Below are 92,052 nucleotides of genomic sequence, written 5' to 3'. Positions count from 1 at the left end.
GCACCCCGCATTACTGCGACGCACCGGGACTGGCTACATGGCTCCTTGGCGATTACCATGGCTGGACTTTCACCAGCAAGCAACGTCCAGCTTTGCTGGACGCACGCACACCATAAAAAATGACGTGAAGTCTATCACACTTCGCGTCATTTTATCATTCGTTTCTTTTATATCATTGTCTAAATGCATCACTATTTAATTTCATGTCATTGCTTATGTTCTTGACATTGCCAAGTATTAATCAATACTAATTTGGGTCAATGAACTTCACGTTCAAAATACAAATGTTCCACTTGTCGCCCACAGTGTATAAATCTTTCAATAGAACAGGCTAATTCGACACTGCTTCTCGCTATTCGCCACGCTGACGAACATTAAAGACAATTGGTGTTCCTTCAAAATTGAAGTTCTTACGCAGTTGATTTTCCAAATAGCGAATATAAGAAAAATGTGCTAGTTCTTTATCATTGACAAAGAGTACAAAAGTTGGCGGTTTAACAGAAGCTTGCGTCGCATAGTAAATCTTAAGCCGTTTGCCTTTATCTGATGGTGTTTGATTAAGTGCAATTGCCTCATTTAATATATCGTTAAGAACACCTGTAGAAATACGCAACGCATGGTTATTAGAGACATAAACCGCCTGATCCAGCAACTGCTCCACACGCTGTCCTGTCTCAGCAGAAACAAACAGAATAGGCGCATAAGACATATAAGCGAGTTCATCTCTTACCGTTCGCGTATACTCATTAAAGGTGCGGTTATCTTTCTCAATCAAGTCCCATTTATTCACGACGATTACAGCCGCTTTTCCCGCTTCGTGGGCTAACCCGGCGACCTTTTTGTCCTGATCGGTAACGCCCTCTTGCGCATCAATCATTATAAAGCAGACATCGGCACGTTCAACGGCAGTCATGGCACGTAAAACACTGTATTTTTCAATTGATTCATTTACCTTTGACTTTCTTCGGATACCAGCTGTATCAATCAGTGTAAACGACTGCCCCTTATATTCAAAAGGGGTATCAATGGCATCGCGCGTCGTTCCGGCAATATCCGAGACAATAACGCGCTTTTCTCCAATGATTTTATTAACCATAGAGGATTTCCCCACATTGGGCTTGCCAATAAAACAAATTTTTATGGTATCTTCCTCTTCAGTATCACGAATCGCATCATCGAAGCATTTAACCACTTCATCCAATAGATCGCCAAGCCCCAGTGCATTTGCCGAAGAAATAAGCAGTGGATCGCCAAGCCCCAATGTATAATAATCATAAAAATGATCTGGTTTATGGTAGACATCAATTTTATTTAGAACCAACAGTACTGGTTTTTTGGATATTCTAAGCATTTGAGCAATTTCTTCATCAGCCGCTGTATATGAATATTTTCCATCACAAAGAAAAATAATGACATCAGCAGTATCAATGGCAATTTGTGCCTGATCTCTCATTTGCGCTAAAATAACATCAGATGAATTGGGTTCAATGCCGCCTGTATCGATCATTGTAAATTTGTAATTCAGCCATTCACAATCCGCGTAAACACGATCACGGGTAACTCCCGGTGTATCCTCGACGATTGAAATTCGCTTTCCTGCTATTCTGTTAAAAAATGTTGACTTGCCCACATTCGGCCTTCCAACAACAGCGACAATGGGTTTTCTACTCATGATTTCCTCCATTTATAATTGCGTCGACAAAATCACGCCCGCTGATGTCGACAATCTGAACAGGCTTTTTAAAATGTGTTTCAAGCATTTCAACAGTAATATCGTCTAAAAGCACCGTTTCACCAGACCTCAGCATATTGATCGGCAGTAAAACAGCATCTGCTTCTTGATGAACATCCACTTGTGTCATAATATCTTTTCCAGTGATGAGACCGGATACTGTAATGCGCTCGCCAAAAAATTCGTTTACAACCGGTACAACACGAACCTGTATCCCTTTAAAAACAGCCATGATCTCACTGGCTAACTGTTCAATAAAAGGCCACGCAGCCGTTCCCGTTACAATCACCACATTACGCGAACTGCCCAATGGCGATTTATCCACGCGTAAATCAATGTCATCACGTACCTCATCTATTAATTTTCGAAGCATACCGACGCCGTCTTCATATTGCAAAAATCCTTCGTATGCTTCATATGGCGGCAACGGATATTCTGAAAGAATATAAAATTCATCTGCCAGAAAAACGAATTGTGAGCCACGTGATGCTAACATTTCTGTTTGTATGGCGGCAACCGTTTTGACAACGTTTATCGCTTCCTCACTCGTAAAGCCGCGCATCGGTGTCAATCCCTGTCGATGGTTGGATAGACCGATGGGAACGACCGCGACACTGTTTAAATTTTCACCGAGTCCATCGAGATCTCGAATAGTTTGAACCAGTTTCTCACCATCATTATAATCAGGGCACAATACGACTTGCGCATTAACGACAATGCCGTTCTCCGTCAGATATTGAAGCTGCTGCATAATTTTGCCCGCAAAACGATTGCCCAGCATTCTAATTCTTAAATCAGGGTCTGTCGTATGAACCGATACATTGATCGGACTAATGCGATATCGTACAATCCGCTCAAGCTTCTCTTCAGACATATTGGTAAGCGTGACAAAATTGCCCTGCAAAAAAGAAAGCCTTGAATCATCGTCTTTGAAGTAAAGGGTTTCACGCATCCCCTTTGGCAATTGGTCGACAAAACAAAAAACACAATTATTCTGACAGCGTTTTGCTTCATCTATAATTGGATTTTCAAAGACGATCCCAAGTTCTTCTTCGGGTTCTTTATCAATTTCAACTACCCAGATCTCACCGGATTTCTTTTGAATCTCCAGTTCAACATAGCTTTCTTCAAGTAAAAATATATAATCAATAATATCTTCTATTTTTTGACCATTTACAGACAGCAAAGTATCCCCAGCTTCAATTTCAACTTCTTCAGCAATAGAATCCTTTAACACTTCCTTAATGATATGCATAATGCCTTCACTTTCCTCGTATACAGTACCCGATTGATGAGCGCATTTCGATGAAAAACTTTATTCTTGACGCACTCATCTTTGCTTTTGACACACTCATACAGTATGATATTTTATTATACTTTCGTCAAGATTACAACAAAATTCTTTTGGTCAACATCCGATTCAGTAACGCCGACATTTTACAGGCCGCATTGAATGAAAGCACTCATCGTACCGCGGGCACCGCCGTTGGCACGCCGATGAGAATGGTACCGTTCAGTGCCGCAGATTGTACAATCCTGATTTACCTCAATGTGTTGTGGCAAAACACCGTTCATTTGCAGCAGTTGACTGTTCAGCCACTTCAAGTCCAAGTGATACTTGCCATAGTCTTTTGGAAACACGGCCCCAGACAGCAATGTTTTAGTATAATTCTTTTCAAATGCCGCAATAACCGGAAAATCCACTTCGTAGCAGCACTTGCCAGCACTTTGGCCAATGCCGGCCCGAATATCTTCAGCACGTACACCAAATTGACTGCACATGGTTTCAATGCCAATTTGACCAAATCTGTCCTTTGTTCCCCGCCATCCACTATGCAGTGTCGCTGCTGTTCGCGTAACAGGATCATACAAAACAATCGGAACACAATCGGCATAGAATGTCATAAGCACAACATCTTCTCGATTGGTAATCAAGCCATCGGTTTTATCTGCAATATAGAGCTTATACCCTTCAAGTGCTGTATCATTAGTATCAAAGGGCCTAAGCACTTGAAAATCAAAATCATCTTTTATTGAAAGAATGTTCGTACTGTGAACCTGTGCAGTTGCTACAATCGTTTTAGCCGTCATTTTCAATGCATCCATCGAAAGCTTAATATTTTTCATAACATGCACTTTATCATCTTGACCATAAAAACTCGTGTTCATCGTATCATAAGGAGGGTTGCTGACACCACCATGCCTCGTTGTTATACCATGCCGCAACAATGCCGATTCGAAAATTTTAAATTGATTCATAGGACCTCCCTTTCATAGATTTCGCATAGCGCCATTACTTACAACCTATAAATAACCGCAAAACATTCTCATTTACCCTATAAAAAGGGTTAAAAAAAAGCAGTATTCACTGCTTTTTAACATATTTCAACCGTTCGTTTTCTCATTAAGAAGTTTCGTAAGTTCGTTGATAAAGGTATTGATGTCTTTGAATTGTCGATAAACGGATGCAAATCGAACATAGGCAACTTCATCCAGATCCTTAAGGCCAGCCATAACCAAACTGCCAATAAATTCTGAAGAAATCTCCTTTTCCATTGAGCTATGCAACTTTGATTCAATATGATCAATTAATCGTTCCATTTGTTCCATTGAAACAGGGCGTTTTTCGCATGCACGAATTATACCATTTAAGACTTTCATGCGATTGTATGATTCGCGATTGCCATCTTTTTTGACGATAATAATCGGAATTTCCTCAACCTTTTCATATGTCGTAAAACGTTGTTTGCAACTAATGCACTCCCGTCTTCTTCTAATGACATGGCCGTCTTCTGTCGGTCTTGAATCAATGACTTTTGATTCAAGGCTACTGCAATAAGGACACTTCATAGTTTCACCCACCTTTAATCATTAGCAAAAAACCTTGCAGTTGCAAGGTCTAGCGTTTCTTTCTTAAAAATGTAGGGATTTCAAAACCAGCATCTTCGTCTGGCTCCGGTTCAACCGGTCCTGGTACCTTGCCTGATTTCGTTTCTTGTTTTGGTTCAGGTTTTGGTTCAGGTTTTACAGAATCAAATCCCGTTGCAATGACAGTTACTGTAATTTCATCTTTTAACGATTCGTCAATGACTGCACCCATAATAATATTGGCTTCTGGATCGGCTTCCTGATAAACGAGATCAGCAGCCTGTTGAATTTCCATCATTCCCAGTGATTTACCACCGCGAATATTTAAAAGAATTCCCTTCGAACCCCGGATAGACGTTTCAAGTAGCGGGCTGTGGATCGCCTGATTCGTCGCTTCAATAGCACGATCATCACCACTGGATGCACCAATGCCCATATGTGCTAAACCCTGCTCGAACATAATCGTCTTAACGTCAGCGAAGTCAACATTAATAAGACCCGTTTCCGTAATCGTATTGGAGATCCCTTGGACACCTTGACGCAAAACGTCATCTGCAATGGTAAACGCATCGAGAATAGACGTACGTTTTTCGACGATTTCAAGTAAACGATCATTCGGAATCGTAATCAGCGTATCCACACGTCGTTTAAGCTCTTCTATGCCTTCTTCCGCATGCTTCATACGGCGTTTACCTTCAAATGAAAACGGTTTCGTTACAACGCCCACCGTCAAAATGCCCATTTCTTTGGCAATTTCAGCGACAATTGGCGCTGCACCTGTACCGGTTCCGCCTCCCATGCCCGCTGTAATAAAAACCATATCTGCTCCTTGAAGTGCCTGATAAACATCATCACGACTCTCTTCAGCAGCTTTTTTCCCAACTTCAGGGTTCGCACCGGCGCCTAGACCGCGTGTCAATTTCTCCCCTATTTGCAATTTGTATTCTGCAGCCGAGCTGTAAAGTGCTTGCTTATCAGTGTTAATTGCAATAAATTGAACGCCTTTAAGATTACCTTTAATCATCCTATTCACAGCGTTGTTTCCACCGCCACCAACACCAATTACTTTAAGCTGGGCAAATTCTTCAACAGCAACATCAAACTCTAACATTAAAAATTCCTCCTTATCCCGCAAAGTAATATCTCAATGGTGCTAAAAATGCTTCATCTATACAAATTTTTCTCATTTTCAACGTTAAATATAACCCTTTTCATTCTCTCTGTATCCAAAACGATTCATTCAATTCGCAATATCTATTGATAAATAGTTCATTGGCTATACTACATATAGTATAACTTCTTTTGCAACTTTTTGGAATAATTTTTTCACAAAATGGTGTTTTTTTTTGAAATTCTAGCCTTTACAGAGACTTAAAGCCATATTCTCTAGGACTTATGGCGCAGCTTTATCTACGACTCAATCAATCCCTATTGCGGCTTTGACTTATTCTTATTTTTTTCACGGATCTTATCAATGGATTCATTTCGAATAATGCCGATATTATTAAACATCCTCGTGCCAAATACAAAAATGGCAGCATAGTAAATCGGTACCCCCAGCTTATCGCCAATATAGGAAAGTGCAATGGCGACAAGGGCGTTGATAAAGAATCCCGTCAAAAAGACAATCCCGTCAAAACGATTTTCAAAACTTGCTCGCAACGCGCCGAGAATAGAATCAATTGCCGCGAGAATGCCTACCGAAACATAAAGCGACGATATCGTTGTAAATTCAAATGGGAGATACAGTCCTATAATGATGCCCAGAATAATGCCGATGATTGCGATAATCATTGTCTACCTCCAAAATCTGTTTACCGAAATTTGCCGATGCCCATTGCATCAACATCATGAAGCTCAGGCGATAACGGCCCCACAACCGACTTACAATTAGCCAGTAGATGACCATTAATAAAGATATCTATAATTTACCTCACCACTAAATGCTGGAATTGTAATGCTTATAGATGTATTCACTTCAACATATACCCCCCAGTTTCGAAGGTTTTCACTATAACTGCCCGGTGCATTTATGGCTGATTCTAAAAATCGCCTGTCACCAATTGCGGTAATAATATACGGCGGCGCATAAATCTGATCGTTAATTTTAATCGTCGGACCCGTACATTGGATATTTGATTTATTAAAAATAACGCGCTGACCATTAATTGAAATCGCTTCAGCCCCTGCATTTCTTAGGTCATCTACCATGGCGCGGATATCTAAATCGTGTACCATGATATTGTCAGGACTTTCATTAAAATTGAGTTCACGTGTCCCATCGTCAACGATGATAACGACACCGGGCCCTTCAACATCTGTAAGACCTGAGATAAGCTGTGCATTTTCAAGCTCATCTGATAAGACCTTTTCAAAGTTGATGCGCTCACTGTCATTTGCCGTCTGATATGTTTGAATCTGCGTCTCAAGGGCTTCAATTTTGCTGTGAAGCTGTTCTACTTCAGCGCGCTGCACCTCTAGTTCAATAGAATTGGCATACATTTCTTTGATTGACATATATTTAAAACCGGCATTGGTAATGCGATATTGTATAGCAATCAGTATGCCCAGCAGCACCGTTAAAAAAAGAATGAGCTTTTGAAAAGACGATAATCGCATGACATCACCTCTACTTAACCGGTGTCGCGTAGTAGAATTTAATACTGCCGTTAAATGCCGGCAACTCTAAATTGTCAACTTCCTTTACCTCGATATAATAACCCATCGCACGGATAGTTGAAACAATACCAAAGCGCTGATTAAGCGCTCCTTGAAGCGTTCTGGAGTTTCCGATCGCCTTAATCGTAAAAGGTGCTGTCAATGGAACTGTGTTGACGTTAATCTGCGAACTCGCAAATCTGACTTCTGTATTGTTAACCATACGCTGGTCATTTATGCTGATTGCTTCTGCACCGGCAGAGTTCAGTTCATTAATGAGCTCAAGAATCAGCTTGTAGTCATAATTGATGTTGAGGTCCACACCGTAACTGGAATCCTGCGGCGGGTTATCGATTGTGACGAGAATGCCCTGTCCTTGTACTTTTGTCATCCCGGCAAAGTTTTTGAAACGATTGAGTTCTTCAGTCAAGCCTTTAATGACGGCATTTTCATTGGCCGCTGACCCCTGAATATCGCCCAATTGCGATTCGAGTGTTTCAATTTGAGATAGCAATTCTTCCTTTTCACTCTTAACGGCACTGAGTTCATTCAGTATTTCAGTTGTCTTCTGCGTTGGTGTCGTCCCATTTAAATAGGTACCCTGTACAAATTTCATTTGAAATGAAATAAAGACACCTAAAATCACACAGCCAATGCCAATCCATATATAATCTTTTTTCACACGTTCACCTACTCTCCAAAAGGCCTGTAGACAGGCAGCCCATCACTGCTTACATCAATGATTCCAGTGCGGATATCTTCTGTTGTCAGCGATTGATAGATATTGATAAATTTATTAAAACGACTTTCTATATGTTCTCCATCGCCAAAGTTGACTTTAAGCGATTGAATATTAATATAGATGTTGTTATCTTCGTATGTGATGATATTATCGACGTCCAAGTCAGTCTGTTTGAGCAAGTCAACCAGCGAAACAATATTTTCCAAGACATAAAAGGCATCCACTTCAATCACTTTTCCCGTTGAAAAAGCATTAAACGGCATACCGACAACGGTATACCCCTCTTCTACTTCATCCATCACTTTCAAAACTTGTAAAGTGTTATCTAGCGACAAGATGATATCCGAATACTGAATACTTAAAAAGTGTTCTCGATACACGATCTCGACGTCAATCTCAGCGGGAAAAGTTCTGGTAATTTTCGCAGTGCGAATATACGGATGTGTCATCAGTGTTGCTTCTGAATGCGCCAAATCCAGTGTAAACATACTATCACCATAGTGAATACCAGAATATCTTTGAAGCTCATAAATGTCAAGCGCATCATTGGGATTATAATTAATTGTACGAACTTTTAGCCAGTCGGTTTCAAATACAATATAATAGGCACCGCCCAATAGACATGCCAAAATTAAAAACAGCAAAAGCCTTTTTAATACTTTCATAAATCATTAATCCTTGTGTTTGAATGACAACGCGTTAATCGCGTCGACAATTCGATTAAGTGCTTCACGTATATCCATACGCTCACAGTTTAAACGCATCTTATTTAACTTCTCGGGATTCGCAATAAAATCTTTAATGGTCTCAGCCATGAGCGACACTGTCAAATCACGTTCTCTGACAATGAGTCCCATGCCATTTTTATCAAGGACTTTGGCATTGTGAAATTGATGATCGTTTGCCACATTAGGTGATGGAATAATAATAGAGGGCGTGCGCGTTGCGATAATTTCTGTAATGGTCGAAGCACCAGCCCTTGAAATGACAATGTCTGCTGCCGCTAAATACGTTGGCATATCTTCTAAAAAGTTCATTAGTTCAAAATGTTCACAAACATCATAGGTGCCATCTTCAAGCCCAGTCTTTAGTCTTTCGAAATACCGATTGCCGGATACGTGAAAACACTTGAGCTGATGATATGGCTTTAGCACCGCATAAACGCCCATCATCATTTCATTGAGCTTTTGAGCACCATTGCTGCCGCCTACGGTGAGTATCATGATTTCATCTGTCTCTATACCGAGTTTTTTCCGTGCTTCATAACGATCTGTGTTAAAAAAAGCTTCTCTTATCGGTAGTCCTGTATAGACCAACTTATCTTTAACCGGGAATTGCGTCCGCGCCTCCTCAAATGTCAGCATCACAACATCGACAACTCTGCTGAGCAGCTTGTTTGCCATGCCCGGAAAAGCATTTTGTTCATGGATTGCACTGGGAATACCCATCATCGCACCCGCTAGAACAACCGGTCCCGTCACATAACCGCCAGTGCCGATAATGACATCCGGCTTAAATGTTTTTATCAGTTGTCTAGACTGAAAGATCCCCTTTATCGTCTGCCCCAGTGCACCGAGCGTTTTAACAGATAGTTTCCTATTTAACGGTGCCACATCAACGGTTTTAAACGCAATGCCCTTTGCCGGTACAATTTCTTTTTCAAGACCATGTTTTGCACCGACATATAATAGCTCAATTCCAGGATCATCTTGCTTTAATCTTTCAGCAATCGCAACAGCAGGGTATATATGACCGCCCGTACCGCCACCAGTTATGATGACTCTCATACTAATCTCCTTTTGATGTGCGTTCCCCGCAGTATTTCGAAATATTCAGCATAATGCCAATGCATCCCATCAGTGTCATAATACTCGTACCGCCATAGCTGATAAACGGCAGCGAAACACCGGTAACAGGCATTGACGAGGTTGCCACTGCGTAATTCATAACGATTTGCAGCGACAGCATGCCAGTAATCCCCGATGCAACAAACATCGAAAAAGGATCTGGTGCATTTATAGCTATTTTAATACATCGATAGATTAAAATCAAAAAAAGCGCTAATAGAATAACGGTTCCAACGAAGCCGAACTCTTCCCCAACCGTTGCAAGAATAAAATCATTTTGAGGCTGTGGGATATAGAGTTTATTCTGTGTGCTCATGCCGAGACCAACGCCAAAGAGTCCGCCAGTCCCAAGGGCGTACAGCGATTGGATAATCTGCCATGCCGTATCGCCTTTTGCTTCAAAGGGATGCAGAAAGGCAACCCAGCGCTCATATCTGTAATCAGCCGATTTGACAAAGAAGAAAGCCAAAGCGCTTCCCAGTGTGCCGACACTAAAGACATACAGCCATCTAAGTCCCGCGACAAAGAGCATGATCGCAACAATGCCGACGATAATCATAGCAGAACTCATATTGGGCTGCTTCATGATAAAATAAGCATTGCTGCCGGCGATGGCCAGATAAATTCCAAGAATTTTGGGTTGATTAATTTTTTGATAATTTTTTTCCAGTAAAAAGGCAACCAACAAAATGACTGCTATTTTTGTGAATTCCACCGGTTGAAATGATTGTGTACCAATTGCAATCCATCGTTGTGCGTGGTTCCGGGTAACACCTTTTAAAAGTACCCATACGAGCAGAGCGATATTCACTGCAAACATTGGAATAGCCAGCGGCTTATAGTTCTTATAATTAAAAACGGAGGCGATAAACATGGCAACTAACCCTACGATACTCCATTTGAGTTCCGAATTGAAAAAAAACATTTTGTCTTCGCCCATTTCAATGGCGTAATAATAGCTTGAATTAAAAACCATGAGAAGACCGAATGCTACTAGGATCATCGTCACGATAAACAAAGTATAATCCATCTTTTTTGACGTCATGTTAACCACCTGATTTCAATTGATTTCACACAGGCTTTAAAGTGAAGACCGCGCGCCTCGAAATTCGGATACATATCCCAACTTGCACAAGCAGGTGAAAGCAGTATTGCATCACCGGGGGCTGATAGCTCATAGGCCTTCTCAACGGCTGCTTCCATATTCTCAACCAGATAACAGTTATCAAAACCAGCGCGCTCAGCCGCAGCCGTTATCTTTTCTCGCGTTTCGCCAAGCAAAACGAGTGCTTTGATACGTTCCGGCAAGGCCTCAGCCAGCAGTTCAAAAGAACTGCCTTTATCCATACCGCCCGCGATCATTACGGTAGGCCGCGTCATCGCCGCAATGGCACAGAGTGTCGAATCAGGGTTTGTCCCTTTTGAATCATTGTAAAAAACACGGTCATTTACTGTTGAAACATACGCGATACGATGTTCAACACCCTTAAATGTTTTTAATGTTTCACGCATCGCCTCGGGCGCAATGCCTGATAAAAAGGCAATTGCCATCGCGACTAAAGCATTTTGCCGATTATGTCGTCCCGGAATCATGAGATCAGAAACATCTGCAATCTTAGTTCTAATACCGTCAATCGAGATGATAAAGGCATCATCTTCAATAAAAACGCCCTCCTCCAGTACGCGATCAAGGCTGAAATAGACAACTTTAGCTTTTATTTGCTGTGCCAGTGCTGAAACCAATGGATCATCAGCATTGAGCACTGCAAAATCTTCACTGGACTGATTCTCAAAAATACGTGCCTTTGCTGCAATGTAGTTTGCCATTGTCTTATGTCGATTGAGATGGTCCGGCGTAATATTAATAACCGCTGCAATATGTGGTTTAAATGTATGAATGGATTCGAGCTGGAAGCTGCTGAGTTCAGTAACCATCAGCGTATCGGCTGTTGCCGCAAGCGCCTTTGATACTGCGGGCAACCCAATGTTCCCAACGACAAAATGATCCCGATGTGCCGCCTCAAAAATCTCACCGGTAAGTGCAGTCGTCGTCGTCTTCCCATTGGTGCCGGTAATACCGATAAAAGAACCTTTACACAAGCGATACGCCAATTCTATTTCACCGATAACTTCAACGTGATTTTCCTTCGCCTTCTGTACCAATGCAATAGCCATCGGTACACCCGGGCTCATGACAATAAGATCATAAGCATCAATATCTTCCGGCATACTGCCCAATATAAAGTCATCAGCAAACGGTGCCGCTTCATCGACGAGCGCCCCTAGTTTTTCACTCGTTTTTAAATCTGTAATGGTCACACGTGCTTGAAGTTTTTTTAAAACGCTTGCTGCGGCAATCCCTGACTTCGCCATCCCAACAATTAAAATATGCTTTTGTTCAAATTGTTTCATATTTGCATTCATGATTGCCTCCAAAACTACAGTACAAGCAGTGAAACAACACCTGCTACAGCCGTAACCGCTGCAAAAGTCAACACAATTTTCACTTCTCGCCACCCAGATAATTCGAAGTGATGGTGAATCGGCGCCATTTTGAAAAAGCGTTTCTTTGTTTTTTTATAATACAGTACTTGAATAATCACCGATAAATTTTCAATAACGTATATAAGCCCGACAATCGGTATGAAAAAAGGAATTTTCAGTGCAATCGCATAGGCTGCTACAACGCCGCCAAGTGCCAACGATCCCGTGTCTCCCATAAAAACTTTGGCCGGATGCCAGTTAAATTTAAGATAACCAATCAAGGCACCTGCAAATGCAAATGCACTCCACATCAGCGCCGTTTCGCCCTTAACTGCTGCAACAACGGCATAGAAGAAAATAACGACAACTGTAACACTTGTCGCCAAGCCATCAAGACCATCTGTGAGGTTAACCGCATTGTCAACCGCTAAGAAAATAAAGACGACCAGCGGGAAAAACCATATGCCCAGATCATAGTTCCCTAAATGAAACGGCAAATGTGTGTCAGTGCCAAACTGTGAGGCAAAAATTGTTAAAATAATAGATGCCAAAAGCTGCAAGCCAAGTTTCTGCTTTGATTTCAAGCCTAAATTGTGTTTTCGAATAACCTTAATATAATCGTCTAAAAAGCCAATGCCGCCAAAGAGCACTAACGACAGCATGACAAAAACGACTTCGAGCTGATTCATAAAAAAGACGGCCATAACAAAGAGAAAGGCAGTTAAAAAGATGAACCCTCCCATGGTAGGTGTTCCCTGTTTACTCATATGTGATTGAGGCCCTTCTTCACGAATAGCCTGTCCAAATTTCAGTTTTCTAAGCTGCGGAATGACAACCGGTCCTAAGAATATGCTCGCGCCAAGCGCCAAAGCAAAGTAAACCGCTGCCATAATCCAAGTAATAGACATATCATCGACTCCCTATATCATTAGTAATTCTTACTGCATACCGCAACTTCATTTTATTTTTTCGATGCTTTTAACACGCAGCTCTATGCGTCATAGTATTTGCGGACTTCTTCTGCATCGTCAAAGTGATGGCGAACACGGCCAATAATCTGGTAGGTTTCATGACCTTTACCCGCAATGACAACTGTATCACCGGGACATGCAATGGCAAGTGCCTTTGCAATGGCCTTTCTGCGATCAACAATACGGTGCATTATTTTGCCTTCAGCTAATGTTCCGGGAATGCCTGCCATAATATCATTAATAATGGCCTCCGGCACTTCTGTTCGCGGATTATCGCTGGTAACGACGATGGTGTCAGAAAGTCTATAAGCAATCTCACCCATGATAGGCCGCTTCTTGCGGTCTCTGTCACCACCGCATCCAAAGACCGTGATCATTTTGCCATCGGTGAATTTTCGCACAACATTGAGTACATTTTCAAGCGCATCCGGCGTATGTGCAAAATCGACAATAACCGTATGTTCTTTTGGCACCTCAATTGTCTCGAGACGTCCGCGCACGGGCTTAATCGCCGTGATTGCCAGCTCGATTGCATCAAGCTCGCAGCCCATGGCATAGAGCGTCGAAACACAAGCCAGTGTGTTGAGCACGTAAATATCGCCTGGAATGGCGATAAAGCTGTCGATCACGCCTTTTGGCGTGACGATGCGGCACGACGTGCCGCGTGCGCTGTATACCACATCTTCAGCATAAATATCCGCGTCATCATGTAAACCGTATGTCAATAGCGGCACCGAAAAACGACCTTCGTCGACAAGCCGTCTGCCGTAAGAATCTTCAAGATTTATCATAACACCTTTTTGCGCTCGCTGAAAGAGTAATGATTTCGTGTTAAAATAATCTTCAAAATCCGGATGAAAATCCAGATGATCTTCTGTTAAATTTGTGAAGATTGCATAGTCATATTGCACATGTCTCACACGATCTAGTTTTAATGCATGTGAACTAACTTCCATCAGGCATTGCGAGACTTCCGCATCTGCCGCCTTTGCCAAAAAAGCATTCAGCGTTAATGCATCCGGCGTTGTATTCTGTGTGGGATAAACTGCATCGAGTATATGATTTTCTATGGTACCGATCACCGCAGTTCGTTCTTTTAACGCTTTGAGCATCGATTCCAACATCAGCGCAATCGATGTTTTACCATTTGTCCCCGTTACACCTATCATCGTCATACGTTCTGAAGGATTTTGATAAAATTTACTCGCGATGTCCGGCAGTTGCTGTTCGGTATTTTCAAGTGCCACATAAGTAACACCGCTAGTCAATGGCACCTCAATTGCCGCATTATAAAAAACAACACCTGCGCCACCTTCAATTGCCTGTTCAATATAATCGTGACCATCCACTGTATAGCCTTTTATAGCAATAAAGGCGCCCCCCTTCTCCACTTTTCTCGAATCATGGGTCATGGCGTTAATAATGCAATCCCCGTCGCCATCAATGTGATGATAGGAAATATTGGACATCAAATCGTTCAGCTTCATCTGTTTGTTCCTCCCTGTGCCTTATTGAGCACTTTCAAAACACCATTACTCACCAACGGATAGGATAATGACAGCATTCTTGCTGACAACGGTATCTGCCGCCGGAAATTGTCCTGTAACGGTGAGTGATGTATCCTCTACAACCAGCGGATCACTCGCATGATTAACTTTCATCTTATCCAGTTTTGCAACAGCATCCTCATAGGTCATACCGTAAAAATCTGGAACTGTGATTTTTTCATCACTGGTAGCTTCTGGCAAAATGTTTTTATATCTTAAAATATCTTCGAAAATACTTTTCACAATCGGCGCTGCGACGCTGCCGCCGCCGAACTGATCTTTTGGTTCATCTACGACGACGAGCACAATGAACTGCGGATCGTTAATTGGCGCCACACCCATAAATGAAGCGAACACCTTGTTTTCTTGGTAGGAACCGTCTTCAAACTTTCTGCTGGATCCGGTTTTGCCGCCAATTCGAATACCTTCAATATAGGCATTGCTTCCCGTTCCGTTGGCAACAACACTTTCTAGCATCATGCGCATAGTCGCCGATGTTTCCTCAGAAATAACGCGGTTGACCGCAACCGGTTCTATCGCTTCAACAACATTGCCATCATCGTCCAAAACAGCTTTGACAATATGTGGTTCCATGAGATTACCGCCGTTGACAACAGCTGAAAGCGCTCTGATAACCTGCATCATTGTATAAGCATTCCCGTGACCATAGGCCATTGTCGCCAATTCTACGGGATGCACATCTTCTTCTTTATAAGTAATCGAATTCACTTCTGATGGCAGTGCGACACCAGTCTTTGCGAGCAAACCAAATTTATCAAGGTATTGATAATAAAGTGACGCGCCAATACGATCAATAATCGTCATAAACACAGGGTTACAAGAGTTTTCAAGCGCTTCGAGAAACGTTTCTTCACCATGCTGATAAGGATATACCCAGCATTTCAATGTCACGCCTGCAACATCTTTGGACCCGGAACAGTAAAATTTTTCATTTAGACTTACAAGGTTCTCTTCAAGTGCAATGGATGCCGTAATCGCTTTAAAAACAGATCCCGGTTCATAAACATTGCTAATGGTGATGTTTTTCCAGATACCGCTGTAATACGCGGCTTTTGCTTCGTTATCCATTGTCGCCCATACCTCAGGTGCCATATCACTCCCTACTGCTCTGGGATCGTTTAAATTGAAATCCGGCTTTGAAGCCATCGCCAGAATCTCACCTGTCTTAGGGTCCATGACAATTGCCGAGGCAGAATCTGCTTGATGTACCGCCATCGCTTCGTCCAAACGCGATTCAACAAAATATTGAATAGTATCGTCAATGGTCAGTTCAATTGTTTTACCGTCTTCCGGCTGCGTCACCTGATCCTCACCATAGGCGAGCTGTCTGCCATGCACATCCGTTGTAACAAAATAGGCACCCGCCTTACCTTTCAACGTGTCGTTAAACACATATTCAAGTCCGGTAAATCCATCTAAATTGGTATTGACATTGCCAATAATATGAGAGGCAAGATTATCATAAGGATAAACGCGCTTGGTATCTTCCGTGATTGATATCCCCCTAATCCCCTTTTGCTTAATCATATCGCCTTCGCTCTTTGATAAATCGGATGCAACTTTTACAAAGTCCGTCGTTGCACTGGTCATCTTCGTATTGATAGCATTGACATCCAAAGATAGTGCCTCGCCGATGAGTCTCGCCGTCTCATAAGTTTCCGTTATTTCCGAGGTTCTTGCCCAAACCGTATAAGTCTTAACACTAAAAGCAATTTTGTCCCCGTTGCGATCCAAGATATTGCCGCGTTTTGCCGGGATGGGAATATTTTTATCCTGCTGTTCTTTTGCCATTGCCGCTAATTCCTCATGGCTGTAGATCTGTATATAGTAGAGTCTTCCCACCAATGCCGCCATCATAACGGCAATGATAATGAAAAAGGTCATGATGCGAATTCGTATCTGATGCATAGCAGCCTCCATAAAAAATGCTCTATCTCATTATAGCGGATATTTTCAAAAAGCGTTATCTTTTTCCACCAATCGCAAAATGCCTGGCAATCGCATCAAATAGATGCCTTTGCAATCGCTGTTTTTTGCTTATGTTCTTTGCTTAAAAAATTGGCTTCATCACGCAAAAACGCCTGCAATGCAGACGTTTAATAGTGTCGTTAATTTGTTCTGAACAGTGCCGCGATCATATCGTTCATTTTACTTTCCTTTTGAATCAATTCAACAGCTTTGGGATTATCTCGTTCCGCCAATGCTACCAGCGTCGTTTCCGATACTGCAAACATCGCTGTCGCATCAATGTAGACATACTGATTGCTCGTTGGATATTGCATATTTAGCTGTTCTTTTGCCATTTTTTCAACCGTTTTGATATCCGTGGAATTTTCAACAGCGGTTTGTAGTTCCTCTATTTGTGTATTGAGTGATTTGATCTCAGTCTTCATCGTAAAAATTTCATATTTTTTTTCATTCACCAGTGAGTTTTTATAGATGAGCACCGCGAACATACTTGAAAACACCGCAAGCAATACAACTGTTATCAAGGTCGTTTTCAGTCTTTCACGCATTATGTGCTTGGCATTTTCACGCTCCAAGCGCTTTTTTCGAATGGCGACAATCTTTGCAGATTGATCTTTATTAAACGCCATAATCTCTTCCTCATGTAAAACTTCACGACTCGCCAGCATGTACTGCCCCTCCCTGGTTTATTTCTTTTCACAAATCCTCAGTTTTGCACTCCTTGCACGAGGATTCTTTTCAGTTTCTTCTTCAGATGGTGCGATGGGTTTGCGCGTAATAAGCTTAACCTTTGGTTCACCGCCGCATACGCAAACCGGCAGTTCCGGTGGACAAGTGCATCCTTGCGCCAATTGTCTATAAGCGTTCTTTACGATTCGGTCCTCTAATGAATGAAAAGTGATCATACACAATCGCCCACCGGGATTTAACGCTTCAACAGCATCGTTAACCGTATTTTCAATAATTTTGAGTTCATCATTGACCTCAATGCGAATTGCCTGAAACGTGCGCTTAGCCGGATGTGGCCCTTCCGCCCTCGCCTTTGCCGGAATAGCTGCTTTGATAATATCAACGAGTTCAAAAGTGGTTTCAATGGGGTTCGATGACCGTGCTTCTACAATAAACTTCGCAATTCTGCTCGCCCATTTCTCTTCGCCATACTCTTTGATAATGCGAAACAACTCACGTTCTTCATAATCATTGACGACATCGTGTGCAGATAGCGTGTCGTTTCGATTCATACGCATATCCAGTTTGCCGTCATTCATATACGAAAAACCGCGTTCTGCCTCGTCGAGCTGGTAAGATGAAACGCCAAGATCCATCATCATGCCGTCTATTTTCTCAATACCAAGTGTTTTTAACACACTTGTAATTTCTGAAAAATTGGCATGCACTGGTTTAAACCTATTTTCAAAGATGCCGAGCCGTTTGCCCGCTGCATTTAATGCATCCTGATCCTGATCAATACCAATGAGCAAACCATCATCCGTTAGCCGCTGAAGCACTTGAAATGAATGACCGCCACCGCCAAGCGTCCCGTCTACATAGATGCCGTTTGGTTTAATATTTAATCCTTCGATTGTCTCTTTGAGCAGCACCGTCACATGATGAAACGCCATCTCGCCTCCTGTTCTCATAGGCTTTATACTGTAAAGCCGTTAACTTTCATGCTTTATCTATTCACGCATATGCCATTAAAAGCTTATGCCCAGTTTTTCCATTTCTTCTGCGAGGTCATCCATATCTGACGTCATATCGTCTGTATAGACAGCCCATGCCTCAGCATCCCAAATTTCGATGCGGGCACCTGCACCGTTGATGTAAACGTCTCTATCTAAATTTGCATGTTCTTTAAGGTTTTGAGGGATCAAAACACGGCCTTGCTTATCCAGTGTACTCTCAGATGCACCGGCAAAAAAAGCTCTTGTCATTGCACGCGCCTTTTTATTGGAAAGCGGCAAAGCAGATAATTCTGCTACAAAGGCTTCCCAACCCTCTTTCGTAAAAACAAAAAGGCACTGGTCAAATCCTTTCGTCACATAAAAGACATCCCCTAATTTTTCACGGAATTTTGCCGGGATACTCACTCTGTTTTTAACATCAATTGCATGTTTGTATTCACCGAAAAAATCCATTAGGTTCCCTCAAATATATGTCCTTTTATCCCACTTCACTACACTTTATACCACTAACTACTAATATTTTAATATTTTTTTAATCTAAATGCAATAAAAAAAGCGACTCAAAATCGCTTGAATCGCTTAAAAATACTGTTTTTAATTTAATTTAATGCCAAGGCACTATATCGTCTGTTTTTGTTTGGTGTTACCCCAAGATATAGCCTTTATTTTTCTGGGTCTTTTTGACTATTTTTCGAATGCTCTTTTCGATTTAAATAAAAGAGCAGCCCGGCACCGAGTAGAATGCCAACGAGGCTGATGACTTGTGCCGTTCGAAACGGACCGATCATCAAGCTATCCGTCCGCAACCCCTCGATAAAAAATCTGCCAATGGAATAGAGTATCACGTATTTTACAAAATGCGTTCCCTTCACCTTTCGGTTCTTAAACGTCAGCATCAGGAAAATAAAAATACCAAAATCCCATAGCGATTCATAAAGAAAAGTCGGGTGCACTTTAACACCGTCAACCATAATACCCCATGGCAAATTCGTCGGACCGCCATGCGCCTCTTGATTGATAAAATTGCCCCATCGGCCTATCGCTTGTCCCAAAATCAGCGGCATTGAAAAGAAATCAGCGATTTCACCAAAATCGAAGCGCTTGATCTTGCACATGATATAGCCTGCAATCAACCCGCCGATCACACCGCCGTGAATCGCCAGCCCACCGCTTCGCGTCGCCAAAATTTGGCTTGGATGCTGACTGTAATACGACCATTCAAAGATAACGTAATACGCTCTTGCGCCAATAATCGCGCTGGGGAGTATCACCAGTACAAGATCTATGAGATCATTTTCATCATAACCATACCGCTTGCCGACTTTTGTGAGTATAAAAGTGCCAAGCAGCATGGCACTGGCAATAATAATGCCGTACCAAGCGACACCAAAGCCAAAAATTTCAAATGCATACCGATTCATGATAGACTCCTTACATCAATTTCCTTAATTGTCTTCGTGTTGCTTTCGAATAATAGACATTGCAGAGTGCTCAGACTGATAAAACACACGAACTGTCGTCATCATCTCATCATAGGTCATTTCCTGGAGCCAGTTGACATATCTGAAAAGATCTGTTCCCTTCATTATATGATAGGTATAATTACTTGCCAGTGACTGCAACGCATTAAATGATATCAGCAGTCGCCCAACCAACTTACGCTTCATACGATTAAATGCCTCTTGGTCAATGCCGTTTTTTACAGCATCCTCAATGGTTTCCAGAATGAGTGCACTTAGCGCATCAATATCTTTTGACTCCGCACCAATTGCCGCATAGGCATAACCAAAGCCAAACTGACTCTCGACGTCAAATCCATCGGTAATGAGGCCTTTTTGCATGGCGCGCTCATAGAGTTTTGAACTTCTGCCAAACATAATATCATTTGCCGTTCTGATTGCTGCCGAATGGCGCTCCAACTCGCCCTCAAACTTTGTTGGATCTGCCTTGAAGCCAATTTGAAAACGATCTTTTGGTACATCACCTGAAATTTCAATTCGGCGTTCGTTAATGTGCTTTGGTTCATTGGGAATCATCAGCTGAGGCGCTTCACGTTTTGCTTTAAAAGATTCGGTCTGCAACGAATCGACCAGCGTAAACATCGCTTCCGGATTCACATCGCCATAGATAAAGACCGACATGTTATTCGGCGTATAAAAGTACTCATAACATTTCAGGATCTGCTCTGCTGTAATGCTGCTGACAGATTCTTCTGTTCCTGCAATATCATAAATAATTGGATGTTCATTGTAGAGCGAACGGTAGAGATTCATCGCGAGCGCCCAATCCAGTTCATCCTTGTACATATTGATTTCTTGTATAATGATGCCCTTTTCCTTCTCAACGGTCTTTTCATTGATACTGGTATTTTGAACCAGTGACATTAAATAGCCCAAACCCTTTTCAAATTCGTGTACTGTATCAAAATAGTAAACGGTTGAAGCATTGGAAGTGTAGGCGTTGACATTAGCGCCGATTTTCTCGAATTTGACAAAAGTACTTTCCTCCTGATCTTCAAAGATCTGGTGTTCGAGAAAATGGGCAATCCCCAGCGGCATATCAACGTGCTCACCATTTGATAATTCAAAGTGGTTGGACATGCCGCCGTATCGCGTTGCAAAAAAGGCGTATTTTTTCGTAAAACCACGTTTCGGAATGACATAGACCGTCAATCCCGAATCAAGTGTCTGTCGATGTACCGTCTCACCTAAAAAGCGATTGTAATGGTTATTGGTTTTTGTCATTCAGTTGCTCCTTACTTAAAAAGACAATGGTATCAAGTTCAAAGCGATTAAGCGCTTCGACAATTTCCATTTTTGTCACTGCATTAATTTTATCAATATAGGCTTCTACTTCCAATTCACCGCCGGACAGATACTGATTAAAGTAATAATTAATGTAAGAATTCGGAAAATCTGAAACGGATTCAAGTGATGAGACAAAAGCCTTTGTCGCGATTTCGATATCTTCCGTCTCAATTTGACCTTCTTTTAACTTCTTTACTTCTTCTAGAATCAGTGCCAATGCCTGATCGTAATTTTTAGCATCGATGCCCGCATAAACGAACATGATGGCTTTATAGCGTTCAGCCCTCGCAAAGGTACTGTAGCAGAGACTTGCTTTCTCTCTTACTTCCTTAAAGAGCCGCGAACTCCCGCCGTATCCTAAAATCAATGTGCCAATAAAACCCGCCAAATACGCCGGATCATCATAGGGAATATTCATGCGGTAGCCAAGCATTAATCTGGCTTGTTTTACATCCAAAGTCCCCTTCAATGTTTTAACCGCTTCAACGGGCACAATTATTTTTTCTTTTGATATCTTTTCAAGAACGCCGCGCTCAAAATGAAGCTTATCCTGAATCAATGTCACAATATCATCAGCCTCAACATCACCGAGTACGACGATATCCATTTCCGATGATTTTAAAACATTTTGGTAATGCTCAAAAAGCTGTTTGGGTGTAATGGCATCAAGTCCTGCCAGTGTACCGTACTCATGAAGCGCATACGGTTCATCTGCACACATGGTTTCCAGACACTTGCTCAACGTCCACATGGTTTTGTCCTCTTTGCGTGCTTCAATTTCAGACGCGAGTCCCGCTTTTGCCGTTTCAAAGATCTCCGGATCAAAGCCCCCGTCAACGCATTTGGGCGCATTCAATATCTCATTGAGCAATTCAAATGCTTGCGGCAAAACCGTTTCATCATCAATTCGCCGCCCGTCAGCAACTGTCATTTTTATTTGTATCATCTGCTTTTCGCCGTACTTGTGCACATCGGTTACCAGTACGCCGCCATAGAGCATTTCAAGTGCTTGATTAATATCGGTAAGACCGGGATACTTCGTTGTCGCCCTGTCGATAACGCGGCTGAGTAATGCGTTTAGTGAAACTTCAGAAGCCCTGAGCGGACGTCTGATATAAATGCCGACCAGTACGGACTTAAACTTGGTTGCATTCAAGACGTGGAGTTTAATCCCCGGCTGAATGTCCAATACGGTTAAATTCTGCATATTTGACCTCTTCCTATTGCCTCCTTTTAAATAGGGGCGCCCTATTATTATATATTATTTACATTCGCTTGTTAATGGTTTATAATTTAATGATGTGAAGAAATGCGCCATACAGCGCTTCAAATAAACTTCAGGAAGGAAAATAAATATGAAATTAGGTATCGTCGGCTTGCCGAACGTCGGTAAGAGCACGCTTTTTAATGCCATTACCAAAGCGGGCGCCGAAAGCGCAAATTATCCGTTCTGTACCATCGAACCCAACGTCGGTGTCGTCGCCGTTCCGGATGAACGCCTTACGATCCTCAGAGATATGTACGATTCAAAGAAACTCGTACCAACTTCTATTGAATTCTATGATATCGCAGGACTCGTGAGAGGCGCTTCCAAAGGCGAAGGCCTCGGCAATCAATTTTTAAGCCATATTCGTGAAGTCGCGTCGATCATCCATGTCGTACGCTGCTTTGAAGATGAAAATGTCGTCCACGTCGACGGCAAAATCGGACCGAGCAGCGATATTGAAACCATTAACTACGAACTAATCCTCTCCGATGCTGAAATGATTGACAGACGTATTCAAAAAACACAAAAGCAGTTGAAAGGCGATAAAACCGTTGCCGGTGAATTAGCACTTTTAGAACGCGTCAAAAAAGTTCTGGACGAAGGCCTTTCAGCACGTACCATGACTCTTACGGAAGATGAAGAAACATTTGTCAAATCGCTAAATTTATTGTCCTATAAACCAATTATCTACTGTGCCAACGTCTCCGAAGAAGATATCATTTCCGGTGAAGACAATGCGTATGTCAAAGAAGTTCGTGCTTTTGCAGAAACTGAAAATGCAGAAGTTGTGGTCATCTGCGGTAAAATTGAACAGGAAATCGCTGAGCTAGACGATGAAGACCGTACGGCTTTCCTCGAAGAGCTTGGCTTAAATGAGTCTGGCCTCGATAAACTCGTGCGTTCTTGTTATCACCTGCTCGACCTCATTAGTTTCCTTACAGCAGGCCCACAGGAAGTCAGGGCATGGACCATTCGCAAGGGAACAAAAGCACCTCAGGCCGCAGGTAAAATTCACTCTGACATCGAACGCGGCTTTATTCGCGCAGAAGTCATCGCCTTTGACGATCTCAACACGCTGAAAAATATGACCGCTGCTAAAGAAGCCGGAAAACTCCGTCTTGAGGGCAAAGAATACATCGTTCAGGATGGCGATGTGGTGCATTTTAGATTTAACGTGTAAACAGAACCACCCATATTTAAGACATAACCAAACCCACTATTCTGTGTTTTTAACAGTTTAGTGGGTTCTTTAATTCGTATTATTCTGTTTCGGATGTCGTGATTGTCCTTTTTTTCTAATCTTATGATTGTCACCATTTTGAACAATCAAGTAGCATGCATAACGCGACAGCATAAAGTCATCAATTTCTCGCAAAACACCGCCCCAAGTTGGACCATTTTGCCGACGTCAGCAAAAGGGTCCAACGACTTAACATAAGTCAATCCGGAAGCCTATCAAATTTTGAATCATTGACGCATTACACCCATTCGACAAATCACTCTAGGGTGTAATGCAGAAAAAATGTATAGTATAATAGAAGCGGGTTATAAAAGGTTAATCCGATTATTTTGAATTGGCTTTGCCAGAACTGCAGTGGGAGGTTCTTATGGATATGCAGCAGATCGAGTGTGCTTTATCGGTTGCAAAACATCTCAATTTTTCTGAAGCATCATACGAATTAATGATGAATCAGTCTACGGTTTCAAAGAAAATTGCAAACTTGGAAAAAGAAATTGGTTTTTCACTCTTTGACCGATCGACACATCCAATTAGCTTGACGGCCATGGGGCAAATTTTCATAGAAGGAGCCGAAACACTCTTTGAAGATTATTTGCAATTGCTCTCTAATTTATCAGCGTCTTCTTCAGAATTAGATAAAAAGCTTACTATTGGCTCCATTGGTTTCAGCAAAAGCGAAAGTATTGTCAATAAAATCGCTGAGTTTAAAATGATATATCCTGATGTCAATATCGAGCTCATTGACGGCACAACGACACCTCTCGTGGAAGGGCTTCTTAGCAAGCACCTTGACATCGCCATTGTCTCAAGCATGTATTCATGTGAATGCACAGACGATTTGCACTGCTTTAAGAGTGACAGCCGCTTTCTCTCTGCCTCTATTTCAAAAGATCCTTACTACCTGATTGTACACCCCGACCATCCTTTGGCATCCCAAAAATTAGTCACTTATGATGATATTGCACATGTCAAGCTCATCATGTTGGACAAGCGTATGGATGTCTATCATAACGCACTCAACAATCTTTTTGCAGCAGAAAACATTACACCTAAAATTGCAATGACCAGCAGCTCTGCCAGAGACGCGCTCACATTGGTTGCACGAAATGTCGGCGTTGCCATCCTCTCAAAAAAAGTAGCGGCAGATGCTTCCGGCGTCATACTCGTGCCTTTTGAAAGACCATTGATTCGCGACACGCAGGTGTTGATTCGCAACGAAAGGCGAAAGCCGGAGTACGCCACGCAGCTTTATCAATTTTTACAAAGCAGTACCGGCGACCATTGACATCATTTAGTGTAAAAGGTTCATAAATAATTGCCAAAAAATACAAAAGACTGAACCCGCAATCGGTTCAGTCTTTCATTTTTTTAACTTAATCGTGTATTCTTCCTATTTAACTCAATCGTGCTTTCTTTTTATACTACGCAGTCAATAACATCAGATATACCATCTCTATCATCGAATGCGCAGTCCATGCTCGACGAGTTTCTGTTGTAGCTGCTTCACTGAAAGCGTCAACGCATCTGTATGACTCACAGCAGCCATCGCAGCAGCGGTTCCCGCAGCTTGACCAATGGCCATGGACGTCCCGACAATCCTCAGTGATGCAAACGCCGCCCTCTGTGAGGCAATACAGCGCCCTGCCGCAATGACCCGCGGTGCAGCCTCTGTGACCATACTGCGATAAGGTATTGTATAATAGCCATCGCCACCGATGTTCTTTAAAATCGAACCACCATTTTCGGCGATATGGATATCCACCGGATAGCAGCAGGTACATACCGCATCCTCGAACTTCACACCCTTCATCAGATCCTCATCTTTAATCTCATACTGTCCTATCAAACGATCTGCGTCTCTAACGCCAACAACCGCAGCAACACCGGATAATGACGCATCAGAAAAGCCTTTGAGATTTGCTTTTAAAAATGGTACGATCTCAGAGATTTGTCGTCGCATGTCAATCATTGCCTGCGAAAGCGCTTTTGTATCATTATGATGAATATCAACACCTCTGGTTGCATTGACACCAATTTGCGAACTGTTCGGTATCTTTGCAATCCCTAGAACGCGAGCAGGTAGAATTTTAGCTTCAAGCCCCTGACGAATAACAGCTTGAATCGTATCAGAAGTCAAATTCCTTACCACGGCTTTATCAATGTCGCATAATCGGAACATCAGTGAAACAGGCTGTACTTTTTCGTCTCTGTGAATGTCAATGGCCATCATTTTAAAAACATTTGCATTCCCTGTCGCATCAATCACCATATCCGCTTCAACTTCATAGACTTCTGTTGCAGTGCCAAAGACTGCTAAAACCTTATCATTCATTTGATGCACAGCTGTTACAGTATGTCCCAACCAGACATCAATCTCATGCCTGCTGACCATCTCATCCAGTAATATCTTAAATGCTTCCGGATTATAATCAACGCGATCGACGACCACATTCGGTCCGGATGACAGCGGCACTTTACTGAAAAGTTCTCCGTTTCCCGACGTAATAAGCGATTCAGCAATTTCATTCGGAATACCGCCTAAAAATGGCTTCCCCTGCAAATGTGTTCCAAACATATTACACAGCATACCGTTGGTTGCAATACCCCCGAGTGCGTATTGACTTTCAATCAGCATGACACTGGCATTTGTTCGAGCTGCTGCAATTGCGGCCGTTGTTCCCGCAACACCACCGCCTACAATTAATACCTGTGCGTTGAATTTCTTCATGTTTTCAGCTCCTAATAAAATAATTGTAAGATTGGCATCCCCACAACGATCATGATAATAATCGCAATAAACATCGTCACAACACCCATTTTAAACATTTTTCCCGGTTCAATCCAGCCGCTGCCCATCGCAATGGTCATTTGCAGCGTTGCTGCCGGTGTTGCAAATGCATAATTTGAAATAGAAGCAATGAGAACTGTTAATAAAACAGGACTGACACCTAATGTCGCCGACAGTGCAATTGCTATATTCGTTAAAACCGCTATGGTAATATTATTGGAAATCAAATTCGTCAGAACCGCAGCAGTCGTAATCACAATGATGATAAAGACAAAGGTTGACAAGTTTGCTAAAACTGGTTGTCCAAGCTGCGTAAAGAAAGGAACAATCCCCACTTCTTCCATTGCCAGTGCTTTACTCAATGCCAGCACAGCACCTACTAAGAACAAGCCTTCCCATCCAACACTCTCTTTAAACCCTTCTTTTATATTGAGAATCGGCTTATGATCAATATGAATAATAGAAAGTACAATGACAGCAAGCAAAATCGGCCCAACTGTTCCCATTCCCGTTAAAAAGCCGGCAACGCCAGGCATGCTATTTTTGATAAAACTTGGCAAAACCCATGCAACAAAAACAACACCATAAGTACCAATTGCAATTTTCTCTTGTATGGTAATCGCATGCATATCGAAATTCATTTTATTGGTCTTTAAAATGTCGAAGCGCGTCATATCAGGTTTTACAATAAATTTGAAAAATAAAATCATTGCGCCAAATGTCAATATACCGACTGGTATGCCAAACGCCATATAAGCAGCAAAGCTAATATCCAGACCCGTTAATGATTTTAAGATCGAGAAACCCAGCAGCACTGTCGAGTGACCTACCGGCGTCATTCCCTGACCGATACACGCACAGAATGCCACACTCAAAATAAGCAGCTGCGGAAATAGTTCTTTCTTATTCTTATCATACCCTAATTCCGTTAAAATTGATTCCGCAATTGGCAAACTGATTGCCAGTGTTGTGATGCCTGATAAAAACATCGTCAGTACCAGTACACTCAAATCGAGCATCATGACAAAAAGCCATGGACTTTTTCGCGCAATCGGTCTCGTCACAAACCATACTGCAATCCGATGTGCAACCCCAGTTTTAATCAATGCATGACTGACCAAATAACAACAAATCAGAAAAAGTATAATCCAATGACCAATCGAACTCGAAATCGCCGTACTGTAGTTCATAACACCCGTTGTCGCAATGGCAAAGATACATGCAAAGCTAGGCCAACCGATACTGACAGTCGTCCACAAATACAAAGCGCCTACTGTAATGCCAATAAGCTGCATACCCACTTGCGGCAAATTTTCCGGCGTTGGCAAATATTTGAACAGGAACATCAAGCACAAGCCGATCAATGTGTTCAAAAACTTCTTTTGCATTTGCTTATCTAATTTTTCCATTATGCAATCTCCCTTCAAACTAAGCTTTCCGGGACGCCCCCTAAAACGATATCGTAATTAAAGTATAAATAATCGCAAAAAAAGCTTCAATTCATATTTTCAACTTATTATGACGATTTGGAATAATAACCCTCGATGTACAAAACGCCATGTCTCAAGGCTTATATCCTTTTGACATGGCGTTTGAATTCGTTCTTTTAATATCGCAATTATACCGATAAGCTTTCTGTTTTTGCTTTAACACGATGACGAATATACTGCCATGTAAAACAAATGATAACAATGACAGCACCTGCCAACTGCAAGATTGGATATGCTGTAATCAGCATCATTGCCGCCATCCCCATGATGACGCGCATCGTTTTTGTCCAAACAAAGATAAAATACCCCTCTGTTACGACAACCAATGCCACGATGATTAAAATCATCTCAAAAATACTCAAAACGATTCCGCTAATCGGTCCAACCATCAACAGGCTCGCATTAAAGAGAAATTTAAACGGCATCAGGTATGCCGCCAATCCTAAGCGAAAAGCTGTAAAGCCTGTCTTATTGGGCTCACTCTCTGCAATGGCAGCCGCTGTATATGCGGTAATTGCCACAGGCGGTGTCAACGCTCCCAGCGATGCATACATAAAGATGAATAAATGTGCCGCAAGCTTTGTCACGCCCATATCAACCATTGGCGGAACAAGAATAGAGGCCAAGATGATGTAAACAGCCGTTGGTGGCATGGCACATCCGAGCACCAATGTAATTAATGCAATTACGACGCCCGCTATCGCTAAATTGCCGTTGGAAATATCAATTAGCGTATAAGAGAGTTTAGCGCCAAGGCCTGTCATGGAAATCGTCCCGACAATAATCCCGGCAGCTGCACATGAAATAATAATCGGAATTGCCTGTATCGCACCGTTTTGAAGTGTTTCCACAAAGTACGCTATCGAAATTTTGAATTTAACGCGGATCATGTGAATGACAACTGTGAGCATCAGCGCACCGAATGCAGTCTTCATGGGGCTCCAGCCCATCATGATAAACGTAATCATAAAAATTACCGGAATACTTAAATAATACTTCTCTGTAAAAATCTTTTTAAAATTTGGAATTTCATTTTCAGAGAGTCCTTTAATTCCCATTTTCTTAGCACGTGAATCCACCGTTAAGAAAAGCGAAAGGTAAAATAGTGTTGCAGGAAATACAGCTGCCATTGCAATGGTCTTATAAGGCACATTCAGGTATTCTGCCATGATAAAAGCACCTGCCCCCATAATCGGCGGCGTAAACAATCCAGCAGTTGAAGCAACAGCTTCTATAGATGCAGCATAATGCGGCATGTATCCCGTCCGTTTCATGAGTGGAATGGTAAAGGTTCCCGTTGTCGCCACATTAGCAGCTGAAGAACCTGAAATCATCCCCATTAGGCCGCTTGCAGCAATAGCTGTTTTCGCCGGACCTCCACGGTATTTACCGGTTAAGCTAAATGCAACATCAATAAACCACTGCCCTACATCATAGGCACTTAAAAAAGCGCCAAAAATGACGAAGACAATAATAAATGTTGATGCAATTCCTAAGGGAATGCCGAAGATCCCCTCAGTCGTCATGTACAAGAACTCAATAATTCGGCGCCACGATTCACCGCTATGTGCTAAAACACTTGGAAAGTAAGGGCCAAAACGCGTATAGAGTAAAAACAACACAGCTGTCAATGTAATAAATTTGCCAACACGTCGTCGCGTTAGCTCTAACAGCGTTAAAATCATAATACCGCCCATAATAATATCCATATCAGGTGTTGCGCCAATTTTCATAACGCGGCTCTTCCAGACAACCATAATATAAATACCGGATACAGCCAGCAATACCGCCAGTAAACTGCGCCAAACGAGCGACAGCGTGCCGCCTTCAATCTGTAGATTATCGCCTTTACCCTTAATAAAAAATGCGACGGGCAACAGCAGTGTTATGAGCAGCGCACGGTGCGTCATCGCTGAAAAGACGCCGAAACCAGCAGTGTACAAATAGATTAGCGAAGTCATTGTCAAAAGACTTTTTAAAATGTAAACAAAGCACACGCGCAGTGTCAGCTTTTTGTCACTCAATTAAGAACGCCCCTTTCTTTAAAGTAACGTTCTGCACCTGCATGCAGTGGTATTGGCACCCTTGTTACAGCATCTTCAAGTGTCAGCCCTGCTGCCGATGGATGCGATTGTTTGATTTTGTCAACTGATTCAAAAATTGCCTTCGTAATCTCGTAAACTTCGTCATCGGAAAGACTCTTGCTGACGACAACCATATTGGATAAATAAATGGTTTTGGCGCTTTCGGAAATATCATACATGCTTTTGTCGATTTCAATTTCCGAATAATATGGGTACGCGCTTAAAATTTCGGCCATTTTATCGTCTTCAATACTGAGAATTTTAAAATCTGTTGTAGTTGCTGCGAGTTGTGTAACTGCCGAGGCCGGTGCAGCAGATTGAATAACAGCAGCATCAACATTCCCGTCTTTTAAGGCATCTACACCTTCAGAATAAGCCAAGTATGTGGCATTAATATCTTCCAGTCCAAATCCGTAAACTTTAAAAATGTCAGATGCCACATTGATGGCACCTCCTCCGGCTGGTCCCATGGCAATGGTTTTACCTTTCAAATCGGCAAATGTTTGAATATTTGAATCATTCATGACGACAATATGCAATACACCTTTGGATAAGCCTGTAAAAAGTGTTGCGATATTATCCATTTTTTCTGTGTATGGCGCTTCGCCATTGACCGCTGCATACGCCATCGGGCCTTGTGTAATGGCAATCTGTACTGTGTTTTCATTGACGAGGACATTGTTTTCCGGCGCGCCCCCAGTTACTTTCGCCGTTGATTGTATCTCTAAACTGTTGGTTAAAACATCTGCAATTGCAATGCCTATTGGATAGTAAGCGCCGCCGGTTCCAGCAGTTCCCACTGCATAAAACTGACTTTTTTCAGCCGTTCCCTCTGAATTTTTATCGCTGGCGCCCGTTGTTTCAGGCTGTGATCCGCACCCCACCAGTGCAAGGATTAAAACTGTAACCAGCATCAACGCTGTGATATTTTGCTTTTTCATCGTATCCCTCCAAACCGTTTCGCGTTCATATATTTTCCGCGTTGCCCGATCAGCCAACATATAGAATGCTCAACTGCCATTGTCTGCTTTAGCAATGTACACACTCATAAAGGCAAACACCTCAATCAGCTGCAATTTTCTTGGGCACACTTGGTCAATCGGCAATTTTGATGCAAAAGTCTTGGCAAATACCCCGTATATTTGCCAAGACGTATTGTGCAATACTTTTTACCTGTGTTATGATGATTTAAAGTCCTGCTTTTGTCAAGGCGTATTTTACTTTTTTAACTTCGTCTTGATCAAGCGGCATGACTGGCTCGCGCATTAATCCCGTCGTGAAAAAGCCTCTTTGGTGGATGACTTCTTTCATTCGGGCATGCGCTTCTCCCGATGGCTGTCCGATCCCGTAAATCGCCTCAGCCATCGGGAATATTTTTTCCTGCAGCTCGCGTGTTTTTACGAAATCATTTGCTTTAACTGCTTGCCATGCTTCTGTAATGAGCTCAGGGATACAGTTTCCAAACCCAATCAACGCGCCGTCGACGCCAACATACATTGATGACAGCAGGTATTCATCATGACAGGTTAAAATTTTCAGTTCAGGTGCTTGTTCTCTCAGTATGCGAATATCTCTTTCGTAAACTGCCATTTGCCTTGTACCAATTTTAAGTGCTTTAACGTTTTCGATTTTACTGATTTCGAGCACTGTCTCAACCGGATAGAATGCCTTTGTTGAATATGGGTAAAGGTGAATAATAATACCAATATCAATGGCATCTGCAACTTTTTTAAAAAATGTCACTGCAGAGCTCTGTTTCATACCAAATCTCAGCCAAATATGCGGCGGCATTAACAATATCCCATCAGCACCCGCGTCTTGTGCATCACGTGCATGATCGATAGCTTCCAATGTTCCCTCTGCACATACACCGGAGATAATCATCACTCTGTCACCAACTTCGTCTGCAACAATTTCAACAATGCGTTTTCGCTCTTCTCTGTTGAAAGATGTTATTTCACCGGTATGCCCATTGCAGACTAGGCCGTCAATGCCTTCAAAATCTGCTAACCACGCTACATACTTTCTTAATTCTTGTTCATTGATACTGAAATCCTCGTTCAGCGGAATAGAAATGGCTGGAAAAATATTTTCCCATGATACTTTTTTCATTGTCTCATCTCCTATAATTGTTTTATTGAAAGGGTGTAAGCTTAATGCTCTATAGCTTACAGCGCCTAGCAACTGAATTTCGCTTGATGAGTTTTGCTTCATAATGAGGCAATTCATCTGACTGTACATTTGGATCACAAATAATTTCTACACTCTTTTCCCCAAGCTCATAAAAAGGAATTTTTACCGTTGAAAGTTTAGGTGTCGTATATTCTGTAATAATAATATCACCTACGCTGACGAGACTTATATTTTCAGGAATTATTAAATTGTTTTCCTTCAAATAGCGCAAAACGCCAATGGCAATATTATCGTTGGCGCAACAGATCGCCGTTATCTCATGTAATCTGTCGCTAAAATTTTCCATCGCCTTATAACCTGCTTCCCATGTAAAATCACCATGAGTAATAAGCGTTGTATCTTGCTGTATCCCCGCAGTTCTCATGGCACTTAAAAAGCCGTCTAGCCTTTGTTGATCGACAATAATCTCAGCATTCCCGCCGACATAAGCAATATGATGATGACCATTCTCCACAAGATAATTGCCAAGCAATTGTCCCACGTAATGATTGTCGACTGATATCGTCGTCATCGCCACGTTTTGGGGTGCCAAAGCGATAATTGGAATCCCAAGTTCCCGTGCACGCTTAACCCGAATTTCTTGCGCCTGTTGAAAAGCCTCATCCCGATATCCTGCGCCAGCAATGACGATTCCCGCCACATTATGCTGCATCAGAACATCATAGTATTTAAGCTCATTTTCCATATCGCGTTTTGAGTTGCAGACTAAAGCCAGATAGCCATATGCAATCGCTGATTCTGTGACGCCTTTTGCAATCGCCGAAAAATACGGATCTGCTATATCGCGAACGATTAGTCCTATAAGCTGACTTTTATTGGATTTCAGTGATTGTGCTGATTTGCTCGGCGTATATTCAAGCTCTTCAATAGCATCCTCAACTTTTTTTTTGACAGCATCACTGACCGGATAATCCACTTTATTCAATACTCTTGATACTGTTGCAACTGAGACATTTGCCATTTTTGCAACATCTTTGATGGTAGCCTTTTTCATCGCGTCCCCACTCTTCTTTAATGAATTATGTAATTTTATAATAAGTAAACGTTTACTGTGTTGAAATATCATATAGTAAACGTTTACTATGACTATTCTAATCTGTTTTTGCTTTTCTTGTCAATAGCTTTCTGACAATTTCCTCAAATATATCTTTTTGATACGAATTTTAACGATCATCATTTTATCCGTGCCATTATGATTATTCTGTATTATAATAAAGCAGTCTTATTAACTTAAAGACGTTATGGGAAGCCAATAACCATACGGATTTTTCATGCTTCTACCCATTGCTTCTACCCAATACATGATAACGCTTTTAACCGAGGGCCTATGAAAACAATTAAATCTTTAACAGAAATATCCGACGGCAAGTTATATGATTACACCGATGTCGTCAAAGCGGATACAGGCGGCTGTTTGGAGTGTCACGCCTGTTGCGTCGACGTCGGCGATCTCGTTTCGCTTACGCCGTATGATACTTATGAAATGATGCGAGCAACGCAGCAGTCATTTGCAGCGCTCACATCAGATCATATCGCTATCCATCGCATCGGGAAACTTAATCTTCCCTATCTGAAAATGCATGATGGCAATGCAGCTTGCTCATTTCTTAATATGGAGGGCCGCTGCAGCATTCACAACTATCGCCCTAATATTTGCAGACTCTTCCCGCTTGGCAGGGTTTATGATGAGGATGATTTCAAGTATATCTTACAACAAAATGCCTGTGTCAAGTCAAAACTAGAAAAAGTGAAAATTAAAAAATGGATCGGCATTGATTCTTATCCTGAAAATAAAGCTTTTCTGCTCGAATGGCATCGCCTTTTAGGCGCCATTGCGTTTCGCATGAAGTTCATTAGAGAAGCAGACGCAGTTCGTATTTTTAATGATGATTTTATCAACGGGTTTTACAGTATTCAGCTGCCTTTGCAGCAAATGAGTGATGTAGAAGCGCATCGGGCATTTTATAAACAATTTTACGAAACATTGCCGACAATAAAAAATCGACTGGGTATTTTATAAACCCAGTCGATTTTTATATGTTTAAAAAGAGAAGTTTAACCTTTTGCCGGAAGTTATTCATTTGAAAAGACTTCAGATGCTTCTGGAATTGACGGCGCCGCACCCGGCCGCGTTACGGCAATGGCACTGGCGCGTGTAGCTATTTCAAGCGCCGTCTGGACTTCTAAATTGCGAAGCAGCGACGCAATAAAGTAACCTGTAAAGGTATCCCCTGCCGCAGTGGTATCCACTGCTTTGACCTTTAATGCCGGCACGAACAGACGCGTGTTTCCATCTTGGTACAAGACGCCGTTTTCACCCATCGTCAATACGATTTTCGTCTTTGGATAACGGTCTATCAATGCCTTAGCATGTGCTTCAGAGGATCCTTCGAAATCACAAATGGCTTCCGCTTCATGTTCATTCAGTATTAAATAATTGACAGCATCCAGTGGGTAATCCAGCACACTTTTGTCAAAAGGCGATGGATTAAAGACAATCACCATTCCCCGCTTTGATGCCTGTGCCATTAAATAGGCCATCTCAGAAATTTCATTTTGCAGAATCAGCAAATCGCCTTGTGCAAAATTTGCCAATGTTGTATCAATTTCAGTATGATCAATTTGCATATTTGCGCCGCCATAGAGCAAAATACTATTTTTCCCATCAAGATCGCGTTGAATAATCGCATGCCCTGACGCCATTGCCTTATGGCTGATAAAAGTCGTATCAATTTTATGATCAGCCAACAGTGAAATCAATATCTCACTGTCATCTGCACCAACGGCACCTGCCTGATACACTGAAACGCCTGCCTTTTTTAATGCCAGTGACTGGTTTAGACCCTTGCCGCCGCAGTAAACGTGTCTTGCCTTTGACTGCTGTGTTTCGCCTTCTCGATTGATATGTGCCACATCGTAAACATAATCAATATTAAGCGATCCAAAATTGAGTACTTTTTGTTTTTTTCCACGGTTCGTTTCAGAAACCACCCAACCGCCTCCTTATATATGAAAAATTGCGTTTTATTTTACACTTTCATTCGCTTCCGTCTTCTCTAATTTAACTGCTGATGTACTCTTGCGGACAACTAAATACGGTTCTATCACGCGTTCGAGTTTGTCAATTGGTTTTTTCTCATTCATTTCAATCAAGCGTTTCGTCGCCTCTATACCCACTTCATAGATTGGCTGATGAATGGTCGTAAGCGGTGTATCCAATAATTCCGAAAAAAAGATATTATCATAGCCAACCAGTGATATATCATCCGGTATATTGTAGCCATTTGCCTTTAAAACATTATAGACGCCATACGCTGACATATCATTGAAAGCAAAGACTGCTGTAAAGGTTTCGCTCAAGAGCTTGTTAATGCCCTCGCGGCCGCCTTCAACCGTATAATCACCTTCGTAGATCAAAGCGGGATCATATGGTATTGAAGCTTCTTCAAGTGCGCGGCGATAGCCATCCAGTCTAAATTTTGAATCATCCAAGTGCAGCGGCCCCGTTACACAAGCGATCCTGCGATGTCCCAAATCTGTTAAATGTTTTGTCGCCAAATAACCGCCCACTTCGTGATCGGTTACCACGTAATGGCAGCATTTCTGACGAAACGTCCTGTCAATCATAATATAAGGTATTTTAATACTGTCCATAAGTGTTAAACTTTCCATCGCCTTCTCGTGATCGCTGTCAATCGACATGGCATAGAGAATGCCGTCAACGCCTTTATCCGCCAATACGCGTATATAAGCCATATCGCGCTCATGCATATCATTTGTATTACACAGAACGAGATTCCAGCCGTTTCGACGGCATTCATCTTCGATTCCCTTTGCCAAATTAGAGAAAAAAACATTTCGAATATCAGATATAATCAGGCCAATCGTATTCGTACGCTTTTTTACGAGTCCAACAGCAATTTGATTCGGTCTGTAATCCAGATCTTCAACGGCTTTGAAAATAATTTGTTTCGTCTTTTCAGGAATTTTCGTACCCTTACCGTTGAGAACGAGGGATATCGTCGTTACTGAAAAGCCTGTGTATTCTGCTATATCCTTAATCGTCGTCCTCATTGTATGCTACAAAACCTCCCTAGTTTTCACTTTCTCCAATACTGTTTAACACTTACTATTCTCAGGCATTATGCCATAGCCATTATCGCCATCAGTTTATCAGCGGCATTTGATAAATCTTTTCATAAAACGCCAGCGCCCTTTCAAAGTCTGTCCAATAGAGGGCCTCATTCGGCTGGTGCGCCAACGCCGCTCTACCTGGGCCATACAATATTACCGGGATATCCGGATACGATTTTATCAGCACGGAAGCATCTGTAAAATATCGAACCCCCACTGGTGCAATATTATTGTTGGCTTCATCTATTGAATACATCTCAGCAGTCGTAATTGCCTCTTGAATAGATTGATATTGACGATAGAGTTTATGTGTTTCTGAAAGCCCAATCGCCATGCGATCATTCACAATTTGCCAAAAAACTGAGGCACCTGGATATTCTGCCATTAATTGTTGGTTGATATAATCTTCCAGTACAGTACACACCTGACTGCTTTGATAGGCAGGCGTCAATCGAATATCCAATGACATCTCACATTGATCCGGTACCATATTCGTGGCAATGCCGCCATTTAATTTGGTCAGTGTTACCGTTGAATGCCCTAACAGCGCATGGCGATCTACCTCGAAGACAGTTTTGAGATGCTGATATATTAATGTTCCAAGCACCAGAGCATTAACGCCCTTCTCTGGATATGCGCCATGGCTTGTTGCGCCTTGGACATGCAAGTCAAGCCACAGACAGCCCTTTTGTGCAATCCCCAGTTGACATCCCGTCGGTTCGGCAATTAACAGATGATGCATCTTTGCCATCTCGTGCTGCTTACAAAAATGCATCGCACCAATCCCGCCTCGCTCTTCATCGCAAGTTGCCAAGAATAATATATTATAAGCAGGCCGAATACCGAGCGCATGCATTTTAACCAGTGTATACAGCATAACGGCAAGTCCGCCCTTCATATCGCTGCTGCCTCTGGCGACAACACGATCTTCCAATATCAGCGGCTGATCCGGAGCAGAATGCCATGCGTTTAAATCACCATAGGGCACCGTATCCAGATGACCGTTCCAGACGACGGTTTGACCGTTATCACACCCTTCGATCAATGCGACAGCATTCGCCCTACCAGGTGCCACGTGCTCACATACGGCATCAATACCGTTTGCTGTCAGGTAATCACAGATATACGACGCAATTGCCGCTTCATTTTCAGCACCGTTGACGGATGGTTTGCCTAAGAGCGCCAATAAAAGGTCTTTGGCACTTTCAGGCATATGATTTGTGATACTCATGGTTGTTTACTCCTCCATCTATAGACCTCTCCATACAAATCTCCAGTGTATTTCTGCATCATTTAAATCAATTTATCATTCTGCCACAATCGTTGCAATTACTTCATTATAACCCAATTTACCAAGCCTTGCCACATTTTGTCATAATATTCCCATGAGACAAACTCCGGCGGCGCCCAGTGTGGAGCACAGTCCGATGTAAAGACAGCACTTCTGCCTTCACCATATTTACCTAGTGCAATAAGCGGATCTTCACCCACTGTCACCAGTACTTCTGCATCCGGTTTTGCAACCGTCTTGTTGTAGCCTAAAAGATGCGGCCATTCAGCCGGAATACCGTCAATCACTTCATGCTGTTTTTGAACAGTCGGCACTACACCTTCGCAATGTTCCATGCGGTCATCTGTACTCAGTATTTGAACCGGCAATACTTCTTGAACTGCTGTATCCTGCCATTTACCCTTTGCATCAACACCTGAGAAAGTCAGATAGCCGCCAACCATTACAAGACCGCCGCCTGAGAGCACATACTCTTTTAAGAGATTACAGCGGTTTGGTTTCACTTCGCTTCTCGTAAAAGTTGGTACCGGCAGTAAAAGCGTATTGGCACCAATATCCGAAAGAATGATACAATCATAGGCTTTGAGTTCTTCCAGTGTAAAAGGGAACTCTGTCATCGCCAAATGATTCGGCATAAATGTCACTTCACAGCCGCCGGCTTCCAGTGCCGCCTTTAACCATTTTTCGCCGGTTTCATATGTCGAAGTATAAAAACTGTCAAATCCTTTAACATGTGTGGTATAACTCATCCATGATTCCCCAGCCAACAAAATACGCTTACTTTTCATATCATTCTCCTTATCATTTATAGGGTGCTTTCGTGCAAAAGCATTTTAGCTTATGCTCTGCCCAAAGTTATGCTCATTTTCAATATCTTAACAGTTGTCATCTAAGCGTTTGCTTAAACTGTTTTAAATTCATAATTATCTTTGACTTAGATTGTCTTTGACTCAGATTGTCTTTGACGGATATTATCGTTTGACTTAGATTATCCTTTGTTCATTGCGTCTTCACTTATAACAGCATAGCGTCGCATGTACATCACTGCTTTACTTGCCAAACTGTTCAATCAGCGAGGCATAAACCAGTATGCTCTCAAGATAAGCCGATTTTGATAAGTATTCATTAACGGCATGACACTGTGCCAGATTGCCCGGTCCAAATTGTATCGTAGGCACGCCCGCTATGTTCTGCCAAATTCTCGAATCACAGCCGGCAGGCGATCCTTCGATCACCGCTTCATGTCCTTTTACCGCTTTTGATGCTTCCTGAAAACACTTTACAAATGAATCATCCATCGGCATCTCATAGGCACCACCCGCCTGGTACATGGTTACAGTCGGCGGATTTGCTTTCAGCCACGGATCATCTAAATCAATCGCGTTCATAAAGGCAGCTTCCACCTGCGCATGGCTCATGGTGTTAGGATGATAATGAATACACACTTCAAATGTACAGCTTCCTGCAACCGTTGACGCAGCTGAACCGCCGTGAATCGTACCGACGTTCATACTTGGCTTTGGCAGCAGCGGATGGTCATAGGCAAGCTGCCAGTCGTTCTCAAGTGCTTCCAGTTCGGCCATCATCTTCATGGCCTTTTCAATTGCACTGACGCCAAGCCATTTTGCACCGGAATGATTGGCACGTCCTTTAATGCTAACGCGGAAAAATACAAATCCCATGTGCGCCAAAATCAGTGCCCCACTCGTCGGTTCACAGACGACGAGTCCATCACCTTTAATGCCATTCATCGCTGCCTGTATCGACCCATTGCCGCCGCCTTCTTCATCCACAACAGATGTGATGGTTACATGGCATGGCAAAGCGCGTCCTGCATCTTTTAACAGTTTCACAGCCATAGTTGCCGCCGTTAGACCGCCTTTCATATCACAGACGCCAAGGCCGTAAATGCGATCGCCGTCAAGTGTGGCATGAATCGGCGGATACTGCCAAGCATCTGCTTCACCGATCGGCATCGTATCTACATGACCATTAAAAATTAATCGTTTAGGGGAAGTCCCTTCAAAATGCGCATAGAGGTTGTAGCGATCCGTTTGATCGTGTCCTAAATTACCTTCCTGATACATTTGAACTGCTTTTTTAAGCACGGTTTCAGACATGGGGTCTTCAACAATTTCCGCGCCCCCCATGGATTCAAACAGTGATTTTAAATAGACCTGACCATTTTTTTCATGGCCGCCTAAGATGCCGTGTCCCACCACCTGCGTATCACAGGCAACTAAGTTGTAAAGCGGTTTCAAATAGGCTTCTTGATTCTCATATAGGAATGCTCTCAATTTATTCATAACAGGCGATGCCCTCTCTAATCACTTGCCAAAATGCCTCGACGTCAACATTCATTGCAACCTCTGAATTATGCGGTTCTTTTGAAAATCCGAATAGGTCACAGTTTGTTCGACCATAACTTGGTCCCTGACTGTAGTCAATTTCTGTTACCATGGACTGAAGTTCAAGAATAGATGGATTGATTAAATAGGCAATTGTGACGGGATCATGTAAAGGGCCGCCTTCCCATCCAAAAACTTCTTTTTGCGTTTTGTTGAAAAAGGACATTAAGTCAACAAATAATTTTGAAGCAACATTGCCTTCTACGCGCATTTTTTCAACAACACTGGGCAGGCAAAGGACTTTTCGCGTTACATCCAGCCCTACCATGACGACTTTTTTGCCTGCGCTGAAAACAATATGCGCCGCTTCTGCATCTGCAAGAATATTAAATTCTGCTGCCGGGGTCACATTACCGTGTTGTAAACTGCCGCCCATAATCACAAAGCGGTCAATTTTTTCAATAATGTCCGGTGCCATGCGAAGTGCCATTGCATAATTGGTAAGCGGTCCCGTCGCAACGAGTGTCATCGGTTCGACAGAAGCCTTTAGTGTTTCAATAATATACATCACCGCATGCATTGCTTCTGCCGTCTTCGTTCTCGGAGCAAAAACAGGGCCGTCAAGACCGGTTTCGCCGTGAATATCATCTGCAATAACTTGCTTAGCCCTCACCATGGGGCGATCACAGCCAGCAAAAACGGGCACGTCAATCGCCAAATGCTGACAGACGTTTAAAGCATTGTTAACGGTTTTTTCAAGCGTCTGATTGCCGGCAACCACGGTAATACCCTTTAAATCAATGGCAGGATGACCGCCCGCCAACATAATGGCAATGGCGTCATCGTGTCCCGGATCACAGTCTAAAATAATCGGTGTCGGTTTTCTATTTTCTTGGCTCATCCTTTAACCTCTCTTTTCAGTCAATGTTGAAGGTGCTGTCGTAATCAGCGCACTTTTCTTGCGCGCCTCTCTGGATTGTTTTGTTGCCATTGATATAGCCAGTACGGCAACGGTTACAACATACGGCATCAATAGGACGAACTGCGAAGGAACGCCATATGCCTGAAGTCTCGCACCAATGGAATCGGCAAAGCCAAAGACCAAGCATCCTATTGCTGTCAATACGGGATGTGCGCCACCGAAGAACATTGCGGCAACCCCCATAAAACCTCGCCCATTGGTCATATTTTCTGTGAACATCTTGCTGTAGCCAAGCGATAAATGGGCACCGGCCAATCCACCGACGAGTCCTGAAATCGCAAGTGCCTGATAGCGCATTGCCGTTACATTAATCCCGGCGGTTTGCGCTGCCATTGGGAACTTGCCAACAGCTCTCAGCCGTAGCCCCCAAACCGTTTTAAAGAGGACAAATGTCAGAATACCGACGAGTATAAAGGCGAACCACTCTGTTACCGCCCAATTGTTAAAGAGTTCGTTCAGTGCTGGAGAATTATCTAAAAAGGCTAGGTGCACCTTTGGTATGCCAATGATCTTTGGATCGGTAAACGAACCTGTTTTGCCTAAAAGGCTGTTTAGCATATATTTGGTAAAGGCCAGTGCAAACATATTGATACCTATACCGATCGCCGTAATTTCAGCGCCATATTTTAAATGTCCCACTGCAATGACAGAAGCCATTACCAGTCCTGCCAGCATTGCAACAATAACCGCAAGAAGCCAGCTGCCAGTTAAATAGCTCACCGTAACGGCGGTAAAAGCCCCTGTGAGCATGATGCCTTCCGTGCCAATATTGAGAATGTCTGCTTGCTGTGTAATCGCCGCACATAGTGACGCATAGATAATCGGTGTTGCAGAACGAAGTGTTGCGTAGATCAGGGATAAGTTGATAATTTTTTCAAATGTCATGTCTACGCCTCCTTCTCTTGTGACGCTTCAGGTTTTAGCGGTTCATCCGACTGCTGAATTTGTTTTTTCTTTTTAAATTGAAACAGCAAGTCCATTGTTGCAATAATGATAAACACTGCCGTTATGGTATCGACGATGGACTTTGGCACACTGGTCGCCTGTTGCAGTCCTAACGCTCCAGATTTTAAGGCGCCAAGGAAAAATGCCATAAAAGGCGTTAAAATGAGATTGTTTTTAACCACAAGCGCTGCCAACATGCCGTTAAAGCCTATATTCGCTGCAAAATTGTTTAAGAAATAGCCGTGTACGCCCAAAATTTCTATACAGCCTGCGATGCCGCCCAAAACGCCGCTGAAAATCATCGTTTTGACAAAGGTGTGTTTAGGATTAATGCCCACATACTCTGCATGTGAAGCATTGAGTCCCACGGTTCTAATCTTGTAACCGAAAGTCGTTTTATTTAGTATCCAAATTGCGATGATGCCAACGATAATTGCGATAAACATGCCGACATTGGCACTGCTCGGTTTCATAAACTGGTAAAGCTTTACCTGATCTGCCACCGGATCTGACTGCGCATTGGCAACGCCTGCACTCATTGGCCCACTGACTAGATAGGACGTTATATAAAAGGCCACATAATTCAATAAAATGGTGCTGCATACTTCATTAACCCCATAGTATGCTTTTAACGCCCCGGGGATAAATGCCCACATTGCGGCAACAATCATCGCACCGAGAAAGCATGCCAATAGGTGAATAGGCATTGGAAGGAACCCCCAATGTATGCCGATATACGCCGCTGCGATCCCGCCGAGAAAGACCTCACCTTCAACACCGACATTAAAGGCGCCGCCTTTTGCACCAACGGCAAAGGCCAGTGCTGTTAGCATTAGTGGTGTGAAATTAGCCAGCGTCTTGCCCAAATTTAGTTTTCCGACAAAGGCACCTTTAACTAAAGCCGCATAAGCGGAGATCGGATTTTCACCAATTATCATAATAAAAATGGCGCCAATCACCAAAGACAATGCGATAATGAGTGCAAACCGGATTAAACTTTTTCCAAAATCACGCATGTGCCGCCTCCTCTGTTTTACCGCCCATCATCAAGTAGCCGAGCTTTGTATCCGTTGCTTCGCTAGCTGTCAACGTTCCTGAAATCTTTCCTTCGAACATAACAATGATGCGGTCGGACAGCGACAGTATCTCTTCAAGATCTGCCGAAACCAGCAGGACGCCAGTCCCCTGTTCTTTTACTTTTTCGAGGATACTTCGAATGGATTCAATCGCCCCAATATCAACCCCACGCGTCGGCTGAGACGCGACAAGCAGTTTGCCATTCATGGCAACTTCTCTTGCAACAACAACCTTTTGCGCATTTCCGCCAGACAATGACTGAGTCGGCATTGTGACATCCCTCGGCCTTATGTCAAATTGTTCTGCAAGTTCATTGGCATAGTCAATCGAATGCTGCAGAGATAAAACTTTGTTTTTTGAAAATGCCTGATCGCCTATATGCGTCGCGATGATATTCTCCCAAATTGTAAGAGCGCGGTTTAAGCCGCGTTTATTCCTGTCTTCTGGAATATGCGTCATGCCCTTTGCCCGAATATTACTCACGGATAAATTCGTAATTGCTTCGCCAGCGAGTATAACTTTTCCCTTTTCAACTTTTCGAAGCCCCGTGATCGCTTCTATCAATTCGCTTTGTCCATTGCCGTCAATACCGGCAATGCCAAGAATTTCGCCTTCATGCACTTCAAAGCTGATTCCTCTGATCTTAGAGATTTCCTTTTCACCGGAAGTCCAGAGATCCTGAACATCAAGCACCTTTGCACCTGAATTCACTTCTGATTTCTTGATATTGAGGAAGACCTCTCGACCAATCATCATCTGTGCAAGCTGTGCAGGATTCGTTTCAGTCTTTTGAACCGTACCAATGTAAGCGCCTTGCCGCATGACAGAAATACGATCTGATATTTTCATCACTTCATCTAGTTTATGCGAAATAAAGATGACAGATTTGCCGTCGGCTTTTAATTTTTTTAAAATTTCGAAAAGGCCATCGGCTTCCTGTGGTGTCAGTACGGCTGTAGGCTCATCGAGAATAATAATCTCGGCGCCACGTGATAAGATCTTAATGATTTCGACACGCTGAGCTTCACCGACAGAAATCTGATGAATGCGCTTATCCATTTGAATATCAAGGCCGTATTGGTCAATAAACTGTTGAACCTGTGCACGCCCAGTGGCGAAATCAACAGTAAGTCCTTTTTTGGGCTCAAAACCTAACAATATATTTTCAAGCACCGTCAATTCATTGACGAGCATAAATTCTTGATGTACCATACCAATCCCAAGATCAATCGCACGCTTTGGCGTCATATTTTTTATTTGTTTTTCTGACACCCATATATCGCCTGCATCATGTGGGAATAGGCCGTAGAGCAGTTTCATCATTGTTGATTTACCAGCGCCGTTTTCCCCAATCAACGCGTGAATTTCACCTTTTTCAACTTGTATATGTCCGTTTTTAACGGCACAGACTTCACCAAAATTTTTATTGATGCCCTTCATTTCTACAACAAAAGAACTCATGTTGCACCTCCTATGTATGCATGTTTGGCTTTAACGCTATTTTATACCGTTTGCGGCATTTTTTCACTTACTTGCACCGCACTGATTCCATTATACAAAATTCAGTCGCCAAACACTTGAAAAGAGTGAAGGCAGGCTGTGTAAACGAACCTGCCTTCTTGGGGAAAATTAAGGATTTATTAATTATTCGGGCCAAATCCCTCATAATTTTCAACGACGATTTCACCTGAGACGATTTTATCTTGGAGTTCTTGGATCTTTGTGAGGATTTCATCCGGGAACTGATCGCCAAGCGCTTCTTTCATAACGCTCATGTCGGTTAAACTTACGCCGTTGTCGGCAATGGTTAAATATTGTTTAGAGCCACCCTCAAATGTACCCTCAACAACGGATTGAATTAACAGGTAACAAGCAGAATCAACGCGTTTGAGCATTGAAGTCAACACGTGACCTGGTTGATCGCCATCTTGATTGAGGTCAACGCCGATCGCATATTTGCCAGCTTCTGTTGCCGCTTCTAAGATACCAGTACCGGTACCGGATGCAACGTTCATGACGACGTCCGCACCTTGTTGATATTGTGCTAAAGTAAGTTCTTTTCCTTTCAGCGGGTCATTCCAAGTGCCTGCAAATGACTGGAGAATTGTAATATCAGGATCGACATATTTTGCACCTTGCTCATAACCAGTATAGAAATCGTGGAGCACAGGAATATCCATGCCGCCTACCCAGCCAATGATATTTTCATCATTTACGCCTTCGATATCACTCATTTTTGTAAACAATGCTGCTGCCGCACCTGCTAAGAATGATCCTTGATTTTGTGCAAAGCTTACAGATACGATGTTATCGCCTTCAACCGTCGTGTCGATAACGGCAAACTTTGTATCAGGATAATTTGCACAATGTTCCTTCATGTATTCTTCGAAGTTTGAAGAAGAACAGATAATCAGATCATAACCTTCTTCTGCAACTGCCAGGAAGTTTGCTTCCCATTCTGCTGCTTCAGTACCTTCAAGTGTTTTCAATTCAATGTCAAATTCTTCCTGTGCTTTTAAAGCACCTGCGTAACAAGAGTCATTGTACGACTTGTCACCTAAATTGCCGGAAAATACAATGGCAACACGCGTCTTAGCCGGTGCATCACTGCCACCTTCGTTTGTTGATGCCGCAGGCTCTGAGCCGCCGCTACACGCCGTTAAAGAAAACACCAACATTAACATTAATAAAATGCTCATCATTCTTTTCATCATGCTTCTTTCCTCCTACAAGTTCATTACCCGCTTTTTCTTGGTAAAACGTTTTACTTTGATGCCAAAAAAATAATTAAGTCTACTTTCCTTACAAGATCAATGCTTCCCCCACATTGGAAAAACGTTTTACCTTCACAACAGAAAAATAAATTTAATTAAATGTCTAACTACATATTAACGGAATGTTACAAATGCGTCAATCCTTTTTTGGTACTTTTTCATTCTTTTTTGTCCGAGATTATGCGCCTCTTTATCAAGGAAATCTTTATATTTCGCTGTAATGAATAAGCATACCGCTTTTAGAGACTATTCTTATGCGCGCTATTCTTAAACCGTTGTAAAAAAACTCGCCATCACAATTCCTCATGAATTGCGGTAAGGCGAGCTTCTCTCAAGCATGTTCGTTATTAGATTTTAAAATACTGCATGCGTCTTCTAATTTCGTCGAGGTTTTTTCCAACTGACTTTGATGCATCTTTTGATTTTTCCAGTACTTTTGCAAAATTCGAACCGAGGACTTCACTGTCAGCTGACATTTGATTGGCTGTCTGAGAAGTGACGTCGATTGTTGCTGCAATTTCTTCTGTCCCAGCTGCCTGCTCTTGCGTGATCGCTGCAATATCACGAATGCTTTCACTGAGTTTTGTGACACTAACAAGTGATTGATCAATTAAAAGCGTCGTCGATTCCGCCAATGAAACACCATGTGCTGCCTCTTCGCCTGCTTTAGCCACATTTTCACTTACATCACCTATTCTGGCAACCATGGTCTGAGTCACTTTTTCGATATTTTCTGTCAGTTGATCCGTCTCATCGGAAAGTTTTCGAATTTCTTCCGAAACCACGGCAAAACCTCTGCCGGCTTCTCCTGCACGAGCGGCTTCTATAGCTGCATTTAACGCAAGCAGATTAATTTGTGATGACACACCCTTAATCGCTCCGACAAGATCCACAATTTCATCAAACGCTTTGGAAAGCGACGTTACACTCGAATCGATCGTAAGGACTTCCTTTTGAGCCATTTCAAGCGCCCCAGCCATTTCATCCACTTTGATTTTCGATTCACTGCTATTGGCGAGCGCCTCGCCTGAAGCATCTGCCGACTTTGTTGCGGATGCTGCAATCTCTGTTGCGCCACTTGCAATTTCGTTCGTCGTCCGATTAATCTGTTCAATATTCTGCACCAACTGCATCACATTTCTCGCATAGCCATCCATTAACTGCGTCATCTGTTCTTGTTCATCGTTTAAATCCTCTGATAATGCTTTCATCTCTGATTTCGTATGATAAAGATTTTGATTGATACCGTTAATAATATCCGAAATACTGTGCGAAGCTGTTCGAATGGCATCAATAATAGTACGGAATTCAGAAGTATCGTTATCCGGCAACGCTTGATTGATCTCTCCATTTGCAAAGGTTTCAATCAATATTTTCTGATCGTCAATTTTTTTGACAATCACGCGAACCAGTCTTCTGCCCCATAGCCACATGATGAGCAAAAACACAATGATAATGGCAATGGTAATCTGGTTCTTCCAAAGAATTCCCGCCATCATTTCTTCGTGAATCGTTTCATATGCGGTATTAGAATATGTCACGAGTTCAGATAAATCTGTAAGCATCGCCTCACCAGACGATTGATCATGTGACGTCATATAGTGCTCAAATGCTTCAGAAACGCGCTGCATCTTCGCCTGCATCGCATCATCCTCAAATTTTTCAGCGACGCGAATACCATTCTCGATAGTCGTGCGATTTATTTCTGCCTGTTCAACGCTAATGGAGCTTGATGTTATGACATCGACACGCAGTTCATTTAAGGCACTCGCCGATGCATTGAGTTCTTCGAGATCACCCAACTGCTTTATTGTGATATAACTGCTGATTTCACCAATAGCGCCTTGGAGCAATATCAACGCAATCGCGATGAACATCATTCGCTGTACTCTTTTACTAATCATAAGGGATCCTCAATTCTAGCAGCAAAGTATTTGTTTATGATTGTAAACAAACCTGTGAGAATTATATCACAGTGCTTACTAATTGAGAGCGTTTTTCACATATTGTTAATGATGGTCACAACTTATTTACAATTGTACATTTGCAAACAAGTGTTTTGTCCCCTTATGATCCCATTTTGTCCAATTGTTGCCACCATTGATCAATGATACGAATAAAAGTTTCAACGATTTGCGGATCAAATGATTTTCCAGAGCGCTGTCTAATCTGAGATTTTGCTTCATCAATGCCGGCTTCACTAACGATCTCAGCCGCTGTTATTAAGTCATCAAAATAGCAAATGACTGTACTGATTCTGGCATTTAGCGGTATCGAATCTCTTGACGCTCCCATCGGTATACCCGTACCATCGTAATGCGCTTCATGATAAAGGATGTCATTCGCGATGTGAGCAACTTCCGGCACATTTTTTAATATGCGGCTGCCTTTTTCTAAATCCGCTTCTTTCTGCGTCTTTACTGTCTGATCATCTGCTGCTGATGCGCTTACTTCCGATGCAGCTGCTTTCCCAACATTATGCAACAGCGTCAGCAGCATTAGCGCGTCGCCTTCCTCAGGTGACAAATGCATCGCATCACGCATGAGCCGACAAAGCGACAACCTGCGTTTAACGCGTTCCGGCGTTTCAATTTTCATATGGTATAAAAGCTGCTCAAATGGAGCAACGATTCCATTTCTAAAACTTCTGTGCTCAAGTAATTTATTTTGGTACATTGTTTCTTCTGCCCTCGTGATGATATTTTCAATACCGGCATCCTCATCCATCACATTAGCACACCCAAATGCAACACTAATCTTAATTGGAAACATGTACAAATTATCAATTTCTTTTTTTATGGTATCCATCAGCGTATCCGCATAAGTTCTATCGTTTTTGACAAGAATGATAAACTCGTCGCTGCCCCATCTTGCGGATATGTCACTATCCCCACAACAAAGCTTTAAAATGTCGCCAATCGTCTTAAGCAATCGATTTCCCTCTTGAAGACCAAACGCATCATTTATGAGTTTTAGTCCATTGACATCCAGCATCATTACACAATAAGCTGCAAATGCTTCCACCGTATTAATCTGCAACAGCAGTTTTTCAATAAATGCGCGATTATTTATCCCCGTCACCGGATCGGATTCGCGTAGATATTGGTTGCTGTCTTCTTCGATTTTTTTCTCCGTAATGTCCATGAAACTGCCGACGAAACGCGTAGGTCTTCCTGTTGCATCTGCTGACACCGCACGACCTCTTACCAACACCCATAGAAATCCACGCGTCGCTTTATAAGCTCTTAATTCTTTATAAAATATGCCTGTATTCTTTCCCAAATAGGCATTGAAGTCATTTATAAATGCCACACGATCTTCTTCTAAAATCGTATTGAGAACACGGTCTCTGCCAAAGGGTTCATTGTCGTTTTCATCGTAGCCAAGATGTGTATACCACCCTGGACTAATCGTCATTATATCTTTATCGAGATCATAATCAAAATAGCCGTCATTTGTCGCTTCCATAATCATTTTCAGATGTTCATCATTTTTTTGGATCGCCCGATAATTCTTTTCAAGGTCAAACAGCATATGATTGATGTTTTCACCTAGTTGCGTCAGTTCATCGTTCCCGCTCATCTTTGTTCTTAAAGACAGATTTTCCTGTGTTACGACGTTTTGAACAAAATCGCTTAGATATGTGATGCGCTTCACTTCTCTCCTGCTCACAACAAAAACGGTTCCAATGCCAATGAAGAAGAACATCACACAAAGGGCAAGGCTTACCGTTTTTAATGTTTTAATTGCTTCCATAAACGAGGTTCGTTCATGATTAAAAACAAATAATACCATGCCATTTCTAAGAAGATCATTTGCACGGCCTGTATAGGATAGCTGCATCCCCTCACGTTGTATCTCACCTACTGTGACACCGTTAAACCGCTGCATCGTATCGCCTTCCACAAATTGTAAAGCAATATCAGACTCCAGCAATTGCTCTAAATAAGTAAAAAACCGATCATCAAGTGCCCTTACCAGAATTAGATAACCATTATGAGGAACTGATTGCGCCGTATTTGTCGTTCCTTCAACAGAAATTAAATAAAGCTTGCCGTCCACCAGCGAAAGACCGGAGTGAATTTGTTCTGCCGTTACGCCTTTTGTTAAAATTTCGAATGCATTCTGCGCAATAATCATTGTATTGACATTTGAGCTCGCATCATCAATAGAGCCGTTATAAATGATATTGCCACTTTTATCACAGAAAATCATGCTTACGAGATCTAGCTGCGCCAGTGTTTCATCTCCCAGATTGTCAGTGGCATAGCTGTCCAAATTACCACTAATGAAATCATAGGTATCGTCCCAGAGGCTCCAATCTCGTTGTGTCCGCCCCAGTGAATCGAATTCTGCATTTAGAATGGCGGACATCTTGTCAATATCATTATGAACTTTCTTCGTTTCCTCATTGGTAAGGTATGGTATCGAAACTGCCGCCACAACAACAATTGCACCAATAACGCCAATGGATAAACAAATCAAAATGTAATAAATAAGCTTTGTCCTAATTTTCATAAGAACTCCCAAATCCTTTTCATTGAGGCAGATCTCTATACGTCACTGCAATTTCATGAAACTTTTCTTCAACTTTTAAAAAGGCATCGACTATTTTCGGATCGAAATGCTTACCTGATTCCAATTTGATCATTTCAACCGCTTGTTCATGTGAATAGGCACTTTTATAAACGCGTTCACTTACAAGTGCATCATAGACATCTGCAATAGCGACAATTCTTGCAGAAATGGGAATTGCTTCGCCTCTCAGCCCCACTGGATAACCGCTGCCATCCCATTTTTCATGGTGGGAAAAAACAATCTCGATTGGATAGCGTAAAAATGACTCTTGCTGATATAACAGCCTCTCTGCTTTTAAGATCGCCTTTTTCCCTAAAACGGTATGCAGCTTCATCATCTCAAATTCTTCTTTTGTAAATTTCCCTGGCTTCAGCAGAATAGAATCGGGAATACCGATTTTTCCGATGTCATGCAACGGCGCTGAAGCAATGATTAAATCAGCATTTTCACGACTCAAGTCCGCTGTATAGGCACCATCGGTGATGATTTGATCGCATAGTGCTGCTACATACATTTTGGTTCGCTGCAAGTGATATCCTGTTTCGAGATCTCTAATTTCTGCAAGTGAAGCCATCGCCATAATGGATACCTCTTGAATAAGTGCGACTTCTTTCGCCCGCCTTGAAATCTCTTTTTCCAAATATTGATTTTGATCTTTTAGAAAATCATTCGCCGCTTTTAACGAAAGATGTGTTTTGATTCTGGAAAGTAAAATAATAGGGTTAACCGGCTTGCTAATATAATCTGATGCACCAAGTTCGAACCCTTTGCTCTCGTCTTCGACTTCATTCTTAGATGTTAGAAAGATAATGGGAATAGCCATCCAATCCGGATTTGACTTGATAATCCTGCAAGTCTCATAGCCATCCATTATCGGCATCATAATGTCAAGCAAAATGATATCCGGTAATTTTTTCTGCATCATTTCAATTGCCTTTTGACCGTTTAAAGCAACTCTAACTTTATAATGATCTTTCAGTAAACCACTCATCAAAGTAATATTGTCTGGGGTGTCATCAACAACCAAAACAACTTGTGCATCATTCATTATATGCCTCATTCCTCTTCTAACGGCGTCTTCAACAATTGTATCGCTTCGTCATAAACATAATTGTTTATACATAAAGCGATTTGATCGCAACCCTGCGGTCCAAAGCGTTCTCTGACAATTTGTCGAATGGTCTCAAAGTATTCATTTGCATCACTGTCACCTTCTTCAAGCAGTTGTAAAAGCTTACCAATGACTTCACCGGCGTTCAAATTTTCCTTTGTGAACACTGTCGCATCGTCATTAAAGCATGGATCATTGATAATACCTTGTGTTACATGGTGTATTTCAGCTTTCAGTTGCTGATTTAATCTGATTAAAACAGCATAATCCTTCACTGTCTTTGCATTTCGCTCCATTGACGCGCACAATGTCTGTATAGTTGCCGCACCAATATTTCCCGCTACACCGCGAAGCATGTGAGAGAGCTGTTCAACGGAATCATATTGCATATTCTTGATAGCATTTTCTATTTTTTCGGCTGTGTCGCTATGATTCGAAACAAAATTTCTTAATAACTTCTCATATAGTTTTAGATTATTTGAAACACGATTAAGTCCATCAGCAGTATTTATACCATCAATCTGAATCTGGTGTTCATCTGCCTCTAAATGATTTGCTTCAACTACTGTGAGCTCCTCTAAACGAGAGGGCGGCACACAGTTTAAAAGCGTTTTGAACAGATCATCTGGGTTAATCGGCTTTGCAATATGCGCATTCATACCAACCTGATAACACAAATCTTTTTCTTGAAGCATAGTTCTAGCCGTCATGGCGACTATTGGAATCGTTTGATTCATCTGTCTGATCTCTTTTGTAGCTGTAAAGCCGTCTTTGATCGGCATTTGCAAATCCATTAAAATTAAATCATACACAACCTCTGCATGCTTAAACATCTCAATGGCTTCATCACCATTCCCTGCGATGGCAACCGCTACCCCTTGGCCATTTAACAGTTCATAGGCTATTTGTTGATTAATTTCATTATCTTCTGCTAATAGTACGTGGAGGCCGGCTAATGGATACTGAGGTGTTTCATCACGAATATCCTTAGTGACTTCATCACTTGATACGGTATGCGGCTTTCCAATTTTGACAATGGTATCGTATAGGGTTGACTGGTTAACAGGTTTCGCAAGAAAATAAGACACCCCCAACCCCTCAGCCTGTTTCATCATTTCATTCATATCATAGGCCGTTATAAGTACCATTGCAGGTTTGTGTCTCAGATTTTCCAAGCTGTTAATTTTTCGGACGACATCGATTCCATCACTTTCAGGCATTTTCCAATCAATAAAAACAGCATCATAAGGATTCGCTTTGTCTGACGCCGCAATTAAATACAGGGCATCCTCACCCGTAGAAACTGAATTTGCTTGGAAACCCATTGCATAAAAATATTCGGAAATAATTTCACGTGCCGCACTGTTGTCATCAACGATTAAAACTTTCATATCACTGACCTCGTTTTCTATGAGCTGCTGTTGTAAATGATCCTCTTCCTGAACTTCAAACCATGCGGTAAAACTGAAGACACTGCCCTTGCCGACGATACTCTCTATCCAAATCCTGCCGCCCATCATTTCGACCAGCTGCTTGCAAATTGTCAAGCCCAGTCCCGTTCCGCCAAATTGACGAGTTGTTGAACTGTCTGACTGTGTAAAAGCATCAAAGAGCTTATCAATTTTTTCCTTTGGTATATCTATACCCGTGTCCCTGACCTCAAATCTCAGACAAATCTCTTTTTCTCGCCGTTCTACTTCGCTGACATCTATTTCAATTTCGCCTTGCTGCGTAAACTTAACGGCATTGCTGACTAGATTGGTTAAAATCTGCCCGAGGCGTAATGAGTCCCCGCTTAATCGCCTTGGTATACCAATCGGCAGATGGTAGAGGAACTCAAGCTGTTTTTCATGTGCCCGCTGAACCATCAGGTTAATCGAATCCGCAACCACTGTATCTAAGTCAAATGCAACATGTTCCAAATCTAATTTCCCAGACTCAATTTTAGAAAAGTCCAGAACATCGTTGATAATTCTAAGCAATGCGTTTGCCGCCGTGTTAATTTTATTAATATAGTCACGTTGCCGCAAATCCAAGTTCGTTTTGAGAGCAAGATAGGACATGCCGATAATGGCATTCATCGGTGTTCTAATTTCATGGCTCATATTCGCCAAAAACTGAGATTTGACTTCTGTTGCCTCATTCGCCTGTTTCAGTGCTATTTCAAGCGCTTCTTCCTTCTCCTTCAAATCGCTAATATCCGTCATCACAGCCAAGAAGCCGCCAACGCGGCCATCTGCCAGATAAAATGGACTAACACTGTATAAAATGCTCGCAAATGTCCCAAAGCCCGTTTGGCGTTGAACTTGACGCGTACATGGTGATTTTTGACGCAATGCTTCTTGCTTCATTTGTACAAAATGCTGATAACGCTCTCCGTTCATCCATGGCGCATGCTCTAGTTTCATACCGATCATCTCTTCATCATGAACCCCATAAATACTTTTGCAAGCTGCATTAGCCCCTAAAAAAATATCATTTGCTGAAACATAAAAGATCGCACTGGGAATCGTATCGAGTAATTGGGATGTAAAATAACTTTGGTTAGAGAGTTGCTTGCGAATTTTATTGGATTCAGAAATGTTTTCTTTAATGCCAACATAATTCGTTATTTTATTGGATTCATTTTTGACAGGTAATATAATCGCACGTTCTTCATAAACCTGACCAAGCTTATTGATATTGATAAACTCGCCTTCCCACTTTTCGCCATTGGTCAGCTTTTCCCACAAAGCCGTATAGACTTCTGACGGTGTTTTTTCAGATTTGAGAATTCTTGGATTTTTCCCTCTTGCTTCTTCCGGGGTATAACCTGTTACATCGGAGAAATACTGATTGACATACTCAATATTGCCTTCTATATCGGTTATGACAATAGACATTGGCGCTTGGTCAATAACATCAGAATATATTTTCAGCTGTTTGTTATATTTTATTTCTTCAGCAAGCAATTGATTTGTAACCTCAATTTGCTTTACATAAAGACAAGAGACAACATAAAAGGCAATATAAGAGAAATACAATAGAATCGTCGCATCAAATCCAATAATGACCACCAAAAAAAGCGGATAGGAAAGCAAGTATAACGCATTTTCCCACATGCCATACTTTGAGTGGTCATTTCGGTTGGCTAAAAAATGGAGTGCATGCTGATATTGATTAAACAGCAATGCCCCAATGCCAAATAGAATGACCATACCTATTCTCATTGCATCAACGCTTTCATTGCCAAGCAATAATGGAGGGTTCAACGCCAACATTACGTCAATAGCCGCGATCCCGGCAACACTGATCATAATCATTCGCTGTCCCAGTGTCATTGCCTTTTTTTGAAAATGAAACCAAGCAATTAACAGCGTTCCCATTATCATCATACCGTTGACCAAAAATAAAAATGCAATGATCGTTCGTTCATCACCGCGGCTGATTAACATCCAATTGCGCATGACAGTTCCTTCAGCCCGTACATTTAAAAATACCAGCCAAATTTCTGTAGCAATACACACGACAATGGTCAAAACATCTGCAATAATCTGAAATCGATTATAATGTTTTGTCAGTGCCAAGTACAATTTCAAACAAGCGATCAACAGACTAATCCTCACCAGCAGGTAAAGACTCAGTTCAATGTTGAGTATTAAGGGATTCACTGCATGGAAAAAAAATGCGTTGATCACTGAAAAAATATCGGCAACAATCCAGATGAGAAATGTTACTCGAATGCTTTTCTCCGTTGCGGCATGCTCCGGTGTCATTTGAACAAAAAACTTCAAAAAGACGGCAGCCATAACGGCGGCAACCGGCTTAAGAAGCAACAAAGCCATTGTATTTTGCATTGCAAAAAACAATATATAAATGAAAGCATAACATACGATTGCTGCTATCGCCACGCTATTCGATAAACGTTTCGCCAATCAATACGCCCCCCTAAATATCAAATGAATGTCATTGCGTCAATCACGGATATTTGTGCTTTATTCCGATGATGTTATTATACCCCAATCCTGCTGAACAATTCGATATACTTATAAATTCACACAGTCTATAAGCTTAATCAATAAAACACTGTCCCGATTTACTTTCTATAATTACGCGTTGTCAACCCATCGACCATAAAGAAGAAAGTACGTCAGCCTTTACGCGTTATCACATGAATGGTAGAATAAAACAAGTACTTTATCGGTAATTGTTATGATGATTAGGCAATGATTGGGAGGCAAAATGCAATTATGAAAGAACTCGCTCTAATTCTTATTCTACAGCTATGTTATGTTCCAATGCTGGCACTACGCACGATTAGCATGGTAAAAAAAATGACGCTGCTGACAAGCGTCTTTGGCATCATCGAATGCTTGATCTACGTCTTTGGTCTGTCATTAGTTCTCACAGGCAATCAAACATTCTGGGGACTCATCGTCTATGCACTTGGCTATGGCCTTGGCTTAATTGTTGGCATTCATGTAGAAGACCGTCTGGCTATCGGCTATACATCTGCCATCGTCAATATTCGTAATAAAAACGAAGAACTTATCAAATTTCTGAGAGATACCGGATTTGGTGTTACTATTTTTGAAGGTGAAGGACGCGAAAGTACCCGTTACCGTTTAGACATCCTCACCAAGCGCAACCGTGAATCAGAGCTGCTTGCGATCATTGAGAAATTTGAGCCGTCGGCTTTTGTCATCTTTTATGAGCCAAAACATTTCAAGGGCGGCTACATTCTCAGTCTGATGAAACGAAAGCGAATTTAACAACACCTTTCGATGCAAATAGCCCAAATTTAGCATATGGCAGAATAAACGCCCAGCACCAGCTGCTCAAAAAGTGAGCGGATGATGTCGGGCGTTATTTTTATCGTATCAGTCTGTGTCATATTATCGTTTTATTTCTGATCAGTCATGATTGATTACAGTTTTGGCTATACCAATGCGTTTTCAAGTCCGCCTGATGCAACGAAGAGAATACTACTGCTGCTGGAATCGATAATCCGAAGCATACTCTCAAAATCATAAGGCATTCCGATAATATTAAGATCGGCACCATTTTCATTCATCAGTGCCTTAAACTCGCCTTTCATAACGCGCAGTTTTGTATTGGCAGGCAATCTCGCTTCGTCAATAAACGCCATTAAGTCCTCCTCTGTTTTTCGGCGGTCGCTCTCAGCACTGATCACACGGCATAAATGGAGTTCGGCATCGTAATTGCGGGATAGCTGAAGCGCACAGAGAATTGCTAAATCATTATTGGGACTCTTGTCGCGCAGCCAGAGATTAATCGTTCGTTCATTGCCCATGCCGAACTTAGGATGCAGCCACAGGCAGCCCACGGATATCTTTAGAGGCTTTACCATATAAACCATATTTCTGAGCTTTTCTTGCTTTTCATGGTCATCACTGATTGTTAGCAAAATAATATTAGGCGGTAAATAAGAACTTTTAAGACATTGAAGTGTCGGCACGAGTACATCGGCAAACTTTTCAGAAGTAACCGTCGTTTTTTGTACAAATATTTGCTTTTCTCTTAGGGGGACGAGTACTTCGTCAATTCGACGATCATGATTTTCATCAATGACCGCTTCTTTATGAGAAGTGATATAATAGACCCGCCCCGACGGATAGACGAGTTTTTGAATAATGCGCGTCAAGCGCTTAAAATCTTCCGGTTTTTCGACAGGTACTGCAATAGAAGGTTTCCACAGTCTAGGGTGATACGGTATTGCCGCAGATTTCTGAGCAGCCCATTCAGAAATGGCAATGAAGATTCCACCTCTGACATCACCATACGGCGACGCTAAATGACGTTTTTTCAGGACAGAGTAAATCACCATGACGACGCCAAAGGTAATCACTGAAAAGACTGGGTTAATGAGCAGCATAACAGAAAAACAGCCCACTGTCCCAACAATCGGTACGGCGATTGACATTTTCAAGCTGGGTCTATAACTGATAATTCCCGTCACTTGTTCTAAAAAAACGACGAGGTTTATCATGCCGTATGTCGTTAAGAAAAACATCGTCAATAGCGATGCGAGACTATCTAGATTGCCTGCAATGATAACGCCTAACGAAATGGCAGATGAGACGATAATAGCATTGAAGGGTTCTCCGTTCTTATTCGTTTTTGACAATAGCCTGTGAAATGGCACAACGTGATTTTCTGCAAGTGCTGCCAACGTCCTCGGTGCACTGACCAATGTTGACAGTGCCGATGAAAGCACCGCTCCCATTACACCTGCAATGATTAGCGCTTCTACCCGTGCGAGCTTAAAAATAATTGAAGTATCATGCAATAAGTCATATTGGTTTGCTTGATGCGCAAACCAGTATGCAACAACAATATAAACGATTAAACCGGTCAGAATAGAACCAATCGTTCCCTTAATAATGCTTTCTCTTGGATTTTCAAGGTCACCTGACATTGTAGCGCCTGTTAGTATACCTGTAACAGCTGGGAAGAAGACAGCGAATGTCGTCCAAAAAGAACCCATTTCGAACGTTCCCTGCATGACAATCCCGTTTGTATTAAGGTTTGGACCCATTAAAAAGGAAATCAATGAAAGGATCACGGCTAAAAGAATGCCATACTGAATGCGAAATGCGAGTTTAGCACTCTTTAGTGAGATGATTGACAGAACCGCCCACGTTAAAACGCCAACAATAATCTGTGAATGACTCGGAAAAAAATTCACCCACAGCTCGCTAAAACCGGTAATGTAAAAGGCTACGGAAATCGATTGCGAAATATAGAGCGGCACACCAATCGCACCACCCATTTCAAGTCCCAAAGACCGCGTGATAATTGCATATGCACCGCCAGAACCGATTTTGATATTGGTGAGCATTGAGGACATTGACAGTGCCGTTGCAAAAGTAATGACATGCGCAAGGAGGATAATGAGTATTGTCGCAAAAAAACCAACATTGCCGACAACCCAGCCCAGACGCAAATAGAGAATAACGCCGAGAATTGTTAATAATGTCGGCGTATAGACGCCTTCAAGCGTCTTAAGACCTATCTTTTTTTCCATGTCTTTTCCTCATTTTCATTTATTTGTTTTTGATTATTTTCCGCTGTTTTGCATTCAATCTGAATGCTTTTTAATATCGTACCATCCTCCGAAAGCGGTCGCAAGATTTTATTTTTTTAACCATCTGAAATATTCATACCACTATCATTGATTATTGAGGACATTACATCATTCACATTTCCTCAATTGAACAACAACGAGATAAAAAATACCCGCAGAACACAATAATGTGTCCTACGAGTATTATTTATCGGTTCAACAACATGTTGCCGCTTTCTGGAGCAAAGTGATAACGGTTATTGAAATCGTATACTGAAACGACGTGAAAGGGTACACGCTACAGTTCTGGTTTACATTTGCCATAGAGGTGACATCTGACAAAATGTCCTTTTGTGACTTCGATCATCTCTGGGTCTTCCTCGAAGCATAATGGTACTGCACGATGACATCGCGTATTGAAACTGCATCCTTTTGGTATGTTTACAGGGGATGGTATTTCACCTGTTGAACGTATTCTCGATGGCTTTAGCTGCTCCTCTTCTTCCGAAACAACCGGTATAGCCGAAAGCAGCATTTGCGTATACGGGTGATGCGGATTACCGTAAAATTCTTCTGTATTGGCAATTTCACAGATCTTGCCCAGATACATAATGATAACTTTTGTCGAAATATTGCGCACCAAACTTAAATCATGTGTAATAAAAAGATATGAAAGTGATTGTTCTTCATGTAATTTTAGCAGCATGTTGATAATTTTAGCCTGAATGGAGACATCAAGATTCGACGTCGGCTCATCCAATATGATGAATTCAGGATTGCTGCAAAGCGCCCTCGCAATAGAGACGAGCTGCTTTTCGCCTCCTCCAATCGCCGTAGGTGACTTATACATAAAATCTTCTGACAGGCCAACGCGATCCAATGTCTCAATAATTTTCGTTTCTAACTGACTTGGCTTTACGACTTTATGAACTTTTAGCGGCAAACTTAAAATTTCTTTGACATCTTGATGTGAATTAAGCGATGAACCAGGGTCTTGAAAAACAATTTGCGCTTTTTTCTTAAAATCAAAGGTACGCTTTTTATTGGCAATGTCTTCACCATCAAATATTATTTCGCCGCCAGATGTCTCATACATGCCCATAATAGTATAGGCAATGGTGCTCTTACCTGACCCAGATTCTCCGACGAGTGCAACAATCTCGCCCTGATCAATTGAAAAGGAAACGTCATCGACAGCTCTTACAAATAGATTCTTGCGTTTATCGACCGTAAAATAGGTCTTTAAATGGTTCACTTGTAATACTGTTTTACTCATAATTGCCTCTTTGCTATTGATAATTGAAGCACGCAACGCTGTGCTCTGCATCAACGCTCGTCATGCTCGGTTTTTGTTCACGACAGATTTGCGTTGCCTTTGGACACCTTGATGCAAATCGACAGCCCGGTGCCGGGTTAATGTAACTTGGCACATAACCGTAAATCCCCTCTGATATCCCTCCACCGGATAGCTTTGGTACACAATCCAGAAGGCCGATGGTATAAGGATGCAGCGGCTTTTTAAACAAGTCATCCGTCTTTGCCACTTCGACAACGTCACCTGCATACATAACGTGTATTCGATCAACGAGCTCTCTTGCAACGCCAAGTGAATGTGTAATCATGATCAGCGACATATCCTTTTCTTCTACCAAATTATGAAGTAAACGATGTATCTGATCTTGAATAGTGACGTCAAGTGCCGTTCCCGGCTCGTCTGCAATTAAAACATTTCTTGGAACGACAAGCCCCATTGCAATGCAGATACGCTGCTTCATACCGCCGCTAAGCTGGTAAGGATATGAAGCCAGTATGCGTTCCGGATCCGAAATCATAACACTTTTAATTGCATCAATGGCCTTTGACTGCATTTCCTCTTTTGTAAACTTTTTCTTTGTATCTGAATATCGAATGACATCTCGTATTTGCTCTCCGATTGTAAAAACGGGATTGAGCGCTGCGGAAGGCTCCTGAGAAATCATGGCAATATCACGCCGCCTGATCTCTTGAAGCTTCGCTTCGTTCATTTTTAATATATTTTCGCCGCTATACAATATCTCACCACTGTTTACATATGCACTTTGTACATTCATCCGCAAAATCGACTTCATCGTCGTCGTTTTGCCGCATCCTGATTCGCCGACGACGCCAACTTTCTCTCCTTTGTTTACTGTCAGATTGACGCCGTTGACGACTTTCGCATACCCACGATATGTTTTATACCATACCTCAAGGTCTTTGATGCTTAATAATTCATTCGTCATAACTACTGTCTCCCTTTGTTAAACATGTCGGATATGCCATCACCTAAAAGATTAAAACCTAAGATGATATAGGCAATCGCCATTGCCGGATAGATAGTCATCCACCATAGGTCCGGCATATATTTTGAACCATCAGAAATCATTTGTCCAAACGCCGGCGTTGGCGGCTGTTCACCCAAGCCACAATAGCTGAGTGTTGCGCCGATGAGCATAACCCATCCGACATCCAGTGCCATCTTTGTCAAAATCGGCGAAATACAGTTTGGCAAGATCTCCCGAAATAAAATATGGAACTTTGAAGCACCGATCAGTTCGGCATTTTTGATAAAATACTCCTTTGAGTAAGATTTTGCCATCCCCGCTACCATGCGTGTATACCAAGGCCACCACATTACTGTAACAGCGATCATAGAACTCGTCAGATTTGGTTCTAGTACTGATGCGATCGAAAGCGCCAGAATAATCGCCGGTATCGATAAAAAGATGTCTGTAAGACGCATAATAACCACCTCAAACCATCCGCCGAAATAGCCGGCGATCAGTCCTAAAAGCGTACCAACCGGTACTGCGATGGCGAGAACGATAATCGACATGTAAAGCGCTCCACGAAAAGCAAAAATGATTCTAGACAGAATATCGCGCCCAAAAATATCCGTTCCAAACCAGTATGTGCTGCTTGGCGCTAAGCTTGCGTTGTTATAGTCGACAAATGCTTCTACGTGTTGTGGAAATGGTGCAATAACAGGCGCAAAGATGGCGATGACAATGGAGCTGATCACTAACAGCAAACCGAGAACAGATAATTTGTTTCTAGAGAATTTATACCAGTACATGCGCATATTTTCTCTTGTCGATTCTTTCATAAATGTATTTTTGTGTATTCTTCCTTGATTTTCCATCGTAATCTCCTAGTCCCCCAATCTTATTCTCGGGTCCAAAGCGGCGATAATGATATCGACCACGATGTTGATCACTAAAAACATCAAACCGATTATCAGAATAACTGCCGAAATGGCATTCAGGTCTTTTGTCAGCATGGCATTGAGACCATAACGCGATAAACCAGGCCAGTTAAAAATTTTCTCAACCAAAAATGCGTTGCCCATAAGGGAAGCAAGATCCAAACCCATAACCGAGACAACTGGAATCATCGAGGGTTTGAGTAAATACTTATTCATTATTTTATTGTTTGGGATACCGTAGCCTCTAGCGACAGCAATATATTCTTTTCCCATATTGTCCGAAATGGCGCTCCTCAAAATTCTGGCTTCCTGTAACAAACCGCCCAATGCTAATGAAATAGCCGGCAGTATGATGTGCTCAAAAGCATCCCAAAATGCTGCCATGTCGCCAGCGATTAAGCTGTCTACCATCATCAAACCCGTTACAGTCGGCGGCGGCGTCATCCCGGGGCTAAGTCGCCCGAGTACAGGAACCCACTGTAATACCAAACCAAAAATAAGCAAAAATATAATAGCCATGACAAAGGATGGAATCGCAATGCCAATATATGCAGTAAAGCGTATCAGCGCATCTATCCATGTATCCTTGTAGCGCGCCGCTAAAACACCTAATAACAGCGAGACAACGATCAGTATGATACCTGAAACAATAACGAGTTCAATCGTTGCCGGCAAGAATTCGCTGACATCTTCGACAACGGCACGTTTGGTGTTGACGGATTTTCCTAAATCGCCTTTAAGCGCTCCTGTAATCCAATAATAGTATTGTTCCGGTATGCTGTCGTTCAGATGCATTTCTTCACGAAGCTGTTCAACGGCGGTTTCAGTAGCCCTTGGCCCCAATGCCATTTTAGCGGGATCGCCCGGAATGATTCTGGAGATGACGAAAATGAAGATTGATAATCCGAATATTACAAATACGCCTTGAAGTAATCGTCTTGACAAAAAGCGTAACATTCAAATCCTCCTTTTGCACTTTGTTACCTAAGAAAATGGCATCATTACCTTTCGTTGATCCTTCGCGACAAAATGTTGCACTTTCGTATGCTGAAAATCGTATTTATTGTCGTGAAAGGATTAAAATTTGAATGATGCTATTTTCTCACCTAAAAAGAAATACCCTTTGCGGGCAGATCACTCGCAAAGGGGGTCTATCTCATTCTATTGTGGAATCTGATCCGGAAATACTTTAAAGAGTCTGTAATCTTCCGTATAACCTAACGGCAACGTTATAATCGTGCCCTCTTTTGCAGATTCTGCAACTGGCCAGTACACATAGGCACTTTGGTAAATATGACGCTCGGACAAATCGACCAGCCACGCGGTTGGCGCAATATCAACCAGTTTCTTTTGAATTACATCATATTGCTCGAATCGTGCTGCACGGTCCGTTGTTGCAAGCGCATCTTCAATTAAGCCGTCAATTTCATCGCTTTGCAGCCATTCTGCCTGTTCCCATGTTCCGACAGAATTTGAATGGTATCGCGTTGCCAGCATTGAACCCGCTTCCATATAATGCGGTGCAACAGAGATGCAAAGCATATTTGGCGTTGATTCAACAGTTGCAACACGCTCTTGAATAGCAAGCCAAGGGCCTTTTGTTATATCGACAGTAATGCCTGCTTGCTGCGCTGCCGCTTGGAATGCCAACGCTATTTTTTCATGGTCTGCAACATCGCTGTTGACGAAGAGTTCTACAGGATAATCTGCAAGATTATTCGCGTACTTGGATTTTGAAAGATAATCTTTTGCTTTTTCAATATCATAGGTATATTGCATTAAATCTGTCGAAGCACCAGGTGTATTGGCTGAAACTGGACCTACTGAAACAGGTGAATCGATGAGAATTTTATCTGAGATCATTTGATAATCAAATAGACAGTTTAATGCCTTTCTAAAGTTTGCATCGTCTGTTGGTGCAAGCTTTGTATTATACATCATGTTCTGCGTCATCCCTGTAGACATGACGGCAACTTCAACCCCTTCAATTTTATTCATGGCATTGATGTTTTCTGTCGACTGCCATTCATCTGTTATTTCAAGTTCCCTATTGCCAATCATCGTCCGAACACTTGATGCTTCAACGTTGTCGATAAATTTAATTTGATCCGGTGCATCGGTATTATCCCATCCACGCCAGTAATCTTCGAAACGATCTGCCAGCACATATCCTTGCTGCTGGATATCGACGAGCATATAAGCACCTGTCCCAGCATCATGTGTCAGCATGTACTCTTTTGCATAATCGCCAAATTCGCCATAAGGGCCATCAGCAACAAGATTGTCCATAATTTGTGCTTCATTGACAATGTAAAGCTTCGTTAATGTTTCAATGAATGGCCCAAATGGCTGTACCATGTGGAATACCACTGTTGAGTCATCAGCTGCCTCTGCACTTTCTACGTAACCCTCAAATAAATAAGCGGGCCCTTCACCGATTTTTAACAGACGATTCATTGAAAAGGCAACATCATTTGCCGTCATGGTATCGCCATTGTGGAATTTGACACCTTCTCTGACTTTGAACGTATACGTCAAATTATCATCAGAGACTTCCCATGATTCCGCAAGCGACGGCTCTACAGTGCCATCTGCAACTGGATAAACCAACGAATCATACAGATTGACCATTGCCAATGTACTCCCACCATCGCTGCCCACTGCCGGGTCGACTTTAGGCGTACCCGAAACACTTCTGCGAATAATCTTCGCAGCAGCAGCGCCAGTATTGCCTGCATCACTTGATGCATTGTTTGATGCTGATGCATCACTGTTTTGGGATGTGTTTGAACTGGATCCCCCACAGCCAGTCATTGCAATCATCATTGCAAGAACAATGGCTAACACGTTAAATTTTCTGAACATCATGCATATCCTCCTATTTTCCTTCATACTTTATTTTAAGTGAAATGCGTCCGTTATTGATTGGCTGCACCGAAAGCTTCTCTCTCTTTTGTCAGTGCAATAAAAGCGCCGTCATCTGGATTGATAATGACACCATAATCAGTTTCTGCCTGTGCCAATGAAATAAACTCATTTTTATAATCCATGAGTACCTTGTCAATTGGTCGTTTGTACGGATGTCCGTAACCGCCGCCCGTTCCCATAATCATTTCAAGACAATCCCCTTCTCGAAGCGGGTAACGAGGATACTTGCCGAATGGCCCATCAATCGTACCATCTTTCTTTATAATCCTAAATCGGTTGCCTGAGCCACCGCCGCCATCATTCATACCCCATGGCAGGAATTTATTGCGGCCAAAGGTACCCGTAAAATAATTCTCATCATTGAGATAGCGATACCGTTTCACAACGCCTGAGCCGCCGCGGTATTCACCTTTTCCCATACCGTCAGCAAGCAGGCTGTAGGATTCGACGATGAAACCGTAACGCGTTTCAAGGACTTCCGCTGGAATATTGTATGTCTCTCCGTCACCGATACAGAATTGCGCATTCTGACCATCCATGCCTTCACCTGCACCCCATCCGCCTTGGTTAGGTGCAACGTTGAGATAGGGCTCTCCAGTATCTGGATGTATGCCAGACATATTGAAACCGCATACTGAAACCAAGTGACCTGCCGTCAGTCTATCCGGTAAAATCGGTGCCAGTGCCTTCCAGATCAAATCACTGGCAAAACTCATGCTTTCCCAATAAGTCGATATTGGTGCAGGCCGTTGTGCATTAAAGATAGATCCTTCTTCAGCAATAACTTTTAGCGGTTTAAAAACACCGTCATTAATATCCTGAGACGGATTTGTTGCCGCTAAAAACATCGTTCGAACTGCGCCAACTGTTGCGTAATAAGTTGAATTAATCGGACCCGGTACTTGCGGATGACTGCCGGTAAAATCACAGATGAAACTGTCTTCTGTAACCGTAACTTTTACTTTAATTAGGAACGGCCCATGCCCAACGCCGTCATCGTCTATAAAATCTTCTGCATAGTAATCACCTTTCGGCAATTTTTGAATTTCTTTAATTGAGAGTATTTCACTGGATTTCAGCAGTCTTTCTATTGACATCATGACGAGTGTCTTGCCGTATTTATCACATAACTCGACAAATCGCTTTTCACCGGTACGATTGCCGGCAATCTGTGCCCAGAGGTCACCAATCGAAAGATCCGGGTATCGCACATTGCCGCGAATAATATCCATCACACTCTCATTGATCTTGCCCTGTTCAAAGAGTTTGACACAAGGAAATTGCAGCCCTTCCTGAAAAATGGAATTCGTATCAACGCCCCATGATCCCGGGTCTTTACCGCCGACTTCTGTCCAGTGTGCTTTATTGGCTGAAAAGGCAACGAGTTCATTCTGATAGAAAATCGGTGTTACAATACCGACATCTGAGAGATGAGAACCCCCGCCAATATAAGGATCGTTGATGATAAATACATCTCCCGGCAATATGTTGTTCCTGATGCCAAATTTGTTAATCGTCGCTTTGACAATGGAAGAAAGGAGGCCGATAAAACCCGTAACGCCATTGCCTTGTGTCAGTAAGTTTCCCTTTGCATCTGTCAGTGCAGATGCAAAGTCAAGCGTTTCATAAATAACAGGACTTTTTGATGATCTTGCCACGGCGATAAACATCTCTTCACCGATGGCATAAAGCGAATCTTTAATAATGTCTAAAGTGAATTGATCCATCGTATTGTTTTTTTCGATCATTTATACCTCCGTGTTAATGATGATATTGCCGTAAACGTCCTTTTCAGCAACCATATCCGGATAAACGACTATGGATGAAGAACGTTCTTCAATGACGGCGGGGCCGTTGACTGTCATACCTGGCAACAATGCGCCCAAATCGTAAATTTTCGTATCGACGCTGCCTACTGCCTCAAAGAGGACGGTGCGGATTTCTTTAACAGCACTTTCTGTATCTTCTGAGTAAGCATCTATGGTTTTAAAAGTTGTTTTTTCTGTCTTACCAAGTGTGACGAGATGGAGGTTGACGATTTCTGTCATGCTATCCTCCATTTTAAAAGAATATGCCTTTTCATGCTCTGCATGAAAACGCTGAATAATATCGTCGACATTCGATTCAGAAATCATTTTATTTGGCACGAGAACTTTAACGGTATGTTCCTGTCCCCAGTAGCGCATATCGAGATTTCTGACAAAGACAACATCTTCAGCCGCAATCCCTTTCGTAAGATTATCTGCCATTGCAGCTTGCTCAAGTTCCTGCCACTTCGCTTCAAGGGCATCATAATCAATATGGTCCATTCTGATATTAAATGTATTGATATTGTCTTGTCTCAAATCTGTCATTAACATCCCTAGTGCTGAAAATACTGACGAAGCCAGCGGTATAATGACTTTTTTGACACCGAGTTCCTTTGCAAGTGCCGCAGCATGCATCGCGCCGCCGCCGCCAAAGGCTACCATTGCAAATTCTCTTGGATCATAGCCCTTTCTCACGGAGATGATTTTCAATGCATTCAGCATATTGGCATTGGCAATGCGTACAATGCCGAGCGCCGCATCATCCGTGCTGATTCCAAAAGGCTTTGCGACTATGTTATCAACGGATTCACGGACTTTATCCATGTTGACATCCATATCGAAATTCTTTGGTGATAATCTTCCGAGTACGAGGTTGGCATCCGTTGTCGTCGGCTGTGAACCGCCTTTACCATAGGCGACAGGCCCAGGAAGCGCCCCCGCAGATTGCGGTCCGACACGAAGATAACCCGCTTCATCAACCCATGCGATCGAACCGCCCCCATTACCGATTTCTACGATGTCGACAACAGGTGTTTTAATCGGATAACCTGCAAAACGATCTGTCTGGTCGATTTTATATTCTGTTGTCACTTTGACTTCACCGCCGTCAATAAGAGAACACTTCGCCGTCGTCCCACCGACATCAAATCCGATTACTTTTTCATTACCGACGAGCTTGCCTATCATTGCAGAACCGAAAATACCTGCAACAGGTCCTGATTCTACCATGTTGATTGGTGTTTCTTTAGACTTTTCAAAAGTCGTCGTCCCGCCATTTGACTGCATGATGTATTTTGGAGATGCAATGCCAATTGCCTCTAATTTATTGTAGAGTTTATCAATATAGTTTGCTGCAACGGGTTTGACAAAAGCATTTAAAACAGCTGTTGTCGTACGTTCGTACTCCCGCCATTCCTTTGTCACTTCATAAGAGCCCGTCACAAAGACTTCCGGCCATTCCGCTTTAATCATATCGATCACTTTTCGCTCATGTTCGTCATTGATATAGGAATGTAAAAAGACGACGGCAACGGCTTCAACATCTTCTTTTTTTAATGCTGCTATGGCTCGCAGCACATCGCCTTCATCAAGGTCTGTGAGCACTTCACCCTTATAATTGATTCGCTCATTGATTTCATGTCTCAGATAGCGCGGTACAAATGATTCTGGTTTTTTATACCGCATATTAAAAAGATCGGGACGATTACCACGCTGAATATCCAGTACATCGCGGAATCCCTTCGTGGTAATAAGACCCGTTTTGGCACCTTTTCGTTCTGTCAGTGCGTTAATAATAACAGTTGTACCGTGTACAAAACTTTCAATAGCGGCTGTGTTAACACCCGCCTTTTCAATGACGTCAATAACACCCTTTTCAAAATTCGGTGGTGTCGTATGTGCCTTATCAACACCGATTTCACCTGCTTTATCAATATAGACGATGTCTGTAAATGTACCGCCAATATCTGTTGCAACTTTCATTGACTGCCTCCTTATGCTTCGCCGACTAATATCCAAATGAGTTCGCAATCTTCATCGAGTATATTTTCGGACCAATGGGGCGTGTTTTTTGGAATAAAACTAAAATCCCCAGCTGAAATCGTCGTTTCTCGATCACCAATGCCTGACTTTAGCGAACCCTTGATAATATAGGCAAATTCGTCCTGTACATGCGGTTTCATACCTTCTTTTGGCACACGAACCCCCGGCTTCATAACTGCTTTCCCCATTTTTACCTCTGAGGTGTCGAGTCTTTCGCTAAAAGCATCGAGCATATCGTATAAGTCAAATGCTCGTACTGCCGTATCCTTTTCATTGATAATTTTCACGTCATCATCCCTTTCGTACTGCTTGATGTGTCTCTGTTATGGCTCTGTTGTTTTTAATGTAATACGCTTGTGTTTCAAATATCTTATAATGTCTTCCGAAGTACTTTTTTCTTTCCGCTGTTGTATGACAGCTCTCTATATTGCTTCATCTGTTGCTTGCTATACGGATTCATCTGACGTCAGAAGCTCATTTGATTTGCATAGCAAGGTCTGTTGGCGATTCGTAATAACACTTTTTACTGTGTCGCCATTCAAATTGCCGATTGATATCAGCGGCATATTCAGCGTATTTAAAAGGTGCTGCCACCGCATCAATAACAGGAACGCCAACCTCTTCCTGCAGCCGCTGATAAAAGCCAAACTGTATCGTACACCCCAGAACGATTACCTCTGCACCATCCTGCACAACCGCTTCTTTCGCACACTGCAGCATACGCCTGTAAGTTGTTTCATCATCCTGATGCAAATCGTCCACCCCTATAGCAAGTGATTTAAATGATGCCAATTTGTGATTCAGACCATATTCCGCCAAATTTTTTGCCATTTGCGGCACACACTTATCTCGTGTGACAATAATTGAAAATCGATGTCCCATTGTCGCCGCCAGTGCTGTACAAGCCTCTTCCGGCGCGACAATAGCCATCTTTTCGCTCACTTCACGCGCTTCATGCAGCCCCAAATCATAAAAACAACCGATAACGGCCGCATCGTAACCTTCTCGGTCCGCTTTCATTACGATTGAAAGAATTTCCGGGAGCACCATTGTTTCATAATACATAAACTCCAAATGCGTTGGTCCATTTTTCAGTGAAACGACATCGACTGTCGTATCCTCACGCTTAATTTGGTTAAACCCTTCTAAAAATGGTGCATCGTAATGATCGGTGCCTACTGGATTAATCCAAAGTATTTTCAGCATTTCCATACCACCTTTTGGTAACCGTTGACCGTCTTTAGAACGTAGGCCGGTCTAAAAGAGGGAGGGTGTCAAAACAGACATAATGACAATCTCGTCGTCGGTACTATTGCAGATCTTATGATCAATGGTCGAGGGAAAATGAATGGTATCCCCTGCTTCAACAACATATTTGACATCATCAATATAAAAATCTGCCTTTCCCTTAATTACATAATGAAATTCTTCCCCTTCATGAGCAAAAGAATCCATTTCCGTATTGGCTGCGATGGTAAAAATGATTCCTTCCAGTTTTTTGCCGTCGAATTTTCCACTGACGATTTGATGACTTGCATAATCGTTGCGCATGCGTAAAAAAACAGGATGGTCCTTTTTATAAGCGTAAGAATCATTTTCTTTATAAGTTACAACATCATTTAAACTAACGCCCAGCGCATCTGCTATTTTTTTAAGCGATGTCACTGTCAGCGATGACACGCCGCGTTCAACCTGTGAAATAAAACTAATGGATAAGCTTGTTTTTTCACTAAGCTGTTTCAATGTGATGTTCTTATCCGTACGGATTTTTTTCAGCTTTTTGCCGATATCATCGATATTAATCACCTCCCTATTGCAAATTTCACTAAAAAAGTTGTATAATAAGTGCAATAATTGAAGCTGTACTTCAATTTTATTAATATTGTGTAAATTATATGAACTTAATGTCATTTTGTCAATGCAAAAAAGAAACTTTTCGAACTTTTTTGCAAAATCGGGAATAAATATTCATCATTTTGCAGTATTGAACAGCATCATTATGATGCGGCAACATAGCATAAGTAAAGGGGAATTCCAATGGACTATCAAGCCGTTTTAAAAACCATTGCAAGTCACATTGACGATGGCATCTTCATCGTCGACGTACAGGCAAAAGTCGTCTTTTACAATGCCTCATTAAATAATCAAGCCGGTCTCAGTTTCGAAGACGCTATCGATAAACCGCTGCTTGAACTCTTTCCCGCACTCACCGAAAATAGCAGTACCCTCATGAAAGTGCTCAAGACAGGTGAACCCGTCATTGATTACATTCAGCATTATTACAATTACCGTCATGAGGAAAAAACCATTCTTTCCTCTACTTTTCCCGTTATCGAAAACGGCCACATTATCGGCGCAGTTGAAATCTCAAAAGACGTTAAGAAATTTCGATCCTTTAATGACAAAATAAATCAGCTTCGAGAGGTCAAAGGAATAAATCGCGATTATGCTTTTTCAGAAGTCGATCATATGATCGGCAACAGCAATGCCATCCATGATATTAAATCTAAAGTTCGTAAGATCGCAGCCAATGATGCGCCTGTCATCGTCTATGGCGAAACCGGCGTCGGCAAAGAACTCGTCGTTCAGAGCATTCATCATCTCAGCAACCGCCGCGACAAACCCTTTATCGTTCAAAATTGCGCCGCCATTCCCGTCACACTGCTGGAAAGTATTCTATTTGGGACAACTGTCGGTAGTTTTACGGGATCAAAAAATACACCCGGGCTTTTCGAACTCGCCGACGGTGGGACACTTTTCCTAGACGAATTAAACGCTATGGATATTTCCATACAGGCAAAACTGCTCCGCGCGATACAAGACGGCTCTATTCGAAGAATTGGCGATGATAAAATACGTGCCGTCGATGTCCGAATCATCGCCGCAATGAATATTACACCTGATTACGCCATTAACAATGGCATTCTCAGAGCTGATCTCTATTACAGACTCAATGTTCTAAGTATTCACATACCGCCACTAAAGGAACGTTGCGAAGATATACCTGTACTTGCTGCCCATTTTTTAGAAAACCTTAATGAACGCTATGCTGATCAGAAGAAAAGCATCAGCAAAAGTGCTTATCAAATGCTGATGCAGTACGAATGGCCGGGTAATATCCGAGAACTCAAGCACGCCATTGAGCACGTCTTTCTCATGAGCTCTAATACACTTTTAACTTCTGATGATTTCATCGGCTGTCTGAAAGAGCCGTTTAATGCGTTCGGCCATACCATAACGAGTGATAAACCTTCATCTCACAAACAACCAGATGTCTTGATGTCATCGGCACCACTTTCTTCACAATCGCTTAAAGAACGTATGAAAGCCGTTGAAAAGACAATTATTTTAGAAGCGCTAAACGCAGAAGGCTATGCCATTGTCAAGGCAGCAGAACGACTGTCAATCCCAAGACAAACACTGCATTATAAAATGAAACAGCACGGAATTAGTGTTCAGCGCCATATTGATAATATTTAGTCCAATGTAAAAAAATTCGTCTTTGTTAAGACGAATTTTTTTACATTTTCATGTGATATCTCTGCAAACGCATATCAAGTCATTGAAACGGCTTCGTTTACAACACGAACCTATTTGGCACGCATTTTGCATATACTTAATGCCAATTGGAATAAATGAAAAGAGGCATGTATGGAACATCAAATCTTCAACATTCAAAAATTTTCCATTCACGACGGCCCGGGCATTCGAACCACAGTCTTTTTTAAAGGCTGTCCATTAAATTGTATCTGGTGTCATAATCCTGAAAGTATTAATGCCGCTAGAGAGATTATGTGGGATAATCAGAAATGCTCGCATTGCGGCACCTGTGCTGCTCAATGTCCTGCCAAAAGCATAGCCATTGAAGCAGATCGCATCAAAACAGACTTAAACAGTTGCACGGGATGTGAAACCTGTACAGAATACTGCTTGTCGAGTGCACGTGCTGTCGTCGGAAAGACCTATGACTATGATACGCTTTATGAAGCATTGACAGCAGATCGTATTTTCTATGAAACATCTGACGGCGGTGTTACATTTTCAGGCGGCGAGCCGCTCATTCACGCCGATTATCTCATTGATCTTCTCAAGCGGTTAAAAGCGGCGAATATTCATATCACAGTGGATACCTCGGGCTACGTCCCTTACGAGCAGTTTGAAAAAATACTGCCTTACGTCGATTTATTCATGTATGATATAAAATTCGGCGACTCAAAAAAACACCACCATTACACAGGTGTCTATAACGATATCATCAAAGAAAACCTCTATAAACTTTCACAGCAGCCGGTAACTATCTGGGGACGTATCCCCCTCATCAAACCACTGAATACAACGGATGAAGAATTAAATAAAATCCTTTACATTCTAAATCAATCTGCCGTTAAAGATGTTTTTTTACTGCCGTATCACCATATCTCAGGACATAAATACAGGAAACTTGGCATGCCATATCTTGGGGAATCACTTGAAACACCAGATCAAGCAATGCTTACAGCGATACAGCAAAAATTCATTCAAAGCGGATACCATACACATATTGGAGGTTAATAATGGAACTCGCCAGAGGCAGTACGAAAAGAACACAATATTTGCGTGCAAAGAGTACACGCACACAGCCGCGTCTCGATATGGAACGCGCCATTATATACACAGAAATTTATAAAAAGTACATGGGCGTTAAACCGCCTGTCATCCTTCGTGCTATGGCATTTAAGCGCTTTATGGAAACTCGAACACTTTATTTTGGCGATCGCGAACTCATCGTAGGCGAAAAAGGAAAATCTCCGCAGTCAGCGCCGACTTTTCCCGACTTATGCTGCCATACACTTGAAGATCTCGACATCATGTCTAAGCGCCAATACATTTCATTCAAAGTTTCCGACGATGATAAAGCTGTTCATACATCGGAAATCATCCCTTTTTGGGCTGAGAAATCCATGCGTCATAAAATCTTAAGCGACATGACGCCTGATTGGCACAAAGCCTATAAGGCCGGTGTCTTTACTGAATTTATGGAGCAACGCGCACCTGGACACACTGTTGCTGATGATAAAATGTACCACAATGGTTTTTTGGATTTTAAAGCACGCATTGAAAAACATATCGAACAACTCGATTATTTAAATGATTCCGACGCTGTTGAAAAGCGCGATCAACTAGAAGCAATGGTAATTGCCTGCGATGCCATCATACTTCTCGGCAAACGCTATGCCGAAATGGCAGAATCTAAAGCTGCTGCCGAACATGACCCACAGCGCAAATCAGAATTGCTTGCCATTGCTGCCAACTGCCGTGTCGTACCATCACACAAACCCGAAACATTTGCACAGGCGCTGCAAATGTACTGGTTTGTCCACCTTGGCGTTACGACCGAGCTGAATACGTGGGATGCCTTTTCACCGGGCAAACTCGATCAGTATCTCTACCCTTTCTATCAGCACGATGTTGCCAAAGGGATTTTGACGCGTGAAAGCGCGCAGGAATTGCTCGAATGTCTTTGGATCAAATTCAATAATCAACCTGCACCGCCAAAAGTAGGCGTCACATTAAAAGAAAGCGCCACATACACCGATTTCGCCAATATCAATACGGGCGGCCTAAACCCCAACACAGGTGAATCCGGCGTCAACGATGTTTCTTTTCTCATCTTAGATGTTATGGATGAAATGAAACTGCTGCAACCGAGTTCAAATGTTCAAATCAACCGCGAAACACCAAGTGCCTTTATCAAACGCGCCTGTGAAATTTCACGCAAGGGATGGGGACAGCCGGCTTTCTATAATACTGAAGAACTCATCCAAGAGCTTATGAATGCCGGAAAATCCTATGAAGATGCACTTTACGGTGGTTCCAGCGGGTGTGTTGAAACCGGCTGTGCAGGCAAAGAGGCATATATTCTAACAGGTTACTTCAATTTGCCAAAAGTGCTGGAGCTCACACTAAGCAACGGTTATGATTTTGAAACAAAAGAACAAGTTGGAATTAAGATTCTGGAAAACGGTCAGACATTCGAATCCTTTGATGCGCTTTTCGACGGTTATAAAAGACAACTGCAATATTTAATTGATATCAAAATAGAAGGCAATCAAATCATTGAAAAGCGATTTGCTAAGCAGATGCAAGCCCCCTTCCTTTCCATTATTGTTGACGACTGCATTGAAAGCGGCAAGGACTACAATAATGGCGGCGCTCGCTATAATACGCGTTACATTCAGGGCGTCGGTATTGGCACGATTGCGGACAGTCTTTCGGCAATCAAATTCAATGTTTTTGACAAACAGCACTTTTCACTTCAAAAGCTAATGACAGCACTTGATCACAATTTTGAAGGTTATGAAATGCTGCATAAGCGCGTCCTTAAACATACGCCAAAATACGGCAACGATAATGATTATGCTGACAATTTGATGCAGCAGGCTTTTCAGCTCTTTTACGATGCCGTTACCAATCGTCCGACAGCCTGTGGCGGTGTCTATCGTATTGATATGCTGCCAACCACCTGTCATGTTTACTTTGGCAGTGTCACACGTGCCAGTGCTAACGGTCGAAAAGCATATATCCCGCTTCCCGATGGTATTTCGCCAGAAAAAGGTGCAGATATCAATGGTCCAACTGCCGTGATCAAGTCAGCTTCAAAAATGGATCACGCCATCACCGGCGGCACCTTACTCAACCAAAAATTCGCACCTAATGCCGTTGCCGGTGAAAAAGGCCTTGATTTATTAAGTGCTTTTGTCCGAAGCTACTTTCTATTAGGCGGTCATCACATTCAATTTAATATCATTGACCGCGCACTACTGATAGAAGCGCAAAAAGATCCGGAAGCTTATTCGAACCTCATCGTTCGCGTCGCTGGCTACTCCGATCACTTTAATAATTTGGAAAAGGCACTTCAGGATGAAATTATTTACCGTACTGAACATCAGGCATTTTAATGCTCATTTTAATTGCCTGTCAATCTATCAATCGTATTTAACGATCAAAAATTTATTGGAGGATTCAAAATGAATGGATTATTTAACGTGAACACCCCTGTTAACGAGCCCGTAAAAGACTACGCGCCAGGATCCGCAGAACGCATTGCCTTAGAAGCCAAACTAAAGGCGCTTTCAGCAGAAAAAATCGAAATTCCCTTAATTATCAATGGCGAAGCTGTTAAAACCGGCAATTTAAAGGATTGTACGATGCCGCATGATCACCAGCACGTGATCGGTTTTTACCATGCAGCCGGCACTGATGAGACAAAAGCCGCAATTGATGCTTGCCTTACCGCTCAAAAAGAATGGGCAGCCATGCCATGGCAGCACCGTGTCGCTATTTTCTTAAAAGCGGCTGAACTCGTTTCAACAAAATACCGTGCACTATTGAATGCGGCAACAATGCTGACGCAAAGCAAAAATGCTTTTCAAGCAGAAATTGACTCAACCTGCGAACTCACAGACTTCTTGCGTTTTAATGCAAAATATGTCGCCGAAATCTACAGCGAACAGCCCAATAGTACTAAGGATACGTGGAATCGCTTAGAATATAGACCGCTCGACGGCTTTGTCTATGCTATAACGCCATTTAATTTTACTGCTATTGCCGGCAATCTGCCAACGGCACCTGCAATGCTCGGCAATTGTGTTATCTGGAAACCTTCTAGTACAACTGTCTATTCCAACTATATTTTCATGCAAATTCTTATCGAAGCAGGACTGCCAAAAGGCGTCATCAACTTCGTTCCAGGCAATTCTGCTGAAATTACTGATGTTTGTACGAGTCATTCGAGCTTAGCCGGCATTCACTTTACTGGCTCAACAGCTGTTTTTCAGTCGCTGTGGCGAAGTGTCAGTGAAAATATTCATCAATATAAGTCTTATCCGAGACTCGTCGGTGAAACCGGCGGCAAGGATTATATCTTTGCAGATGCCTCTGCTAACATTGATGCACTCGCCGTCGCCATGGTCAGGGGATCCTTTGAATTCCAAGGTCAAAAATGCTCAGCTGCTTCACGTGCATACCTGCCAAAGAGTATTGCTGCCGCTGTACTCGATCGCGCAAAAACAATGATATCAGAACTAAAAATGGGGGATGTTGCAAACTTTGAAAATTTTGTCAATGCTGTCATTGATGCAAAGGCTTACAAAAAAATCGTCAGCTACATTGAAGATGCGCAACAATCAGAGGACGCAGAAATTATTGCAGGTGGTACTTATGACGACTCTGTCGGCTATTTTATTGCACCAACGCTAATTCTCGCTAAGAAGCCGGACTACGTTTCAATGCGTGAAGAAATCTTCGGCCCTGTACTTACCGTCTACGTCTATGAAGATGAGGCGCGAGCTGAAACACTTGAGTCTTTAAACGATGTCTCAGATTACGCTTTAACAGGTGCTATTTTTGCAGAAGACCGTAAGGTAATTGTAGAACTTGAACAATTGCTCTCTCAGACTGCCGGTAATTTCTACATTAACGATAAACCAACAGGTGCCGTTGTCGGTCAACAGCCATTTGGCGGCGGACGTGCTTCAGGAACCAACGATAAAGCAGGCAGCAAACTAAATCTATACCGATGGATTTCTGCTCGCACAATCAAAGAAACTTATTGTCCGCCAACAGATTACCGTTACCCATTTATGGGCAAATAGATGCGAGGTGATGTTATGAATAATCTATTTATTGACAAACTATGCCGGATTATGAAAACACGTCATATTGATGCCATGCTCATTGCACCATCAGAAGAACTTCAGTTTCTCTTTGGTTTCTTGCCTTTTTTCTGCGAACGCTTTCAAGGCATGTTCATCAAGCAAAACGGTGATTACTTTTATTTCTGCAACTTGCTGACGCGAGATGAAGTCCTAGAAATTCTGCCCAGCGATAAAGTATATACGTGGTATGATCAAGTACAATTTACTGAACCATTACTAGAAGTTCTTAAAGACAAGGGACTTGATCAGGGAATCATTGCAGTCAATACCACAGTCCGTGCCTTTAATATCATTGAAATGACAAAAGCATTGCCAATTCAATTCGTTAACGGCCGCTCCATACTCGAAGAAATTCGCCTTCACAAAACCGATGAAGAAATTCAGATGCTCAAGGAAGCTTCTAAGCGAACGGATTGGGTTATGGCGCAGATTATTGATGCGATTAGACCCGGTGTAACAGAAGGCGAACTCATTGATCTCACAAAGGCTTCTTTCGAAAGTCAAGGGATGACAACAGCTTTTGCTATTATCGCAACTGGCCCCAATGCAGCACTGCCGCATTATAGCGGTCGAGATCGCACAATTGAAGCCCGTGATGTCGTCTTAATGGATATTGGCGGTTTTTATAAAGGGTTATGCTCCGATATTACCCGCACCGTCTTCGTCGGCACGCCAACTGAAGAAATGAAAGCAATCTATCAAATTGTCAAATCTGCCAATGAGGCGGGCATTGAAGCTTCAAAAAATCAAGTAAAAGCTTGCGATGTGGACACGGCAGGCCGCCATGTCATTGAAGCCGCAGGCTATGGTAATCAGTTTATTACTAGACTTGGACACGGCATTGGCTATGCCAATCACGAAGGACCATACATTAACGGCTACAATACTTTGCCTTTAGATAATCGCATGTGCTTTACGATTGAGCCCGGGATCTATCTCAAAGGTCGTTTTGGTGTTCGTATTGAAGATATCGTCATTATGGAAAACGGAACACCGACTGTTATTACGCATTATCCAAAAGACATCCTTATCAAGGATTAGTTAACGAGACAAGAAAGGTGGACGCTATGAAAATAGGAATCATAGGCCTTGGCAATATCGGCAGCGCTTTTTATCATGGCTGCCGTAAAGCTGGGCATCACTCTTTAAGATGTTTTGATCGAAATCCATCGAAATTGAAAACGCTCACAGGTATCAATCCCGAACCTAAGCAGCTGGCATTACTTTGCGAATCGAGTGATCTCATTGTCATTGCCGTAAAAAATAATGATTTGGCACATCTGCTTCAGCAGATGCTCCCCTTTGTTAAAGAGGCAACACCATTGCTCTTAACGACTGTTGGCATTGACCGCGATTGGCTAGACATGCATGTTCCCTTATCTATGTCGCATCCTGTTGTCCGCATTATACCGAACATCAATATTATGAGCGCTCACAGCCATACCGGTATTGCCTATCTTAATAAAGTCTCGGACGAAGCGCGTCAGCATATCGAAATGCTGATGACTTCACTTGGTACCATCGAACACATTGACGATACTGTCTGTGATGCCTTCGCCTCACTCTATGCTTCTATTCCTGCATATTTAGGTATCTTTCTAAGCGCCATGGTTGATGCCAGTGAACATATTGGATTTTTAAGAGAAACCCCCTCTTATCAAACCATTTCAAACATCATGATTCAAACCCTCGAAATGATGAATGAAACACACCAGCATCCTGCCGTTATCAAAGATTTGGTATGTTCACCTTCCGGTATTACCATTGAGGGCATCAATGAGATGGAGTATCACAAAATTCGATCGGTTATTATTAAATCTTTCACCAACAGCTATATGAAGTCGAAAGACATTAAAACACAGCAATAATTGTAAATCACCGCATCCTATTTGTAGACTGATTTTTTTTAAACCATTATGCTTTCGTGATGTCAAACCGATTACTACACAAAAAAACACCTGAGTGCTTTTATGGCCGTAGGCCTTGAAAATTACATCAGGTGTTTTTCTTATAATACTATGCATTTAATCAATGATCTTTTGTATAATCTCTGCTAATTCTGCGGGCTTTTGAATCTGTGGCGAATGGCCAGATTCAATTTCGTAGACAGCATGACACGGCAGTGCATCAATCATCTGCTGTTGGATAGGAGGCGGTAACGCGATATCCTTTGTACATTTTACGTAGTATCTCGGAATCTGTCCCCAATTCATTTCTGTCACTTGAACTTTGCTCGTAAGTGCATCAATGCTCTCGTACATAACCGGTGGCTTTATACGCGGCTTATTAATGGTTTGCTTCCGATCACCTTCAATAAATATCGTTTCAACAAATTTTGCAGTAAGGCCATCTTCCGAATGCGCTCGCCAGTTCACCGGAATGATGCCGCTGCCGTCTGTACCATTTAATGACTGCCCATCTTTTAGCATAAACGCTGTAATATAAATCAGCTTTTTTACTTTTTGCGGTATGCGCTCTGCTACATTAGAGATAATCGTGCCTCCCATACTGTTGCCTGCTAAAACAATTCGCCCTTCTAATGCTTGGATGGCTTTTTCCACAGCGTCCACATATGTTTTCATTGTCTGATCTTTTATCTCAGTCTCGTCTTCACCATGTCCAGGAAGATCAAGCGCAACAATGCGATGCCCATATTCCTCTAAAAATGGCGTTAATCGTCCCCAAGTTTTTGACGTATCCCACGCGCCATGTATCAATACAATGGTTTCTTTTTGTTCTATTGTCATTCCGTTTTGCCTTTCTCTCTCTTTTTAATTTACTTTCTGTCTTTTAGTATTCGAGTCATTTTCTCGCATTTGAATTTTTTTACACAGCTTTTTTTATCGTCAAATCTGCTCCAAAATCGTTTTTAAAGCTTTTAACTCGGCCTCCGTTAATGTTACGCCCTTTCCCATTTTCGAATGTTCTGGTGCCCAGTCCCTTAAGTCGTATTTAGGTGCTCGATCATTCCAACTGATGAGATTTAATTCTTTTGTCCATCCACTGCTGTTTTCTGAAAGAACGCCTAATGTTTCAATGATTTCAAATTTTAAATCCGCCATAAATCCTCCATTCAATCATTAATGATGGCTTTAGCACACCTCACTTTTCACATTCAAGCCCATTACCGCTTTATCCAAATCGAAAGGCCGCATGGCTGCCGCCTTCATCAGGTGTTATCACCAATTGTGTTCTAACACGCTCCTTAAGATCTTGAACATGTGAAATGATCCCTACTAGTCTCCCGGTTTCACGAAGTGCCATTAAGCATTCAACTGCACTCTCAAGTGATATCTGATCCAGTGTGCCAAATCCTTCATCTATAAATACTGTATCCAATTGTATCCCGCCGGCAGTTTCCTGAACAACCTCTGACAAGCTTAATGCAAGTGCCAAAGATGCTTTAAAACTTTCGCCACCAGACAATGTCTTGACAGATCGCGGCAATCCGGTATGTCGATCCATCACTTCTAAATCCAGCCCTGATCCCTGACGTCGGTCTGCGACTTCTTCTGCAATTTGCAGCGTGTAACGTCCGTAAGTCATTGCGAGGAAGCGTTCATTGGCAAGCGCTAAAATATCCCTTAAGTATGCAGATAAGATATAGCGCTCGAAGGTAATGTTCTTCCGATTCTTCCCATTCATTACATCTGCTAACTGTCCCACATAACGATAGGCTGCTTCAAGTGATGAGCGTTTTTCAAGAATATTTTGCATTTTCATAAGCGCTGCTTCATTCTCATATTCGACGATTGCATACTTCTCTCTATTTTGCTGAGCACTCTTATACATAAGTTCTATTGATTCAGCCTTCTTTTCTAAGGTTTCAATATCAACTAGTTTACGCGTCTTTGCCAAAGGTTCCAAGTCTTTAATACTATTCTCAACGATCAATCGCTGTCGATCATAAGCTTCTACCGATGCTTTCAGTGCATCAAGTGTCGCAATGTGTGCTTTGTGATCTTGGTAGCTTTCACTTGATATGTCATGTGCTGTCAGTGCCTCCTGAAAATGCAGTTCAGCTTCTTTCTGCTCTATCTTCGCTGTCTCAATCGCTGCTGCTGCAACAGCCGCATTCTCTTTGGCACTATTAAAAGCAGTTCTCGTTATTTCGACTTCCTGTGTCAGAAACGTCAGTGTATCATTCAACTGATCAAGTTCCGTTTGCTTGGATTGCAACGCTTTCAATGTATCCTTTAATGGTTGATATGCCTCAGGGATCGAAGCCATCATCGTTTCAATCTGCGTAGATTTAACCTCTAGCAAATGCTGCTTTTCAGAAATTTCGAGTTCATGTGCCTCAAGTGCAATTTTCATTTCAGCCAGCTTGGCTTCTTCATCTTTCACGATCGCTTTTTGACGTTCTGCTTCTCTTAAAGCCTGCTGAATGCTTTCTTGCTGCGTTTGTAATGCAGCATACGCCCGTTGATGAAACAGCAATCTGTCATCTAGCGCTTGCTGAATTGCCAAACTTTCAGATGTCTCGAAATCATTGATTTTATCAAATGCAGGGCACTTAATCGTTTCATCAATTTCATACAAATAGGCAGCCAGTGTATCGGATTCATTTTTCATTTTAACGCGTTGCCGTTCAAGCGTCAATTCAGATTGTTTTAAATCAGTTTGAGCAGCTGTAAGTGCCAGTTCTGCACTTTCGAGATCAGCCATTTCAACTGTCTCTTTTAAAACGGCTTTTTTAGGATGTGATGTTGACCCACAGACCGGACAAGGGGCATTTTCATCCAACGTACTTGCTAAATAAGCTGCTTGATTGAGATGATAGCGCATTTTTAATGAATGATATGCTTTCTCAGCAGCGTCACAGTGTTTATGCTGACTTTTCAGCTCATCCTTTGCTGACAGCCATTTTTTATGGCGTTCACGGATATTCTGATAAGCTTCAATACCGGATGCAATCTTTGACAGTTGTCCACTCACTTCATTAAGTGACTGCTTTATTTCGAGCGCCTTCAGTGCATCACCTTCATGCTGAAGTAAATAATTTTGGCATTTTTCAATTGACTGTTCAATTTCAGTCTGATTATCCAACAGTTCTTTTTCTCTTGCTTGCAGTTCGTTAAAAGCTTGCCTTGTCTGTGCACTTTCATCTTTTAATGTTTCAACATTTTCCAATATTTTTTGATAATTTTTCAGTGATTCAATCGTATGTTTTAAATTTTGGCGTTCTGCTTCTGCGGTTGGTGTATTCGCTGCTTCATAAGCCTGCCTTGCCGCTTCATATTTTTGCCCGTTCATTTCACAAATACGTTCTTCATTTAAAATACGTGTCCTGCATAATGTCAAGCGTTCATTGCGCCGATTGCTTTCCGCTTCTAAAGGGATTATTTTTTGAATGGCTTCTAAATTAATCACTTCGTTTCGCTTTATATTGATTAAGTCTCGCTTTGCATCGAGTTCCTCTAAATCGGCAACAGCTTGGCGATATCGGGAGATTTGTTCATTTTGTGTTTGATAACGTTCTATCTCTCGAATCCGCTTCTTATAGTCTGCTTCCTGTAATCGAATACGTTCGTCCATTAATCCAATGTATTGATGTAAGTTATCATTAAAATTTTGAAGACGCTCTATAATCACTTCGTATGCGGGAATTGAAGCCTGTTTTTGTTCATTGATTACAGCATTGGCTTTTATCAGAAGCTTCGCAATTGTAGCAACATGTTCTTCTTCATAGGTCGATTGATCTGTCAGATTGAACCAATCGTCATTTATTTCATTGCATGCATTCACACTTGGCAGATGGTCAACCGAAAAAGTTCGAATATCATCAATGGTTTCATTCAGTGCATCATCCTGTACCTTTAGGTCAGCTGCTATATGCTTTTTCTCTTCGGCTACTTGCCGCTGCATATTGCTGTAAAGCGAAGTCTTAAAGATATGCCTCAGTATCGCTGCACGATCATCTGACTTTGCCATTAATAATTCTCTAAACTCCCCTTGCGGAATCATCATGATTTGACGGAATTGCGAGATGGTAAGTCCTATCAATTCTTCTATTGAAGCTGTTACTTGTCTGCTTCCAGTAATAGGGCGTTCAACGCCCTCGATCGTCAAGTTTGCGTCGGAAGGCACTTCTGTCAGCCCTTCTCCACGCGTTTTAGGCCGCATTTGCTTAGGTCTGCGCCATACTGTATAGCGTTTTGATCTGAGTTCGAAGGCAAAGGTAACTTCTGTTGTGTGATCCTCTTCAGCATGATCGCATCGAACACTCTTTTCAGGTCGATCTGTTCCATTTGTCTCTCCGTAAAGCGCAAAGCAAATGGCATCAAAAATCGATGTTTTGCCTGCCCCAGTCGGTCCGGTGATAAGGAAGAGCGTTTCATTTGCTAACAGTGAAAAATCCAGCACTTCTGTTCCTGCATAAGGGCCAAATGCATTGATTGTCAATGTGATCGGTTTCATGGTTCGCCTCCCTCACTCGTCATTGCTTTATCCGCAGCGGCATGAAAATGCGTCATAAGATTTTTATCTGGTGATGTTCCAACGGCTTCTTGATAAAAGGCTTCAAAGAGCGCCTCTGGTTTCTTTTGTTTTAATTGGTGCGTCGTCAGTTTTTCACCATCTTTTTCAGTTTTTAGATGGCTTCTTTCTAATTGTAGTATGTTTGGATAAAACGCGCGCATCTTTTTCAACGGCTCAAAGAGTGCGCCTTGATCTGTGAGCGTTACATGAATATAGTCTTCACGATTGGCGCCTGATATCACATCAGGATGGCAAAGCATTTCAAGCGGCCCCTCAATTCGCCTCATGTCGCGCAGCGGCTTCAATGTCTTTAATTGAATATCGAGATCACCTTTTACACCCAAATTTATCACAGTCACTGATTTTATGTGATCAGCTTCTGAAAAAGAATATTTCATCAAAGAGCCTGCATAGCGAATATGGTCGGCAACAATGCGCTGCGGTCGGTGCAAATGTCCAAGTGCAACATAATCAAAAGCTTCATAGAGGCTCACAGGTACATGTGCAACACCACCTATACTGCTAAGCTGCCTTTCAGATTCTGATGTTTCAGGTAATGCGTCGCCAATCACAAATGCATGACTGAGGCAAATATTTCTAATCGTATTATCCATCGACTGCCTAATTTGTTCAATAATCACTCGCATGCCACTTTCGTGTGTTTTAATAGAATCATCTCTCAATACAGCACGAACAACAGCGGGGTCGGCATAGGGAATAGGGTAAAAACGTACAGGACCATATTCATCATAGAACTCTATGGGCTCGCATGCCGGCATCAGCTTTCCTTCAATGTAAAATCCATGATTTTTTAAAAGGTCTTGTCCAAAATCAAGGCGTTCTGGGCTATCGTGATTGCCAGCAATTGCAATCACCTTGACCCCGAGCGCCAATGTCAATTCAGTAATGATTTCATTTAACAGTGAAACCGCATCAGCCGGCGGTATTTGCCGATCATATAGATCGCCGGCAATTAGAACGACGTCAATCGCTTCCTCTTTGACGAGTGTTACCAGCTGTTTTAACAAATATCGCTGATCTTCCGTCATATATCGATTAAAGACGAGTTTGCCAATATGCCAATCACCCGTATGTAATAGCTTCATTGCGGTTTCCTCATTTCGTTTCGTTATTCACTTATTGTATCATTTTCAGCATCAAATTTCACACTGTCACCTCACTTTTCTGATTTTTAAATCTTAGTCGAATTATGCAAAAAGAGAGGACCACACAGCATCATTCAATGATGGCAATGGTCCCCACTTTTTTAATTGAATCAAATGTTATCATCGACGCTCTACTGTCCCCGTGATACGCACATTAGATTTTAAATTTCGTAATCAACTCATCAAGTGATTTGATCATTTTAATATTTTCAGAAATAATATCATTGACACGATCTGTTCGCTGCGTCACTTCTTCTGTCATCGCGAGTATATTGGATACTTCTTCGGCTTCTTGTTCTGTCGCGATCCTCACTTCAGAAACATTACTTGAAATCGTTTCCATAGAACCTGTGAGCTCTTCACTTATAGCACTGAGTTCCATCATGATACTATTAAATTCCGTTGCATCAGCACTGTATTGCTCACCGATATCAATGAGTTTTTCGTAGTCGTTTAGCACTTTGCTTTCAACAAATCCTAAAATTTCAGTTGAATCCTTAATCAGTGCCGAAACAGCGTGCTGGATAAATTCAACAGTTTGTTTAATATCTTCAACCATTTGAGCTGATTGATCTGCCAAATTGCCAACTTCATTGGCAACAACGGCAAAGCCTCTACCGGCATCACCTGCCCGTGCCGCTTCAATAGAAGCATTAAGGGCAAGCAGGTTTGTCTGTGATGTGATGCTGAGAATATCTTCCAGCAGTGCATTGATTCGATCAACTTTTTTGGCATTGTCAATGGCGCCTTCGAGGCGTGTTTTAACATCTGAATATATCTGTTTCGCTTCATCGCTCGATTTTTGTGATGAAATGCGTAGCTCGTCAGCGCGCCTGCTGACATCACTAACTCGCATTGCACCCTCTGTTGCTTTTTCAGCGACGATGGTAATGGCATCTTTTGCTTCGACGATTGTTTCAGCAACTTGTTGAGTTGCTGCACTGGTTTCTTCGATGACAGCAGAAATATCCGATGTCGATTGAAGCGTATTGCCAGTCTTGTCCTGCAGCAAGTGCATACTGTCTGATATCTCAATAGAATCACCAGTCAGTTCTTTTGATGTTTCAATCATATTTCTTAAAAGATCTTTCAGGCCCACACTCACTTTGTTGAAAGATTCAGCGATGGCGCCTAACTCATCTTTTGAGCTGACATCTATGTCAGTCGTAAAATCATAGTTTTTATATCTTTCAGTATTTTCGATAATATTCATCAGCGTCTTATTGATCGGCATGACAATCAGCGTTACAATAATGAGCGAGAAGATAATAATGATAACCGAAATAATTAAGGTCGTGATATTAATTTCATGTTCAATTGCCTTGAGATCATCAATATAGATCCCCGTTCCGACAATCCATCCCCAGTTTTGCTCTTTGCCAACATAGGACATTTTAGGCTGCGGTACGTCAAAACCAGGCTTTGGCCACTGGTATTCTACAACTCCACCGCCGTCAGCGTTGGCAACGGCAATCATTTCCTGGAATATATATTTGCCGTCTGGATCTTGGATATCCAAAATATTGGTATCGTTTAATTCTGGCTTGATCGGATGATTGAGCATCATACCCGTCTCATCATTAATCCAGTAGTACTCAGAGCCGCTGTAGCGATAATTGCCGATCGCCGCCAGTGCATCTGCCTTTGCTTCCTCTTCTGTTTTCACACCAGTTGCTGCCAGTGTCTGCTGATTTTGTATTTCAGACAGGGCAATGTCAACCAGTTCTTCAAGTTTGACTGCTGTACGTTCTTCAATAATTGAATTGACTTTTGGTAGGATGTAGGCCATAATCACTGCTGAGAAAATAATAATGATGAAAAGTGCTAAAAACAGTATTTTATACCTTAGCTTAAGATTTTTCATAACATCACCTCACAGATACTTTTGTGACTTAGATACCCATTAATTAACAAATAACACATATGTCCTGCTATTTTTATTAACATATGCTATCATAGACTATAAACATCTTCGGGAGGCCTTGATGCAAAAGAAACATATTTTTAGAAATAATAAGCGATTAATCGGTTTGGGATTTGCACTGCTGATTTTCATGGCACTCTTTATCTATAATCATATGCAGTATACTAATGTTTACATCGGCTATCAGGATCAAATACCCTCTTTTATACCTACGACGCCAAATCAGCGTCAGCTGCTTCAATCAGCATTAAATGAACCGCTTGAAGCTAATCATGACGTTAGTAGACCGTCTGCTTCTGAAGCCGTTTTTACGGTTGAGCTTCATCATCCGTTTTGGGGAAAAGCTATTTACCAAGTTGTGAGTATTGATCCATCAGGCGTTGTGATTTTACATGACAAATCTTACTATCGCGCTCAAAATGCTGATTTTTTTTATACACAGCCTTACTTTGACGCTGTTTACAATGATCAGTTGATGCCTTCTGCTGCAATTAATCACTTTACCAAAGCAGAATCGTTGACACTGCCTGCATCATCAGCGAGCTGGCAAATTTTAAAATTCGATGGCAATTGGTATCCGGTTGAGGTAAAAACAGCCAACCAATCACAGATCATCAGCATCAATAGGCCAGATGATCAGCTTTTCGTTACATTTGACAAAATACCCGATGAAGTGGTCTTATCTTATGAAACCGCCGGTACTAGTGCACTTGTCATTCGCAATCTTCATGAAACTGACTCAGGTTATATGCTCCCATTTTCTGAAACGGACGGTGTCTATCATTACCACCTGACCGCGACATGGCATGATGACACTGCAAATTTTGAAGGCACTGTGAAATATGCTTTTGAAATACATTACGATCGCCCTACTGTTTTTGACTTTAATCATACGACGATCGAGCAAGGGGAACCGCTCATAATCACCACACAATATGCCGAGGAAACAGAACTGCCGACAATTGAACAATCAATTTCTGATTCAACACAAGTTAAATTTTACCAAAGCGCATCCAACTACATTTGCTATATTCCGACAAATTATGATACATCACCCGGTGATTATGATATTTTGCTGGATGGAAAGCATTATCCTGTAACAGTGACAGCGAGAAACTTTAATATTCAGCATTTAATCATTGATGAAACAGTTGCACAGTCAACGCGAAATGATGCTGCTTATGAAGAATTTGATGCTTTATTTGATCCCGTTCGAACCAGATCCTCACCAAAAACATTAACCTCTGGTGATTATATACTACCCGCGACCGGCAGGTTATCCACTGAGTTTGGCGAAACACGTGACGTCAACGGAGCGATGACGACCTATCGCCATTCCGGTCTTGACATTGCCGCACCAAATGGTACGCCAGTCGCTGCAACCAATAGCGGCAACATCGTGTTTTCTGATTTCCTCACTTTGACGGGCAATACGATCGTCATCGATCATGGCGCCGGTATTTTCAGCACTTACTTTCATTTAAGCGAACGCCTGTGTCAAAAAGGTGAATTTGTTGAAAAGGGCTCAATCATTGGCAACGTCGGTTCAACTGGTTTTTCAACAGGACCGCATCTTCATTTTATTTTGTCATTCTATGATGTCAATTTTGAACCGGGCTGGCTGCTCTTTGACGATGCGGTTACCTATGACAATTATAAAAAGTTATGGTAGTCGTAAAACTGTATTTAATATAAGTCGTTAGAAACAAAAGCTTTAATTATTGGAATGCCCTTATTGTCTTTCGCTAATTTTTCAATGCGATATTGCGATATGTTGAATTTTCGTATGATGATAATCGTACCTATTGTCATGAAAAGATCAAAATTTGAATGGTGTAATATTCTCAATTGCCAACTGTATTTATGGGGGCAAAAAAATAAGATACGCAACTGTATCTTATTTTTTTGTTATTGCTTCTTGTTATTGTCTCTATTGTACTTTGAGATTCAATCCACGTATATTTGATTTTCTATTTTTTGGCTTTAATGTTAATTGGCTTTTGTATTTAGTCTACAGTATCTTTTATCATATTATAACTGTATCGTTAAACGAAAGCGTGAACGGCAAACACTAATAGACGGGTTGTAATGATATCCGATCATAGATATTCCCAGTGATCTCAACGTCATCAATTGTCGCCTTTACACTTGACAGCTCTTGACTCGCCGTAAGCTCTGCCTCGTAAGGACTTCGCTTTCGAATATCTTCCCATGACAGCGTTGAAGGCGCCAACGGCAGTAAATACGCTCCCTCCCAAGTACTCATGGCACTCGCCTCATCATAAGAGACCATACTCAGTGCCAATGGAAAGGCCACGTCGTACCCAACCAGTTCTTCATATTCATAGACGACGCCATAAGGGTCTGTGTACGTCATTGCCATTAGTTCCGGGGACAGTGTCACTGTTACCATCTCCGGCAGCCCCTTAATAGAAGCGTGAAACGTTACGGTCTCCAGCGACAGAAACCGATGCGTATTCGGCGTCAAATAGACGCCTCGATAATCCGTTCGCCCATCCCAGTGATTCCATGCGCCCGTGATCTCAAATGCACTGATATTCAGCGGCTTTACGTCAAAAGTTTTGACGTCTTCATCTGTCGCCGTCCCGTCACTGACGACTGCCTTAACGGTATACGTTCCTTCTGGCAGGCCTTCGTACGATTTTTTTATCACTTCATACTGCGTGCCAAGCCATGCCACTGAAAATGTACTGACATCATAAGCCGTACCGTCTTTGAGAACCGTTAAAGTTACGGTAAGCGGTTCATGATCGCCGTCGTCAAACAGCATGGCAACAGTTGCCTTCTGACCTGCAAATAGCGTTTCCGGTGTGACGCCCACCGTCACAGAAGGCGGCAGATTGCGCGGTATGACATTAAAGCTGTAGTTGACGTAATTCGAAGTTGCATAGCCATCCCATGCCGCCACCTGTCCTAAATAACTGCCAATCGGCAAATTCGGGAATGTGAACAACACATCACTGTATATGCCCCCAACAGGCGCAACCGTCGTGTTCTGACGGCTGTACAATACACCTTCCTTGTAAAGCTCTGTCTGCACAAACAAGTTTTGAGGGTCGATATCTGTTAAATGTGTCGTCAGTGTGTTGCTGTCGCCATCGAGGATTTCTGGGGATGCAATTTCTGCGGTGATGTATGGTGGTGAATTAACATAGACGGGAAATGTAGCAGTCGCCGTGGCATTGCCATAGTCATCTGCCGCAAATGCCCTTACAGTGTAAGTTCCCGCACTGAGATTACTAAGTGCTATCACTTCATCGGTATAAGGTGATGTTTTGTTATAGCTAAACGTTCGATAAACAGTGCCGTCTTTGAGAACTGTGACATCGAGCGCCAAATCATCCCCTTCCGCATCATATACGCTGACGAATGCCGTGTTGGTATCTGTCTCAAAGAGATACGGCGATGTTACATTAACCGCTACAGCAGGCGGCGTATTGGGAAGTACAGTAAATGCTAAAGATTTAGATGCAGATTCTACACCGTCACTGACAGTTGCGGTTACAGCATATGTCCCTGCATCTAAATCAACAAGCGGCAGTGAAGTCGACACATACGGATACGATAAGGCATACCCTTTTGAAGCATACGTTTCGTCATCCTTTTTAACAGAAATGTTTAATAATAAGTTGTCTTGATCGGGATCATTAACATTAACCCAAACGGTATTGTCATTGCCTTGGCGTAAGGATGTCGCCGACAAACTTGCCGATATTGTCGGCGGGTTATTCGCATAAAGCGTAATGTCTTCAATTTTGCTAATTCGGCGATCATAATCACCATCCATGTCATCGTCAATGATCGCTGCAATTTCTACTTGATACGTCTTATTTTCAAGCCCTGCCACATCTGAAATGTAAAACTTTTGGTTATTCCAGTAATGATCTCGATATTGGGGGTCATATATTTGACTTGGATCAGTAATTTTCTTAACGGGAACACCAGGCACAGGCGTGCCATTGTCTAAAAGCGATATTTCTAAATAGTAATTCAGATTGCTAATGTCTTGAAAGATATAGTAATCCGTAAAGTGAATATCATACCATTCCACATAGTTACCCGGTCTAAATGCAGTAAGAGGATTAGATGGATTATCAGTCCTCAGTGTCGCATAAAGATTTGAATATACATAATAGCCTAAAAAAAGCATGTCCTTTTCACAATAATCTGACCAAGCACCCTCGGGATCTTTGACCTTTAGTCGCGCATTGATGCGATAGATTCCCGTTCCAAATCTATAGATAATATCTGTCATTTCAGAAAACATTGAGGAATCAATCCAATCGGTTAAAGGTTCACCTGTTACTCGATCAGCCTTTTGGTACTGCAAGACGTAATCGACAATACCGTGATTGGCGTCAGACATATGGTCAAGGTCGTAAGATCGATTTTGGAAATCAAATAAATACTTATATTTATAATAAGTGTTACTGTATTCAAGCATAATATTTAAATCAAAATCAGCAATTGGCTTTCGATGCACGATTACCTTTGTCTTTTTGGCATCTGTTGACCATTTTCGATACGAATCAAGTGCATTATTAGTGCCAACGGGATTGTCACGCACCGAAGGTTCAATTTCATAGATGCCAACATTCGGAAGTGTCAACTTTGTATTGGCAAATAAAGTTTGATACACACCTGAATTAGCATAAAAACCATTGTTATTGTCAAAAAAGGTGTCTACATGTGTTGCTTTAATACCTTTTGAATAGAGTGCATCGTTTTCGTAATCATAATATAATGTGTCAAAACTCAGTGAATCAGTGTTTAAAATACAAAGCGTCTTCTCAGAATCCTGCTGCATACCAGAAAGCACTTCAACAAGCGCATTGCCAACACCATCAAGCGAATTGATAAGCAGACCATTTGTCGTACTTAAGAAACTACTAAAGTAAGGTGCATAGACATTATCACAAACGATAACTGGCACAACATCATTGGTGTTTCTGATTTCTAGTTCTGTCATTGCCTAGCTCATAACTCTTGCCGTAGCTAGCTCGCTTATCTTGCCTCAAAAAATGCGTGTAGTGGCTGCAGTGTTACTGCAGCCCAATAATCATGG

At 42.1% G+C, this 92,052-nt stretch carries 69 protein-coding genes and 1 pseudogene; 12 read left to right on the top strand and 58 right to left on the bottom strand.

The features are described 5' to 3' along the window. Positions 1–352: 352 nt before the first annotated feature. The 21 genes from der to yfmF form a co-directional block, all read right to left on the bottom strand. Positions 353–1,672 carry a ribosome biogenesis GTPase Der gene (gene der, locus KHM83_RS12760; protein ID WP_213237409.1) on the bottom strand — a complete coding sequence of 440 codons (1,320 nt, stop codon included), beginning with the start codon at positions 1,670–1,672 and terminating at the stop codon, positions 353–355. Continuing rightward, positions 1,665–2,987, bottom strand: coding sequence for a DUF512 domain-containing protein (locus KHM83_RS12755; RefSeq protein ID WP_213237408.1), 1,323 nt, complete (start codon positions 2,985–2,987; stop codon positions 1,665–1,667). The genes der and KHM83_RS12755 overlap by 8 nt, the downstream gene beginning before the upstream one ends. Positions 2,988–3,169: 182 nt before the next feature. Further along, the gene (gene pgeF, locus KHM83_RS12750) at positions 3,170–3,991 is read right to left on the bottom strand and encodes a peptidoglycan editing factor PgeF (protein WP_213237407.1); all 822 of its coding nucleotides are present in this window, start codon (positions 3,989–3,991) and stop codon (positions 3,170–3,172) included. A gap of 126 nt (positions 3,992–4,117) precedes the next feature. Beyond that, complete coding sequence (gene nrdR, locus KHM83_RS12745) at positions 4,118–4,582, bottom strand: transcriptional regulator NrdR (protein WP_213237406.1); 465 nt, start codon at positions 4,580–4,582, stop codon at positions 4,118–4,120. 49 nt (positions 4,583–4,631) lie between these two features. Next, on the bottom strand, positions 4,632–5,711 hold the full coding sequence (gene ftsZ, locus KHM83_RS12740; RefSeq protein WP_213237405.1) for a cell division protein FtsZ: 1,080 nt from the start codon (positions 5,709–5,711) through the stop codon (positions 4,632–4,634). Between the two features lie 317 nt (positions 5,712–6,028). Next, positions 6,029–6,394 (bottom strand): small basic family protein, encoded by a 366-nt coding sequence (locus tag KHM83_RS12735; protein ID WP_213237404.1) that lies wholly within the window; start codon positions 6,392–6,394, stop codon positions 6,029–6,031. Positions 6,395–6,508: 114 nt separating this feature from the next. Continuing rightward, the gene (locus tag KHM83_RS12730; protein ID WP_213237403.1) at positions 6,509–7,219 is read right to left on the bottom strand and encodes a DUF881 domain-containing protein; all 711 of its coding nucleotides are present in this window, start codon (positions 7,217–7,219) and stop codon (positions 6,509–6,511) included. A gap of 10 nt (positions 7,220–7,229) precedes the next feature. Continuing rightward, entirely contained in the window at positions 7,230–7,940 is a 711-nt protein-coding gene (locus KHM83_RS19745) for a DUF881 domain-containing protein (protein ID WP_213237402.1), read from the bottom strand. 8 nt (positions 7,941–7,948) lie between these two features. Then, positions 7,949–8,665, bottom strand: a complete 717-nt coding sequence (locus KHM83_RS12720; RefSeq protein ID WP_213237401.1) for a cell division protein FtsQ/DivIB — start codon at positions 8,663–8,665, stop codon at positions 7,949–7,951. A 6-nt stretch (positions 8,666–8,671) separates the two neighbouring features. Further along, on the bottom strand, positions 8,672–9,787 hold the full coding sequence (murG, locus tag KHM83_RS12715; RefSeq protein ID WP_213237400.1) for an undecaprenyldiphospho-muramoylpentapeptide beta-N-acetylglucosaminyltransferase: 1,116 nt from the start codon (positions 9,785–9,787) through the stop codon (positions 8,672–8,674). 1 nt (position 9,788) lies between these two features. After that, positions 9,789–10,892 carry an FtsW/RodA/SpoVE family cell cycle protein gene (locus tag KHM83_RS12710; RefSeq protein ID WP_213237399.1) on the bottom strand — a complete coding sequence of 368 codons (1,104 nt, stop codon included), beginning with the start codon at positions 10,890–10,892 and terminating at the stop codon, positions 9,789–9,791. Continuing rightward, on the bottom strand, positions 10,889–12,271 hold the full coding sequence (murD, locus tag KHM83_RS12705; RefSeq protein ID WP_213237398.1) for a UDP-N-acetylmuramoyl-L-alanine--D-glutamate ligase: 1,383 nt from the start codon (positions 12,269–12,271) through the stop codon (positions 10,889–10,891). The genes KHM83_RS12710 and murD overlap by 4 nt, the downstream gene beginning before the upstream one ends. 14 nt (positions 12,272–12,285) lie before the next feature. After that, positions 12,286–13,239, bottom strand: coding sequence for a phospho-N-acetylmuramoyl-pentapeptide-transferase (gene mraY / locus KHM83_RS12700; protein ID WP_246543083.1), 954 nt, complete (start codon positions 13,237–13,239; stop codon positions 12,286–12,288). Positions 13,240–13,322: 83 nt separating this feature from the next. Next, positions 13,323–14,789 (bottom strand): UDP-N-acetylmuramoyl-L-alanyl-D-glutamate--2,6-diaminopimelate ligase, encoded by a 1,467-nt coding sequence (locus KHM83_RS12695; RefSeq protein WP_213237397.1) that lies wholly within the window; start codon positions 14,787–14,789, stop codon positions 13,323–13,325. A gap of 45 nt (positions 14,790–14,834) precedes the next feature. After that, on the bottom strand, positions 14,835–16,778 hold the full coding sequence (locus tag KHM83_RS12690; protein ID WP_213237396.1) for a penicillin-binding transpeptidase domain-containing protein: 1,944 nt from the start codon (positions 16,776–16,778) through the stop codon (positions 14,835–14,837). A 200-nt stretch (positions 16,779–16,978) separates the two neighbouring features. Beyond that, the gene (locus KHM83_RS12685) at positions 16,979–17,506 is read right to left on the bottom strand and encodes a septum formation initiator family protein (protein WP_213237395.1); all 528 of its coding nucleotides are present in this window, start codon (positions 17,504–17,506) and stop codon (positions 16,979–16,981) included. An 18-nt stretch (positions 17,507–17,524) separates the two neighbouring features. Further along, positions 17,525–18,460 (bottom strand): 16S rRNA (cytosine(1402)-N(4))-methyltransferase RsmH, encoded by a 936-nt coding sequence (gene rsmH / locus KHM83_RS12680; RefSeq protein ID WP_213237394.1) that lies wholly within the window; start codon positions 18,458–18,460, stop codon positions 17,525–17,527. Between the two features lie 75 nt (positions 18,461–18,535). After that, positions 18,536–18,976 (bottom strand): division/cell wall cluster transcriptional repressor MraZ, encoded by a 441-nt coding sequence (gene mraZ, locus KHM83_RS12675; RefSeq protein WP_213237393.1) that lies wholly within the window; start codon positions 18,974–18,976, stop codon positions 18,536–18,538. A 209-nt stretch (positions 18,977–19,185) separates the two neighbouring features. Further along, positions 19,186–19,944: a prolipoprotein diacylglyceryl transferase gene (lgt, locus tag KHM83_RS12670; RefSeq protein WP_213237392.1), complete on the bottom strand. Its 759-nt coding sequence runs from the start codon at positions 19,942–19,944 to the stop codon at positions 19,186–19,188. 24 nt (positions 19,945–19,968) lie between these two features. After that, on the bottom strand, positions 19,969–21,267 hold the full coding sequence (yfmH, locus tag KHM83_RS12665; protein WP_213237391.1) for an EF-P 5-aminopentanol modification-associated protein YfmH: 1,299 nt from the start codon (positions 21,265–21,267) through the stop codon (positions 19,969–19,971). Continuing rightward, positions 21,251–22,537 (bottom strand): EF-P 5-aminopentanol modification-associated protein YfmF, encoded by a 1,287-nt coding sequence (yfmF, locus tag KHM83_RS12660; RefSeq protein ID WP_213237390.1) that lies wholly within the window; start codon positions 22,535–22,537, stop codon positions 21,251–21,253. The genes yfmH and yfmF overlap by 17 nt, the downstream gene beginning before the upstream one ends. 148 nt (positions 22,538–22,685) lie before the next feature. Here yfmF and ychF point away from each other — a divergent pair, with 148 nt between their 5' ends. Both ychF and KHM83_RS12650 read left to right on the top strand, forming a co-directional pair. Beyond that, complete coding sequence (gene ychF, locus KHM83_RS12655) at positions 22,686–23,777, top strand: redox-regulated ATPase YchF (protein WP_213237389.1); 1,092 nt, start codon at positions 22,686–22,688, stop codon at positions 23,775–23,777. A 427-nt stretch (positions 23,778–24,204) separates the two neighbouring features. Next, a complete protein-coding gene (locus KHM83_RS12650) occupies positions 24,205–25,122 on the top strand; it encodes a LysR family transcriptional regulator (protein ID WP_213237388.1) in 918 nt (305 codons plus the stop codon). A 171-nt stretch (positions 25,123–25,293) separates the two neighbouring features. Here the strand turns inward: KHM83_RS12650 and KHM83_RS12645 are convergent, their stop codons facing one another. The 6 genes from KHM83_RS12645 to KHM83_RS12620 all read right to left on the bottom strand — a co-directional run bounded on the left by KHM83_RS12645 (position 25,294) and on the right by KHM83_RS12620 (position 33,386). After that, positions 25,294–26,565 carry an FAD-dependent oxidoreductase gene (locus tag KHM83_RS12645; RefSeq protein ID WP_213237387.1) on the bottom strand — a complete coding sequence of 424 codons (1,272 nt, stop codon included), beginning with the start codon at positions 26,563–26,565 and terminating at the stop codon, positions 25,294–25,296. 11 nt (positions 26,566–26,576) lie between these two features. After that, positions 26,577–28,034 carry an SLC13 family permease gene (locus tag KHM83_RS12640; protein ID WP_213237386.1) on the bottom strand — a complete coding sequence of 486 codons (1,458 nt, stop codon included), beginning with the start codon at positions 28,032–28,034 and terminating at the stop codon, positions 26,577–26,579. A 209-nt stretch (positions 28,035–28,243) separates the two neighbouring features. After that, positions 28,244–30,139: a TRAP transporter permease gene (locus KHM83_RS12635; protein WP_213237385.1), complete on the bottom strand. Its 1,896-nt coding sequence runs from the start codon at positions 30,137–30,139 to the stop codon at positions 28,244–28,246. Then, positions 30,136–31,140, bottom strand: a complete 1,005-nt coding sequence (locus tag KHM83_RS12630) for a TAXI family TRAP transporter solute-binding subunit (RefSeq protein WP_213237384.1) — start codon at positions 31,138–31,140, stop codon at positions 30,136–30,138. The genes KHM83_RS12635 and KHM83_RS12630 overlap by 4 nt, the downstream gene beginning before the upstream one ends. Positions 31,141–31,387: 247 nt before the next feature. After that, positions 31,388–32,311 (bottom strand): dihydrodipicolinate synthase family protein, encoded by a 924-nt coding sequence (locus tag KHM83_RS12625; RefSeq protein ID WP_213237383.1) that lies wholly within the window; start codon positions 32,309–32,311, stop codon positions 31,388–31,390. Positions 32,312–32,360: 49 nt separating this feature from the next. Next, complete coding sequence (locus KHM83_RS12620) at positions 32,361–33,386, bottom strand: LacI family DNA-binding transcriptional regulator (RefSeq protein WP_213237382.1); 1,026 nt, start codon at positions 33,384–33,386, stop codon at positions 32,361–32,363. A gap of 333 nt (positions 33,387–33,719) precedes the next feature. On the opposite strand from KHM83_RS12620, the gene KHM83_RS12615 reads away from it, so the two are divergent. Next, positions 33,720–34,412, top strand: coding sequence for a YkgJ family cysteine cluster protein (locus KHM83_RS12615; RefSeq protein ID WP_213237381.1), 693 nt, complete (start codon positions 33,720–33,722; stop codon positions 34,410–34,412). Positions 34,413–34,465: 53 nt separating this feature from the next. Here the strand turns inward: KHM83_RS12615 and KHM83_RS12610 are convergent, their stop codons facing one another. The 14 genes from KHM83_RS12610 to KHM83_RS12545 all read right to left on the bottom strand — a co-directional run bounded on the left by KHM83_RS12610 (position 34,466) and on the right by KHM83_RS12545 (position 55,546). Then, a complete protein-coding gene (locus tag KHM83_RS12610; protein ID WP_213237380.1) occupies positions 34,466–35,383 on the bottom strand; it encodes a ribokinase in 918 nt (305 codons plus the stop codon). Between the two features lie 33 nt (positions 35,384–35,416). Next, the gene (locus KHM83_RS12605) at positions 35,417–36,466 is read right to left on the bottom strand and encodes a LacI family DNA-binding transcriptional regulator (RefSeq protein WP_213237379.1); all 1,050 of its coding nucleotides are present in this window, start codon (positions 36,464–36,466) and stop codon (positions 35,417–35,419) included. A 91-nt stretch (positions 36,467–36,557) separates the two neighbouring features. Continuing rightward, positions 36,558–37,757, bottom strand: a complete 1,200-nt coding sequence (locus KHM83_RS12600; RefSeq protein WP_213237378.1) for a M20 family metallopeptidase — start codon at positions 37,755–37,757, stop codon at positions 36,558–36,560. A gap of 98 nt (positions 37,758–37,855) precedes the next feature. After that, positions 37,856–38,605 carry a glutamine amidotransferase gene (locus KHM83_RS12595; protein ID WP_213237377.1) on the bottom strand — a complete coding sequence of 250 codons (750 nt, stop codon included), beginning with the start codon at positions 38,603–38,605 and terminating at the stop codon, positions 37,856–37,858. 261 nt (positions 38,606–38,866) lie between these two features. Beyond that, a complete protein-coding gene (locus KHM83_RS12590) occupies positions 38,867–40,123 on the bottom strand; it encodes a M20 family metallopeptidase (RefSeq protein WP_213237376.1) in 1,257 nt (418 codons plus the stop codon). Further along, positions 40,116–41,066: a nucleoside hydrolase gene (locus KHM83_RS12585; protein ID WP_213237375.1), complete on the bottom strand. Its 951-nt coding sequence runs from the start codon at positions 41,064–41,066 to the stop codon at positions 40,116–40,118. The genes KHM83_RS12590 and KHM83_RS12585 overlap by 8 nt, the downstream gene beginning before the upstream one ends. A 3-nt stretch (positions 41,067–41,069) precedes the next feature. Then, entirely contained in the window at positions 41,070–42,032 is a 963-nt protein-coding gene (locus tag KHM83_RS12580; RefSeq protein ID WP_213237374.1) for an ABC transporter permease, read from the bottom strand. Between the two features lie 2 nt (positions 42,033–42,034). Continuing rightward, positions 42,035–43,108, bottom strand: a complete 1,074-nt coding sequence (locus KHM83_RS12575; RefSeq protein ID WP_213237373.1) for an ABC transporter permease — start codon at positions 43,106–43,108, stop codon at positions 42,035–42,037. Further along, the gene (locus KHM83_RS12570) at positions 43,101–44,630 is read right to left on the bottom strand and encodes an ABC transporter ATP-binding protein (RefSeq protein ID WP_213237372.1); all 1,530 of its coding nucleotides are present in this window, start codon (positions 44,628–44,630) and stop codon (positions 43,101–43,103) included. The genes KHM83_RS12575 and KHM83_RS12570 overlap by 8 nt, the downstream gene beginning before the upstream one ends. 179 nt (positions 44,631–44,809) lie before the next feature. Beyond that, entirely contained in the window at positions 44,810–45,883 is a 1,074-nt protein-coding gene (locus tag KHM83_RS12565; protein WP_213237371.1) for a BMP family lipoprotein, read from the bottom strand. Between the two features lie 407 nt (positions 45,884–46,290). Next, positions 46,291–47,847 carry a methyl-accepting chemotaxis protein gene (locus KHM83_RS12560; protein ID WP_213237370.1) on the bottom strand — a complete coding sequence of 519 codons (1,557 nt, stop codon included), beginning with the start codon at positions 47,845–47,847 and terminating at the stop codon, positions 46,291–46,293. A 163-nt stretch (positions 47,848–48,010) separates the two neighbouring features. Continuing rightward, positions 48,011–50,461 (bottom strand): CHASE4 domain-containing protein, encoded by a 2,451-nt coding sequence (locus tag KHM83_RS12555; RefSeq protein WP_213237369.1) that lies wholly within the window; start codon positions 50,459–50,461, stop codon positions 48,011–48,013. Between the two features lie 19 nt (positions 50,462–50,480). Then, positions 50,481–51,569: a response regulator gene (locus KHM83_RS12550; protein WP_213237368.1), complete on the bottom strand. Its 1,089-nt coding sequence runs from the start codon at positions 51,567–51,569 to the stop codon at positions 50,481–50,483. Between the two features lie 8 nt (positions 51,570–51,577). After that, positions 51,578–55,546, bottom strand: coding sequence for a response regulator (locus KHM83_RS12545; RefSeq protein WP_213237367.1), 3,969 nt, complete (start codon positions 55,544–55,546; stop codon positions 51,578–51,580). 315 nt (positions 55,547–55,861) lie between these two features. Between KHM83_RS12545 and KHM83_RS12540 the strand changes: the two genes are divergently transcribed. Beyond that, entirely contained in the window at positions 55,862–56,383 is a 522-nt protein-coding gene (locus tag KHM83_RS12540) for a DUF2179 domain-containing protein (protein ID WP_213237366.1), read from the top strand. A gap of 167 nt (positions 56,384–56,550) precedes the next feature. Here the strand turns inward: KHM83_RS12540 and KHM83_RS12535 are convergent, their stop codons facing one another. From KHM83_RS12535 to KHM83_RS12485, 11 genes are all read right to left on the bottom strand, one after another. Beyond that, positions 56,551–58,659, bottom strand: coding sequence for an amino acid permease (locus tag KHM83_RS12535; RefSeq protein WP_213237365.1), 2,109 nt, complete (start codon positions 58,657–58,659; stop codon positions 56,551–56,553). Positions 58,660–58,996: 337 nt separating this feature from the next. Next, on the bottom strand, positions 58,997–59,974 hold the full coding sequence (locus KHM83_RS12530; protein ID WP_213237364.1) for an oligopeptide/dipeptide ABC transporter ATP-binding protein: 978 nt from the start codon (positions 59,972–59,974) through the stop codon (positions 58,997–58,999). 13 nt (positions 59,975–59,987) lie between these two features. Further along, a complete protein-coding gene (locus KHM83_RS12525) occupies positions 59,988–60,959 on the bottom strand; it encodes an ABC transporter ATP-binding protein (RefSeq protein WP_213237363.1) in 972 nt (323 codons plus the stop codon). Between the two features lie 2 nt (positions 60,960–60,961). After that, positions 60,962–61,858: an ABC transporter permease gene (locus tag KHM83_RS12520; RefSeq protein WP_213237362.1), complete on the bottom strand. Its 897-nt coding sequence runs from the start codon at positions 61,856–61,858 to the stop codon at positions 60,962–60,964. 9 nt (positions 61,859–61,867) lie between these two features. Beyond that, on the bottom strand, positions 61,868–62,878 hold the full coding sequence (locus tag KHM83_RS12515; protein ID WP_246543082.1) for an ABC transporter permease: 1,011 nt from the start codon (positions 62,876–62,878) through the stop codon (positions 61,868–61,870). A gap of 204 nt (positions 62,879–63,082) precedes the next feature. Beyond that, positions 63,083–64,789, bottom strand: a complete 1,707-nt coding sequence (locus tag KHM83_RS12510; protein ID WP_213237361.1) for an ABC transporter substrate-binding protein — start codon at positions 64,787–64,789, stop codon at positions 63,083–63,085. A gap of 50 nt (positions 64,790–64,839) precedes the next feature. Next, entirely contained in the window at positions 64,840–66,597 is a 1,758-nt protein-coding gene (locus KHM83_RS12505) for a hydantoinase B/oxoprolinase family protein (RefSeq protein WP_213237360.1), read from the bottom strand. Further along, entirely contained in the window at positions 66,598–68,640 is a 2,043-nt protein-coding gene (locus tag KHM83_RS12500; RefSeq protein WP_213237359.1) for a hydantoinase/oxoprolinase family protein, read from the bottom strand. 11 nt (positions 68,641–68,651) lie between these two features. Then, positions 68,652–68,987, bottom strand: a complete 336-nt coding sequence (locus tag KHM83_RS19740) for a cupin domain-containing protein (RefSeq protein WP_213237358.1) — start codon at positions 68,985–68,987, stop codon at positions 68,652–68,654. A gap of 187 nt (positions 68,988–69,174) precedes the next feature. After that, complete coding sequence (locus KHM83_RS12490; protein WP_213237357.1) at positions 69,175–69,906, bottom strand: aspartate/glutamate racemase family protein; 732 nt, start codon at positions 69,904–69,906, stop codon at positions 69,175–69,177. A 51-nt stretch (positions 69,907–69,957) separates the two neighbouring features. Beyond that, the gene (locus tag KHM83_RS12485; protein ID WP_213237356.1) at positions 69,958–70,506 is read right to left on the bottom strand and encodes a helix-turn-helix domain-containing protein; all 549 of its coding nucleotides are present in this window, start codon (positions 70,504–70,506) and stop codon (positions 69,958–69,960) included. A 231-nt stretch (positions 70,507–70,737) separates the two neighbouring features. Here KHM83_RS12485 and KHM83_RS12480 point away from each other — a divergent pair, with 231 nt between their 5' ends. The 7 genes and pseudogenes from KHM83_RS12480 to KHM83_RS19880 all read left to right on the top strand — a co-directional run bounded on the left by KHM83_RS12480 (position 70,738) and on the right by KHM83_RS19880 (position 79,264). Next, entirely contained in the window at positions 70,738–72,180 is a 1,443-nt protein-coding gene (locus KHM83_RS12480) for a sigma-54 interaction domain-containing protein (RefSeq protein WP_213237355.1), read from the top strand. 171 nt (positions 72,181–72,351) lie between these two features. Continuing rightward, positions 72,352–73,251 carry a glycyl-radical enzyme activating protein gene (locus tag KHM83_RS12475; RefSeq protein ID WP_213237354.1) on the top strand — a complete coding sequence of 300 codons (900 nt, stop codon included), beginning with the start codon at positions 72,352–72,354 and terminating at the stop codon, positions 73,249–73,251. 2 nt (positions 73,252–73,253) lie between these two features. Continuing rightward, positions 73,254–75,638 (top strand): trans-4-hydroxy-L-proline dehydratase, encoded by a 2,385-nt coding sequence (gene hypD / locus KHM83_RS12470; protein ID WP_213237353.1) that lies wholly within the window; start codon positions 73,254–73,256, stop codon positions 75,636–75,638. A gap of 69 nt (positions 75,639–75,707) precedes the next feature. Further along, entirely contained in the window at positions 75,708–77,333 is a 1,626-nt protein-coding gene (gene pruA, locus KHM83_RS12465; RefSeq protein WP_213237352.1) for an L-glutamate gamma-semialdehyde dehydrogenase, read from the top strand. 15 nt (positions 77,334–77,348) lie between these two features. Next, entirely contained in the window at positions 77,349–78,437 is a 1,089-nt protein-coding gene (locus KHM83_RS12460) for a M24 family metallopeptidase (RefSeq protein WP_213237351.1), read from the top strand. 11 nt (positions 78,438–78,448) lie between these two features. Beyond that, positions 78,449–78,721 (top strand): annotated as a pseudogene (locus KHM83_RS19885) (NAD(P)-binding domain-containing protein); the annotation flags it as partial. Positions 78,722–78,760: 39 nt separating this feature from the next. Beyond that, on the top strand, positions 78,761–79,264 hold the full coding sequence (locus KHM83_RS19880) for a pyrroline-5-carboxylate reductase dimerization domain-containing protein (RefSeq protein ID WP_343213154.1): 504 nt from the start codon (positions 78,761–78,763) through the stop codon (positions 79,262–79,264). A 156-nt stretch (positions 79,265–79,420) separates the two neighbouring features. Here KHM83_RS19880 and KHM83_RS12450 read toward each other — a convergent pair whose 3' ends face one another. The 5 genes from KHM83_RS12450 to KHM83_RS12430 all read right to left on the bottom strand — a co-directional run bounded on the left by KHM83_RS12450 (position 79,421) and on the right by KHM83_RS12430 (position 86,906). Further along, positions 79,421–80,143 (bottom strand): alpha/beta fold hydrolase, encoded by a 723-nt coding sequence (locus tag KHM83_RS12450; RefSeq protein ID WP_213237349.1) that lies wholly within the window; start codon positions 80,141–80,143, stop codon positions 79,421–79,423. 99 nt (positions 80,144–80,242) lie between these two features. Beyond that, positions 80,243–80,458 (bottom strand): YdbC family protein, encoded by a 216-nt coding sequence (locus KHM83_RS12445; protein ID WP_213237348.1) that lies wholly within the window; start codon positions 80,456–80,458, stop codon positions 80,243–80,245. Positions 80,459–80,528: 70 nt separating this feature from the next. Continuing rightward, positions 80,529–83,816 (bottom strand): AAA family ATPase, encoded by a 3,288-nt coding sequence (locus tag KHM83_RS12440; RefSeq protein WP_213237347.1) that lies wholly within the window; start codon positions 83,814–83,816, stop codon positions 80,529–80,531. After that, positions 83,813–84,982 carry an exonuclease SbcCD subunit D gene (locus KHM83_RS12435; protein WP_213237346.1) on the bottom strand — a complete coding sequence of 390 codons (1,170 nt, stop codon included), beginning with the start codon at positions 84,980–84,982 and terminating at the stop codon, positions 83,813–83,815. The genes KHM83_RS12440 and KHM83_RS12435 overlap by 4 nt, the downstream gene beginning before the upstream one ends. Positions 84,983–85,196: 214 nt before the next feature. Continuing rightward, positions 85,197–86,906, bottom strand: a complete 1,710-nt coding sequence (locus tag KHM83_RS12430) for a methyl-accepting chemotaxis protein (RefSeq protein WP_213237345.1) — start codon at positions 86,904–86,906, stop codon at positions 85,197–85,199. 121 nt (positions 86,907–87,027) lie between these two features. Between KHM83_RS12430 and KHM83_RS12425 the strand changes: the two genes are divergently transcribed. Beyond that, entirely contained in the window at positions 87,028–88,638 is a 1,611-nt protein-coding gene (locus KHM83_RS12425) for a M23 family metallopeptidase (RefSeq protein ID WP_213237344.1), read from the top strand. A gap of 399 nt (positions 88,639–89,037) precedes the next feature. Here KHM83_RS12425 and KHM83_RS12420 read toward each other — a convergent pair whose 3' ends face one another. Then, positions 89,038–91,956, bottom strand: coding sequence for a hypothetical protein (locus KHM83_RS12420; RefSeq protein WP_213237343.1), 2,919 nt, complete (start codon positions 91,954–91,956; stop codon positions 89,038–89,040). Positions 91,957–92,052: the final 96 nt, after the last annotated feature.

Source organism: Fusibacter paucivorans (assembly GCF_018390735.1).
Lineage (GTDB): Bacteria > Bacillota > Clostridia > Peptostreptococcales > Acidaminobacteraceae > Fusibacter > Fusibacter paucivorans.
Note: the sequence above shows the minus strand (reverse complement) of the source record. Positions and strands in the feature narration are given on the sequence as shown.

Bases quoted from the DNA above. Each gene is read 5' to 3' on its own strand.
- der (WP_213237409.1), bottom strand. From the start codon at position 1,672: ATGAGTAGAAAACCCATTGTCGCTGTTGTTGGAAGGCCGAATGTGGGC.
- KHM83_RS12755 (WP_213237408.1), bottom strand. From the start codon at position 2,987: ATGCATATCATTAAGGAAGTGTTAAAGGATTCTATTGCTGAAGAAGTT.
- pgeF (WP_213237407.1), bottom strand. From the start codon at position 3,991: ATGAATCAATTTAAAATTTTCGAATCGGCATTGTTGCGGCATGGTATA.
- nrdR (WP_213237406.1), bottom strand. From the start codon at position 4,582: ATGAAGTGTCCTTATTGCAGTAGCCTTGAATCAAAAGTCATTGATTCA.
- ftsZ (WP_213237405.1), bottom strand. From the start codon at position 5,711: ATGTTAGAGTTTGATGTTGCTGTTGAAGAATTTGCCCAGCTTAAAGTA.
- KHM83_RS12735 (WP_213237404.1), bottom strand. From the start codon at position 6,394: ATGATTATCGCAATCATCGGCATTATTCTGGGCATCATTATAGGACTG.
- KHM83_RS12730 (WP_213237403.1), bottom strand. From the start codon at position 7,219: ATGCGATTATCGTCTTTTCAAAAGCTCATTCTTTTTTTAACGGTGCTG.
- KHM83_RS12720 (WP_213237401.1), bottom strand. From the start codon at position 8,665: ATGAAAGTATTAAAAAGGCTTTTGCTGTTTTTAATTTTGGCATGTCTA.
- murG (WP_213237400.1), bottom strand. From the start codon at position 9,787: ATGAGAGTCATCATAACTGGTGGCGGTACGGGCGGTCATATATACCCT.
- KHM83_RS12710 (WP_213237399.1), bottom strand. From the start codon at position 10,892: ATGACGTCAAAAAAGATGGATTATACTTTGTTTATCGTGACGATGATC.
- murD (WP_213237398.1), bottom strand. From the start codon at position 12,271: ATGAATGCAAATATGAAACAATTTGAACAAAAGCATATTTTAATTGTT.
- mraY (WP_246543083.1), bottom strand. From the start codon at position 13,239: ATGTCTATTACTTGGATTATGGCAGCGGTTTACTTTGCTTTGGCGCTT.
- KHM83_RS12695 (WP_213237397.1), bottom strand. From the start codon at position 14,789: ATGAAGCTGAACGATTTGATGTCCAATATTTCCTATCATCACATTGAT.
- KHM83_RS12690 (WP_213237396.1), bottom strand. From the start codon at position 16,778: ATGCATCAGATACGAATTCGCATCATGACCTTTTTCATTATCATTGCC.
- KHM83_RS12685 (WP_213237395.1), bottom strand. From the start codon at position 17,506: ATGCTGGCGAGTCGTGAAGTTTTACATGAGGAAGAGATTATGGCGTTT.
- rsmH (WP_213237394.1), bottom strand. From the start codon at position 18,460: ATGGCGTTTCATCATGTGACGGTGCTGCTCAAAGAGACAATCGAAGGA.
- mraZ (WP_213237393.1), bottom strand. From the start codon at position 18,976: ATGGATTTTTTCGGTGAATACAAACATGCAATTGATGTTAAAAACAGA.
- lgt (WP_213237392.1), bottom strand. From the start codon at position 19,944: ATGAATCGGTATGCATTTGAAATTTTTGGCTTTGGTGTCGCTTGGTAC.
- yfmH (WP_213237391.1), bottom strand. From the start codon at position 21,267: ATGACAAAAACCAATAACCATTACAATCGCTTTTTAGGTGAGACGGTA.
- yfmF (WP_213237390.1), bottom strand. From the start codon at position 22,537: ATGCAGAATTTAACCGTATTGGACATTCAGCCGGGGATTAAACTCCAC.
- ychF (WP_213237389.1), top strand. From the start codon at position 22,686: ATGAAATTAGGTATCGTCGGCTTGCCGAACGTCGGTAAGAGCACGCTT.
- KHM83_RS12650 (WP_213237388.1), top strand. From the start codon at position 24,205: ATGGATATGCAGCAGATCGAGTGTGCTTTATCGGTTGCAAAACATCTC.
- KHM83_RS12645 (WP_213237387.1), bottom strand. From the start codon at position 26,565: ATGAAGAAATTCAACGCACAGGTATTAATTGTAGGCGGTGGTGTTGCG.
- KHM83_RS12640 (WP_213237386.1), bottom strand. From the start codon at position 28,034: ATGGAAAAATTAGATAAGCAAATGCAAAAGAAGTTTTTGAACACATTG.
- KHM83_RS12630 (WP_213237384.1), bottom strand. From the start codon at position 31,140: ATGAAAAAGCAAAATATCACAGCGTTGATGCTGGTTACAGTTTTAATC.
- KHM83_RS12625 (WP_213237383.1), bottom strand. From the start codon at position 32,311: ATGAAAAAAGTATCATGGGAAAATATTTTTCCAGCCATTTCTATTCCG.
- KHM83_RS12620 (WP_213237382.1), bottom strand. From the start codon at position 33,386: ATGAAAAAGGCTACCATCAAAGATGTTGCAAAAATGGCAAATGTCTCA.
- KHM83_RS12615 (WP_213237381.1), top strand. From the start codon at position 33,720: ATGAAAACAATTAAATCTTTAACAGAAATATCCGACGGCAAGTTATAT.
- KHM83_RS12605 (WP_213237379.1), bottom strand. From the start codon at position 36,466: ATGAGGACGACGATTAAGGATATAGCAGAATACACAGGCTTTTCAGTA.
- KHM83_RS12600 (WP_213237378.1), bottom strand. From the start codon at position 37,757: ATGAGTATCACAAATCATATGCCTGAAAGTGCCAAAGACCTTTTATTG.
- KHM83_RS12595 (WP_213237377.1), bottom strand. From the start codon at position 38,605: ATGAAAAGTAAGCGTATTTTGTTGGCTGGGGAATCATGGATGAGTTAT.
- KHM83_RS12590 (WP_213237376.1), bottom strand. From the start codon at position 40,123: ATGAATAAATTGAGAGCATTCCTATATGAGAATCAAGAAGCCTATTTG.
- KHM83_RS12585 (WP_213237375.1), bottom strand. From the start codon at position 41,066: ATGAGCCAAGAAAATAGAAAACCGACACCGATTATTTTAGACTGTGAT.
- KHM83_RS12580 (WP_213237374.1), bottom strand. From the start codon at position 42,032: ATGACATTTGAAAAAATTATCAACTTATCCCTGATCTACGCAACACTT.
- KHM83_RS12575 (WP_213237373.1), bottom strand. From the start codon at position 43,108: ATGCGTGATTTTGGAAAAAGTTTAATCCGGTTTGCACTCATTATCGCA.
- KHM83_RS12570 (WP_213237372.1), bottom strand. From the start codon at position 44,630: ATGAGTTCTTTTGTTGTAGAAATGAAGGGCATCAATAAAAATTTTGGT.
- KHM83_RS12565 (WP_213237371.1), bottom strand. From the start codon at position 45,883: ATGATGAAAAGAATGATGAGCATTTTATTAATGTTAATGTTGGTGTTT.
- KHM83_RS12560 (WP_213237370.1), bottom strand. From the start codon at position 47,847: ATGATTAGTAAAAGAGTACAGCGAATGATGTTCATCGCGATTGCGTTG.
- KHM83_RS12555 (WP_213237369.1), bottom strand. From the start codon at position 50,461: ATGAAAATTAGGACAAAGCTTATTTATTACATTTTGATTTGTTTATCC.
- KHM83_RS12550 (WP_213237368.1), bottom strand. From the start codon at position 51,569: ATGAATGATGCACAAGTTGTTTTGGTTGTTGATGACACCCCAGACAAT.
- KHM83_RS12540 (WP_213237366.1), top strand. From the start codon at position 55,862: ATGAAAGAACTCGCTCTAATTCTTATTCTACAGCTATGTTATGTTCCA.
- KHM83_RS12535 (WP_213237365.1), bottom strand. From the start codon at position 58,659: ATGGAAAAAAAGATAGGTCTTAAGACGCTTGAAGGCGTCTATACGCCG.
- KHM83_RS12530 (WP_213237364.1), bottom strand. From the start codon at position 59,974: ATGAGTAAAACAGTATTACAAGTGAACCATTTAAAGACCTATTTTACG.
- KHM83_RS12525 (WP_213237363.1), bottom strand. From the start codon at position 60,959: ATGACGAATGAATTATTAAGCATCAAAGACCTTGAGGTATGGTATAAA.
- KHM83_RS12520 (WP_213237362.1), bottom strand. From the start codon at position 61,858: ATGGAAAATCAAGGAAGAATACACAAAAATACATTTATGAAAGAATCG.
- KHM83_RS12515 (WP_246543082.1), bottom strand. From the start codon at position 62,878: ATGTTACGCTTTTTGTCAAGACGATTACTTCAAGGCGTATTTGTAATA.
- KHM83_RS12510 (WP_213237361.1), bottom strand. From the start codon at position 64,789: ATGATGTTCAGAAAATTTAACGTGTTAGCCATTGTTCTTGCAATGATG.
- KHM83_RS12505 (WP_213237360.1), bottom strand. From the start codon at position 66,597: ATGATCGAAAAAAACAATACGATGGATCAATTCACTTTAGACATTATT.
- KHM83_RS12500 (WP_213237359.1), bottom strand. From the start codon at position 68,640: ATGAAAGTTGCAACAGATATTGGCGGTACATTTACAGACATCGTCTAT.
- KHM83_RS12490 (WP_213237357.1), bottom strand. From the start codon at position 69,906: ATGCTGAAAATACTTTGGATTAATCCAGTAGGCACCGATCATTACGAT.
- KHM83_RS12480 (WP_213237355.1), top strand. From the start codon at position 70,738: ATGGACTATCAAGCCGTTTTAAAAACCATTGCAAGTCACATTGACGAT.
- KHM83_RS12475 (WP_213237354.1), top strand. From the start codon at position 72,352: ATGGAACATCAAATCTTCAACATTCAAAAATTTTCCATTCACGACGGC.
- hypD (WP_213237353.1), top strand. From the start codon at position 73,254: ATGGAACTCGCCAGAGGCAGTACGAAAAGAACACAATATTTGCGTGCA.
- pruA (WP_213237352.1), top strand. From the start codon at position 75,708: ATGAATGGATTATTTAACGTGAACACCCCTGTTAACGAGCCCGTAAAA.
- KHM83_RS12460 (WP_213237351.1), top strand. From the start codon at position 77,349: ATGAATAATCTATTTATTGACAAACTATGCCGGATTATGAAAACACGT.
- KHM83_RS19880 (WP_343213154.1), top strand. From the start codon at position 78,761: ATGCATGTTCCCTTATCTATGTCGCATCCTGTTGTCCGCATTATACCG.
- KHM83_RS12450 (WP_213237349.1), bottom strand. From the start codon at position 80,143: ATGACAATAGAACAAAAAGAAACCATTGTATTGATACATGGCGCGTGG.
- KHM83_RS12445 (WP_213237348.1), bottom strand. From the start codon at position 80,458: ATGGCGGATTTAAAATTTGAAATCATTGAAACATTAGGCGTTCTTTCA.
- KHM83_RS12440 (WP_213237347.1), bottom strand. From the start codon at position 83,816: ATGAAACCGATCACATTGACAATCAATGCATTTGGCCCTTATGCAGGA.
- KHM83_RS12435 (WP_213237346.1), bottom strand. From the start codon at position 84,982: ATGAAGCTATTACATACGGGTGATTGGCATATTGGCAAACTCGTCTTT.
- KHM83_RS12430 (WP_213237345.1), bottom strand. From the start codon at position 86,906: ATGAAAAATCTTAAGCTAAGGTATAAAATACTGTTTTTAGCACTTTTC.
- KHM83_RS12425 (WP_213237344.1), top strand. From the start codon at position 87,028: ATGCAAAAGAAACATATTTTTAGAAATAATAAGCGATTAATCGGTTTG.
- KHM83_RS12420 (WP_213237343.1), bottom strand. From the start codon at position 91,956: ATGACAGAACTAGAAATCAGAAACACCAATGATGTTGTGCCAGTTATC.